Annotated in this window: 89 protein-coding genes, 2 tRNA genes and 1 other RNA gene (1 of these 92 only partly in view); 59 read left to right on the forward strand and 33 right to left on the reverse strand. The window is 48.9% G+C overall.

The window, feature by feature from the left end; all coding sequences use genetic code 11:
* Window positions 1–1,346, forward strand: partial view of a sodium-extruding oxaloacetate decarboxylase subunit alpha gene (gene oadA / locus CWI84_RS09895; RefSeq protein ID WP_126842430.1) — the 3' portion only. It extends 475 nt beyond the left edge of the window; the window shows 1,346 of its 1,821 coding nt (coding positions 476–1,821); its start codon lies beyond the left edge, outside the window; the stop codon is at window positions 1,344–1,346.
* 6 nt (window positions 1,347–1,352) lie between these two features.
* Window positions 1,353–2,483 (forward strand): sodium ion-translocating decarboxylase subunit beta, encoded by a 1,131-nt coding sequence (locus CWI84_RS09900; protein WP_126842431.1) that lies wholly within the window; start codon window positions 1,353–1,355, stop codon window positions 2,481–2,483.
* 4 nt (window positions 2,484–2,487) lie between these two features.
* Here the strand turns inward: CWI84_RS09900 and CWI84_RS11770 are convergent, their stop codons facing one another.
* Together CWI84_RS11770 and CWI84_RS09905 are read right to left on the reverse strand one after the other, a co-directional pair.
* Complete coding sequence (locus CWI84_RS11770) at window positions 2,488–2,661, reverse strand: hypothetical protein (protein ID WP_198674509.1); 174 nt, start codon at window positions 2,659–2,661, stop codon at window positions 2,488–2,490.
* Complete coding sequence (locus CWI84_RS09905) at window positions 2,661–5,309, reverse strand: response regulator (RefSeq protein WP_126842432.1); 2,649 nt, start codon at window positions 5,307–5,309, stop codon at window positions 2,661–2,663. The genes CWI84_RS11770 and CWI84_RS09905 overlap by 1 nt, the downstream gene beginning before the upstream one ends.
* A gap of 141 nt (window positions 5,310–5,450) precedes the next feature.
* Here CWI84_RS09905 and gshA point away from each other — a divergent pair, with 141 nt between their 5' ends.
* Together gshA and CWI84_RS09915 are read left to right on the forward strand one after the other, a co-directional pair.
* Window positions 5,451–7,055 (forward strand): glutamate--cysteine ligase, encoded by a 1,605-nt coding sequence (gene gshA / locus CWI84_RS09910; RefSeq protein WP_126842433.1) that lies wholly within the window; start codon window positions 5,451–5,453, stop codon window positions 7,053–7,055.
* Window positions 7,056–7,174: 119 nt separating this feature from the next.
* On the forward strand, window positions 7,175–7,807 hold the full coding sequence (locus tag CWI84_RS09915) for a transglycosylase SLT domain-containing protein (protein ID WP_126842434.1): 633 nt from the start codon (window positions 7,175–7,177) through the stop codon (window positions 7,805–7,807).
* Here CWI84_RS09915 and CWI84_RS09920 read toward each other — a convergent pair.
* Both CWI84_RS09920 and CWI84_RS09925 read right to left on the reverse strand, forming a co-directional pair.
* Complete coding sequence (locus CWI84_RS09920; protein ID WP_126842435.1) at window positions 7,804–9,105, reverse strand: HlyC/CorC family transporter; 1,302 nt, start codon at window positions 9,103–9,105, stop codon at window positions 7,804–7,806. The genes CWI84_RS09915 and CWI84_RS09920 overlap by 4 nt on opposite strands.
* 67 nt (window positions 9,106–9,172) lie before the next feature.
* Window positions 9,173–9,967 carry a cytochrome C assembly family protein gene (locus CWI84_RS09925; protein ID WP_126842436.1) on the reverse strand — a complete coding sequence of 265 codons (795 nt, stop codon included), beginning with the start codon at window positions 9,965–9,967 and terminating at the stop codon, window positions 9,173–9,175.
* Between the two features lie 157 nt (window positions 9,968–10,124).
* Here CWI84_RS09925 and ffh point away from each other — a divergent pair, with 157 nt between their 5' ends.
* From ffh to tyrA, 7 genes are all read left to right on the forward strand, one after another.
* Window positions 10,125–11,489 (forward strand): signal recognition particle protein, encoded by a 1,365-nt coding sequence (gene ffh / locus CWI84_RS09930; RefSeq protein ID WP_126842437.1) that lies wholly within the window; start codon window positions 10,125–10,127, stop codon window positions 11,487–11,489.
* Between the two features lie 119 nt (window positions 11,490–11,608).
* Complete coding sequence (rpsP, locus tag CWI84_RS09935) at window positions 11,609–11,857, forward strand: 30S ribosomal protein S16 (protein WP_126842438.1); 249 nt, start codon at window positions 11,609–11,611, stop codon at window positions 11,855–11,857.
* Window positions 11,858–11,874: 17 nt separating this feature from the next.
* Window positions 11,875–12,399 (forward strand): ribosome maturation factor RimM, encoded by a 525-nt coding sequence (rimM, locus tag CWI84_RS09940; protein WP_126842439.1) that lies wholly within the window; start codon window positions 11,875–11,877, stop codon window positions 12,397–12,399.
* Window positions 12,399–13,151 (forward strand): tRNA (guanosine(37)-N1)-methyltransferase TrmD, encoded by a 753-nt coding sequence (gene trmD, locus CWI84_RS09945; RefSeq protein ID WP_126842440.1) that lies wholly within the window; start codon window positions 12,399–12,401, stop codon window positions 13,149–13,151. The genes rimM and trmD overlap by 1 nt, the downstream gene beginning before the upstream one ends.
* 35 nt (window positions 13,152–13,186) lie before the next feature.
* Window positions 13,187–13,543, forward strand: coding sequence for a 50S ribosomal protein L19 (gene rplS / locus CWI84_RS09950; protein ID WP_126842441.1), 357 nt, complete (start codon window positions 13,187–13,189; stop codon window positions 13,541–13,543).
* Between the two features lie 78 nt (window positions 13,544–13,621).
* Window positions 13,622–14,251, forward strand: a complete 630-nt coding sequence (locus tag CWI84_RS09955) for a DNA-J related domain-containing protein (protein ID WP_126842442.1) — start codon at window positions 13,622–13,624, stop codon at window positions 14,249–14,251.
* A complete protein-coding gene (gene tyrA, locus CWI84_RS09960; RefSeq protein WP_126842443.1) occupies window positions 14,229–15,383 on the forward strand; it encodes a bifunctional chorismate mutase/prephenate dehydrogenase in 1,155 nt (384 codons plus the stop codon). The genes CWI84_RS09955 and tyrA overlap by 23 nt, the downstream gene beginning before the upstream one ends.
* Here the strand turns inward: tyrA and CWI84_RS09965 are convergent.
* Window positions 15,356–15,745 carry a response regulator gene (locus CWI84_RS09965; RefSeq protein WP_126842444.1) on the reverse strand — a complete coding sequence of 130 codons (390 nt, stop codon included), beginning with the start codon at window positions 15,743–15,745 and terminating at the stop codon, window positions 15,356–15,358. The genes tyrA and CWI84_RS09965 overlap by 28 nt on opposite strands.
* Before the next feature lie 158 nt (window positions 15,746–15,903).
* Here CWI84_RS09965 and CWI84_RS09970 point away from each other — a divergent pair, with 158 nt between their 5' ends.
* Window positions 15,904–18,981 carry an amidohydrolase family protein gene (locus CWI84_RS09970; RefSeq protein WP_126842445.1) on the forward strand — a complete coding sequence of 1,026 codons (3,078 nt, stop codon included), beginning with the start codon at window positions 15,904–15,906 and terminating at the stop codon, window positions 18,979–18,981.
* Window positions 18,981–20,276 (forward strand): amidohydrolase family protein, encoded by a 1,296-nt coding sequence (locus CWI84_RS09975; protein ID WP_126842446.1) that lies wholly within the window; start codon window positions 18,981–18,983, stop codon window positions 20,274–20,276. The genes CWI84_RS09970 and CWI84_RS09975 overlap by 1 nt, the downstream gene beginning before the upstream one ends.
* Window positions 20,277–21,041: 765 nt before the next feature.
* Here the strand turns inward: CWI84_RS09975 and CWI84_RS09980 are convergent.
* Window positions 21,042–21,839 carry a response regulator gene (locus CWI84_RS09980; protein WP_126842447.1) on the reverse strand — a complete coding sequence of 266 codons (798 nt, stop codon included), beginning with the start codon at window positions 21,837–21,839 and terminating at the stop codon, window positions 21,042–21,044.
* Between the two features lie 119 nt (window positions 21,840–21,958).
* Here CWI84_RS09980 and CWI84_RS09985 point away from each other — a divergent pair, with 119 nt between their 5' ends.
* Both CWI84_RS09985 and CWI84_RS09990 read left to right on the forward strand, forming a co-directional pair.
* Window positions 21,959–22,264, forward strand: a complete 306-nt coding sequence (locus CWI84_RS09985; RefSeq protein ID WP_126842448.1) for an STAS domain-containing protein — start codon at window positions 21,959–21,961, stop codon at window positions 22,262–22,264.
* Complete coding sequence (locus CWI84_RS09990; protein ID WP_126842449.1) at window positions 22,265–23,947, forward strand: PP2C family protein-serine/threonine phosphatase; 1,683 nt, start codon at window positions 22,265–22,267, stop codon at window positions 23,945–23,947.
* Here the strand turns inward: CWI84_RS09990 and CWI84_RS09995 are convergent.
* Genes CWI84_RS09995 through CWI84_RS10005 form a run of 3 tightly spaced genes read right to left on the reverse strand, consistent with a single transcriptional unit; the run spans window position 23,928 to window position 25,697 of the window.
* Window positions 23,928–24,263 (reverse strand): translation initiation factor, encoded by a 336-nt coding sequence (locus tag CWI84_RS09995; protein WP_126842450.1) that lies wholly within the window; start codon window positions 24,261–24,263, stop codon window positions 23,928–23,930. The two genes, CWI84_RS09990 and CWI84_RS09995, sit on opposite strands and share 20 nt — an antisense overlap.
* Before the next feature lie 2 nt (window positions 24,264–24,265).
* Window positions 24,266–25,018, reverse strand: coding sequence for a hypothetical protein (locus tag CWI84_RS10000; RefSeq protein WP_126842451.1), 753 nt, complete (start codon window positions 25,016–25,018; stop codon window positions 24,266–24,268).
* A 52-nt stretch (window positions 25,019–25,070) separates the two neighbouring features.
* Entirely contained in the window at window positions 25,071–25,697 is a 627-nt protein-coding gene (locus CWI84_RS10005) for a sensor histidine kinase (protein ID WP_241968770.1), read from the reverse strand.
* A gap of 149 nt (window positions 25,698–25,846) precedes the next feature.
* Here CWI84_RS10005 and cysB point away from each other — a divergent pair, with 149 nt between their 5' ends.
* Window positions 25,847–26,821, forward strand: a complete 975-nt coding sequence (gene cysB, locus CWI84_RS10010; RefSeq protein ID WP_126842453.1) for an HTH-type transcriptional regulator CysB — start codon at window positions 25,847–25,849, stop codon at window positions 26,819–26,821.
* Between the two features lie 23 nt (window positions 26,822–26,844).
* Here the strand turns inward: cysB and CWI84_RS10015 are convergent, their stop codons facing one another.
* The 3 genes from CWI84_RS10015 to pabB form a co-directional block, all read right to left on the reverse strand.
* A complete protein-coding gene (locus CWI84_RS10015; protein WP_126842454.1) occupies window positions 26,845–28,218 on the reverse strand; it encodes an L-serine ammonia-lyase in 1,374 nt (457 codons plus the stop codon).
* Window positions 28,219–28,306: 88 nt separating this feature from the next.
* Window positions 28,307–28,912 carry a CoA pyrophosphatase gene (locus CWI84_RS10020; protein WP_126842455.1) on the reverse strand — a complete coding sequence of 202 codons (606 nt, stop codon included), beginning with the start codon at window positions 28,910–28,912 and terminating at the stop codon, window positions 28,307–28,309.
* On the reverse strand, window positions 28,905–30,299 hold the full coding sequence (gene pabB, locus CWI84_RS10025) for an aminodeoxychorismate synthase component I (RefSeq protein ID WP_126842456.1): 1,395 nt from the start codon (window positions 30,297–30,299) through the stop codon (window positions 28,905–28,907). The genes CWI84_RS10020 and pabB overlap by 8 nt, the downstream gene beginning before the upstream one ends.
* A 132-nt stretch (window positions 30,300–30,431) precedes the next feature.
* On the opposite strand from pabB, the gene CWI84_RS10030 reads away from it, so the two are divergent.
* Both CWI84_RS10030 and CWI84_RS10035 read left to right on the forward strand, forming a co-directional pair.
* Window positions 30,432–31,961, forward strand: a complete 1,530-nt coding sequence (locus CWI84_RS10030) for a fumarate hydratase (RefSeq protein WP_126842457.1) — start codon at window positions 30,432–30,434, stop codon at window positions 31,959–31,961.
* Window positions 31,961–33,310 carry a DNA recombination protein RmuC gene (locus tag CWI84_RS10035; protein WP_420843727.1) on the forward strand — a complete coding sequence of 450 codons (1,350 nt, stop codon included), beginning with the start codon at window positions 31,961–31,963 and terminating at the stop codon, window positions 33,308–33,310. Before CWI84_RS10030 ends, CWI84_RS10035 begins: the two co-directional genes overlap by 1 nt.
* On the opposite strand, the gene CWI84_RS10040 is transcribed toward CWI84_RS10035, so the two are convergent.
* Both CWI84_RS10040 and cysZ read right to left on the reverse strand, forming a co-directional pair.
* Window positions 33,289–33,669 (reverse strand): hypothetical protein, encoded by a 381-nt coding sequence (locus CWI84_RS10040; RefSeq protein WP_126842458.1) that lies wholly within the window; start codon window positions 33,667–33,669, stop codon window positions 33,289–33,291. The two genes, CWI84_RS10035 and CWI84_RS10040, sit on opposite strands and share 22 nt — an antisense overlap.
* 122 nt (window positions 33,670–33,791) lie before the next feature.
* Window positions 33,792–34,535 (reverse strand): sulfate transporter CysZ, encoded by a 744-nt coding sequence (gene cysZ / locus CWI84_RS10045; RefSeq protein ID WP_126842459.1) that lies wholly within the window; start codon window positions 34,533–34,535, stop codon window positions 33,792–33,794.
* 161 nt (window positions 34,536–34,696) lie between these two features.
* Between cysZ and smc the strand changes: the two genes are divergently transcribed.
* The 3 genes from smc to ligA are packed head-to-tail and all read left to right on the forward strand — an operon-like array spanning window position 34,697 to window position 41,274.
* Window positions 34,697–38,158 (forward strand): chromosome segregation protein SMC, encoded by a 3,462-nt coding sequence (smc, locus tag CWI84_RS10050; protein WP_126842460.1) that lies wholly within the window; start codon window positions 34,697–34,699, stop codon window positions 38,156–38,158.
* A gap of 25 nt (window positions 38,159–38,183) precedes the next feature.
* Window positions 38,184–39,254 carry a cell division protein ZipA gene (gene zipA / locus CWI84_RS10055; protein WP_126842461.1) on the forward strand — a complete coding sequence of 357 codons (1,071 nt, stop codon included), beginning with the start codon at window positions 38,184–38,186 and terminating at the stop codon, window positions 39,252–39,254.
* Between the two features lie 10 nt (window positions 39,255–39,264).
* Window positions 39,265–41,274 carry an NAD-dependent DNA ligase LigA gene (gene ligA / locus CWI84_RS10060; RefSeq protein WP_126842462.1) on the forward strand — a complete coding sequence of 670 codons (2,010 nt, stop codon included), beginning with the start codon at window positions 39,265–39,267 and terminating at the stop codon, window positions 41,272–41,274.
* Window positions 41,275–41,298: 24 nt separating this feature from the next.
* Here the strand turns inward: ligA and CWI84_RS10065 are convergent, their stop codons facing one another.
* Genes CWI84_RS10065 through gloB form a run of 3 tightly spaced genes read right to left on the reverse strand, consistent with a single transcriptional unit; the run spans window position 41,299 to window position 44,228 of the window.
* Complete coding sequence (locus CWI84_RS10065) at window positions 41,299–41,814, reverse strand: hypothetical protein (protein WP_241968771.1); 516 nt, start codon at window positions 41,812–41,814, stop codon at window positions 41,299–41,301.
* A 12-nt stretch (window positions 41,815–41,826) separates the two neighbouring features.
* Window positions 41,827–43,422, reverse strand: a complete 1,596-nt coding sequence (locus CWI84_RS10070; RefSeq protein WP_126842463.1) for a LysM peptidoglycan-binding domain-containing protein — start codon at window positions 43,420–43,422, stop codon at window positions 41,827–41,829.
* Between the two features lie 41 nt (window positions 43,423–43,463).
* Entirely contained in the window at window positions 43,464–44,228 is a 765-nt protein-coding gene (gene gloB / locus CWI84_RS10075; RefSeq protein WP_126842464.1) for a hydroxyacylglutathione hydrolase, read from the reverse strand.
* A 77-nt stretch (window positions 44,229–44,305) separates the two neighbouring features.
* On the opposite strand from gloB, the gene CWI84_RS10080 reads away from it, so the two are divergent.
* The 5 genes from CWI84_RS10080 to CWI84_RS10100 are packed head-to-tail and all read left to right on the forward strand — an operon-like array spanning window position 44,306 to window position 47,087.
* A complete protein-coding gene (locus CWI84_RS10080; RefSeq protein WP_126842465.1) occupies window positions 44,306–45,037 on the forward strand; it encodes a class I SAM-dependent methyltransferase in 732 nt (243 codons plus the stop codon).
* 41 nt (window positions 45,038–45,078) lie between these two features.
* Complete coding sequence (locus CWI84_RS10085; protein WP_126842466.1) at window positions 45,079–45,831, forward strand: sulfite exporter TauE/SafE family protein; 753 nt, start codon at window positions 45,079–45,081, stop codon at window positions 45,829–45,831.
* Window positions 45,831–46,220 (forward strand): rhodanese-like domain-containing protein, encoded by a 390-nt coding sequence (locus CWI84_RS10090; RefSeq protein WP_126842467.1) that lies wholly within the window; start codon window positions 45,831–45,833, stop codon window positions 46,218–46,220. The genes CWI84_RS10085 and CWI84_RS10090 overlap by 1 nt, the downstream gene beginning before the upstream one ends.
* A gap of 11 nt (window positions 46,221–46,231) precedes the next feature.
* Window positions 46,232–46,660, forward strand: a complete 429-nt coding sequence (locus CWI84_RS10095) for a YeeE/YedE family protein (protein WP_241968772.1) — start codon at window positions 46,232–46,234, stop codon at window positions 46,658–46,660.
* Window positions 46,647–47,087 (forward strand): DUF6691 family protein, encoded by a 441-nt coding sequence (locus tag CWI84_RS10100; protein WP_126842468.1) that lies wholly within the window; start codon window positions 46,647–46,649, stop codon window positions 47,085–47,087. Before CWI84_RS10095 ends, CWI84_RS10100 begins: the two co-directional genes overlap by 14 nt.
* An 8-nt stretch (window positions 47,088–47,095) precedes the next feature.
* Here CWI84_RS10100 and rnhA read toward each other — a convergent pair whose 3' ends face one another.
* Window positions 47,096–47,581 carry a ribonuclease HI gene (rnhA, locus tag CWI84_RS10105; RefSeq protein WP_126842469.1) on the reverse strand — a complete coding sequence of 162 codons (486 nt, stop codon included), beginning with the start codon at window positions 47,579–47,581 and terminating at the stop codon, window positions 47,096–47,098.
* A gap of 48 nt (window positions 47,582–47,629) precedes the next feature.
* On the opposite strand from rnhA, the gene dnaQ reads away from it, so the two are divergent.
* The 10 genes from dnaQ (at window position 47,630) to CWI84_RS10155 (ending at window position 60,435) form a co-directional block, all read left to right on the forward strand.
* Window positions 47,630–48,340 (forward strand): DNA polymerase III subunit epsilon, encoded by a 711-nt coding sequence (gene dnaQ, locus CWI84_RS10110; protein ID WP_198674510.1) that lies wholly within the window; start codon window positions 47,630–47,632, stop codon window positions 48,338–48,340.
* A complete protein-coding gene (locus CWI84_RS10115) occupies window positions 48,328–49,626 on the forward strand; it encodes a TIGR03503 family protein (RefSeq protein WP_241968773.1) in 1,299 nt (432 codons plus the stop codon). Before dnaQ ends, CWI84_RS10115 begins: the two co-directional genes overlap by 13 nt.
* Before the next feature lie 148 nt (window positions 49,627–49,774).
* Window positions 49,775–49,851, forward strand: a tRNA-Asp gene (locus CWI84_RS10120).
* A gap of 36 nt (window positions 49,852–49,887) precedes the next feature.
* Window positions 49,888–49,964, forward strand: a tRNA-Asp gene (locus CWI84_RS10125).
* A 192-nt stretch (window positions 49,965–50,156) separates the two neighbouring features.
* The gene (locus CWI84_RS10130) at window positions 50,157–52,331 is read left to right on the forward strand and encodes a M3 family metallopeptidase (RefSeq protein WP_126842471.1); all 2,175 of its coding nucleotides are present in this window, start codon (window positions 50,157–50,159) and stop codon (window positions 52,329–52,331) included.
* A 78-nt stretch (window positions 52,332–52,409) separates the two neighbouring features.
* A complete protein-coding gene (locus CWI84_RS10135; RefSeq protein WP_198674511.1) occupies window positions 52,410–53,702 on the forward strand; it encodes an NAD(P)/FAD-dependent oxidoreductase in 1,293 nt (430 codons plus the stop codon).
* A 66-nt stretch (window positions 53,703–53,768) separates the two neighbouring features.
* Window positions 53,769–57,245 (forward strand): DNA polymerase III subunit alpha, encoded by a 3,477-nt coding sequence (dnaE, locus tag CWI84_RS10140; RefSeq protein WP_126842473.1) that lies wholly within the window; start codon window positions 53,769–53,771, stop codon window positions 57,243–57,245.
* A 15-nt stretch (window positions 57,246–57,260) separates the two neighbouring features.
* On the forward strand, window positions 57,261–58,217 hold the full coding sequence (accA, locus tag CWI84_RS10145; protein WP_126842474.1) for an acetyl-CoA carboxylase carboxyl transferase subunit alpha: 957 nt from the start codon (window positions 57,261–57,263) through the stop codon (window positions 58,215–58,217).
* 6 nt (window positions 58,218–58,223) lie between these two features.
* Window positions 58,224–59,564 (forward strand): tRNA lysidine(34) synthetase TilS, encoded by a 1,341-nt coding sequence (gene tilS / locus CWI84_RS10150; protein ID WP_126842475.1) that lies wholly within the window; start codon window positions 58,224–58,226, stop codon window positions 59,562–59,564.
* Window positions 59,554–60,435, forward strand: a complete 882-nt coding sequence (locus tag CWI84_RS10155; protein WP_241968774.1) for a DMT family transporter — start codon at window positions 59,554–59,556, stop codon at window positions 60,433–60,435. The genes tilS and CWI84_RS10155 overlap by 11 nt, the downstream gene beginning before the upstream one ends.
* Here CWI84_RS10155 and CWI84_RS10160 read toward each other — a convergent pair.
* A complete protein-coding gene (locus CWI84_RS10160; RefSeq protein WP_157981018.1) occupies window positions 60,385–61,329 on the reverse strand; it encodes a GGDEF domain-containing protein in 945 nt (314 codons plus the stop codon). The two genes, CWI84_RS10155 and CWI84_RS10160, sit on opposite strands and share 51 nt — an antisense overlap.
* 165 nt (window positions 61,330–61,494) lie before the next feature.
* Here CWI84_RS10160 and CWI84_RS10165 point away from each other — a divergent pair, with 165 nt between their 5' ends.
* Window positions 61,495–63,462 carry a monovalent cation:proton antiporter family protein gene (locus tag CWI84_RS10165; protein ID WP_126842478.1) on the forward strand — a complete coding sequence of 656 codons (1,968 nt, stop codon included), beginning with the start codon at window positions 61,495–61,497 and terminating at the stop codon, window positions 63,460–63,462.
* Here the strand turns inward: CWI84_RS10165 and CWI84_RS10170 are convergent.
* Together CWI84_RS10170 and CWI84_RS10175 are read right to left on the reverse strand one after the other, a co-directional pair.
* Window positions 63,444–64,601: a patatin-like phospholipase family protein gene (locus tag CWI84_RS10170; RefSeq protein WP_126842479.1), complete on the reverse strand. Its 1,158-nt coding sequence runs from the start codon at window positions 64,599–64,601 to the stop codon at window positions 63,444–63,446. The two genes, CWI84_RS10165 and CWI84_RS10170, sit on opposite strands and share 19 nt — an antisense overlap.
* A gap of 20 nt (window positions 64,602–64,621) precedes the next feature.
* Window positions 64,622–67,009: a DUF5916 domain-containing protein gene (locus tag CWI84_RS10175; RefSeq protein WP_126842480.1), complete on the reverse strand. Its 2,388-nt coding sequence runs from the start codon at window positions 67,007–67,009 to the stop codon at window positions 64,622–64,624.
* Between the two features lie 238 nt (window positions 67,010–67,247).
* On the opposite strand from CWI84_RS10175, the gene CWI84_RS10180 reads away from it, so the two are divergent.
* From CWI84_RS10180 to CWI84_RS10215, 8 genes are all read left to right on the forward strand, one after another.
* Window positions 67,248–68,465, forward strand: a complete 1,218-nt coding sequence (locus CWI84_RS10180) for an efflux RND transporter periplasmic adaptor subunit (protein ID WP_126842481.1) — start codon at window positions 67,248–67,250, stop codon at window positions 68,463–68,465.
* A 12-nt stretch (window positions 68,466–68,477) separates the two neighbouring features.
* The gene (locus CWI84_RS10185) at window positions 68,478–71,651 is read left to right on the forward strand and encodes an efflux RND transporter permease subunit (RefSeq protein WP_126842482.1); all 3,174 of its coding nucleotides are present in this window, start codon (window positions 68,478–68,480) and stop codon (window positions 71,649–71,651) included.
* 132 nt (window positions 71,652–71,783) lie between these two features.
* Window positions 71,784–72,494, forward strand: a complete 711-nt coding sequence (locus tag CWI84_RS10190) for a DUF599 domain-containing protein (RefSeq protein ID WP_126842483.1) — start codon at window positions 71,784–71,786, stop codon at window positions 72,492–72,494.
* A 14-nt stretch (window positions 72,495–72,508) separates the two neighbouring features.
* Window positions 72,509–73,540 carry a succinylglutamate desuccinylase gene (gene astE / locus CWI84_RS10195; RefSeq protein WP_126842484.1) on the forward strand — a complete coding sequence of 344 codons (1,032 nt, stop codon included), beginning with the start codon at window positions 72,509–72,511 and terminating at the stop codon, window positions 73,538–73,540.
* Between the two features lie 130 nt (window positions 73,541–73,670).
* The gene (locus tag CWI84_RS10200) at window positions 73,671–74,858 is read left to right on the forward strand and encodes a thiamine pyrophosphate-dependent dehydrogenase E1 component subunit alpha (RefSeq protein ID WP_126842485.1); all 1,188 of its coding nucleotides are present in this window, start codon (window positions 73,671–73,673) and stop codon (window positions 74,856–74,858) included.
* Complete coding sequence (locus CWI84_RS10205; RefSeq protein WP_126842486.1) at window positions 74,858–75,835, forward strand: alpha-ketoacid dehydrogenase subunit beta; 978 nt, start codon at window positions 74,858–74,860, stop codon at window positions 75,833–75,835. The genes CWI84_RS10200 and CWI84_RS10205 overlap by 1 nt, the downstream gene beginning before the upstream one ends.
* 12 nt (window positions 75,836–75,847) lie before the next feature.
* Window positions 75,848–77,407, forward strand: coding sequence for a dihydrolipoyllysine-residue acetyltransferase (locus CWI84_RS10210; RefSeq protein ID WP_126842487.1), 1,560 nt, complete (start codon window positions 75,848–75,850; stop codon window positions 77,405–77,407).
* A 50-nt stretch (window positions 77,408–77,457) separates the two neighbouring features.
* A complete protein-coding gene (locus CWI84_RS10215; RefSeq protein WP_126842488.1) occupies window positions 77,458–77,868 on the forward strand; it encodes a VOC family protein in 411 nt (136 codons plus the stop codon).
* Between the two features lie 31 nt (window positions 77,869–77,899).
* On the opposite strand, the gene CWI84_RS10220 is transcribed toward CWI84_RS10215, so the two are convergent.
* Together CWI84_RS10220 and CWI84_RS10225 are read right to left on the reverse strand one after the other, a co-directional pair.
* Window positions 77,900–79,675 (reverse strand): alpha/beta hydrolase family protein, encoded by a 1,776-nt coding sequence (locus CWI84_RS10220; protein WP_198674512.1) that lies wholly within the window; start codon window positions 79,673–79,675, stop codon window positions 77,900–77,902.
* A gap of 232 nt (window positions 79,676–79,907) precedes the next feature.
* A complete protein-coding gene (locus CWI84_RS10225) occupies window positions 79,908–80,693 on the reverse strand; it encodes an SDR family oxidoreductase (protein ID WP_126842490.1) in 786 nt (261 codons plus the stop codon).
* A 44-nt stretch (window positions 80,694–80,737) separates the two neighbouring features.
* Between CWI84_RS10225 and rnhB the strand changes: the two genes are divergently transcribed.
* Entirely contained in the window at window positions 80,738–81,340 is a 603-nt protein-coding gene (gene rnhB / locus CWI84_RS10230) for a ribonuclease HII (RefSeq protein WP_126842491.1), read from the forward strand.
* On the opposite strand, the gene argE is transcribed toward rnhB, so the two are convergent.
* Complete coding sequence (gene argE / locus CWI84_RS10235) at window positions 81,317–82,477, reverse strand: acetylornithine deacetylase (protein ID WP_126842492.1); 1,161 nt, start codon at window positions 82,475–82,477, stop codon at window positions 81,317–81,319. The two genes, rnhB and argE, sit on opposite strands and share 24 nt — an antisense overlap.
* Window positions 82,478–82,569: 92 nt before the next feature.
* The gene (locus CWI84_RS10240; protein ID WP_126842493.1) at window positions 82,570–83,148 is read right to left on the reverse strand and encodes an outer membrane beta-barrel protein; all 579 of its coding nucleotides are present in this window, start codon (window positions 83,146–83,148) and stop codon (window positions 82,570–82,572) included.
* 172 nt (window positions 83,149–83,320) lie between these two features.
* Here CWI84_RS10240 and CWI84_RS10245 point away from each other — a divergent pair, with 172 nt between their 5' ends.
* The 3 genes from CWI84_RS10245 (at window position 83,321) to CWI84_RS10255 (ending at window position 87,343) form a co-directional block, all read left to right on the forward strand.
* Complete coding sequence (locus CWI84_RS10245) at window positions 83,321–84,253, forward strand: isopenicillin N synthase family dioxygenase (protein WP_126842494.1); 933 nt, start codon at window positions 83,321–83,323, stop codon at window positions 84,251–84,253.
* A gap of 11 nt (window positions 84,254–84,264) precedes the next feature.
* Window positions 84,265–86,043 (forward strand): bifunctional metallophosphatase/5'-nucleotidase, encoded by a 1,779-nt coding sequence (locus CWI84_RS10250; protein WP_126842495.1) that lies wholly within the window; start codon window positions 84,265–84,267, stop codon window positions 86,041–86,043.
* Between the two features lie 112 nt (window positions 86,044–86,155).
* Entirely contained in the window at window positions 86,156–87,343 is a 1,188-nt protein-coding gene (locus tag CWI84_RS10255) for a multidrug effflux MFS transporter (protein WP_126842496.1), read from the forward strand.
* Window positions 87,344–88,145: 802 nt separating this feature from the next.
* On the opposite strand, the gene fadE is transcribed toward CWI84_RS10255, so the two are convergent.
* Complete coding sequence (gene fadE / locus CWI84_RS10260) at window positions 88,146–90,602, reverse strand: acyl-CoA dehydrogenase FadE (RefSeq protein ID WP_126842497.1); 2,457 nt, start codon at window positions 90,600–90,602, stop codon at window positions 88,146–88,148.
* A gap of 141 nt (window positions 90,603–90,743) precedes the next feature.
* On the opposite strand from fadE, the gene CWI84_RS10265 reads away from it, so the two are divergent.
* A complete protein-coding gene (locus CWI84_RS10265) occupies window positions 90,744–91,514 on the forward strand; it encodes a DUF3108 domain-containing protein (protein ID WP_126842498.1) in 771 nt (256 codons plus the stop codon).
* On the opposite strand, the gene purN is transcribed toward CWI84_RS10265, so the two are convergent.
* Together purN and purM are read right to left on the reverse strand one after the other, a co-directional pair.
* The gene (gene purN / locus CWI84_RS10270; protein WP_126842499.1) at window positions 91,511–92,176 is read right to left on the reverse strand and encodes a phosphoribosylglycinamide formyltransferase; all 666 of its coding nucleotides are present in this window, start codon (window positions 92,174–92,176) and stop codon (window positions 91,511–91,513) included. The two genes, CWI84_RS10265 and purN, sit on opposite strands and share 4 nt — an antisense overlap.
* A 2-nt stretch (window positions 92,177–92,178) precedes the next feature.
* A complete protein-coding gene (purM, locus tag CWI84_RS10275) occupies window positions 92,179–93,234 on the reverse strand; it encodes a phosphoribosylformylglycinamidine cyclo-ligase (RefSeq protein WP_126842500.1) in 1,056 nt (351 codons plus the stop codon).
* Window positions 93,235–93,385: 151 nt separating this feature from the next.
* On the opposite strand from purM, the gene CWI84_RS10280 reads away from it, so the two are divergent.
* From CWI84_RS10280 to ssrA, 3 genes are all read left to right on the forward strand, one after another.
* Entirely contained in the window at window positions 93,386–94,531 is a 1,146-nt protein-coding gene (locus CWI84_RS10280; RefSeq protein ID WP_198674513.1) for a peptidase C39 family protein, read from the forward strand.
* Between the two features lie 57 nt (window positions 94,532–94,588).
* Complete coding sequence (locus CWI84_RS10285) at window positions 94,589–95,698, forward strand: NADH:flavin oxidoreductase (RefSeq protein WP_126842501.1); 1,110 nt, start codon at window positions 94,589–94,591, stop codon at window positions 95,696–95,698.
* A gap of 34 nt (window positions 95,699–95,732) precedes the next feature.
* Window positions 95,733–96,092, forward strand: a transfer-messenger RNA (tmRNA) gene (gene ssrA, locus CWI84_RS10290).
* A 172-nt stretch (window positions 96,093–96,264) separates the two neighbouring features.
* Here the strand turns inward: ssrA and CWI84_RS10295 are convergent.
* The gene (locus tag CWI84_RS10295) at window positions 96,265–97,575 is read right to left on the reverse strand and encodes an MvaI/BcnI family restriction endonuclease (RefSeq protein ID WP_126842502.1); all 1,311 of its coding nucleotides are present in this window, start codon (window positions 97,573–97,575) and stop codon (window positions 96,265–96,267) included.
* A 227-nt stretch (window positions 97,576–97,802) separates the two neighbouring features.
* Between CWI84_RS10295 and dcm the strand changes: the two genes are divergently transcribed.
* Together dcm and CWI84_RS10305 are read left to right on the forward strand one after the other, a co-directional pair.
* Complete coding sequence (dcm, locus tag CWI84_RS10300; protein ID WP_126842503.1) at window positions 97,803–99,176, forward strand: DNA (cytosine-5-)-methyltransferase; 1,374 nt, start codon at window positions 97,803–97,805, stop codon at window positions 99,174–99,176.
* A gap of 54 nt (window positions 99,177–99,230) precedes the next feature.
* Window positions 99,231–100,304, forward strand: coding sequence for a DNA cytosine methyltransferase (locus tag CWI84_RS10305; RefSeq protein ID WP_126842504.1), 1,074 nt, complete (start codon window positions 99,231–99,233; stop codon window positions 100,302–100,304).
* Between the two features lie 26 nt (window positions 100,305–100,330).
* Here the strand turns inward: CWI84_RS10305 and CWI84_RS10310 are convergent, their stop codons facing one another.
* From CWI84_RS10310 to CWI84_RS10325, 4 genes are all read right to left on the reverse strand, one after another.
* The gene (locus CWI84_RS10310) at window positions 100,331–101,053 is read right to left on the reverse strand and encodes an MAE_28990/MAE_18760 family HEPN-like nuclease (RefSeq protein ID WP_126842505.1); all 723 of its coding nucleotides are present in this window, start codon (window positions 101,051–101,053) and stop codon (window positions 100,331–100,333) included.
* A 3-nt stretch (window positions 101,054–101,056) separates the two neighbouring features.
* On the reverse strand, window positions 101,057–102,103 hold the full coding sequence (locus CWI84_RS10315) for a DUF262 domain-containing protein (RefSeq protein ID WP_126842506.1): 1,047 nt from the start codon (window positions 102,101–102,103) through the stop codon (window positions 101,057–101,059).
* A gap of 69 nt (window positions 102,104–102,172) precedes the next feature.
* Entirely contained in the window at window positions 102,173–102,364 is a 192-nt protein-coding gene (locus CWI84_RS10320; RefSeq protein WP_126842507.1) for a helix-turn-helix transcriptional regulator, read from the reverse strand.
* A gap of 41 nt (window positions 102,365–102,405) precedes the next feature.
* A complete protein-coding gene (locus CWI84_RS10325; RefSeq protein WP_126842508.1) occupies window positions 102,406–102,780 on the reverse strand; it encodes a hypothetical protein in 375 nt (124 codons plus the stop codon).
* Window positions 102,781–103,505: 725 nt separating this feature from the next.
* Here CWI84_RS10325 and CWI84_RS10330 point away from each other — a divergent pair.
* From CWI84_RS10330 to CWI84_RS10345, 4 genes are all read left to right on the forward strand, one after another.
* A complete protein-coding gene (locus CWI84_RS10330) occupies window positions 103,506–103,739 on the forward strand; it encodes a DUF4238 domain-containing protein (RefSeq protein WP_126842509.1) in 234 nt (77 codons plus the stop codon).
* Window positions 103,721–104,014 (forward strand): hypothetical protein, encoded by a 294-nt coding sequence (locus CWI84_RS10335; RefSeq protein ID WP_126842510.1) that lies wholly within the window; start codon window positions 103,721–103,723, stop codon window positions 104,012–104,014. The genes CWI84_RS10330 and CWI84_RS10335 overlap by 19 nt, the downstream gene beginning before the upstream one ends.
* A gap of 658 nt (window positions 104,015–104,672) precedes the next feature.
* Window positions 104,673–105,335, forward strand: a complete 663-nt coding sequence (locus CWI84_RS10340) for a S1 family peptidase (protein WP_126842511.1) — start codon at window positions 104,673–104,675, stop codon at window positions 105,333–105,335.
* 34 nt (window positions 105,336–105,369) lie between these two features.
* Window positions 105,370–105,474 (forward strand): transposase (locus tag CWI84_RS10345; RefSeq protein WP_133307094.1); only part of this gene is annotated, 105 nt, incomplete at its 3' end.

A 105,474-nucleotide genomic window follows, 5' to 3' on the forward strand; every position in this document is an offset into this window, starting at 1 on the left:
ATATGGCACAAGAGCTTGAGGACTTGGGCTGTGATTCGCTCTGTATAAAAGATATGGCCGGTTTATTGCGACCTTACGATGCGCATGAACTGGTTAGTGCATTGAAAAAGCACACAGATTTACCCATTGCCTTGCACTGTCACGCCACTACCGGGCTAAGTGTAGCAACGCTGCAGAAAGCGATAGATGCCGGTGTTGACCGTGTGGATACCGCGATTTCTTCAATGAGTATGACCTATGGTCACTCCCCCACAGAAACCATCGTCGCAATGGTGGAAGGCACAGAACGAGATACCGGCTTTTCGTTACCAAAATTAGAAGAGGTCGCGAGTTACTTCCGTGAGGTTCGGAAAAAGTACGCGAAATTTGAAGGGTCGTTAAAAGGCGTCGATGCACGTATTTTGATTGCACAGGTTCCGGGTGGCATGTTGACCAACATGGAGAACCAGCTGAAAGAACAGAATGCACTGGATAAATTCGATCAGGTACTGGATGAAATCCCTCGCGTGCGCGAGGATTTAGGCTATATCCCGCTGGTAACGCCAACCTCGCAAATTGTTGGTACGCAAGCCGTCCTCAATGTATTGAGTGGCGAGCGCTACGCCAATATTTCAAAAGAGGCTGCAGCAGTACTTAAAGGTGAGTATGGGAAACCTGCGGCAGAGGTGAATAAAGCACTGCAAGAACGGGTGTTAGATGGCAAAGAGGTTATTACATGCCGCCCCGCGGATTTGCTCGATAACGAACTTGAAGCACTAGAGGATGAATTAACGTCGACCGCGAAGGAGCAGTCGATCAAATTGGCGAAGAATACCGTTGATGACGTTTTGACCTACGCGTTATTTCCACAGATCGGATTGAAATTCTTAAAGAATCGCGATAATCCTGATGCGTTTGAACCCCATCCCGATCAGGCACAGGATACAGAGCAAGCACCGCAATCCAGTGATAAGGCGGAAAAGTCTACTTCGCAAAATAACGCCGGTAATCCGACAGCAGCAACCTATCAAGTGACCGTTGATGGCCAGCAGTTCGAGGTTCATGTAGGAGCCGCGGGTGAGGTTGATCATGTGCAGTCTAGTCAAGCGGCGGCGTCAACAACTGCAGCAGCGCCAGCGAAGAGCGTTGATGATATCGAGCCAACCACAGCGCCCTTGGCGGGCAATATTTTCCGAGTTGAGGTGGCAGAGGGCGATAACGTTAACGCCGGTGATGTGTTGATTGTGATGGAAGCCATGAAGATGGAAACTGATATCAAAGCGGAGACTGATGGAACAGTCGCTAAAGTCTTTGTCAAAGAGGGAGACAGCGTCGCTGTTGGCGATTCCCTAGTCAGCGTAGGGTAGGGCATTATGGACTCTCTGCAGTTGTTGTGGCAAACCACCGGTATCGCCGCGATGAGTTGGGGCCAATTGGCAATGATCGGCGTCGGTTTTTTATTGCTGTATTTGGCAATTGCGAAGAAGTTTGAACCCTTATTGCTGGTACCCATTGGTTTTGGCGCAGTGTTGGCAAATATTCCGCTGGCCGGTTTCACCGAGCCGGGTGGATTGCTGTATTACATTTATGCTGCCGGAATAGATACTGGCGTATTTCCGCTGTTAATTTTTATGGGTGTGGGAGCGCTAACAGATTTTGGGCCGTTGATTGCTAATCCGAAAATGCTGTTACTCGGTGGCGCGGCGCAGATGGGAATTTTTGTAACCTTGTTCGGCGCTATTGCGTTGAATGTGATTCCTGGTTTAGATTTTTCGCTTGCTGACGCTTCGGCCATTGCCATCATTGGCGGTGCCGATGGTCCTACAGCAATCTTCCTCGCTTCAAGGCTAGCGCCAGACTTGTTAGGAGCAATAGCCGTCGCAGCCTACTCCTATATGGCGTTAGTGCCGATTATTCAGCCGCCAATAATGCGCTTACTTACCACTGAGCAAGAGCGCCAAGTGAAGATGGAACAACTGCGCCCGGTGAGCCGCCGCGAAAAACTCATGTTTCCATTGGCGGTATTACTGCTGACCTTACTATTGTTGCCTTCGGCAACGCCGTTAGTCGGCATGTTTTGTTTGGGCAACCTCATGCGCGAATCCGGTGTGGTGGAACGCTTAACCAAGACCACCCAAAATGATTTAATCAATACGGTGACCATCTTCTTGGGCTTAGCGGTGGGCTCTAAGCTTTCGGCTGAACACTTCTTAAGTTATGAAACACTAGGCATTTTGGCCCTAGGAGCGATAGCTTTTGCGATAGGTACCGCATCTGGCGTGTTGATGGCGAAGTTAATGGCGAAGTTCAGTCACAGCCCGATTAACCCGCTAATCGGCGCTGCGGGTGTTTCTGCGGTGCCGATGGCGGCAAGAGTGGTGAATAAAGTGGGGCAGCAAGCCAACCCGCAAAATTACCTGCTAATGCACGCCATGGGGCCTAACGTTGCAGGAGTGCTGGGTTCAGCGGTAGCCGCCGGTATTCTATTGGCGCTGGTAGGCTAACCGGCTAACGCGCAGTAAGCCACAGCATGAGGGTATAAAACGTCGCAATCACAGCACTAAACAGGGTAATGTAGATATAGCCCTTAGCGCCCGAACGAATGCGATAACCACGCGACCATAAAAACAGGGTCCACAGCACACACAATACTACGGGCAGTAAAAATAACAGTCGTATCATTACGCTTGTTCCTCATGGCTGTCATCGCTCGCTTGCATTGCAGCTAAGTCTGACGCTGCTTGGCTGGCGTGCTGTAAACGTTTTTCTAACTCGGTAATGCGATCGGCAACACGGTCGATCTCGCCTTTACTCATATAACTTTCCATATCCGCTGCCTTTTCCTGCAGGGCATTAAGGCCCAAATTGGCTGCAGCGCCTTTTAATGAGTGGAAGTAGCGCCGTGCTTTGTCGTGTTGCCCACGAGTAATAAAGTCGGCCACAGTTAACGCGCTGTTTTGGTATTGTTCAACCAGTTGGTTGACCAACCGCAGATAGAGCTCAACGTTGTTTTGAAGGCGTTTCAGGGCGCCGGCAAAATCAATACCTTTGGCCTGTGGATAGCGAATACGACTAACCTCTTTAGGTTCTGGCTCAGGTGCTTCTGTGCGCGGCTCAGTGGGTTTACTTTGCTGATAGTCACCGGGCTTGCACCATTTACTCAACATCGCCAGTAGCGCGGTTTCATCTATTGGCTTGGCTAAGTGCCCCTGCATCCCCGCGGCTAGCGAGCGTTCGGCATCACCACTCATGGCATTAGCGGTCATCGCTAGAATAGGAAGCTGCTGGTAAGAGTAGGTCTGTCGAATGGTTTCTGCGGCACGGTAACCATCCATCACTGGCATTTGAATATCCATTAATACGATGGCGTATTGCTGACTGTTGACTTTATCAACCGCCACTTGGCCGTTTTCGGCAATGTCCACAACAAAGCCATGGCTTTCGAGTAACTCGCGCGCGACGTGCTGATTAATTTCGTTGTCTTCGACCAGCAACACTGGCGCATGCAAAATTGATTCGGGTAGCTGGATGTCTTGCTGTTCGGTTGTCACTGAGCGATTGGTGCGGTTATTCAATACATCACTTAACACGCGGCCGAGCGAAGCGGTGGTATAAGGTTTGGTAATAAAGTCGGAAGCGCCAACCTTTTTCGCTTTTTCCGCAAGCTCCTCAGCATAGTAGCCGGTCGCTAACACCAACTTGGGAAGCCGTGAGGGTTCAAACTTTTTCTGTAACCGTTGGCAGAAGGTTAAGCCATCCATCCCCGGCAAACGCCAGTCAACTAATATCAGCTCGTAAGGCGAGTCTGCGGCAACAGCTTCTTCACACAAGCTCATGCCTTGTTCTGCGGTACGACAGACTTTTACATCGACTTTATAACCGCGAAGAATTTCATAGAGCATTTCGCGAGTACTGAGGTTGTCGTCGATAGCAAGAATTTTTCGCCCCGCCAGTTGCTGTTGTAAACGTTGGATATGGGAATCATCTTGCTCTGGTTGCAACGGCAGCGTGAGTTCAATAAAGAAGGTAGACCCTTGGCCGACTGCACTGGTCACCCCGATATCGCCTTGCATAAGGTGAATTAGGCGGCGTGATATCGCCAACCCAAGGCCGGTTCCGCCATATTTACGGGTCGTTGAACTATCGGCCTGAGTGAAAGGCTGGAACAAGTTTGCGCGTTGCTCCTCATCCATACCTATGCCGGTATCTGACACAGAAATACGCAACCATACTTGTTGATCGTTGCGGTCTAGCAAGGTTACAGCAACGTTAATTTCACCGTCTTCGGTAAACTTAATGGCGTTACTGACTAAGTTCACCAGCACCTGGTTTAGGCGCAGCGGGTCGCCAAGAAGGCGTGTGGGAATATTCCCGGGAATGTTGATGATAAACTCTAAATCTTTATCGTAAGCCTTGTAGGCAAACATATCAGCCAACGATTCCATCACTTCTTCGAGGTCGAAAGGAATGCGCTCAATATGCAGCTTACCCGCATCGATTTTGGAGAAATCAAGAATGTCATTAATAACCCCGAGCAAGGCATTTGATGAGGCGTTGATGACCTTGACGTAACGCCGTTGCTTGGCATCCAATTGCGTTTTTAAACAAAGTGTTGCCATGCCCACGATGGCGTTGATTGGGGTCCGTATTTCGTGGCTCATATTTGCCAAAAACTCGCCTTTGGCTAAATTGGCTTGTTCTGCGGTCTCTTTGGCTTGCGCCATTTCAGTGGCAACGGCTTTAATTTTAGAAATGTCATAATACGAGCCCAAGATGCCAATGACTTTACCTTGTTCGTCGTAGAGCGGCACACTGGCATGCTCTACCCAACAGGCTTGGTCACGCAATTGCATCTCGACCTCGGCGATCGAAGAGGCCTGTTGTTGTGCCAAGGTTTTGCTGTCGCGCGCTAAAATTTGGTCTAAGGTGCTGGCTATACTGTTGGACTGCTGCTCAGCATTGGCGATATCGTCCACTGAGGCTAACCCTAAATCGTCGGCAAAGGCTTGATTGCCGCCCAACAGTTGTAACTGCTGGTCACGCCAATAAACACGCATTGGTAGGTCGGTAAATACCTGCTGTAATAATTGTAGCGAGGTTGACGAAAGAATGGGTTGAGAAAATGGCGCAGTTAACGCGGTATTGCGGCTGCGAACCCAAAAATAGATGCCGGAGAGGGCGCTGGCGCATAAAATCAGCACCAAGGCATAGTCATTCCATGGCGAGGGCGCAACAAAATAGCTCACCACTGCACCCAACTGCAGCAGCGCTAAGCCTTTTTGCAACGCCGGCCAATAACTTTTTACGGACGTTTTGGTGGTTACAGACATGGAATAACTCGGTATCATAAAAGTCATAGTGTGCCATGCGCAGTAGATACTGCCAAGCATTCAACAAACTCGAATGGACTGCGGCTACAATTATCAGTAAGCTGTGCCCATAACTGGTATTAGCGTCAGCAGGAACCTCCATTGCAAGCAAAGCTTGAATCTGTTGTTAACGCGTTGCAAGCGACAGTGCCAAATTCGGCGTGGTCGGAAATCCAACGCGGTGTAGAGCGTGAAACGTTGCGAATTAATCAGGATGCGACGTTGGCGCAAACTGATCACCCGTCTAGCTTGGGCAAAACTCTGACCCACCCAACCATTACTACGGACTATTCTGAGTGTTTATTGGAATTTATTACGCCTGTTGAGCGTAGTATCGATAACACCATGGCGCAGTTACGCGATATTCACCGACAAAGTTACCGAGCGGTGGGCGAACAATTGTTGTGGCCAATGAGCATGCCTTGTTACGTCGGTGATGAAAAAGACATTCCGATTGCGCGTTACGGCAATTCTCATAGTGGCCGAATGAAGAGTTTGTACCGTAAAGGATTGACGCACCGCTATGGCGGCACCATGCAGATCATTGCTGGAGTGCATTATAACTTCTCGGTTCCACAGAGTATTTGGGATGCTTTAGCGAAGCACCACGGTGAACGCAACACACAACAGTTTCGTTCTGCGCGCTATTTCGGCCTTATCCGTAATTTCAAACGCGTCAGTTGGGTTATCCCTTATTTATTTGGGGCCTCGCCGGCGGTGTGTAAATCGTTCTTATCCCATGTTGAGCACAACATCGACTTTAAGATCATGGGCAAGGGCACGGCCTACCGCGATTATGCCACGTCGTTGCGTATGAGCGACCTAGGCTACACCAACAAAGAGCAGGCCTCATTGCAAATTACCTACAACTCGGTGGATGAATACATTGCCGGGTTGCGCCGAGCCATCTCGACTAAATCGACGCAGTTCAGCAAAATTGGAGTGAAAGTCGATGGCGAGTATCGCCAATTAAACGACAACATCCTGCAGATAGAGAACGAGTTCTATTCGCCAATACGCCCTAAACGGGTGGCGAAAAATGGTGAAACGCCCACGCAAGCGCTTGAGCGCGGTGGGGTTGAGTATATTGAAGTCCGTGCGTTAGATGCTAATCCATTTAGCCCGGTCGGGATTACCGCTGAACAAATCAAGTTTTTGGATTTATTATTACTGTATTGCCTGTTTAGCGAGTCTGCACCGTTGAGTTGGGAACAACAGCGAGTTTGCGATAACAATTTTAATAAGGTTGTGCTGGATGGCCGTAATCCACGCTTATCGTTGCAAGATGGTGAGCATGAACGTGCTATCGCTGATTGGTTAGAAGCGTTGTTTTATGATCTCGGTTTGCTGGCGCAAACACTCGACCAAGCCGCTGCACAAGGCGGAACCTATCAGCAAACCTTGGCGGGCTTTTATGAGTGGGTTTTAAACCCGGAGTTAACCCTGTCTGGACAGTGGATGGCGCTACTCAAAGAGCAAGGATTGGATAATAGTGAACTGGGCATGCAATTGGCGAAAAAGTATCGTCAGCAATTGCTCGGTGAGACGCTTGAAGTGTTCACTGACGCGCAGTTTGAGCAATGGCGAGAAGCATCAGAAGCAGCCTTTGCTGAACGCGAAAAAGCCAGCCAACACTGTTCGTTTGATGAATTCTTAGCGGACTATTTTACCAAAGCTGCGCAGCCTGCAAAGCCGGAGGCGGAGTAAAAAAGAAACCGCGCGACACCGGTGACGGTTCGCGCGTAATTTACAGACGTTCAGGGAATGAACAAAAACTTTGCTGCTCATAAGGTATGAGTCAGTCTTTTTAAAAAAGTTTCAACGCCATGAAAATAAAAACGCGACCACCCGTTATTCTGCCGCTGGTTCTGAGCCTGAGCGTTGTGCTTGGGGGCTGTGCCACTGCGCCGCCGCGCCAACCAGACAACCTTTGTGAAATTTTTTATGAAAAGCCCGATTGGTATGATGCTGCAGCAGACGCACGTGAACGTTGGGGAACCCCCATTCATGTGCCGATGGCAATGATGTATCAAGAGAGCTCCTTTAAAGAAGACGCGTTACCGCCACGTGATTACCTGCTGGGATTTATTCCGTGGGGGCGAGTGAGCTCGGCCTACGGTTACTCGCAGGCCAAGACCCTGACTTGGGAAGATTACATGCGCGAGACCGATAACGAGGGTGCGGATCGCGACGAGTTCGAAGATGCCATCGATTTTATGGCGTGGTTTGTGAAGAAAACTTATGAAATCAATGGCGTGTCTAAGTGGGATGCTTATGCGCAGTACCTCAACTACCATGAGGGATGGGGAGGTTATCGGCGCAAAACCTACCTGCGCAAGCCGTGGTTAGTGAAAGTTTCGCGGATTGTAAAACAACGGTCACTGACATATGCCGCCCAGCTCAACCGCTGTGAAGAGGATCTTCAACACGGTTGGCTATGGCGTTTGTTCTTCGGTTAGTTATCGTCTTTTGTCAACAGTGGTGGGCGGTAGTATTCCGGCAAAACCCTGAGCGTTTTAATCATGGTGTCACTGACTTCGATGATTTCCACTGGGTAGCCGCCGATCCGCAGACTTAACTGATTGTCCGGAATGTCACCTAAGCGTTCGACAATCAAGCCACTCAAGGTTTTCGGGCCGTCGGTCGGGAATTCCCAGTTCATTTCTTTATTGAGTTCACGCAGGTTAGCTGAGCCCTCAACCAAGAAACTGCCGTCCGGTTGCGGTTGGGTGGTCTCGCTTGGCGCAGGATTCATCGAGGTCGTGAAATCTCCCACAATTTCTTCCAGAATATCTTCTAGCGTCACTAAGCCTTGAATATCGCCGTACTCGTCCACGACCAGGCCGATGCGTTCTTTACGACGCTGGAATTTTAGCAGCTGGACATTCAGCGGTGTTCCTTCTGGAATGTAGTAAATATCTCTTGCCGCACGCACCAGAATAGACTTGTCTGCTTCAAATTGGTTCTTTGTCATCAGTCGCATAACATCGCGAGCATGCAAAAAGCCAATGGCATCGTCGATATCCCCGCGGTACAATAACAACCGAGTGTGTTGGCCTTGAGCCAGTTGCTTAACAATGTATTTCCAATCGTTATTGATGTCGATGCCAATGATATCGTTACGCGGAATCATCACGTCTTCAACCGTGACCTTTTCCAAGTCGAGAATGCTGACCAGCATTTCTTGGTGCGACGTTGGGATCAGGTTGCCCGCTTCATTCACCACCGTGCGCAGCTCATCGGAGTTGAGTGAGTCGTTGGCTCGGGCAGCGTCCGGACGAACGCCGAGGCAACGCATGAAGCCATTAGTCACAACATTCACTAGCAATACCAGCGGATACATAACGGTTAGCAACGGCCGTAGTAACAATGAACTTGGAAATGCAATACGCTCGGGATGTAATGCAGCAATGGTTTTCGGTGTTACTTCGGAAACGATCAAAATCACCAACGTTAAGCCAAAGGTAGCAATCAGTACTCCAGCGTCACCAAACCAACGCATACAAAGAATAGTGGCAACGGCAGAGGCGGCGATGTTGACCAGGTTATTGCCAATCAGGATGAGGCTGATCAGACGGTCAGGACGATCCAACAGATATTGAACCCGAGCCGCCCCAGCGTGCTGTTGTTGCACCAAGTGCCGAAGTCGATAACGGTTAATCGACATCATGCCCGTTTCAGAGCCAGAAAAATACGCAGAAATCAGCAGTAGTACTACAAGAATTACTAATAAACTACCCGTCGATATGTCGTCCAATGCGGATATCCTTTATTGACACCAGAAAATCTAATGTATGGATGCACTCGGTGAAGTCAACCCTTAGTTACCCCAGTATGACATCTTTCACGAAGCGGCTACCGAAGTATGCGAGGGTTAAAATCAAGCCAGCAATCACGGTGCCAGACACCACTACACGACCGCGAGCACCACTAAATTTGTGTAACAAAACAATACCGGCATAGGTTGCGAAAGCGATCAGCGAGAGGATGGTCTTGTGCGCTTGACCTTGGGCAAACAAATCGTCCAAAAACACAAAACCGCTGATAATCGCCAAGGCTAGGAGTCCGGTGCCAGCGCTCAATAAGCGGAAAAAATAGCGCTCTACGGTAAGCAGTGGCGGCAGATAATTGGCAATTGCTGTGCTCTTGCGTTGTTTAAGGACCTTGTTCAAATAGTTGAGTTGCACAGCATAGAGCGTAGCTAGCGCTAAAACACCATAGGCAAGTAGTGATAGCACGATGTGAATAACAAGCCCATGAACTGAGGCAATATTGGCGCCCCAACTGACGGGCGTGAATACCACCAAGATCGCACTCAACGCGGCAAATAGGTAAATGACCGGCCGCAATAACAACCCACTATGGCGATGACCACGGATTAAAGTTAAGCCCGCTAATAGCCACGCAACCACCGATAGGCTAATAGCCACATTAAGATGGTCGAATTGGTCGCGTTGCAAATGCCAATAGAGCAAAGCAGCGTGCGCCGCGAAGCCAACAATGGCAGTAATAGAAGCGAGCTTTGAATCGTCTACGCGCGAATTGGCCAGTGCTCGCAATGTATTGATAGCACTGGCTGAATAACCCAGCAAAGTCAACAGCAATAGCAGATATGCCATGGTATGACGAGATCCTATAGTCCTACAGTAAAGGTTGAAGCTTGAGTATACGATCAGGTCTCTATAAACCCAACTGTTAGAGGCGAAACTTTCTTGAAGTTTCGTTATAATGGCGCCATATCGATAATGACGACAACAACGGCGAAGAGAGTCGAATATGTTTGAGAATTTAACCGAACGCTTATCTCAGACCCTAAAAAATGTAAGTGGGCGAGGGCGTCTGACCGAGGACAATATCAAGTCGACGTTGCGTGAAGTACGGATGGCACTGCTTGAAGCCGACGTGGCGTTGCCTGTAGTGAAAGAATTTATCGCACGAGTAAAAGAGCGGGCGGTCGGGGTTGAGGTGAACAAAAGCCTAACACCGGGGCAAGTTTTCGTAAAAATCGTGCAATCCGAACTAGAAACAGCAATGGGCGAGGCGAATGTCCCGTTGAACCTTAACGTGCAACCGCCAGCGGTTATTATGATGGCAGGTTTGCAAGGTGCTGGTAAAACCACCAGCGTGGGTAAGCTCGCCAAGTTCTTGACCGAAAAGCAAAAGAAAAAAGTATTAGTGGTGAGTGCCGACGTCTACCGTCCCGCAGCGATTAAACAGCTGGAAACTCTCGCCGCTGAAGTTGGCGTCGCATTTTTTCCATCGACCACTGAACAGCAACCTGTGGCAATCGCCGAAGCCGCTATTACTCATGCGCGAAAGCAGTTTTTTGATGTCGTTTTAGTCGATACCGCCGGTCGCTTAGCGGTCGATGAAGCGATGATGGCAGAAATTCAGCACTTGCACGAAGCCGTGAAGCCGGCAGAAACCTTGTTCGTCGTTGACGCCATGACCGGCCAAGACGCGGCCAACACGGCGAAGGCCTTCAACGATGCGTTACCGCTGACAGGTGTGGTGCTTACCAAAACTGATGGTGACGCCCGTGGTGGGGCAGCGCTGTCGATTCGCCATATCACCGGCAAACCGATCAAATTCTTAGGGGTTGGTGAAAAGAACGATGCTTTAGAAGCGTTCCACCCGGATCGCGTTGCCTCGCGGATTCTTGGAATGGGCGACATGCTGTCGCTCATCGAAGAGGTGGAGCAGAAGGTCGATCGCGAAAAAGCCGAGAAAGTTGCCAAAAAGGTGATGAAAAAAGGCGAGTTCTCGTTAGAGGACTTTCGTGACCAGTTGGTCCAAATGCGTGATATGGGTGGAATGATCGGATTGCTCGATAAAATGCCGGGAATGGGCAAAATGGGTGACAAAATCAAAGGCCAAATGGATGACAAGATGACGCTTCGGATGGAAGCGATTATTAATTCAATGACAGCGCGTGAACGGCGCTTCCCTGATGTCATAAAAGGTTCTCGCAAGCGCCGAATTGCAGCAGGTTCTGGTACGCAAGTACAAGACGTGAACCGGCTCCTGAAGCAATTTATGCAGATGCAAAAAATGATGAAGAAGATGAAAGGCGGCGGAATGGCAAAAATGTTGCGCGGAATGGGCGGCAAAATGCCGCCGGGAATGTTCCCTGGACGCTAGTACGATGGCCCGATTGCGCTTGCATTTATGGTAAAAATCCGTAGAATTGTCGGGCTCCCTGAATCCGTTCGGGGTTTTTTGCTTTAACTTAACAAACACAACAGTAATTGAGGAACGCAATGGTAACCATTCGTTTACAACGTGGTGGCGCGAAAAAAAGCCCCTTCTACCAAATGGTAGTGACTGACAGCCGTAACTCTCGTGACGGCCGTTTTATCGAAAATGTCGGTTTCTTTAACCCTGTGGCTCGTGGCCAGGAAGAACGTATCCGTATCGACCTAGAGCGCATCGAACACTGGGTTGGCCATGGTGCAACATTGTCTGAGCGTGTTGCTAAATTGGTCAAGGACGCTCGCGCAGCGGCCTAATAGCTTTAAGAGTGACTATGGCAGAATCGCAAGACACAGTTGTTATCGGCCGCTTCGGCGCGGTATACGGCGTTAAAGGTTGGTTGCGAATTCAGTCGTTCACAGAACACGCTGAAGCTATTTTTGATTATCGCCCTTGGCTTGTCGGGCGGACAGCAAAAGCTATGCAAGTCGCCGAATGGCGGTTCCACGGTAAAAGCATTATTGCTCGCGTGGAAGGTATCGAAGACAGAGATGAAGCGGCCAAACTTACCGGCCAAGACATCGTTGTTGATGCCCAAGTTTTGCCTGAGTTGTCGGAAGATGAGTTTTACTGGCGCGACCTGATCGGCCTGCAAGTATTAAATACTGACGGTTACGATATGGGCGTGGTGGAGCAGATTATGCCAACGGCATCGAATGACGTGTTAGTGGTGAAAGCCAATGCACGGGATGCATTTGGTAAAAATGAGCGTTTGATTCCTTTCGTGCAGAGCGAATATATCGTCTCGGTAGATACGGAAGCGAAACAAATTACGGTTGACTGGCCGTCGGACTTTTAATGGCGCAAAACCTCAGAATTGGCGTAATAAGCCTATTTCCGGAGATGTTTAGCGCGATCACTGATTACGGCGTAACGCGTCGCGCAGTGGAACAAGGTCTGTTGACAGTCGAGTGTTGGAATCCCAGAGATTTCACTCACGATAAGCATCGTACCGTTGATGATCGTCCTTATGGCGGTGGTCCGGGTATGTTGATGATGGTACAACCTCTGGTTGACGCCATCGCCGCTGCGAAGCAATCGTTAGGTGAAGGGACTCCAGTGATATATCTGTCTCCACAAGGCAAGAAATTGGATCATGCCGGGGTGAAATCACTGGCTGAGCATGATCGCATGATTCTCATTGCTGGCCGTTATGAAGGTATCGACGAACGTGTTATTGAACAGTATGTCGATGCAGAATGGTCCATTGGGGATTTCGTATTGAGTGGGGGAGAACTCCCAGCGATGGTCTTAATTGATGCTGTCGCGCGGTGGGTTCCAGGAGTGCTAGGCCACGATGCGTCAGCGACAGAGGATTCTTTTACTGACGGATTGCTAGACTGCCCACACTATACGCGCCCTGAAGACTTTAACGGCAGTAAGGTACCGGCAGTATTACTGAGCGGTAACCACGAGAAAATTCGACGCTGGCGTTTGCAGCAAGCTCTAGGTAGAACTTGGCTGCGACGACCTGAATTAATTAGCAACCTAGCTCTGACTGACGAGCAGACCTTGTTGTTAACCGAGTTTAAGCAACAAGACGACTGCTAGCAGCGGACAGTTTAATCTAGGAAAGAGAGGCCAACATGGCAAAAGTAAGTCAAAATATCATCAAGCAGCTCGAAGACGAGCAGATGAAAAAAGATCTCCCTGAGTTCGCTCCGGGTGACACTGTTGTCGTTAATGTTAAAGTTAAAGAAGGCTCGCGTGAGCGTTTGCAGGCGTTTGAAGGCGTCGTCATTCGCGTACGCAACCGCGGTTTGCACTCTGCATTCACGGTTCGTAAGGTATCTAGCGGCGAAGGTGTTGAGCGTACATTCCAAACGCACAGCCCATTGGTTGATAGTATCACAGTGAAACGTCGTGGTGCTGTTCGCCGTGCGAAACTGTACTACTTGCGTGAGCGTTCAGGTAAATCAGCGCGTATTAGAGAAAAGCTGTAGGCGCGCGATTGATCTGCAGCAAAAAGCCCAGTCAAATGACTGGGCTTTTTTGTAGCTAAACCGCTATGATGTAGCGATATGTCTATGCAAAACGCGAATTATCTGCAACAACTGCAAGCCGATATTGAGCAAATCCTTGAAGCTCAAATGGGGGCGATAAGTGAATATGCGCTTATTCAAGAGCTGCAAGTCGAGCCCTACCAGTGGTTCGATGCAGAAGCCTTGCGCGATCCACTAAGTCTATTTCAAACCCATTTTCTGGTTTATCATTGTTTGCATCGCATTCGTCAGCATTGGCGCCAATCCGAGCACGCTGAACTACAAATCATTGGTACGACTATTCGCGCGTTACCCTACCAGAGTGGCACCGACGGCATTATTCATGACGATGCGCTGGCGCGCTATTATCTCGACCTAAGCCAACTCGATAAAACCCATGCCAGTGATGTTGAACGCTTGCTCGACCGATTCTGGCAGCAAATGGCTGGTCAGCAAATAACGCAAGTGGCAGAATCGGAGTTACAACAAGCGCGGGAACTTATGGCAGTGGACGAACACTACGATATGGCGCAGTTAAAGCGCCAATACCGAGTAATGGTTCATCAACACCACCCAGATAAAGGCGGAGATGAAGCAACCATGAAACAGCTGCAACGCGCCTACAAAATTTTACGGATGCAATTGCATGGCTCAGTCACCGCAAGCTAAAAAACTGCAACAGTTTCGCCAAAAAATCGACCAACTTGATCAGCAGTTGGTGGAATTACTGGCGCAACGAGTGGAGGTTGCGGCTGAGATTGGATTGCTAAAGCAACAGTTAGGCCAACCGGTGTATGTTCCAGAGCGAGAGCAACAGCTGTTGGAACAACGTCGAGCTGAGGCAGAACGCCGTGGACTAAACCCTAACTTGCTAGAAGACGTGTTACGCCGTGTGATTGAGGAGTCTTATCTCACGCAATTGCAACGTCAACCCGCTATCAGCGGCGATCGACAGCGCTTGATTGTTATTGTGGGTGCAGCAGGGCGATTGGGGCGACGCTTTCAGCAATGGTTTCAGCAATCAGGCTATCGCGTGCATGGGTTAGAACTGGGCAGCGAGGCTCTCACCGAGGAACTGGCGCAAACCGCGCAACTGGTTTTAGTGTGTACCCCAATGGCGGATATTGCCGCCGTATTAGCCCAGCTTCCACCCCTAGCCGCTGATTGTGTGGTTGCCGACATTGGCAGTAGCAAAAGCGAGCCGCTAAAGCAGATGTTAACGGCGCATTCTGGCCCAGTGCTGGGTATGCATCCGATGTTTGGTCCAAACATCGAACATTTGGCACGGCAGCGTCTTATTGTATGCCACGGTCGCCAGCCACAACATTACCAATGGTTGTTACAGCAATTTCAACTGTGGGGGGCAGAGTGTATTGAAATGCCTGCCGCCGAGCACGACCAAGCGATGGCTTGGGTGCAAGGTATGCGCCATTTAACCCAACTAAGTTACGCCAGTCATTTAGTTGAACAACAGGTTGATATCGAGCAGTTGGCTGAGCTTAGTTCACCGTTGCAACAGTTACAGCTACTCACGTTGGCACGGCTATTTCAACAACACGGTAAGCTTTACCAAGAAATTTTGTTTGCGCAACAGCAGCGCTTGCCGATGTTTCGTACTTTTATCGACCATTTTGAGAACTGGTTGAAACTCGTGGAAGATGCAGATGCAGAGAGTTTTATCGCTCAGTTTGAGAAGCTTAAAGCGCACCTAGCCACGGAGCTAGACCGTGTAGTGCGAACCCAGCCGGGACTGAGTCAGCGCTTAGTCGTAGATTATGATGAGGCGTCGTTAAATAGGTAACGCCGCAGTATTTCATCTAAGGCATCAGGATTGACCGGTTTGTGCAACGTTGCATCCATGCCAGCCGCTCGGCAGTCTTCCATTTCAGTGGCACTATGGTGGCTCGTGATTGCCACTACTGGTGTGCTTTGGCAGGCATCGCTGCGGCGCAATTCGCGACAAACATCGGCACCATTAATGTCAGGCATCTCATAATCAAGCAGAATCAGTTGTGGGCGCAGAGCAATAGCTTGCTGGATAGCGGCTTGTCCACTCTCAACGGTAATGACATTTACCGGGTAGATAGCTAGCATTGCTTTGGTGACTTCACTGCTAATTAAGTCATCGTCAGCAACCAAGATACTCGCTTGTTGTTCGGGCATAATGTCACTCCAAGTTTGCCATTGTCAGCGCGGCGTTAATCACACACTGCCGCAAATGATACCTTTTTTTAACACTGTTCGTCGCTTTTTGTTGTAACCGGTAACGTCTGGCTGTCACTATAGCGAATTAAAACTCTGTTCAAAAGAGGGAACACTGAATGAATAGCAGAGCGTCCATAGGCGCCGTTTGTGGCGTCATTTTGGCACTGGTTTCCAGCCCCAGTAAAGCAGATCAAACCGCGCGAGTGAATGGTATTACCGACAATACTCCGAGCTTTGTTGCGTTTCAGAACGCAACGATTGTCATGCAGCCCGGACAAACTGTGGAGCATGCAACCTTAGTGATTCGCAATGGTTTAGTTGAGGCGGTGCAACGCAACAATCAAGCACCACAGGGCGCGCGCATAATTGATGCCACCGGCTTCACCATTTATCCTGGCTTTATCGACGCCTACAGCGATTATGGTATTAGTAAAGCTGTTAAGCCCGAACATACTGATGATACGCCGCTATACAACAACCACCGCGAAGGTGGTAATGCCGCAAACGATGCAATTCATGCGCAACAGCAATGGTTTAGCGAATTTGAAACGCAGCCAGAACAAGCGAAGCAATATATAGAACAGGGTTTCACCAGTGTGCAAACTGCACGCCAAGATGGCATTTTTCAAGGCCAAGCGGTGACCGTATCGCTGGCTAATAATATCGCCAATGACGTGATTTACCGAGCCAACAGCCGCCAATTCGGCTCGTTCGATAAAGGCAGCTCGCGGCAGCAGTACCCATCCTCGCTGATGGGCAGTATTGCCCTCATTCGGCAGACACTTTCTGACGCGGATTGGTACCGACAAGCACAAGGTAAGCAGTATTATGATGCCGCTGTTGAATTTAATGCGGCCCTAAAAGCGCTAGTAGATATTGATAAACAGGGAATGATATTCAGAGTCAACGACGAGAAATCATTGCTCCGTGCAGATAAATTATTCGACCAATTTGGTGTTCCAGTGAGCTACGTCGCCTCTGGTTATGAATATGACCGCATTGATGCGGTGCAAGCAACCAATGCCGCACTCATTGTGCCACTTAACTTTCCGGCGGCGCCAGACGTTGATGGTCGTTATCGTGCCATTGACGTAGATTTGGCTAAATTACGCCACTGGGAGAGAGCGCCGTCTAATCCTGCCGTGATTGCAAATGCAGGAATGGTATTCGCATTTACCCTCACCGGCTTAGAAAAGCCTGAACAATTCTGGCACAACCTGCGCCGAGCAATGCCTTATGGATTGTCTGAAAAACAAGCGCTTGCGGCACTAACAACTGTGCCAGCAAAGCTCGCCGGCATCGATGATAAGGCGGGTAAGCTTGTGCCCGGTTATAAAGCAGACTTTGTAATTTCTCGCGGAGATATTTTCCAACAAGGCGAAATTTACTCGGTGTGGCTACAAGGCCAAGAGCATGTTATTAAGTCGATGGATGCGGTGGATTTTGCCGGCCACTATCAATGGCCTTGGGGGTCTGATCAGACTGCTGAGTTAACGCTTAAGACGTCACCGTCTGCTGAGCTCAGCTTAACCATTAACGGTGAAAAGTGGCGCACCGATAAACTTCAGGTGCAAGACCAGCAAACAACATGGGTGGCGTTCGCGCCGAATGAGCAGCACGATGCATGGCGTTTAGCGTTGTTGCCTGATAGCAAACACCAATTCACCTTGGAGCTGATTGATCCACAGGGGCAACGCCAACACGTGATCGCCTCGCGAAAGCCGTTGGCGAACGAGGAGCCTGAGCAGCAACCTAGTAAACCCACTTTTGTGAGCAAGTTAACCTATCCCAATCGTGCATTTGGCTTGCCACAGCTGCCGCCGCGGCAAAACGTTGTTATTCGTCACGCAACGGTGTGGACAGCGACTGCAGATGGGGTATTAAAAGACGTTGATGTATACGTAGAAAACGGCCGCTTCAGTAAAATCGGCAAAGCACTATCGGTGCCAGCCGGTACCCAAGAGATCGATGCTGCGGGCCTGCATTTAACGCCAGGTATTATCGATGAGCATTCGCATATCGCAATCGACGGTGGGGTCAATGAAGGCTCTGAAGCGATCACCTCAGAAGTTCGCATCGGCGATGTGGTTAACCCTGATGACCCGCATATCTATTACTCGCTAGCCGGAGGTACCACGACTGCACAGTTGTTACACGGCTCAGCCAACCCTATCGGCGGACAAGCGCAGGTGATCAAGCTGCGTTGGGGCGCTACCGCCGAGCAAATGAAGTTTGATGCTGCGCCACCTAGCATCAAGTTCGCGTTGGGTGAAAACGTCAAACAATCGAACTGGGGCGACGATTATACTGTGCGTTATCCGCAAACTCGGTTGGGCGTAGAAACCATCATGCGTGATGGTTTTCAACAAGCGATTGAATACCAGCAGCGCAAAGTCGAGTATCAACAACTGAGTTCGGCGGAACGTCGCAAAACCGCGCCGCCACGCCCGGATCAACGGTTGGAAGCACTGTTGGATATACTGAACAGCAAAATGTTTATTCACTCGCATTCCTATGTAGCTTCAGAAATTCTTATGTTAATGAACTTAGCCGAAGAGTTTGGCTTTCGAGTGAATACCTTCACCCACATTTTAGAGGGCTACAAGGTTGCTGACGAAATGGCCAAGCACGGTGCCTCGGGCTCGACCTTTGCCGACTGGTGGGCATACAAGTTTGAAGTCTACGATGCCATTCCACAAAACGCTTGCCTAATGCAGCAACGTGGCGTGTTAACCAGTATCAACTCAGATAGTGAAGACTTGCAACGGCGGTTGAATACCGAAGCGGCGAAGTCTGTGCGCTACTGCGGTATGAGTGAGCATGACGCGTTAAAGATGATTACTATCAACCCAGCAAAACAACTGCATATTGACGAGCACGTGGGTAGCATTGAAGTCGGTAAAGATGCCGATTTCGTGTTGTGGAATCACCACCCATTAAGTGCTTATGCGCAAGCCCAGCAAACTTGGATTAACGGCCGTAAGTATTTCGATAGAGACATCGATAAACAACGTCAGCAGCAAGTTGCTGCAGAGAAAAATGCGTTAATTCAAAAGCTATTAGCTACGCCGTTAGAACAGCGTGCAGGCGCTGAACATGGCTATAAAGAAGCGCAGCCATTATGGCGTTGTGAGACTGAGCACGATGTTTGGTTGCACCAAGCCCAGCATAACCAATTGATGGGAGCACACTAATGAAATCATGGAAGCACTTATTTAGCGGATTAGTGTTGGCGCTGGCAGCAAGCACGGCGTCAGCTCACGATCAAGTTCCCGGTGAAAAGCAGCAGCATCCCATTTTATTAAAAGGTGGAACGCTACATACGGTGACGCAAGGAGTGATGGTTAACACAGACCTACTGTTCTCCGGTGGTGAAATCATTGCTATGGGTAACCAACTGACCTTGCCAGATAACACGGAAGTTATTGATATCCAAGGACAGCACGTGTATCCAGGGTTAATTGCGATGGATACCACCCTCGGCTTGAACGAAATTGAGGCAGTTCGAGCCACTCGCGACAGTGAAGAAGTTGGCGCGATTCACCCAGAAGTGACGGCGCATGTGGCGTTTAATGCCGACTCAGAAGTGATTCCTACCGTTCGCTACAACGGCGTTGCATATGCCCAAGTTGTGCCGCAGGGGCAGCTAGTGATGGGAGCGTCGTCACTGATGCAGCTAGACGGCTGGAATGCCGATGATGCTATCGTGCGGGCCAAAACCGGTATGCATGTGCAATGGCCGCGAACCTACGTAGTCGACGCTTGGTGGGAACAACGCACGCCAGAGCAACAACGTGAAGCTAACGCCAAAGCGCTAGACACGTTGAAGCAAGTTTTTGTTGATGCCAAAGCCTATTACGATGCCAAACAAGCCGACCAATTAAATGCCGTAGATGTGCGTTGGGAAGCGATGTTAGGACTGTTTGACGGTAGTCTGCCATTGTATGTTCACGCCAACGACGTGCGACAGTTAGAGCAAGCGTTAGATATTGCCAAAGAATATGGCTTCCAGTTAGTTCTTGTGGGCGCTGCCGACGCATGGCGAATTAAAGAGCGGTTAGCGAAAAGCCAAACCCCAGTGATTTTTGAAGGCCTCTTCGGCTTACCCAACCATAACGATGACGGCTATGACCAAGCTTATCGCAGTGCCGGTGAACTCGCCGCCGCCGGAGTTAACCTAGCGTTGGCCTATCCAGGCTATTGGGATACCCGTAACTTAGCCTTTGGTGTAGGAAATGCCATAGCGTACGGACTAAACCCCGATAAAGCATTAGCTATGGTCACTCTCAAACCAGCAAAGTTATTAGGTGTGGGTGCACAGCTAGGGTCACTGACCGTGGGCAAAAAAGCCTCATTGATTGTCTCCAAAGGCGATATCTTTGATCCATTAGGACAAGACCTGAGCGCAATGTTTATTAACGGCAGAAAAGTGACCCTGCAGAGCAGACAAACAGAGCTCTACCACAAATACCAAAAGCGCCCGGAGTAAGCACTTAAGCGCCACGGTTCTATACCGTGGTCTTAGTTTTGGGCTCGCGGCATCGTCAGGGTTGGGGTTGGTTGTTCTCTACCACGGCGATTAGCTTGGGCGTGTCGGCATCGTGAGGGGCTGGAGGGCGCTTGGTGTATAGGCGCTCAGAGGGTCATTGCACGGCACCCCGCCGGTTCACCAAGCTGGGGAAAAAGCCGCTCAAGCTCATCCATGAGGCGCTTAGTCTCCGGCCGTCCATGGCCGGAGATACTTTTTCCCCAGCTTCGCGCCCCAACGTTGTGCGTTAAATGTAGGTGAAGTCGCGCCTACACCCCAAGCTTAGGGCTACGGAGAAGCGATGCCGATGCAACACCGAGCGCGCCGTGGCAGAGAACAACCAACCCCAAGCAGGCTGTCTGAAGCTAATGGATAGAAGCGAGTAGATAAAGGCGGATACTTCTTTACTGCGGCTTTCCGCGATGGTGGGCGGCATCGCTTCTCCGCACCTATTTGGCTCGGGGTGTGGGCGCGTTTTCCTCGATATTGATGGGCGTGTCGTTGGGGCGCGGGGGCTCCGGTAAAAAGCATCTCTGGCCAGGGAGGGCCAGAGACTGAGCGGCCATGGATGGCTCGAGCGTCTTTTTACCGGAGACACCGTGAACCGGCGGGACGCTGAGCACTAACCAGCCCAGCGCCCACACCCCGAGCCTTCCCCCAACCCTGACGATGCCGCGAGCCCAAGCTAACAGCCGCAGTAAAGAATTGCTATCAAAGGTGATGGTGTTAGGGTTCTAGAATGCGGGTAAGCAGTTGTCGAAGTACGGCGGGTTCGAAGGGTTTGTCGGTTAGGGCGTCGATACCGCTTTGTTTGATGTTGGCTAACTGTGGGGCGTTAGCTCTGGCGGTGACCATTAGTATTGGGGTATGGGCGTGGTGTGGGTTTTCACGCACTTTATCGGCGAGGTCACGGCCATTCATTTCTGGCATGTTGAAGTCGGTGACAATCAGGTCGAACCGTTGTTGGTCGAGTATCTCTACGGCCTGCATGCCATCTTCTGCTTCTACTACGTGGTCTACGCCCATATTTTGCAGGACGCGCATTAGGTAATGGCGTGAGGTCACACTGTCATCGACAATCAATACTCTGAGATCTTCGATGTCTAAATGTTCTAGCGTTAGGGTTTCGGGCTCCATCAAATCGACGGTGGCTGAAACGGCTCGCTGGAGTTGCTCTGAGGTAAAGGGCTTGGGTAGGATTGCGACGATACCGGATTGTTTTAATTGCTCTAATTGGTCTTGGCGCCATTCGCTGGAGACCAGCATGAATTGTGTGCTGGTGTGCAACTGATGCTGTTGTAGGCTATTAATAAGATCATGGGCGGTGCCGTCGGCAAAATACATTGCGCTTGCCACTAAATCGGGTTTGCTGCGTTCTATGGCTTGCAGAGCCTCTGCTACGGTGCCAACTCCGGCAACGTCTGACACTCCGGCTTCGTTTAGCTGGCGAGAGATGACTTTGCGCTGTACTTCAGAGGGCTCAGCTAAAAGTATGCGAAGTTGCTGAATAGATGAGGCAGACATGTGTACACCTGATTGCATTATTTGCTAAAAAGAGTATGAGATTCACAAGACAAAGACAATCAAAAAAACGTATCCTATGGTTGTCTAACAACGTGCAGAAATAAGAAAAGGAATCTTGCATGAGCGTCAGTAAACAATTTTCCAATGATGGGAAGCAACTTGTCATCACCGTTAAAGGCAAATTCGACTTCAGTTTGGTACAAGAATTTCGTCAGGCTTATGCCAATGTAGGTGATATGCAGCCGACCATTATCGTCGACTTAAGGGAAACGGAATATTTGGATAGTTCTGCACTGGGTATGTTGTTAAACATGCGCAAGTCTCTTGGCCACAGCGTAAAAGAAATTCATTTAGTGAATAGTAAACCGGAAGTTCGGCGCATTCTGGATATCTCGCGTTTCGATAAATTGTTCGTTATTGAATAAATGCGCATTCTTGTTGTTGATGACCAATCTGCTAACCGACTTTTATTACAGGGCGTATTAACGAATAACGGTCATCAAGTTTGCACTGCCATCGATGGTATTGATGCGTTGGAGCGGTTCGAACAGTTTGCTCCAGACATTGTATTGTTAGACGTTATGATGCCCCGCCTTGATGGCTTAAAAACTGCACCGCGCTTGAAAGCGATGGCGGACGATGTCCACCTACCAATCATTTTTATTACCGCATTAGATGATCAACAAACCTTATTGCAATGCCTAAAGCAGGGGGGTGATGATTTTATTGGTATGCCGTTCGAACCTATCGTGCTTGAGGCGAAGATCCAAGCGCATGCGCGGGTGCGGGAATTAAGTCAGACGCTGGCGGAAAAGAACCGTATTTTGGCTTGGCACTCAAATCGCATGCAGCGGGAACAAAATATTGTTCGGCACATGCTGCAGAACGCTTTAGCTGACAACTGTTTGGACTTAGACGGCATTCAAACCCACGTTTCGCCGGCGAGTACCTTTAACGGCGATATATGTCTTGCCACTCCAGGGCCGTTGGGAAATCTTTACCTCTTTCTTGGGGATTTTACTGGGCACGGATTGGCACCAGCAACAGGCGCGCTGCCAGTTTCGCAGACCTTTTTTAGTATGGCTAAACGCGGTTTGTCGGTGAGCGAAATTGCGGCTGAATGTAATCAACGGTTGGTGCAGTTATTGCCTGACGATATGTTTTGTGCGGCGTTTATTATTGAACTGTCAGCCAACGGCGAACGCTTAACCGTATGGAATGGCGGTATGCCTGACGGGCTTCTTATCGACTCCGCCGGCGCGATTCAGCAACGCATTGAGTCAACTCATATGGCGCTAGGTATTCTTGACCCTGACGAGTTTGATAGTCGAGTCAGTTTTGTGCGTGTTAACGAGCAATCTACGTTGGTGTTGTTCAGTGACGGTTTATCTGAGTTAACCAATAGCGCTGGGCAAGTGCTGGGTGAAGACGGTGTGGCGCGGATTATTGCAGAGCACAGCGGTCCTTGCATGAAGCCATTGGTTGAACAGGTGAGAACTTTTAGTGGCGGTGAAAAGCAACGTGACGACCTCACTGTTGCCATGCTCGAATGTCGCGCAACCGGTTTGCCTGTGGAACAGGTGACTGGTAAACAACAGCATCTACCGTTTGCGGTTGAAGTAACCATAAACGACGAAGAAATTCGTTCACGAGATCCGATCTCGTCAATTATCAATGCTCTGTGCCAACTGCAAGCACTGCGATCGCACAAGTCGACCCTGTATTTGTTGATTGCCGAAATCTATAACAATGCAGTTGACCATGGTCTATTAAATTTAGATTCCGATTTGAAAGAGGGGCGTGAGGGGTTTGAGCATTATTATGACATTCGCAAGCAGCGGCTTGAGCAACTCACCGGCGCCTCATTGAAGTTGCGGATAGATTATTATCCTCAGGAGAGTCGCCTAGAGATTTGCTTAACGGAGCTGGCTAGCGGAAATGTGCAGTTCGAACCGCTGATAGCTACTGAAAAACCGTCAAATGCTACAGATGATGCACCATACGGCCGGGGCCTGTCGTTAGTGAAAGTGTTAGCCGATGAGGTGCGTTGGGACGAGCACAACCGTTGCATGAAAATCCGCTACAAACTCAACCACCGGAGCGTTTAACCCGATAACCGTGCTGTATTAACCACGGCTCAATAGTGTCGCGTTGATCACCTTGTAACTCGATGTTGGGGAACTTGACAGATCCACCAACACTACATAACTGTTTGAGTTTTTTGGCTATGGCTTTAAGGTCGGTTTCGCTAACTGGGATGCCTGAAACAATCGTCACTCCTTTGCCTTTACGGCCCTTTGTTTCTCGACGCAAGCGCACGAAGCCATCGGATTCAGCAATCTTTTCAGGTTCAGCCTCGGGTGCAATTTTGCCTTGGTCGGTTGAGTACACTAACTGGCTGAGTTGATCTTTCCAATCAGACATTGTTACCACTTTTTCTTCGGCTGGAATAATTCTTCTAACTCATCTCTCTTACGGCTGGCAGCGTCACGGGCGTTGACGTCACGCAGTTCACTGGTGATTTGCTCCAGTTCATTCTCAATCGTGGCCTTGCGTCCATTCAAGTAGTCGTCCGAGTAATCTTGGTTTTCGATGGTTTTTAGGGCTTTTTCATAATACTGGCGAGAGGAGCCAAGCATTTGACTATGGTACGCCGATTTGCCGCGACGGATGAGACTCTCTACAGTGATTTTGACTTGTAACTTCACCAGACGATGATCTTCGTTGATGAACACTTGGCTGTCCACTCGACCACGAGAATGCTCATTACGCAACGTCGAGCGCAGCCGCTTAACCGCATTGATCATGGCGATAATTTGCTTATCATTTTCTGGCAGCTCGAAGCTCTCGGTCATTAGCCCGTCATCGTCTTTCATTGCGTTCAAGCGCTCATCGTACTCTTGAATACGCTTCTTCAGGTCCTCTGATGGATTGACGCTATACATACCACTGAGAGCTTCACGTGCTCGGCGATGGAGAACAGTAATAAGGGCTTTACCAATGGGCAGTTGGCTGGCAACAGAAATCAAATCTTCGCAATGCTCGAGCATATTACGAAAACGGTACAAGCGTTGACGCCGTTCTATGTCTTGGCGTTGCTTGCGTTGTTGCACGGCGTTAACGATAATCGCTAGAACCACCAGTACAACAATTAGAATGATAACCGTGGTGTAAATCATAGTTGTTATTTGTTCTCGTTATGTAGCTTATAGGTTATCCGAGATTTTCTCGCTAGGGTAGTGTTAGGCGGAATAGACTGCCACCGAAACACCCGTTATTTTCAAGTAAAATTTTGCCGCTGACATCATCGCGTTGGTGAACACTGGCGATCAGCTGTGCAAAAAACAGTCCCAATCCCGTTCGTGCTGCGGTTAAATCTAACTCGCCAAGAGGCTGTATAGACGACTGTAACATGTTTTCCGGATAACCGGGTCCATCGTCATGAATTTCAATGGTTAAGCCTTTATCGGCCTTTTTAGCAACAATATGAAGTTTATCGGCGGCATAACGCATAGCATTAACCACGATATCGTTCACCAGAGTATAAATAAGGTCACGGTCAAAATACGCTGCCAGGTCGGGCTCGATATCGGTGGTTACCGTTAACTGACGCTGCTGAATGTAGACTTCGTTCTGCGCTAACACATCTTCAATTAACTCATCAGCAAAGTTCTCTTCCATGGCTAAAGGCAGGCTGTCTGCATCGTGGCGATAGAGCGCTAGTAGCTGAATAAGCCCCATATTGATACGTTGCGTTTCGTAGTGCAGATGGGCGAGATCGTTGGCGACGTCTGGCTGATTGACTTGTTCTGTCAATCGTTCGATAAGTTGCAATAACATCGACAGCGAGTTTTTCATATCATGAACGCTGGACGCTAAGATAGTTGGAAAGTCTAGTTTTCGCGTTGTCATCAGGCTATGACTCACTTTAGGTTTGTAATAACTGCAGTCCGTGTTATATATTTTCGTAATATCGATTACCCTCGTAGGTGCATTGTGAGGCTACTATGAAACTACAGCAATTACGATACATTGTGGAAGTAATGAACCACAATTTGAATGTATCGTCTACCGCAGAAAGCTTGTTTACATCGCAACCTGGCATCAGTAAACAAGTACGAATGTTGGAAGATGAACTCGGCATTCAGATCTTCGGTCGTAGCGGTAAGCATCTGACCCACGTTACACCTGCTGGTCAAGAAGTGATCGCTATCGCACAGCAGATTTTATCCAAAGTCGACGGCATTAAAGCGGTCGCCTCTGAACATACCATGCCGGATCAGGGTAAGCTCAATATTGCGACGACTCACACACAAGCGCGTTACGCCTTGCCGCAGGTGATCACGCGGTTTATTGAAAAATATCCGAAAGTCTCGCTGCATATGCATCAGGGCTCTCCAGAGCAGATCAGTGAAGCAGCAGCAAAGGGTAAAGCGGATTTTGCGATTGCGACGGAAGCCTTGCACTTGTACCAAGACTTGATCATGTTGCCGTGCTACCACTGGAACCGCTCGATTATTGTGCGTCCTGATCATCCTTTAGCTAAGCTCCAAAAGCTTACCATTGAAGATGTCGCTAACCATCCGATTGTGACCTATGTGCATGGCTTTACTGGACGTTCTGAACTCGATCGCGCGTTTGGCGCGGCGGGTTTGGAACCGAAAATTGTTTTTACCGCGACCGATGCGGATGTCATTAAAACATACGTGCGAATGGGAATTGGTATAGGTGTTGTCGCGACAATGGCCTACGAGCAAGAAAAAGATACCGACCTAGTGGCTTTGCCGGCTTCGCATTTATTTGAGCCCAGCACCACCAAAATTGGTTTTCGTCGCGGCACCTTCTTACGTACTTATATGTATGATTTTATTGAGGGATTTGCGCCACATTTGACACGTGAACGAATCGATAAAGCGGCGACCATGAAAACCCACGAAGAAATTGAGAAGCTATTTGAAGATACCACGCTCCCAACCCTTTAGCAGGGCAGGGAGCGAGGCTGTTACTAGCATTCGATAATGTTGACAGCGAGACCGCCACGGGCGGTTTCTTTGTATTTGGTTTTCATATCGTTGCCAGTGTCCCACATGGTTTTAATGACCTTGTCCAACGATACTTTATGATCACCGCTGCCGCGCATTGCTAGTCTGGCGGCGTTAATCGCTTTTACGGCGCCCATTGCATTGCGTTCAATGCACGGCACTTGAACTAAACCACCGACCGGATCGCAGGTCAGCCCTAAGTTATGTTCCATGCCGATTTCGGCGGCATTTTCCACATTCACTGGGTTACCTCCCATGAACTCAGCCAAAGCACCGGCTGCCATGGAACAGGCCACACCTACTTCGCCTTGGCACCCCACTTCAGCACCAGAAATAGACGCATTTTTCTTGTATAAAATACCAATGGCTGCCGAGGTTAACAGAAACCGTACCACCGCTTCGTCATCCATTTTCTCGATGAACTTATCGGCATAACTCATCACTGCTGGGATAATACCGGCAGCACCGTTGGTGGGAGCGGTCACAATGCGTCCGCCAGCGGCATTTTCTTCATTTACCGCCAATGCGAATAAATCGACCCAATCCATCGCTTGCATGGGGTCGCTACTGCGCTCCATTTTTAATTTTTGGTATAGCCCTGATGCGCGTCGGCGTACTTTTAAGCCGCCTGGCAAAATACCTTCAGTGGCAATCCCACGCTGAATGCTCGCTTGCATAGTGGTCCAAATAGTTTTCAGGCCAGCGCGGATATCTTCTTCGCTACGAAAAACTTTTTCGTTTGCCAGCATCAATGAGCTGACGCGCATCCCGTGCTCTTTGCAATGCGCGAGCAATTCGGCTGCGGTATCGAATGGATAAGGGATAGGCTTTGAAGATTGCTCAATGGCTTCTTCAAGGGTCTCATCAAAGTCTGCATCACGAACAATAAAGCCGCCGCCAATAGAGTAATAAAGGTCCTCGTAGATGACCGTATCACCTTTGTATAGCCGCAGTCCCATAGCATTTGCATGCTTAGGCATGGTCTTACGACGATGGAAAATAATCGCGCCTTCGCGTGGAAAGTGAATGGTATGCTCACCTAGCAACGCAAGTTCTTGACGGCTTTCCGTGTCTGCTAAAAACTGGTCAACTGCGTCGGTATCGACGGTTTCCGGAAGTTCACCCGCGAGTCCCAAAATGACTGCCTTTCCAGTGCCGTGGCCTTTACCGGTTTGACCCAGAGAGCCATAGAGCTCTACCACAATCCCGTCGGCATTTGCTAAGCCGACGTTACTATCCGCTGCTTGTAAAAATTCATAGGCCGCGCGCATTGGGCCAACGGTATGCGAACTCGAAGGGCCAATACCTATTTTATAAATATCAAAAACACTGATCATAACTGCGTCCTACTTATCGTGATCCTAATAGCGGCTATTGTCTCATACTAGTCATGGGGGCTGGCAAGTCCGATCTCATCGCTGAGGCTCAATTCAACCAATTATTTCGACGTTGGTGTTCTGGACTGATGTGATCAGCGAGCTCTCGAATAATACCGGCCGTTGCGCCCCAAATATTACGCTGTTGGTACGGAATAAAATAGACGCGGTCGTAAATAAATTTTTGCAGCCGGTAGGCGTAATGATTATGTTGCCGCAACACCTCCTGCAGTGACACTTCAAAAATTTCGGCGACTTCGCTTGGCTCTGCGACAAAGGGTTGCTGCGGATTAATAAACGCCACAAAAGGGCGAATACGGAAGTGGCTCAGCACCGGGTAATCTTGTAATTGGCCAATAACTTCTATCTGCTCTCTGGGTAGGCCAATTTCTTCTTCGGTTTCACGCAGGGCAGTATTCAGCAAGTTTTTATCGGTGCTGTCATAACGCCCCCCTGGAAAGCTGATTTGCCCTGCATGGTTGCGCAAATGACGTGAGCGCTTGGTGAGCACCAAATACAGACCATCGCGGCGTTCGACAATGGGAATAAGTACCGCCGCAGGGCGTAACCGCTGCGCTAACTTAGTATCTACCGGGCGCTGCACCGCCGGTGCTTTGTGAAGCAAAAAACGTCGCAGAAAAGTGGCTTTATCCATGTTCGGGGTTCAACCTTGGCAAGATGCGACTGACCTTATCAAAGGTCTCTTGGTATTCATCCTCGCCGATAGAATCTGCGACCAGACCACCACCGGCCCAGCAATAAAGCGTGCCCTGTTCGGCTAACAATGTGCGAATTGTGATACTGCTATCCATTTGCCCATGCTGGGAAAAATACGCCACGCTGCCGCAATAGATATTGCGCCGATGCGGTTCGAGCTCTTCAATAATTTGCATCGCGCGAATTTTTGGCGCGCCGGTAATTGAGCCGCCTGGGAAAGCACCGGCAAAAAGCGGTAAGGCATCTTCTCGGCGGGCAAGTGTCCCGGTCACCGTGGTAACCAGATGGTGCACTGAAGGGAAGCTTTCTATGGCAAAGAGTTCAGGGACTTTCACTGAATGTGGCAGACACACCTTACTCAAGTCGTTGCGCAGTAAATCAACAATCATCAAGTTTTCCGCACGGTCCTTAGGCGAGGCCGCTAGTTCGGCCTTTGCTGCATTATCTTGCTGTGGATCAGGGTAGCGTGGACGAGTGCCTTTTATCGGTTTGGTTTGCACTTCTCCGGCAGCCGTTGCGGCGAGAAAGCGCTCAGGAGAGATACTTAACACCGCGCTTTGTGGTAACCGAAAAAATGCCGAAAACGGTGCTTTATTGTGCTCTCGCAGATTGCGGTAAGCGAGCCATTCGCTGCCTTGATATTGCGCGCTAAACCGCTGCGCCAAATTAATTTGGTAACAATCACCAGCGTGCAAGTATTCTTGGACCCGTTGAAAGCGCTGTAAATACTGTGTCTTACTGAGGTTACTTTGCCAGGCACTGGTCACTTGGAACTTTTGTGAAGCAGGTTGTGGCGATTGTTGCCACTGTTGTGCTTGCTGTTGCCATTGTTCGGCGGGCGCCAACAGCCAGTATTGATGTTGCTGATTGTCATAGAGCAATGCTTGGCGATAACCGCAAAGCACTAAGTCAGGCGTCTGGTAACGTTCGCTAATATGTGCCGGTAAGACTTCTAACTGGCGTCCGTAGTCATAGCCAATAATACCCGCCGCGCCACCTTGAAAAGGCAGCTCCTCAGGGCCTTGGTAGTCTCCGCTTAGCTCAATCAACTGCTGCGCCAAAGCAAATGCCTCGCTGGCTTTAGTGGTGGTCGGCACGGCCTCGGTTAATTCGTTCTGATCAGCGTGCAAGGTTAACTTTTCTGCGCGGCATTCGAGCACCCACCAAGGCTGGGTGAGGATCATCGAATAGCGGCTGTTCGGGTGCTGGTCGCTCGCTGAATCCAAGAACAATGCATACGGTTGGTGTTCACAGCGTTGGAATAATTGCTCCGGGCTAGCATCCAACGTTAATTTTTGCGCAAGCAAATGAGGGCGCTTGGACACGCAAGGTTCTCCTACTAACTGATTATTCTCAGCGACAGAATACCATAGCTTTGCGAACTGGTCAGGGACAGTCGAAAACGCTATCATAAGGCATCTTTTTGTTGCCCTATTTATGACCATTCAGAGGTAGTCATGAGCGTTATTCGCCAAGCTGATTTTATTGAAAGCATCGCTGATGCCTTGCAGTACATTTCTTATTACCATCCGTTGGACTTTATCCAAGCGCTAGAAAAAGCCTACGAAAAAGAACAAAGTGATGCGGCTAAAAATGCCATTGCTCAGGTGCTGACCAATAGTCGTATGTCAGCGCAGGGACACCGTCCACTGTGCCAAGATACCGGGATTGTTACCTGCTTTGTAAAAGTGGGAATGGACGTGCAATGGGACAAAACCGACATGACCGTGCAGCAGATGGTGGATGAAGGTACACGCCGTGCCTACACCAACGCTGACAATCCGTTGCGGGCTTCAATCGTAGCCGACCCCGCGGGAGCACGAAAAAATACCAAAGATAATGCACCGGCAGTGGTGCACTTAGATATGATCGCTGGCGACAAAATCGAAGTGATGATTGCGGCGAAAGGCGGTGGTTCAGAGAACAAGTCAAAGATGGTAATGCTGAACCCAAGCGACTCTATTGCTGATTGGGTGGTCGAAACGATGCCGAAACTCGGCGCTGGCTGGTGTCCGCCGGGAATGTTAGGTATTGGTATTGGCGGTACCGCTGAAAAATCCGCGGTGTTGGCAAAAGAATCGTTGATGGAGTCGGTCGACATTCACGAACTCATTGAGCGTGGACCGCAGAATGCCGAAGAAGCATTACGGCTAGAAATTTTTGAGCGGGTTAACGCGTTAGGTATTGGGGCACAAGGGCTTGGCGGCTTGACCACCGTGCTGGATGTGAAAATTAAATCGCTGCCGACGCATGCGGCGTCGAAACCGGTAACCTTGATTCCAAACTGTGCGGCGACACGTCATGCGCACTTCACCCTGGATGGCAGTGGTCCGGCGCAATTAACCCCACCAAAGCTGGAAGATTGGCCACAAGTCACGTTCGAGTTGGGTGATGATGCCCGTCGGGTGAATTTAGATGAAGTCACCAAAGCCGATGTGCAAGATTGGAAAATGGGCGAAACCGTGCTGCTTTCGGGTAAGTTGCTGACCGGTCGAGATGCCGCGCATAAGCGCATTAAAGAGATGCTCGAGCGTGGTGAAGAGCTTCCGGTAGACTTTAATAACCGCTTTATTTACTACGTCGGGCCCGTGGACCCGGTGGGCGATGAAGTCGTTGGTCCGGCTGGCCCAACAACTTCAACCCGGATGGACAAGTTCACTGACATGATGTTGGAAAAAGCCGGCATTACCGGAATGATCGGTAAAGCAGAACGCGGTCCAGAAACCGTAGAGAGCATTCGCCAACATAAAGCGGTTTACCTAATGGCCGTGGGTGGTGCCGCTTATCTGGTATCTAAAGCGATCAAAAAAGCACGCGTTGTGGCGTTCGAAGACCTTGGGATGGAAGCCATTTATGAGTTTGAAGTGGAAGACATGCCAGTGACCGTGGCTGTGGATAGCGACGGGCAGAACGCGCATAGCCAAGGGCCAGCGATTTGGAAAGCAAAAATTGCTGATTTAGATCGTTCATTAGCAGGACAGAAATAATGCAAATGACGCCGCTATTGCAATGGATTGCACTGTTAGCCCCGTTATTGCTGGCGCTATTAGGCATTGCCTATGGCGCCCGCAAGCGCAATGAATGGCTGCAAGCACAACAGCAAATCGAACAACTCCGCGACAGTGTGCTGCGAGCAGAGCTCTTACAGCAGCAGTTGCAGCAAGCGCAAGCAGACGAACAGCAGGCGTTACAACAGGTTGAGCAATGGCGCGAGCGCTACAGTGAGTTGCAAGCGAGTGAGCAAGCGACGGTGGCGCGCTTACGCGAACAGCTACATAACGCCAACGAAAAGTTAGGTTTTCAACAAGACGCTGAGGCGCGTTTGCAGCAACAGTTTGAAAACCTCGCCAATAAAATTTTTGAAGCCAAATCGAAAGGGATGAACGACTATCAACAGCAAACGTTGAAGTCGACCTTGGAGCCGTTCCGGCAACAAATTGAAGCGTTTAAACAGCAAGTTCAGCAACAATATACCGACGAAACTAAAGAGCGTTCGGCACTGAAAAATGAATTGCTGACATTGAAAGAGCTAAACCACAAAATGGCGGCCGAGGCCGATGCGTTAACCAAAGCCCTAAAAGGTGACAGTAAACAACAGGGCAACTGGGGGGAAGTGGTACTTGAGCGTATTCTTGAGCAATCGGGACTACGAGAAGGGCATGAATACGACACGCAAAGCCACCACCGTAATGAAGATGGCAAGAGCTTTAAGCCTGATGTGATCGTTCACCTTCCAAACGACAAGGATGTGGTCATCGATTCGAAAGTCAGTCTTACTGCCTATGAGCGTTATTTTAATGCCGAAGCGGATGCTGATAAGGAAAAAGCCTTAAGCGAGCATGTGCAGTCAATTCGCCAGCACATCAAGCAATTGGGCAGCAAAAACTATCAACAGCTAGAAGGCGTGAAAACCCTCGATTATGTATTGATGTTTATTCCTATCGAGCCGGCATTCCTGTTAGCGGTAGACCGCGATCCTGAGCTCATTAAGTTGGCCTTGGAACACCACATCATGTTGGTCAGCCCAACAAATTTATTAGTGGCTCTGCGCACCGTGCACAACATCTGGCAATACGAGCATCAGAACCAAAATGCGCAAAAGATTGCCAATGACGCGGCTAAACTTTACGACAAGTTTGTGGGTTTTATCGATGACATGGAGAAGTTGGGGGCAAGCCTAAAAACCCTAGACGGTCGCTACCAAGATGCGATGAAAAAACTTTCTAGCGGCCGTGGGAATTTGGTGTCGCGGGTCGAAAAATTCCGCGAAATGGGCGTGCAGTCGTCCAAGCGAATTAGCCAACAGTTGCTTGATCAAGACGATAGCGACGAGTAATAACATGGGCTCACAGCACCAATAATCATCGCTATACCATTCAGGTCGTAGCGCCATAATTGGTGCTGTAAGTGCATTCCTAAATCGCCTTTCGACGGGCTCCCCAGTTTTAATAAGCATTGAATCGCTTGCCCTTGCGGCAGGCTAGCAACAACCTGCATGGCCAGCAATAACTTCTGTTGATCGGCGCGGCAATAACAAGCTAACCATTGCTGCGGAGTAACGGTGCGTTGGGTCGTATCTAGGGCGTGCAATTGTTGTGCGCTGTGGCTCATCAGCAGCAATTGGTGTTGCGGTTGGACGAAGTAATAACCCACCGCCAATTGTTGGGGGTGTTGTTGATGCTGAGTCTGGGGCATAACAGGCTCCGGTGAGAGTGGAACCTTCAGTGTAAAAACGGCATTGTTACAAGACGAGAGTCGCCGGGCGCAATCGAGTATCAGAAAAAGCCGCCCGGCTAAGTACGAAAGTCGCTGTTAAGTTAGCGGTATGGCGTGATTAAGCGTTCTCGAAGGTGGTCTACCCACAGCGCAGTGGCGGCACAAATAGCGACCGGCATAATGAAAAAGTTGAGGATAGGTACAATTGCCAGTAACGCAATGCCAATACCAAAACCAAAGCTTCTACCGCGCTGCTGGTTGAGCGCAGAACGCATGGTATTAAAGGCTAACTTATGGTTATCAAATGGATAATCTAAGTATTGGATGGCCATCATCCAACTTACCCATAAAAACCAAATAATTTGGCCAACCACTGGCAACAGTAATGACAATAAGAAAAAGCCAATCGCTCGCGGTAAATAGTACATGAGTTTCTGTAACTCGCGACCGACGGTGCGGGGGACGTCCTTAATAATACCCAACAAGCCGTCATCGCCAATGCCTTGACCGGTAAGGTGGCGTTCGACTTTTTCTGACAGTAATCCGTTGAACGGCGCGGCGATAATGTTCGTTATTGCGGTGAACACAAACGAAAACAGCACTAACACGGCAATCACCAAAAACGGCCAGACCAGCCATTCCAACCAAGCCATCCAACTTGGCAGCCAGTTCATCAGTTTATCGACATAAACGCCGACCATGCTGAAAAACCAGCTGAAAGCGGCGGCAAAGAGCAGCAGGTTGACGATAATGGGTACGATAACAAAGCGCTTCAGACCTTTTTGCGAGATCAACGAAAAGCCTTGTCCAATATAAGCAAATCCCGATTGGCTGTATGGCTGCATAGTCTTATCCTTGGACCTGTCTAAAGAAGTGACAAGTATAACGGTTTGAACACAAAAAACGCTGTCGTAAGCGTGTTAAATTGTTACAAAGGTCAACAAAGTTTGCTAGAGTCGAGTTCAAGCTTCTAAACCATAATAATAACGCTAGCGAATGCCCAACCATGCGCCTTAAGCACATTAAACTTGTAGGCTTTAAGTCTTTTGTGGATGCCACAAAAGTGCCGTTTCCTGATCAAATGACCTGTGTCGTTGGCCCTAATGGCTGCGGCAAGTCTAATGTGATCGATGCGGTACGCTGGGTGCTAGGTGAGAGTTCGGCAAAGAACCTTCGTGGCGATGCCATGACAGACGTTATTTTTAATGGTTCAACTGCGCGAAAGCCTGTGTCACAGGCGAGTGTCGAGTTAGTTTTTGACAATAGCCTTGGGCGGATACAGGGTGAATACGCCAACTACGCTGAAATCTCAGTGAAGCGTCAGGTTACCCGTGACGGCCAATCTAATTACTTCCTTAATAGTCAGCGCTGTCGGCGCCGAGATATTACCGATCTGTTTCTTGGCACCGGTTTGGGTCCGCGCAGTTACGCCATCATTGAACAAGGCATGATATCGCGACTGATCGAGTCTAAGCCGCAAGAGCTACGGGTGTTTATTGAAGAAGCCGCGGGAATTTCAAAATACAAAGAGCGCCGTAAAGAAACGGAAAATCGGATACGCCATACGCGCGAAAACTTGGAACGTTTAACCGATGTTCGGGACGAGCTCGGGCAGCAGCTCGAGAAGTTGCAACGCCAAGCCGCTGCGGCGGTTCGCTACAAAGCACTAAAGCAAGAGCAACGGCAAAAGCAAGGTGAACTCACTGCGTTACGTTGGCTCCACCAGCAAGAGCATGCGCAACGGCTACGCGCCGATTTAGCCGATCAACAAGCGCAACTGGAACAAGCCATTGCCGAGCAACGCAAGGGTGAGCTGGGAACCACGGAATTTCGTGAGCAGGCTGAGACGTTTAAACAGCGTATTGAAGACCTCCAACAACAGCTTTTTACGGTGTCGAACCAACTGACTCGCCATGAACAACAGTTACAACATCAACGTCAATGGCGCCAACAGTATCAGCAGCGCTTGCAACAATTGCAGCAAGAACAACAACAATTGCGTGAGCAAACTGAGGAAGATCGGTTGGCAGCCGAGCAACATCAACAGCAAGTTGCAGAGCACCAGCCGCAGGTTGAACAACTGGCAGAACGTTTGGCTGCGGCGGAAGAAGCGCTTGAATCGATAGAGTTGCGGTGGCAGCAACAACAGCAGCAGCGCGAGCAATGGCAACAACAGTTACATCAGTTGCAGCGCGATAAAGATCGTTGCGATAACGAGCAACAACAGATTCGCCAAGCGTTGCAATATAGTGAACAACAGCTACAACAAACTGCCGAGCATTTAAGCCAGCTAAAGCAAGAGAATGCGGCACTAGAAGACCCACAACAGCAACGGGATTACCAGCAGCTGCAACAGCAATATCAACAACAGCAACAGCAGCTCGCTGAATGTCAGCAGCAGTTGCAAGAGCTTGATCAACAACTCGACAGTGTCGCTCAACAACGTGATGAAACCGCGCAACAGTTGCATCAACAGCAAGGCCAACTTGCCGCCACTGAGCAACTGTTGGCCCAAGGGCAAGGGGATGATTCGGCAGCACAGCAATGGTTGCAACAACAACATATTCCTACTCTGTTAAGTGAATTAACGGTTGAACCGGAATGGCGAAATGCTTTAGAAAGCGTATGCCACGGCTGGTTGAATGCAGGCTTGGTAGATAATTGGCCGCAAACGTTTGCTGAGGTTGCTGGATTGATGCTGATTAGGGCCGATGCTAGCGCAACGGCACCAGAATGGAGCTTGGCTGCAAAGGTCAGCGGTAAAGCGCAGCGTTGGCAATGGCTTCAGCAAATTTATTGTGTGGCGCAACTCGACAGCGGTGCAGCGCAGATTTTTGCAGAACAGCCGCAGGTGATGTGTGTACTGACACCCAGTGGTCAACAGTTGTGGCGAGACCGCTATCGAATGCAAGCGCAAGATAGCGGCGAGGGGTTATTGCAATTAAAAGCGCGTCAGCAGCAATTGCAACATTCGATAGGGCAACTGCAACAGCGTATTGATACCTTACAACAACAACGCCAGCAAGCATTACAACAACGGCAACAGATACAGCAGCAACACCAACAGCGGCAAGCGACGGTGCAGCAACAACAGCAACAATTGGCTGAAGTTGAAGCGCAGTATCACTATTTGCAAAAGCAACAACAACAAAACCAGCTACAGCAACAACGTTTGCTAGAACAGCAGCAACAGTTGCAGCAGCAAAAGGCTAACCAGCAAGAGCAACTAGAGCAACTTAGCGAGCGAGCGGAAACCTTGCAGTTCGCCTATGAAGAATGCCAACAGCACCCCGTTGAAACGGACGACATGGAACAACAGCGGCAACAACACCGCAGCCAAGTGCAACAAGCACAGCAACAATTGCAAACGGCTCAATTGGCATTGCAACAAGCGCAATCGGAGGCGCGCCAGGCACAGCAATTGGCGCAACGAGCACAGCAACGTGAACAACAAGTAACGGAACAATTGTTGGCGCTGCAGCAACAGCAAGATCCACAAGCGGAAGATGATGAAGCACTGGCGGAGAAACTTGAGCAAGGATTAGCGCAACGCGCCGAATTGGAGCAGCAAATCACCGAACAGCGAGAGCAACTGAGTGAGGTTGAAGCGAAGATTCAGGAACTGAGTCAAGGTCATAGTGGTCTGAGCCAAAGAATAGAGCGGCAACGTGGTCAGGTAGAGTCGTTGCGGATTGAAATGGCGACGATTGACGAACGCCTGCAAACGCTTGTTGAGAGTTTGCAAAATGATCGCCATTCATTGAAAACCTTGTTAGAAGAAATGCCCGAGCAGGCGGAAGAACATCGTTGGCAAGCCGACTTGGAACAAATCCAGCAAAAAATCCAGCGTTTGGGCGCGATTAATTTGGCGGCGATTGAAGAAGCGGAAGCGCAACAAACACGTAAAGCCTACTTGGATGAGCAGAATGAGGACTTACAGGCGGCATTAGAAACGTTAGAAAATGCGATCAAAAAGATCGACCGGGAAACGCGACAGCGGTTCAAAGCAACATACGACGCGGTCAATAACGATCTGCAGCAATTATTCCCGAAAGTATTCGGTGGCGGCTCCGCGAGTTTGGAATTGACCGATGACGATTTACTGGAAACAGGTGTTACCATCATGGCGCGACCACCGGGCAAGAAAAATAGTACTATCCACTTGCTCAGTGGTGGAGAAAAGGCCCTGACCGCCTTATCATTAGTGTTTGCAATATTCCGCTTGAATCCCGCGCCATTTTGTTTGCTCGACGAGGTTGACGCACCGTTAGATGATGCCAACGTGGGGCGGTTCTGTCGATTGGTAAAAGAGATGTCGGAAACGGTGCAGTTTATTTATATCAGCCACAACAAGGTGGCAATGGAGATGGCGTCGCATCTAGCCGGCGTAACAATGCAAGAAGCGGGCGTATCACGGCTAGTGGCTGTTGATATCGATGCCGCAGTGGCGATGACTGAGAGCGCATAACCCTAAAAGGACGGGCAGAGATAACATGGGTCAATTACAGCTTACTTTAACCATTCTTGGGACTTTACTGATCATTGCCATCATTGCGCATGGCTTCTGGAGTATTCGACGTTCTCAACAACACCGCCAAAAGCACAAAGCTGAGAGCGTCAACAACCCTCGAAATACCGACTCACAAGGTTTTGATCAAGACGGTATCGGTTCAGTACGAGTGGTAAAAAAGGCGGCCAGAAAAGTCAGTGATGTTGCTAAACAGGCTACTCAGCAGAACAAATCGAAGCACCAAAATGAGGCGCAAGCAGCTGAATCGAAAGCTGAGCCGCGGGTAGAATGGAATGACGATGCCGCCGACAGTATTGATAGTGAGCAGATCTCCATGTCGTTAGCTGATGATACGATCGCAGAAGATGAAGAGTTGCCGAGTCTCCGTGTTGAGAAAGATGAAAAGCCAGCAGCGCAACCGCAACAACAAAGCTTACTGATTGATGAAGAGCCTGAGCAACAGGCAACGCCGAACCCTGCTAATCAGACACGCTCAGAGGCGCAGTATTCTGGCGTCCAGGATAAGGTTGCTGAACGAATTGAAAAGGCAGATTTGTTCGCGACTGATACACAGGAAGAAGCGCCTAATCCGCAACCAGATGAAGTAGTAGCCGAGCCCGAGCAAGTGATTGCACTGCATGTAAAAGGCGTAGTGCAGGGCGCCGTATTGCTGCAATTAATGACCGAGTTAGGGCTGAAGTTCGGTGAGCTGGGCATTTTTCATCGGCATGAAACGACAGCAGGAACCGGTCCGGTCATTTTCAGTTTGGCCAATATGTTTAATCCAGGCACCTTCGATTTAGACAACATAGAAAACTTTGAAACTGAAGGCGTAGTGCTATTCCTTACTTTGCCGGTGAAATATGACCCACAACAAGCATTCAATATGATGCATAACGCAGCCTCGAAATTAGCTGCAGAAATCCCGCAAGGACAGGTGTTAGATGGCGACCGCAATCCGCTAACGCGCCAATCAGTGCAACATATTCACCAACGCATTCGTGAATTTGAGCGCCAACAGTTAATCAATAAACGTAGCCAATCTAAGCAGTGAGAAGTCGCTTATGTCGAGTACCCCAAAGCAGCGTATCGCAGAGTTATCGGCACAAATAAGCCAATATAACCGTGAATATTACGAGGCAGATCAGCCAACCATTCCTGATGCCGAATATGACCGGTTATTTCGCGAGTTACAGCAGTTAGAGGCCGAACACCCGGAATTGGCAGATGCAGATTCTCCCACCCAGAAGGTCGGTGGCCAGCCGCTGACGGCGTTTACCTCTGTTGAGCATGAGTTACCCATGCTGTCTTTGGATAACGCCTTTAGTGATGAAGAACTAGCACAATTTATTCAACGCATTGAAGAACGTTTGGATATCAGTGCCGCGATAGCGTTCTGCTGTGAGCCCAAGTTGGATGGTGCCGCAGTCAGCCTGCTGTACGAAAACCAGCGTTTAGTGCGGGCTGCAACGCGTGGCGACGGCCAGACCGGCGAAGACATCACGGAGAATGTCAAAACCATTAAGAACATTCCGCTAAAGTTGCGCGGCGATGCACCGCAGCGGGTTGAAGTGCGAGGCGAAGTGTTCATGCCGCTGGCCGGCTTTAAACGCTTTAATGAGGGGGCGCAACAACGTGGTGAGAAAGTATTTGCTAACCCACGTAATGCGGCTGCTGGCAGTCTACGCCAACTGGATTCGCGCATTACCGCTAAGCGTCCGCTGCACTTTTACGCATACAGTCTTGGCGCTGTGAGTGATGAACAGGCGCTCGCTGATAGCCATTATCAACGTTTACAGACCCTAGCTAGCTGGGGCTTACCAATTTGTGATGAAGTTCGCCGAGTTGAGCAAGCGCAGGATTGCCAAGCCTACTATGAAGATTTATTAGAACGGCGGCAGCAACTTGCCTATGAGATTGACGGCGTGGTGTTTAAAGTGGATGCCATTGCCTTACAACAAGATCTCGGTTTTGTCGCTAGGGCACCGCGCTGGGCCATCGCGCGCAAATTTCCTGCGCAAGAAGAACTGACCCAATTACGTGACGTAGAGTTCCAAGTTGGTCGCACCGGGGCTATAACGCCGGTGGCGAAATTAGATCCCGTGGCCGTCGGTGGGGTGGTGGTCTCAAACGCAACCTTGCATAACGCCGATGAGATTGAACGGTTGGGCGTCAAAATTGGCGATACAGTGATTATTCGCCGCGCGGGTGATGTTATTCCTCAAGTTGTTAGTGTGGTTGAAGCTCGCCGCCCAAGTGATGCTAAAGCGATTGTGTTCCCCAGCGTTTGTCCGATTTGCCAATCCCATGTCGAGCGCGTCGAGGGCGAAGCCGTAGCGCGCTGTAGTGGCGGCCTAGTGTGCTCTGCCCAACGTAAGGAGGCGATTAAACACTTTGCCTCAAGAAAAGCGATGGACATTGATGGGCTGGGTGACAAAATTGTGGATCAATTAGTCGAGCGCGAACAATTATCGAGCCCCGCCGATTTATATCGATTAACCGAAATCGACATTGCCAGCTTAGAGCGGATGGGTAAAAAGTCTGCACAGAACTTGGTCAAGGCAATAAAAGCCAGCCAACAGACCAGCTTGGCACGCTTTATCTATGCATTAGGGATCCGCGAGGTAGGTGAGGCAACGGCACGCAATTTAGCACGGCATTTTGGTGATTTTGCTGAACTTCGTAAAGCCGATGTGGACGCCTTAAAGGCGGTTCCTGATATTGGCGATGTCGTGGCAAAGCACATCGTCCACTTCTTTGCTGAAGCGCATAATAATGATGTCGTTGATGCCTTACTCGAACACCTACAGTGGGACGATGTGAGCGTTGCAGAACAACAGTCGAACGACCTAGCTGGTAAAACCTACGTGTTAACTGGAACCCTACAAAGTATGACCCGCGATGAGGCAAAACAGGCGTTGCTGGCACATGGCGCTAAAGTTTCTGGGAGTGTATCAACGAAAACGAGTGCCGTGATTGCTGGTGAGAATGCGGGGTCAAAACTGAGTAAAGCGGAAAGTTTAGGGGTCGAGATTTTAACTGAGGACGATATGAGAGCGTTACTGGGCCTGTAATGATAACAGGGCCCAGTCATACAATTATTCTTCGCCGCCGTGCAAGTCGAGGTCTTTGATATAGCCTGAGCCACTGATATCGGCTACGCCATTTTCATCAAACTCAAAAATTACGGTAGGGTGAGTGGTATTGAAGAGATAGTCTTTATCATCAATTTTAACCAAGAAATCGCCCATAATTTCGCCATCACGCTCATCCTCTGGGAGTTTTCTCACCCATACCCGATGTTTGCCTAGGTGGAAATCAAAGCCATGAAGAAAGCCATTAGAAAACTCGGCAACGTAGATGTTGCCGGCATCGTTTATGATCATATTGAGAATATAATTTGGCGGTACTTCATCAACATGAATTTGTGACTGACCCGCGCGGAAGTAGTGCTCATCGAACACCGTCTTATATTCAAAATCAAAGTTGATGTTATCGACACGCCCCGATGGGTATGTCACCGTACCTTTTCCTTTCTCTAACCAGTCCGCATGCGCAGTAAAGGTTAGCGTCATCAGTATTAGGGCAAACCCCCATTGCAGTAGTGCTTTCATATGTGTCTTCTTTTAGCTGCTTGAGCTCATCACATCAATTAACAAGGTTAATTGTTGCCCCGGCTGTAAATAGTTCTTCCGTGTAATTTGGTTCCACTTTTCAATTTGACCAATGGTCACGTTAAAACGCTGGGCAATGCGTGCCAGTGAGTCACCAGAGCGAACTTCGTAGGTGACTTTACGAATGACGGCGCCTTGGCGGCTGGTGTCATTCATCCAAATCGCAAGCTTCTGGCCAGGACGAAGTGGGTCCGTTGGAGCCATACTATTCCAACGCGCTAAACTGCGCAAATTAACCTTGTAAGCGCGGCTAATATCCCACAAGGTATCGCCATGTTGCACAGTATAGTCGATGCGGTAAACACCATGTTTGATATTTTGTTTGTGTTCACGGCGTTCGTTCATTGACAAAGTATATTCGTCTAAATCACGTGTTGCGACTGGAATGAGTAAATAGTCGCCAGCATGGATTAAGCTGCCGCGAATGTTGTTAGCCTGCTGAATTACTTCTGGAGTGGTGTTGTAGTGCTTAGCTATTAACAACAAATTTTCGCCCGACTTCACTTTGTGGCGCGTCCACGTTAGCCAATCATCGGGAGAGGTATCGGCTAGTGCTAAATGAAATTGGGCAGCATTCACTTGCGGCAGCAACAAGCGGTGAGGTCCCTCTGGCGCGGTCGCCCAGCGGTTGTAGCCAGAATTATAGCGTTGCAATTCCTCTAAGCTCATGTCTGCCATTTCGGCTGCCTTCGCAAGGTCAATTTGGCTGGGTAGCTCCACCATCGCCAATTGTGCTTGGTTGCTGATAGGCGCCCAGGTAATGTTGTAGCTGTCGGCATTCTTTAATATATCCGCTAATGCCAATAACTTCGGCACATAGGCGCGAGTTTCGCGCGGTAAATCTAGCGCCCAGAAATTGGTCGGTTTATGGGCGTTACGGTTTTTCCGAATAGCGTGAGCGACTCGGCCCTCGCCGGAATTGTATGCGGCGAGTGCATTTAACCAGTCGCCGTCAAAGTAATTGTGTAGTGCCTCGAGGTAGTCGAGTGCCGCATTAGTGGCGGCATAGACATCGCGACGACCATCGTACCACCAATTGATGTCTAAACCGTAATGGCGAGCGGTGCTAGGAATGAACTGCCAGACGCCGGAAGCTCGGCCATGCGAGTAGGCAAATGGGTCGAAGGCGCTCTCTACTATTGGCAATAGAGCCAACTCCAGTGGCATGTCACGCTTTTCGATTTCTTCGACAATCATGTACAAAAACGGGCGTGCGCGATTTGCCACACGTTCAAGGTACTCAGGGTGTTCGAGATACCAATTGCGTTGCACTGCAACGCGACGATTATCAGGCACAGTTAAACGTAATTGGCGTCTGATACGTTGCCAGAGATCCGCTTCTTCGCTAGGCAACAGCTCCTTTGGCGGAGTGTAACTCTCAATAAGTTCGACTTCTGCAACGGCCTTTTTCGCAGCAGGGTTATTGGTGACGCGTTGCTCTTGGGCTTGGCTATCGTCGCCACTCGCTTGCCAGTTAGACAACCAATCGGGTGTCGTCTGACATCCAGAAAGTAGCGCTGCACTGAGCAGGGTTAGCGTTTTTTTCATGTAAGTCTCTCGCTCAACTTCTTGGCATGACTGCACGTTTTTTAATTATTGTCTTTCCACTGCCGTATTGCAGCGAATACTTCGGCGTTCGAGCTTAACGAACGCCCGCTGTGTTGTTCTGCACTCTGCTTCACTGCAGGCTGGTCAAAGCGTAAGAACGGATTGACCGTCATCTCCACTGCCATTGTTGATGGCAAGGTCGTTTGTTGTTGTTGCCGTTGTTGCTCTACGCGCTGGGCGAAATGTTGCAAGAACGTATTGTTGGGTTCGACTTTTTGCGCAAAAGCGACATTCGCTTGTGTGTACTCATGTGCGCAATAGACTTGCGTTTCGCCAGGGAGTTCGCGGAATTTTTGTAAAGATGTGACAAATTGCTCAGCGGTGCCTTCAAACATTCGACCGCACCCTGCAGAGAACAACGTATCGCCACAAAATAGGCTTGGCGCCGAGTAATAGGCGATATGGTCCAGCGTATGACCCGGACATGATAGCACTTGGACGGGCGCGTTAAATAAATCACTGACAAAGCGGTCGCCGTCTTGCTGGACATGAGTAATGTCTGGGCAAGCATCCTTTGGGCCACGAACCGGGCAGTCATAGGCTTCAACCAGTTCAGCTACACCACCAGTATGGTCAGCATGGTGGTGGGTAATCCAGATTTCAGCGATACTGCATTGATGTTGTTGCAACCACGCCATCACCGGTTGGTGATCACCGGGATCGACCACAACCACTTGTGAGTTTTGTGGTGCTTGTACTATCCATATGTAATTGTCGTTAAATGCGGGTACGGGTACCACTCGCATAACATTCCTCCAATGCAGATCTGGCGTTATCACGCTATAGTCTGTAGGTGATTGCTATAGTATAACAGGATTATGTTGTGGAAAAAAAATACACCGTAGCCGAGCGCCAAGATGCTCGCCCGCTCACCTGGCAGGATATGCCCCACGGTGAATATCTGCGACAGCAATTAAGCCAGTTGTTGGCTACCTGGCAACACCGTGTGTATGGCCAAAACTTGGCTCAGGTTGGCGAGTTAAGTTGCGAACTGAATAATGCTTGGCCGGCAATTCAACGGCAACTGCGGGTGGCTGAGCAAGCGCCTGGCCAGGTTAGGGCGCGTGACACCGCTTGGCCATTTGCGTTGGAAAGCTTAGATGCCGCAATTTTAGCGCACACCCTTAACTTTTCCGCTGATCCCTATCAAGTGCTGCGTGAGGCAACCCAATTACTTCGCGCCGATGGCTATTTATTCATTGCGGGTTTTAATCCGTTTGCGTTATCCATGTTTAGTGGCATTCGGATTGCACAGCAGCCACCACATCCTTGGCGTGGACAGTTTTACCGCAAGCAACGGGTATTGGATTGGTTGCGTGTATTGAACTACGAAATCCTAGATTGCCAATATTATGGCTGCTCATTGATGGTTAGAGATTGGCGCGCGGAGTCGCTGGTGTTTCAGCGGGCGAGCAAACATTTACCCTGGTTGCGCTGTTGTTATTTTATTGCTGCGAGAAAGCGTACGGTTCCATTGCAATGGCTGCCTAACACCCGCCTCAAGACCAGAAAATTTCAAGTAGCGAGTGCACGATTGACCACTAAACTTGACTGATGTATTATCGGTTATAAGTATATATTAAAAGGTTATATGAGATGTGGTTGGCATTCCTTGGTGCAATAGTGATTGGCATTAGTCTTGGGCTTTTTGGCTCGGGTGGCTCTATCTTAACGTTGCCGGTGTTGCTATACGGTCTGCAAGTTCCCGCGAAGCTTGCGATCGCAGCTTCGTTGCTAGTGGTCGGCGCGATAAGCGTGATCAATGCCACCCCTCGGGCACTGAACAAAACCATCCCTTGGCGGCATGTGGGACTGTTTGGCGGGAGCAGCATGCTGGGTAGCTATTTAGGCGCCTGGATGGGCTCTCTGGTGAGTAGCCAATGGCAATTGATTGTGTTTGCATTATTGATGTTCAGCGCGGCGTTCTCGATGTGGAAGCGACAGCGTGCCGACAGTGGTCGACGCCCAGCTACCTTATTGCTGCTCACTAGCGGCTTTTGCGTCGGGGTCGTTACCGGCTTTGTTGGTGTCGGTGGCGGCTTTTTAATTGTACCGGCGTTGGTGACGCTAGGAACCCTTTCACTGGTACAAGCGGTGTCTGCAAGCCTAGTGATCATTACTTTGCAAGCCAGCGTGGGGTTTGTGCAATACTGGATACAACTTGATTTAACCTGGCAACGCCTGCCGTTAACAGCGTTGGCAGTGCTTATTGTTGCTGGTGCGTTAGGCAGCTTTGTTGGGCAACGGTTAGCCCAGCGCTTGCCCGCAGCAACGTTAAGAAGAATTTTTGCCGTGTTCTTATGGGGCATGGCAGCGTTTGTCATTTGGCAACAATTACGAGGTGGATAATGAAAAATGCAAAATCGTTAGTCGACGAGGCACGAGCTGCCGTTAAAGAAGTTTCGATTGATGAATTAGAAGCGGCACTGCGCCAAGGCGCACGGATTATTGATGTCCGCGAACCGGCTGAATTTGCCCAAGGGCATATTCGCGAAGCGGCAAACATTCCGCGCGGCATTTTAGAAATGAACGTCCATCAACACCCAGATGTTGCAGGCTACGAGGATGCTCTGCAGCGAGCTGCTGCTGAGCCGTTATATTTGATTTGTCGTAGTGGCGGTCGTTCAGCGCTTGCCGCTGAAAGTTTGCAACGAATGGGCTTTGACAAAATTTATTCGGTTGCTGGTGGAATGCAGGCTTGGGAGCAGTCGCATAAGCCTATGGTTAAAGAAAGCTAGGAGAGCAAACGATGATGACGGAATTTACTCCATGGTCTGCCGCCATCGGCGGCATACTGATAGGGCTTGGTGGATTGGTACTTTACCTTTTTAATGGCCGTATCGCAGGCATTTCAGGAATTACTGCTGGTGCATTATTTCAGCGCGGTGGACGCGGCTGGCGTATCGCCTTTGTCGCCGGTTTGGTAATAGCGCCGGTAGTGATTGCACCCTACATAGAGCTGCCGGCTTGGCATGTGCCAAAACTGTCTATTTGGACCTTAGTCGCCGGCTTACTTGTTGGTTTAGGGACGCGTTGGGGCAGCGGCTGTACCAGTGGTCATGGAGTCTGTGGCGTCAGCCGCTGGTCGATGCGTTCGCTGGTCGCAACCATTATCTTTATGCTCGCCGGTGTCGTGATTGCCAGCCTGTTTGGAGGGGTCAGTTATGTCACAGCATAATCAGTCAAGTGGCGCACAAATTGTTGCGGCGTTTATTAGTGGCGGACTGATGTCTGCCGGTATTGCTATCTCGCAGATGATTGACCCAGTGAAAGTCATCAACTTTTTGGATGTTGTCGACCATTGGGATCCGACATTATTAGTGGTAATGGCAAGCGCACTGGTGACTTATGCCATTGGCTACGCGTTGCTCAAACGTCAACGCAAGCCGTTACTGGATAAGCACTTCCACCTGCCCGAACGCACCAAACTGGACAAGGGGTTAGTGTTTGGGGCGTTATTGTTCGGTCTTGGCTGGGGCATTGTTGGCTACTGCCCAGGCCCTGCTATTAGTGCACTGCACTTAGGTGCGGCAGGCAACTGGGGCTTTGTTGTCGCAATGGTTGTCGGGTTTGCTATTGCGCACTTTAAACCGCTAAATGGGTAGCGCTGACATTAACTGCTCGTGGATGTGGCATCGAAGCCATTGTCCTCGAGCAGGTTTGGCGACTCTGCCGCGCTTCGTGCCAACTCATCACAGCGTTCGTTTTCAGGATGTCCAGAATGGCCTTTGACCCAGTGCCAGCGAACCTCATGGGGTTGGCAGGCTTTGTCTAAACGTTGCCAAAGGTCGACATTTTTTACCGGCTTTTTGGCCGATGTACGCCAGCCTTTGCGCTTCCAATTGGCCAACCAACTTTGAATACCGTTTTTTACGTATTGACTGTCGGTGGTGATATCCACCTGACATGTCCGCGTTAGCGCCTCCAATGCCACTATCGCGGCAAGTAACTCCATCCGGTTGTTAGTGGTTAAGCGATAGCCCGCACTCATTTCTTTACTGTGTTCACCGTAACGCATGACCACGCCATAGCCACCAGGACCTGGATTGCCGAGACATGAACCGTCGGTGTAGATCTGAACTGCTTTATTCCCTGCCATAGATATTGCTACTATGCATCCTTAATGTTGCGGCCAGTATAACAGGAATTGATCATGCGTCAGGTGGTACTTGATACCGAAACTACAGGGATTGACCCGAAACAAGGGCACCGAATTATTGAAATCGGTTGCGTCGAACTCGAAGGACGCAAGCCTACGGGGCGGCATTTCCATGTTTACATCAATCCGCAAAGGGTGGTGGAAGAAGAAGCCATCGCTGTGCACGGAATCACTAACGAGTTTTTGGAAGATAAGCCCGTATTTGCGCAGATAGCAGACGATTTTAAAGCCTTTATCGACGGTGCTGAATTGGTTATTCATAATGCCCCGTTCGACGTCGGCTTTATGAACCATGAGTTCGCCTTACTGGGAAAAAATTATCCGCCTGTTGAGCAGTTTTGTGGGATATTGGACACCTTGAAGTTGGCGCGAGAAATGCGTCCTGGACAACGCAACAGTTTAGATGCCTTGTGTCGCGCATTTGCAGTAGACAACTCTGCGCGGGAACTCCATGGCGCGTTATTGGATGCCGAAATTCTTGCGGATGTCTATCTTGCAATGACGGGTGGCCAAGTGAAGCTCGACTTAGCCAATCAGCGCCGCCAGAATCAGCAACAACAGTCCGGCGATAGTATTCAACGTATTCAAAATCCCCCAACACTAAAGGTATTGCCGGCTACTGCCGATGAAATAGAGGCGCACAAGGCGCGTTTGGCATTGGTAGAAAAGGAAGGGGGCAACTGCTTGTGGCAGCAGTGAAGCGAAGTTTCGGAGTATTGCTGGCGGTATTTTTTAGCACCTCAGTTGCCGCTTATAGTGGGCAACAAGAGCAACCGCCTCAGAACGGTGATTATGCCGGTGTTGACCTACTCAATGGCCCGCATGACAACCAATTGCCGCTAAAAGGGCAACGTTTCCGGATCGATAATCAGGTGGATAAAATCACCTTATCATTTTTTCGACAGCCGAAAAGTAAGCCGGTGATTCTAATTTTGCCTGACGGTACCAAGTGGTATGACTCCAAGCATCCGAGGGAAAAAGTCACGTGGTTTACTGATGAAAATTTCGATCTGATCCAAATCGAAAAGCCGCAGCCTGGTCCTTGGCAAGTGATTGGTCAATTAGATCCGCGTAGCCGCATAGTGGTGGTATCGGATATTGTTTTTAAGACCGAGGTATTGCCGAATCCGATGTTTCAGCATGAACGGTTAAAGGTATCGGGCACGCTGTATAATGGCGATAAACCGGTGGATACCTCTTTGTTTCGCCAAATCGTCAACCTTGACGTACTGTTCATTAGTAGCAACAACCCAGATTATTCTAATTTTGGTGTGAAGCCGACCCGGGTTGCACAATTTCTCGATAACGGTAAAGGTTATGATGAAGTGTATGGCGATGGACATTTTACTGGATTGCTGGAAATTGACGTCGAAACCGGTGAATACATTCCAACTTTTGAACTCAACACGCCGCTGTATGAGCGAAATTTTGAAAACCCCACTACCATTGTTGAGCCCCTGCCTGTGACCTTCACAGCGAAAACCGCGGAAAAGGCTGAAGGCGAGCATAAAGTGGAGGTTTCTGTAAACGACCAAGTGGTTAAACCAGGGTCTGTCGCGATTAATGCCAGAGTGATGTTTCCAAATGGCGGCGAAAAGACATTCTCTTTGGCGAATGTGGAAAATTTCCCTGCAACTATTGAAATTCCTAATTTAGCCTACGGCCGCTACGTGATGGATCTTGACGTGTTTGCCACTACTGTTGGTGGACGAGAAATAACTGCCAAGATTACAGGTTTTGATTTTATTGCAAAAGAACCACCGCCACCACCTCCATCTGCCGCTGAGCTTGCTGCAGAGAAGCGTCGGCAAGAACAAGCGCGACTGGAACGCGAGCGAATTGCACGGGAAAAAGCCGAGTATGAGGCAATGATTAATGTGATTATTATTGTGGTCATTAACATTGTTTTAATTGTCGCAGCCGCCGCTGGCGCAATGTTCTGGATGAAGCGAAAAAAACGGCGTGCTAACGCTGAAAAAGCTTAACTCACGAAGCTTAAATGGTGAAAAAATAGCTGTTTCGGCGGTAATTTGTGCAAACAATCATTTTTAATAAAAAAAAGGTTGACTCTATATCACCTCGCTCGTAATATTCACGCCGCGTTGAGGGGCACAGCCCTCAACAGGCGACAGCGGAGTGGTAGTTCAGTTGGTTAGAATACCGGCCTGTCACGCCGGGGGTCGCGGGTTCGAGTCCCGTCCACTCCGCCATTTTCGCCTCAAGTTACTGTGCATCCCCTATTGCGCGGAGTGGTAGTTCAGTTGGTTAGAATACCGGCCTGTCACGCCGGGGGTCGCGGGTTCGAGTCCCGTCCACTCCGCCATTTTTCAGAGTAAGTTCCCACGATTCATTGGCAATTTTTCAACCCGTATTTCTCTCAGAAACGTTCGGTACCGCAGTTTTTGCCGTGAATGGCTATTGAGCCTGAGTCCGTCTGCCGCTAAAGTGTCTTACACCATTATTCAAGGAATCACGCAAATCAGCGTGTCCAACTTGCGTGTAAGGGAGAACAATAATGAAAATGACACTGGTAGCTGCAGGTATTGCAGCCGCATTATCCGTCGCCGCATGTGGCGACAACACCACAACTAGCGACAAGCAAAGCGGTGCCAATGCTGAAATGTCGCAACAGGCAGCGACGGCTAATCCATTCTTTAAGCCAGCAACATTGCAGTATGGCGCACCAAACTTTGATCGGATCAAGTTTGAACATTTTGAACCAGCATTTCGTGAAGGGTTGAAACAGCACAATGAAGAAATCGCTGCAATCGCTAATAATAGCGAAGCACCCACATTCGAAAATACCATCGTTGCAATGGAAAAGTCAGGTCAACTGCTAAGCCGAGTCTCTGCGGTGTTTGATAATTTTGCCAGTGCAGACAGTACGCAAGAAATTCGTGATTTAGAAGAGAAGTTGGCGCCTGAATTTGCCAAACACAGCGACAACATTCATTTGAATAGAAAACTGTTTTCGCGCATTGAGACGTTGTACAAGCAAAAAGACGCATTGGGTCTAGACCCCGTTTCAATCCGCTTAATTGAAGAAACGTACAAAGAGTTTGTTCAAGCGGGCGCTAAACTGAGCGACGAGCAACAGCAGAAAATTCGAGATATCAACGAAAAACTCTCTAGCCTTACGACAGACTTCCAAAGCGCGTTGTTGGCAATGAAAGATCAGAGCGTGGTGTTTGTTGATGACGTCGATCAGTTAAAAGGTTTAAGCGATAGCGAAATAAAGTCACTGGCGAATCAGGCTAAGGAGCGCGGTAAAGAAGGTCAATATGCGATTGTGATGAGCAATACCACCCGCCATCCAATTTTATCGCAGTTGGAAAACCGCGCGCTGCGCAAACGAGTGTGGGAAGCATCAGCAAACCGTGGTTATGGCGGCACTGAGGCAGACACTCGTCCGATCATCAAGAAAATGGTGCAACTTCGCGCGGAAAAAGCACAATTGTTAGGATACGACAACTGGGCTGACTATGTCTTGGAAAGCCGGATGGCGCAAGACCCCAAAGCAGCGAAGAAAATGCTCGAAGATATCGTGCCAGCGGTAGTGAAAAATACCAAAGCAGAACAGGCTGATATTAAAGCCATGATGAACGCTGATGGCATTGAGGGTGACGTGCAACCTTGGGATTGGTTGTATTATGCGGAAAAAGTACGGCAGCAAAAATACGCAATCGATGCTGATAAAGTGAAGCCGTACTTTGAGTTTGAACGCGTGTTAAAAGATGGCGTATTCTTCACCATGCATGAATTGTATGGGATTACTTTTGAAGAACGCAAAGACCTGCCTGTTTACGAACCTGACGTTCGTGTATTTGAAGTGAAAGATGTAGACGGTAGTTCAATCGGATTATTTTATGCCGATTACTTTACTCGCGACACTAAACGCGGTGGTGCGTGGATGAGTTCATTCCGGATTCAAAACGGTCTATTGAACCAGAAGCCGGTAATCATTAACAACTTGAATATCGTTAAGGCACCAGAAGGGCAACCGACCTTGTTGAGCTTTGATGAAGTGCAAACCATGTTCCATGAAATGGGACACGCGGTTCACGGGTTGTTCTCGGATGTGAAATATCCGTCGCTGGCGGGCACTAATGTACCACGTGACTTTGTCGAGTTCCCATCGACGTTCGAGGAAGATTGGGCGTTGAATCCTCGGGTTATCGCGCGTTATGCGAAACACTACAAAACGGGTGAACAAATCCCGCAAGCACTACTCGATAAGTTGTTGGCAGCGAAAAACTTTAACCAAGGCTTCGACACTTTAGAGTACATGGAAGCCGCGTTGCTTGACCTAAGCTTCCACACGGTAGCACCAGGAACGGTGATTGATGATGTGGGTGCGTTTGAGGAAAAAGCCTTGAAAGACAGTGGTGCGTATATGAAAGCCGTACCACCACGTTACCGCTCAACGTATTTCCAGCACGTTTTTGCTGGCGGCTATTCAGCAGGTTACTACGCGTACCTATGGAGTGAAGTATTTGCTGCAGACGCGTTCAAGTACATGCGTGAACATGGCGGCCTGAAATTAGAAAATGGGCAAGCGTTCCGCGACAACATCCTTTCTAAAGGCAACAGCAAAGATCCGATGCAGCAATACATCGATTGGCGAGGCCAAGAGCCAAGCATTGATGCATTGCTAGAGCGTCGCGGACTGGAAACCGAAGCTAACAACTAAGATTCGGTAAAGCACTCGAAATAAAGGGCCACTCGCGTTATTCTCGCAGTGGCCTTTTTTTTTCGCTGGGAGATAGTGATGAAACGGATAGTGGTGATTGGAGGAGGAGCCGGAGGGCTCGAATTGGCAACCCAACTGGGAGAGAAGTTGGGGCGAAAAAAGCAGGCCGAGATTGTTCTGATCGACCGCAACAATACCCACTTATGGAAACCCCTATTGCATGAAGTGGCAGCCGGATCGCTTGATTCCGACCTAGATGAATTGAGTTACCGTGGCCATGGCGCTCAACATGGATTCCGTTTCTTATTAGGCGACTTCTGCGGCATCGACCGCGATAACAAAACCATTACTTTACGGCCGCTCACCGATAGTGATGATGAGCTGGTGTTGGGTGAAAGACATATTTCCTACGATATTGTGGTGTTGGCGATTGGCAGTGTGACCCAGGATTTTGGTATTTCGGGAATTGCCGAACATTGTTGGTTCCTGGATTCTACGGAGCAGGCAGAACGCTTCCATCAGAAGTTGTTAAACCAGTTTTTACGGGTTAACCAGCGGATTGAGGATGGTGCCGAAGAACAACTGAGTGTTGGCATTGTTGGTGGTGGTGCGACGGGGGTAGAGTTGGCCGCTGAACTGGTTCATTCGGTAAAATTATTGTCGATTTATGGGCTGGATAAGCTCGACCGTTCGCACCTCTCGATTACTCTGTTGGAAGCTGGACCTCGACTATTACCCGCATTACCAGAACGTTTAGCGAGCGATGTGGAAAAGCAACTGCAGCAGTTGGGCGTAAACGTGCGAGTGGATACTGCGGTGACATCTGCTCAAGCGGGGCGTTTAGATATTGGTGATGAGGAACAATTACGCACCGATTTGCAAGTTTGGGCAGCGGGAGTAAAAGCGCCCGAATTCATCTCTGAATTGGGATTGACCACACGCAAAAATAACCAGCTAGTTGTTGACCAGTACCTACGCAGTATCGACGACGACAGTATATACGTCATCGGCGATTGTGCCGGCTTCCAAATGGCTGACGACAAATGGACGCCGCCGCGTGCACAAACGGCGCACCAAATGGCGGCGACTGCAGCCAAGAATATTCGAAAACAATTGGCTGACAAACCGCTGACGAGTTTCAAATATAAGGATCGCGGCTCGTTAGTCTCATTGAGTCGCTTTACTGCGGTTGGCAATTTAATGGGAAGTCGCTCGCTGTCGATGACGGTTGAAGGGCGATTAGCGCGACTTGCCTATGCCAGCTTATACCGTATGCACCAACGCGCATTACACGGTTGGTGGCGGTTGTTATTAATGCTGCTAATAGACCGAGTCAGTCATGCTTTAAGACCACGCTTAAAGCTTCACTGAGCGTGTACATCAGTGCTGCTATCAGGCAGAATATGACAACCTTATAACGCAAATCACCGAGTCGTCATGGCACAACCCAGTTTTATTCATTTGCACATTCACAGCGACTTTTCCATGGTCGACGGACTACCTAAAGTCGCGCCGATCTGCCAGCGCGTAGCAGAGCTTGAAATGCCCGCCTTGGCGATCACCGATGCAATGAATTTCTGTGGTCTAGTGCGCTACTATCGCACCGCCCATCAACAGGGACTGAAGCCGATTATTGGCGTCGACCTATGGGTGCAGAGCGACTACTGCAACGAAGAACCGTTTCGGTTGACTGCGTTGGCGATGAATAACGAAGGCTATCAGCAACTCACCCAACTTATTTCAAAAGCCTATTTACGCGGTCATGTACGTGGCAAACCGCTGATCGATAAAGATTGGTTGGCGCAGCATAACGAAGGTGTGCTGCTATTATCTGGGGCGCGCTACGGCGATATTGGTAAAGCCTTACTGGCTGGCCATAAAGAGCCGTTGCAGCAGATGCTTGATTTCTATCAACGGTATTTTCCCGACCGTTTCTACCTCGAGTTAACCCGAACCGGGCGTCCCAATGAAGAAGAGTATTTACACGCGGCCGTGGCGCTAGCCGGGGAACAGCAATTGCCGGTTGTTGCCACAAACGATGTAGTGTTTTTGGACAGCAAAGATTTTGAACCGCACGAAATTCGGGTCGCCATTCATGACGGTTACACGCTGGACGATAAACGGCGTCCAAAGAATTACTCTGAACAGCAGTATCTGCGCAGTGCTGAGGAAATGCAGGCATTGTTTGCCGACATTCCAGCCGCGCTAGAAAACAGTGTAGAGATTGCAAAGCGCTGTAACGTGACAATCCGTCTGGACGAATATTTCTTGCCCGAGTTTCCTACCGGTGAGATGAGCACTGCTGATTTCCTCGTAAAAGTCTCGCGCGAAGGCTTAGAGGAGCGTCTTGCGTTCTTGTTCCCAGATGAGCAGGAGCGCGCCGCCAAGCGCGGTGAGTATGACCAGCGTTTAGAAACCGAATTAACGGTTATCAACAATATGGGGTTCCCCGGTTACTTCTTGATCGTGATGGAGTTTATCCAGTGGTCAAAAGATAATGGTATTCCGGTCGGTCCCGGGCGCGGCTCAGGTGCGGGTTCATTGGTGGCTTACGCATTGAAGATCACCGATCTTGACCCGTTAGAATTTGACTTACTTTTTGAACGTTTCTTGAACCCAGAACGGGTATCAATGCCAGATTTCGATGTCGACTTCTGTATGGATCGCCGCGATGAGGTGATCGATCATGTGGCTGAACTGTACGGTCGTGATGCGGTGTCTCAGATTATCACCTTCGGTACGATGGCGGCAAAAGCGGCAATTCGCGACGTGGGCCGGGTTTTAGGTCATCCCTATGGGTTTGTTGATAAAATTTCGAAGTTAGTGCCGGGTGACCCGGGGATGACACTGGCAAAAGCGTTTGAGGTTGAACCGCAATTAGAAGACATTTATCAGCAAGATGAGGACGTGAAAGAACTCATCGATCGCGCAAGGATACTCGAAGGGGTTACAAGGAATGCCGGCAAACATGCGGGTGGGGTGGTTATTTCGCCGACCAAGATCACCGATTTTTCGCCGTTGTATTGCGATGAAGAAGGTTTAAACCCGGTTACCCAATTCGATAAAAACGATGTTGAAGCTGCCGGTTTGGTAAAATTTGACTTCCTAGGCTTGCGCACGCTGACGATCATCCAGTGGGCGCTTGAAATGGTCAATCGGCGCCGCGCTAAAGATCAGCTAGAACCGGTCGACATTAGCGCAATCCCGTTGGTCGACAAAGCGTCGTTTACGCTGCTGAAAAAAGCCGAGACTACCGCTGTGTTTCAGCTAGAGTCGCGCGGGATGAAAGAGCTGATTAAGCGCCTGCAACCGGACAGTTTTGAGGATATTATCGCCTTGGTCGCACTGTTCCGCCCGGGTCCTTTGCAATCCGGAATGGTGGATAACTTTATCGACCGTAAGCACGGCCGAGAAGCTATCTCTTACCCAGACGCTGAATATCAGCACGACTCGCTAAAACCCATTCTAGAGCCCACCTACGGAGTTATCCTGTACCAAGAGCAGGTGATGCAGATCGCCCAGGTGTTAGCAGGGTACACGCTGGGTGGCGCCGATTTGCTGCGCCGAGCGATGGGTAAGAAAAAGCCAGAGGAAATGGCGAAGCAGCGTGAAGTTTTCCAAAAGGGCGCGGCGGAAAATAACATCGACCCTGAATTAGCGATTAAAATCTTTGATCTGGTAGAAAAATTCGCAGGGTATGGTTTCAATAAATCGCACTCGGCAGCTTATGCGTTGGTATCCTATCAAACCTTATGGATGAAGACCCATTATCCAGCAGAATTCATGGCCGCCGTAATGTCTGCGGATATGGATAATACCGATAAGATTGTTACCTTGGTTGATGAGTGCGATAACATGGGACTGACAATTTTGCCGCCAGACGTCAACGTGGGTCACTATAAATTCAGCGTCGATGAGCAACAACGAGTGGTGTACGGTATTGGCGCCATCAAAGGCGTGGGTGAGGGACCCATCGCATCCATTATTGCAGCGCGAGAAGCCGATGGGCCATTCTCTGATTTGTTCGATTTCTGCTGTCGGGTGGATCTGAAAAAGCTCAATCGACGGGTATTGGAACGTTTAATTAAAGCCGGTGCGATGGATCAGTTAGGGCCGCACCGCGCAGCATTGCTGGCAACCCTTGAAAAGGCGATGCGCCAAGCTGAACAGCACCACCAAGCGGAGGCTATGGGGCAGTCCGATTTGTTTGGCGTACTCACTACGGAGCCAGAAAAAGTCGAGCATGCCTTTGAAAATGTGCCACAATGGTCAGAAGCGGTATGGTTAGAGGGCGAGAGAGAAACGCTCGGGTTATACCTAACCGGCCATCCGATTAATCGCTTCCGCGCAGAATTAAGGCACTATGTCGCCGGCACTATCAGTGATGTCACGCCAACTGGACGCGACAAATTCACTACCGCTGCGGGGCTGGTAATAGGCGTTAGAACGCTGGTCAATAAAAAGGGCCAACGTTGGGCTATTGTTACCTTAGATGACAAAACCGCGCGCATGGATGTGCGTTTGTTTAGCCAAGAATACGAAAACTACCAACATCTACTGGAAAAAGACCGTATTTTGTGGGTAAAAGGAGAGGTCAGCTTTGATGATTTCAGTGGTGGCAATACAATGACCGCCAGAGAAGTCATGACCATAGAACAGGCGCGCGCGAGTTACGTCAAGCATTTAGCGATTGAACTGCGCCAAGAAGCCTGTGATGAACAGTTATTAGCGCGCTTGCAACAAGTGATGAGCCCCTTTAAAGCGGGCTCTTGTCCAGTTCGCTTCCGTTACTTACGGGCGGAAGCAGAAGCCGAATTGCAAGTGGCGACTCAGTGGTTCGTCAATCCATCTGACGAACTGATACACGAATTACAGCAACTGTTGGGTGAACAACACGTTGCCTTAGCGTTTTAAAGGTGTGAGCGATTCATGAGTCTTAATTTTCTTGATTTTGAGCAACCCATTGCTGAGCTTCAGGCACAAATTGAAGAGCTTAAAACGGTCGGCAGAAAGGGCGATTTAGACATCGACTTGGAAGAAGAAGTCAGCCGATTGCAGGCTAAAAGCCGCGAATTAACCGAGAAGATTTTCTCCGAGTTAGGTCCGTGGCAGTCGGCGCAGATGGCTCGCCATCCGCTGCGCCCTTATACCCTCGATTACATCAGTAAAATCTTTACCGAATTTGATGAGTTAGCAGGGGATCGAACGTTTGCCAATGATGAAGCGATTGTTGGTGGCATTGCGCGACTGGATGGTCAGCCGGTGATGATTATCGGCCAGCAGAAGGGCCGTGAGACCAAAGAAAAAATTCGCCGCAATTTTGGCATGCCAAAACCCGAGGGTTATCGCAAAGCGTTGCGCATGATGGAAATGGCAGAACGTTTTTCGATGCCCATCATTACCTTTATCGATACGCCAGGGGCCTACCCCGGTATTGGTGCGGAAGAGCGCGGACAAAGTGAAGCGATAGCGCGTAACCTTAAAGTGATGGCGCGTCTTAGCGTACCGATTGTATGTACCGTCATCGGTGAGGGCGGTTCTGGCGGCGCATTAGCAATTGGTGTCGGTGACCGAGTGAACATGTTGCAATACAGCACGTATTCGGTGATTTCTCCCGAAGGTTGTGCATCAATCTTGTGGAAAAGCGCCAGTAAAGCGCCGTTAGCTGCTGAAGCAATGGGCGTTACCGCAGGACGTAGCTTGGAATTAGGTCTGATTGATTCGGTGATTGAAGAGCCGCTGGGTGGCGCGCATCGTGATCCGGACGAAATGGCTAAGCGCTTGAAACAACAAATCAGCAAAGACCTGCAAGCACTAATGAAATTGGACAAAAGCGAGCTGCTTGACCAGCGTTACAAAAAGCTTATGTCCTTTGGTTATTGCTAAACCTTTATGGCGCAGACGCTGTATCAGCAGTTTGCACATCAACTGGACTCATTAGCACTGCGCCCAGAGCAACAAATTGTCGTGGCTCTGGGCGGTGGTGCTGATTCGCAAACTGTACTGCATTTAACGCTTGAGTATTTGCGGCAGCACCCACAGCTACGCCAGCCGTTGGCAATTCATCTCGACCACCATTTCCACCCGGACTCTAGCCAGTGGGCAAACGCTTTACAGAATGCAGTAAAAGATTTGCCCTTGGCGTGTCACTTTGAATCTCTTGCGGTGCCGATTGCGGCTAGGCAGAGTAAAGAGGCGGCTGGTCGGGAACGTCGTTACCAACGTCTTGCAGAATTGACGGAAAGTGACGCGGTGATTTTGCTGGGCCATCATCGTAATGATCAAATCGAGACCTTCCTATTACAAGCAAAACGCGGCAGCGGACCGCGTGGCTTAGCGGCGATGGCTGCTGTTAGCCCCTTTGTGGAGCAACGACTTTTAGTCAGGCCATTGTTGCCGGTGAGTAAAGCCGAGATCATCCGCTATGCGCAACAACATCAATTGTTCTGGATTGAGGATGACACCAATTACGACACAGCGATGGATCGTAATTTTTTGCGCCACGATATTGTGCCGCTGTTAGAACAGCGCTGGCCGCAGTTTGGGCAAAGCATTATGCGCTCCGCGGCACTGTGTGCTGAACAAGATGCCTTAGCGGCGGAACTGTTAACGCCCTACTGCCAGCCACTGCAGAGCAATGGTAATGGGCTAGCAATAGCCGCTTTGCAAGGACACAGTGCCGCGCTCCAACGCGCAATACTGCGCCATTGGTTATCGGGCTTAGCTTCGATAATGCCCAGCTATCAACAGCTTGAGCAAATTCGGCAACAAGCAATAAGCGCGCAGATGGACTCACAACTCACGGTATCTTGGGCCGGACAAGCGGTGCGCTATTATCAGCAGGCATTATTCTGGACGCCTGAACTTCCGGATATTGCTGAACTGTGCCAATGGCGCCAATCTTGGCTACCCCAACAGTCGCTTAGGTTGCCAAAGCCACTAGGTCAGTTGCGTCCATTAACGACCTTGAATGCGTCCGTCCAAGTCGGATTTTCTCATCCGAAAGGCAAGCTTTATCAAGCCCATCGCGAGGGCGGGAAAGTGCTCGGCGACTGGTTAAAACAAGCAAAAATAGCGCCGTGGCTTCGCAATCGTTGGCCGTTGCTTGAATGGCGCGATATATGGTTGGTTCCTGGGGTCGGAGCGTTTGCTAAACAACCACAAAATGCGCTGGCAAAACAGTGGCAAGAGGCTGCAGTGCAGTGGCAATGGAGTAAAGATTTTGCCGATTAAAGACCAGCGCAAAGCGATAATACTGGGATTACTCGCGGTGTTGTTGTGGTCGACTGTTGCTACCGCATTTAAAATTGCCCTGCAATACCTCACGCCAATGCAATTATTATTGCTCGCCAGTATGGTAACGGTAGGGTTCTTAACGTTGGTGATCAGCGTTCAACGTCGCTGGCGCGAAGCCTTAGAACTGGCGCAACGGCGAGGCTGGCGCTACCTCGTATTTGGGTTAATTAATCCCTGTGCCTACTACTGGGCACTGTTTTCGGCGTATGACGTATTGCCCGCGCAACAAGCGCAAGCGATCAACTACAGTTGGGCGCTAACCACAACATTGTTGGCTGTACCTATTCTAAAACAACCGTTACGGCGGCAAGAGATACTCGCCTTGGCTATTGCCTACGCAGGCGTAGTGCTCATTGCCACTGGCGGTCAGTGGGACCTTGCAAAGACGCACTGGGGTGGTGTCGGAATGGCATTGTTGAGTACAGTGCTATGGGCTTTTTATTGGCTATTCAGTGCGCGCAATGACGATCCACCCATTCTCGCGTTGTGGCTTGCGTTCACGGCGTCGTTGCCATTTTTGTGGGGGCTGCAATGGTTCACAGATGCTACTTGGCAATGGCAATGGCAGAGTTTTGCCGCAGGTTTATACGTTGGCTTGTTTGAGATGGGCGTAACGTTTTTATTGTGGCTTTATGCCATGCGTTACGCGGAACGCACAGCGCCTTTATCAACACTGATTTTCCTGTCGCCGTTCTTATCGTTAATTCTGATCGCCAGTTTATTGAATGAGACCATTCAGAGTACGACGGTGATAGGTTTAATCGCTATTTGCTGTGGCTTGTTGCTGCAACGTCGTCGGCGTGTATAAACAGTTTTTTCCTGCCGCCTTGGCGTGATAAAGCTGTTCATCGGCTGCAGCGATAACGGATTCTACGTGCTCGCCCACGTTGATAAGTACCGCGCCTGCACTGGTTGCCAATTGGTAGGCATTGAGCTCGCTATCTAACGTCATAGCGCGTTGAATGCGTTGATAAACCGACTCACTATCTTCCAGTGGCGTATTCTCCAACACCAAAATAAACTCGTCGCCGCCGAAGCGAAAAACCTGATCAGTATCACGCACCACCCGCTTCAACAATTGCGCATAGTGTCGCAAAATGTCATCGCCAACAGCATGCCCAAACTTATCGTTAACGCGCTTAAAGCCGTCTAAATCTAACAACATAACAGTATGTGTTAGGCGCGGTCTGCGGTTCACCTGAAGGCATAAGTGTTCAATCACTTCTTCCAACAGGTTGCGATTACCAAGGTGGGTCAAGTGGTCGCGAACCGCTTGTTGTCGCACGTCAGCGAAACGCATACTATTGAAAAGTGGAAACGCGAGTTGCTGATGGCAGTGCTCAAGACGGCGTTTTTGCATCGTTGTGAGCGGTGTTTTCAAGCCATAGCGGACTTGCCCAAGATAATGGTTATCAGCGTACAGTAGCGTCGCATGCTCATACGCAGGGTTTTGGTGATGACTGATTAGGGTAAATACTTGGTCATCGGTGATAACTTGTAATGAAACAACGTTAAAGTGTTCACGAATATGGCAAGCATACAGGCTCAGTAATTGCTCAATATCTAACGTGGTTTGTAATACCTCAGAAAGCGAGCGATGCTGTTCACGAATAGACGTACTGGATGTCATGGTAGACACCAGTGACTCTTCGGTCATGTTATGCGGGTTCACATTTTTAAACGAGGTCAATTTGCCTAACATCGTCATACTGCGTTGGCCTGTGCTATGGTTGATTACAAGTGCTTGTGACTATACAAAAATGATGCCAAATGTTAAATAGTCATAAAAAACATTAAGTTACGAACATCGTGAGACAGCGTTGAAATTTTGACGCTGGGATAAGAATGGAATTTCTGGAGCGTTTTTGTGAACGGAACCTTTGTCAGTCTGTTACTGCTATTAATGGTCGCTGTCACCTTAGTGTGGGCGTTCCGACGCCTTAAATTGCCTGCAATTTTGGCGTACCTGTGCGCCGGGATTATTGTCGGACCTGACGTTACGGGCTGGATAGCGTCTCCGGATGATTATCACTTTATTGCAGAGCTCGGCATCGTGTTACTACTGTTCTCGCTTGGGCTAGAGTTTTCGTTGCCTAAAATGCTGGCGATGCGGCGTTGGGTATTTGCGTTAGGGGGCTTGCAAGTTGCCTTGTGTGGGGCGTTATTCTTTGCCATTTTGTACTGGCTAACCGCGTCCTGGATGAGCGCGCTAGTGATGTCGGGGGCGCTTGCTTTGTCCTCCACCGCGGTGGTGATTAAACAATTAAAAGAAAGCGGGCAGACCAGCGGTCGGCGCGGGCAAATGGCCGTCGCGGTGCTGCTATTTCAAGATCTCGCCGTGGTTCCGCTGTTGATCATCATTCCCTTGCTTGCTCAGCATAGCGCTGAGGGAATTTGGCAAAGCCTAGGTTGGGCATTGGGCAAAGGGATTGCCGTTATATTGGTGTTATTGGCGATAGGCAAATGGGTATTACCAACGGTCTTCAAGGAAGTCGCAAAGCAACGCACTGACGAGTTATTTGTACTAGCGACGCTGATGGTTGCACTGCTTGCTGGTGGCCTGACTTATGCGTTTGGGCTGTCCATGGCATTAGGGGCGTTTTTAGCCGGGATGATGCTTGGTGAAAGCCAGTACCGCCATCAGCTTGAGGCCGATATTCGACCTTTTCGCGATATTTTGATGGGGCTATTTTTTACCACCATTGGCATGCAGTTGCCGTTGGCAGGCTTTGCTAGCCAGCTTCACTGGGTTTTGGCTGGGCTGACATTAATGGCGCTGATTAAAATTTTAGTGATTCGTTGGCTGGCAAAGCAATTAGGTGAAAAGCCCATCAATGCATGGGGCAGTGCGATTGCATTGTTCCAAATGGGAGAGTTCGGTTTTGTTATTGTTTCCCTCGCTGTCGCGCAAGGTATTCTAGCGCAGCAATATGCCACTATCATGGTTGGCATCGGGGTCTTTAGTATGGCCATCACGCCTTCGATTATTCAACGTTTAGACGGCTTGTTGGCGCGTTGCTTTACCGCGCGCTCTGAATTTCCTGATATTGAGGAACAAGTGACCAATCAACCACAACCCGCGCAGGCGGCAGTGATTTGTGGCTTTGGTCGGGTAGGGCAAACCGTTAGTCGATTCCTCCAAGCTGAGGGGATTGCGCACATTGCCGTCGACAGCGATCCACTGCGGGTCCACGAGGCGATAGCCGGTGGCGCACCCGTTTACTACGGCGATAGCAGTAAACGCGATATTTTAAAGGCGGTGGGGGTAGAGTCTGCTCCCTTAGTCATCATTAGTTTTGCCGATGATCTCCGTGCAATCGAAGTGTTGCGGGTTATTCGGCAGCTCAATAACGAGGCTTATGTGATTGTCCGAAGTCGTGATGATTTGCGCTTACAGCAACTGCAGGAAGCCGGAGCCTCTCAAGTGGTGCCTGACACCCTAGAGGCAAGCCTGATGCTGATCTCGCAGATTTTGTCCCGCTCTGGTGTACCGATTCGACGTATCTTGGCACGGTTAGAACAGGAACGCCGAAACCATTACGGCGATATGCACGGTTTCTACCCTGGGGAAACCACCGATATGGCGCCAGAGAAGTTGGACAAACTGGAATTCCTGCATGCGGTGACGTTAACCGATAATGCCTATGCTGTAGACAAACCGTTGTTGCAATTGGGGCTGGATGAACGCGGAGTGGCCGTCAAGGCGTTGCGAAGAGAGGGTGTTGAAATTGACGAACCCGCTTATCAAATACGCTTACAAGCAAACGACGTCGTTTTGCTAAGCGGCAAGCCGCAAGCGGTGGAAGCGGCAGAAAATTATTTACTTGAGGGTTGAGCGTCGGGGAGTTTGAGAAACGCTTTTAAGGCATCGGCTTGTTGCTCGGCGTCTTGTTGCCCTAACGCCATTAGCTTTTGGCAAAAACGTTTTTCAAACAAAAGGTAGCTTAAAATACTCGACTCTGACTGCGCATTAACCCCGACCAGTTTTAACAACTGACGAATGGCCCAGGGCATATCGTCATAATATTCGCGCGCCAGCGCATTAAAATCGTGGCTGGGTAAAATGGCGTAGGTCTCTATTTTGCGTAACTGCGGATGACCAAGGTTATGGCGGTCGAGGATATCCAACGTCTGATTGATGCGCTGCAAACGCTCAATATCAGAATTTAAGGTGTCGGCAAAAATAGTATCCAATAAGTGACCGGCGATCTCCGCGCTACTGGGATGGCGTCGAGGAATGTGACTGTGCGACATTTGTGGCCGCTCTAAGCCAATCACTAAAATGCGCTCAGCACCTAGGTGAATGGCCGGACTGAGCGGGGCAATTTGGTGAACCGAGCCATCGCCATAAAAGCCGTGTTGAATCTTTACCGACGGGAATACAAACGGAATGGCTGCAGAAGCCATCAGATGTTCGGTATTCAATCGCAACGGAATGCCAGCGCGTTGGCTGCGTTGCCAGCCGGCATGCTTTTCCGCACCCTCAAAAAACGAAATGGAAAAGCCGTCGTTATAGCGCGAAGCGGTGACGGACAAAGCACTGAGGTGGCCACCGTGAATATTGTTATCTAGGCGCTGGTAATCAAACACCTTATTGAGCAACTCTCGAAGCGGCTGATTATCCAACAGGCTAAACGGTGATTGCCCCACCATATCGGTTTGTAGAGAGCGTGCGAAACGTCGCCATAAATGTTTAAATACCGGCCAAGCACGACTTCTGTAGACTTGATGAGTGTGAAAATTCTTCCACACGTACTCCAGCTTTTTCACCCCTAAATGGAAACAAGAGGCATAGCAGCCTAATGCCATGGTATTCACTGCGCCAGCAGAGGTGCCACATAAAATCGGGAAAGGGATGCTGTAGTTACGGGGCAGCATGTTGGCGATGCCGCGTAACACACCCACTTGGTAGGCAGCTCTAGCGCCGCCTCCAGTGAGTAATAAAGCTGTATGCTGGTGTTGAGGATATTTCATTGGCCACTAAACCCCGCGAGTTATTGCTGCCAAGCATAGCTAACTTTCATAAAGTAGGTTTTATTATTACGTCGTAAATCACTGATATAGTCGTTGGCAATCGCGTTATCTGAGTACCCCAAGTATAGCAGGGTGCGTGGATTCACTTTATAAGTGTAGAGCAACTGAGAAGACAACTCTTCGCTGCTTCGATTAACCGAGTAGTAGCGATATAGGGCGGGATTACGCTCAACCTTATTGTAGATCAACGCCAGCTTTAGATAGCTGCGCACTGAGAAATGGTAACTTACGCGAAAGTCAGTTAGGTCGGCTCGGTATAATTCGCCACCATCGACATCCAATGACTCATGCTGTTGGAAAAGACTAAACGTTAAGCGTTCGCTGACATTCCAGGTGGTGCTGAGCTCGCCATATTTTACCGTACCTAACTGATTGTTGTAGTAGTCGATACTGTCACCGTATTCAAAGTACGTGCCGAGATAGAAGCCGTTGAACGGTTTGAAACTCCCTGCAAAATGCCAGATGTTTTGATCAAATTCTGGGGCGTTATTGGCCAGCGTTAAGGTGGCTTGATTGTAGCGCTCACCAAGTTCCTTTTTATTTTCAAAACCCAAGTTAAGCGCTGACTGCAATGGGCCATCGTAATGCAAGTCGAGCGTTTTACTGTCACTGATTTGGGTCCCGTCTTGGTCGCGGGTAACACGCCAATGACTAATTACTTGAATAAGGGTGTAGGGATCTTGAGAATCGCCATACCAGAAGTACCCAGCGCCTAGGTGTCCCTGCTCCATATCGATTTGGCTCATAAAACCTAAGTCAGCGCGGTAGTCTCGGCCGTAGTTATAATATTCTGCCAGCGCGACATAGTTACTCTGTTGGTGCCGATAACGCACCGTATACGCGTTACCTTTAATGCCGTCCGCGTCTTCTGTGCGGAGGTATTGCTCAGACACGGGGCAGTTACCGAAATCACAATCATCAGCTTGCTCTGCTTGGCGTTGGCAGTCGGCTGGGTCACCGTAGCAGAATTGGTTCTTTAACCAGTCTGGATAGCGCGTGTCTGATTGCATCCACTGCATGCGCCAGGTATCTGTAGCGCTGGGGCGATAGCGCGCATCGATGCCATAGTTGTAGTTATGATACTGCTCGCTGTCGCGTGCAGTTGCCACAGTACCTATTGAGAGCGAGTCCGAGACATCATAGCGATAGCGCAACGCGGCGTTTTTGCTTTTCTCGTCGATAACCGCCAAGTCGGAAGAACGATTGCCGGGTACCAAGAATGCTGTAGCCGCATCGTTAGCGACAAAACCAGCAAACGTTTGCTTGTCATAGCGGCCCGTTAGCTTTGCTCCATAGTCTGGAGAGCCAATATTACGCGAGTAAATCACGTCCATTTGGCTGTCAAAGTAATCGCTGTCGGCAGTAAAGAAGGGACGCTTTTCATCGTAGAATAAGGCAAAAGTTTCATTCACATCGAGCTGCGCCGAGTCGGCTTCAACTTGGGAAAAATCGGGGTTCAGAGTGGCATTTAATTTAATATCTGGAGTGATATTCCAGCGCACATCTAAGCCGGCTTCTACATCCGATTCATTGTCAAAGTCACTGTTCGGATCGTAAGCATCACGTTGTTCGTTACGAATTGCTGTTAAGGTAGGTGCAATGATGAGATTGGTACCTTGTTGCGCATTTTTAAAGCCAGTAATTTTTGCTAATTGGCACAATTGGCAAACATTATCGCGGTCGTTGGGTTGTAACGCGATGCGGGTAAAGCTGTCACGTGGATAAAAGCGAATAAGGTCGAATCCCCAGGTTTGTTGCGCAAGAGTATCGTCGAAATTCAGTACCGCAAGCGGAATGGCCATTTCTACTTGGTAGCCGTTAGCAGTAATACGACCCGCTGAATCCCAGATTGCATCCCAATTGGAGTTTTCGTCACCACTAAGTTCATTCTCTATGACATCGGTTTGTACGCCGAGCGGGTTAACATAAAACTGGTAAGCTAATTGTTGTTGATTGAAGGTGTCGAGTTTTACCCCGATCATGTCATCATTCCAACCGCCGTCACGTTCGCGAAAAACCGCACGAATGTCTTCGGGGTTGGGGTCATGGGCAATAAAACCGACGTAAAAGGTATTTCCCGACTGCAAAATGTACGCGTCAGTCGTTACTGGCGCTGGTTGGTTTTCTGCCGGTTTTGTTTCGTAGTCGAGGGTAATATGACGAGCATTCTGCCATTCATCGGGATTCACTCTGCCATCAATTGTCGGCGCTAATTGTACCTTGGGCACGCTAAACCGTGGCGAGGCGTTATTGGTGCCTACCTTCGTGTTGGGGGGCTGCGCGGCAGCCGATAGGCTTATTCCCGCTAGAAAGGCGTCAAAAACAAGCTTCAGCCAAATACGTCGCATCGAACAACTCCATTGCCATTATTATTATTTCTTTATTGCCATCACTATACCCTGAAATACAGGATTGTTAAGCTTTGTAAAGGCATTGTTATACTCACAAGAAGTGTTTCTGAAACAGTCAGTTACAATCTCGCCCCTTGAACACACATATCGCAACATAAAGCCACTAACAGTATTGTGAGGTTTTAGCGATAATAAGCTTATAACCAAATGGGTTAATTTTAAGGACTCACGCATTATGAAATTTAAAAAACGCGCGGTAATCCCGCCTCTGGTCATTGTGCTTTTTATTTTATTGGCGGTGCTAGCGTCAATGGCCCGTAAACCACCTGAAATGCGTCAGCAACAAAAACCCGCGGTCATGGTGGAGGTGCTGAAGGCAGAACCGGTCGATAAAACCTTTATGGTGGAGTCGCAAGGAACGGTAAAGCCGAAGTTTTCTACCAACTTGGTCGCCGAGGTTAGCGGACAAATTATTGATGTAGCTGATCAATATGTTGCTGGTGGTTTTTTCAAAAAAGGCGATATGTTGGTCCAAATTGACCCGTCAGATTATCAAGCAGCGGTGCAACAAGCGAAAGCAGATTTGTTGCAAGCACAAGCGGCGTTAGAGGAAGAAAAAGCTCGAGGAAAAGTTGCCAAGGAAGAATGGGCTTCTATCCAAGAGGGTAAAATCCCTGAATTGGGTCTACGTAAACCTCAGTTAGCCAGTGCTGTAGCAAATGTTGAATCAGCGCAAGCGCGTTTGGCCCAAGCTAAGCGTGATTTAGAACGAACCACTATTAGGGCACCTTTTGCTGGCGTTCTGAAAAGCAAAGTCGCTGATTTAGGCCAATATGTTAGTACAGGCACCCAGGTAGGAATGTTGTTGGGCACCGATATTGCTGAAGTAAGAGTGCCTCTTAGCGACCAAAATATGGCGTTTATCCGAAACCCAAGTGACATCGAAGATGACCAATATCCGCCAGTAAAATTGACATCCGTAGTAGCAGGTGAACCGCGCCAATGGATGGGACACTTAGTACGTACCGAAGGCGTAATTGATGAAAATAGCCGGGTAATTTATGGCGTTGTGCAAGTTAAAGATCCTTATAGTTTAGACAAAGCCAACCACTCTGAAGTGCTACGTTTTGGACGGTTTGTACAAGCGGAAATTGAAGGTGTGCGAGCTCACGATGTCTATGAAATTCCAAGCTACGCACTAACCCACGATGGCGGCGTATGGGTGGTTACTGATGAGCGTACTTTGCAGAAAAAGTCGGTTACGGTAGTGCGTAACGAAGACAACCTGAGTTTAGTCAGTGACGGTCTAAACCCTGGTGACCGAGTAATGCTAACGCAGTTGGAAGATCCACTACCAGGTATGGATGTTCGTTTGCCAGGCGATCCGCTTCCGGAACAGATGGAAACGGCGGCAAAAACTGATGAACAAGCTACTGAAAAGTCGGGCGGCTAAGAGAGTACAGGTATGGAAGAACAACAAAAAGGCATTATTGCGTGGTTCGCGAAAAACTCCGTTGCAGCTAACCTGTTGATGTTCATCATTATTGTGAGTGGTTTGTTGGCAGCAAACGTTATTCGCAAGCAGATGTTCCCAGAAATTGAATTGAATACCATCAGTATTCAGGTGCCGTTTCCTGGTGCTGCGCCCCAAGAGGTTGAAGAAGGCGTGACCATGTTGATCGAAGAGGCGATCAAAGATGTCGATGGAATCAAGCAAATTACCTCCACATCAAATGAGGGCTTGGCGTCGGTTGAGGTTGAAGTTGAGCCTGATTATGATGTGCAAGTCGTGATGGATGAAGTGAAGATGTTGGTGGACGCTATTCCTAACTTCCCCAACCAAATCGAGAAGCCTAATATTTATCGCATTCGCCCGCAACGGCAGGTCATCTGGATGAGTGTCTACGGCGATCTCGACGAGCGCTCGCGCAAGGAGTTGGCCAAAGAAATTCGAGATGATTTGAAAGCGACAGGCACCATCACTAAAGCAGTCGTTGTTGGGGCGCGCAACTATGAAATCTCAATTGAAATTTCGCAAGCTGACCTAGAGCGTTACAACCTAACCTTTGCTGATATTGCGAATGCTGTTCGAGGTACCTCGATCGATGTCGGTGGCGGTTCCATCAAAACACCGAATGGCGACATTTTACTGCGCGCTGATAACCAAGCTTATAACGGCGAAGAATTTAAAAATATTGCACTGATCAGTCGCCCTGATGGCACTCGTTTGCTTTTAGGGGATATCGCACACGTCGATGACGGCTTCGTAGAAGAACAAAGTTACACACGCTTTGACGGCCAACCCGCGGTGTTTATTCGGGTGCAATCAGTGGGTGATCAAAACGACCTTAAAATTGCGAAAACCGTTCGCGATTATGTTGAGCAGCGCAAAGACTCTCTCCCAGACGGAGTGAAGCTAGCCTACTGGGGCGATTCGTCATATTACTTGCAAGGTCGGTTGGATTTGATGTTCGACAATATGCTGATGGGTGGCCTGCTAGTGTTTGTGATGTTGTCGCTATTCCTGCAATTGCGTTTAGCGTTTTGGGTAATGTTGGGGATCCCTGTGTGCTTCTTGGGTACGCTGGCGTTGATGCCGACCCCGATGTTCGATATCTCGATAAACATGATTTCACTGTTCGGCTTTATTTTGGTGTTGGGGATAGTGGTGGATGATGCCATCGTTATCGGTGAGAGTGCCTATACCGAAATCGAGGAGCATGGCAAATCTGCGGACAACGTCATTCGTGGTGCACAAAAGGTCGCGATGCCCGCAACATTTGGGGTTCTGACAACCATGGTAGCGTTCATTCCAATGCTCATGGTTGAAGGTGGAATGAGCGGTATTTGGGAATCAATTGCCTGGGTTGTTATTTTATGTCTAGGCTTCTCGCTGGTTGAGTCAAAACTGATTCTGCCAGCGCACATTGTGCACATGAAGTTCTCAAAAAATGGCAACGAGAACCCTAATGCTTTTCAGCGTTTCCGAAACGGCTTTTCAGCATCGGTAATGAATTTTGTTTATAACCATTACCGCCCGTTTTTGAAGAAGTGCTTACATTACCGCTATACCACGTTAGCATTTTTCTTTGGCTTGATGATTTTGATGGGAGGCTTAATTGCCGGTGGTTTCATCCGTTCGGTATTCTTCCCTAATATCCCAAGTGATTTTATTCAAGCCAACGTGAGTATGCAGCCAGGGACCAGTGAGCAGCAAACCATTGAGGTGCTTAACCAAGTGGAAAAGTCGTTGCAACGAGTGAACGCTAGCATTAAAGAAAATGAGGGCGAAGGAGTTGTTCGACATACCAATATTTGGCTAAACGGAACTGACAGTGGCTCAGTATTTGTAGAGTTGAAAAAGGGCGAGGACCGCGAAATTGATGGCTTTGAGGTAGTTAACCAGTGGCGTGAGCAAACCCCTGAACTTGCCGGTGTGAAAGCGTTAGATTTCCGCGCTTCAATTGGCGGAGGAGGTGGTTCCGATTTGGAATTCCAATTAAGTGGTGACAACTTAGCAGAGTTGTCCGCCGCAGCCGATGAACTGAAGAAAACGTTAGCGGGCTTCGCAGGAGTCTACGATATTGAGGATACCTTTGGTGAAGGTAAGGATGAGATCACCTTGCACTTGAAGCCGTTAGCAAATGCCATGGGGATTACCTTATCTGAGCTGGCGACCCAAGTCCGGTATGCATTTTATGGTGCAGAAGCACAGCGAGTGCAGCGTGGCGACGAAGAAGTGAAAGTGATGGTGCGCTATCCACTGTCGCAACGTCGTTCGGTTGGCAATTTGGAAGATATGAAGCTGCGTACCGCCGATGGTGCTGAAATTCCGTTTACAGAGCTTGCAACGCTGGAAAATGCGAAAGGCTACAGCACAATTACGCGTATTGACGGTGTTCGGTCGGTTAATGTGCGTGCAAAAGTAGACAAATCGTCGGTTGAACCTAGCAAGATTGTCCAACAAGTGAGACAAGAAAAAATTCAACCTATTTTGGACCGCCATCCGTCAGTGAGTTTTGGCCTTGACGGTGCCAGCCAAGATGAAGCAGAAGCCATGAGTTCGTTGAAGGTTGGTGGACTACTGGCGATGTTTGCAGTGTATGCGTTAATGGCCGTTCCATTGCGCTCATATAGCCAACCGCTGATTATCATGTCGGTTATCCCGTTTGGTATTATTGGCGCGATAATGGGGCACTGGATTCTCGGCATGCCGATCAGTATCTTGAGCTTCTTCGGGATTATTGCGCTGTCGGGTGTGGTGGTAAATGATAGTTTGGTGATGGTGGACTATGTTAACCGCGCCCGTGCTGAAGGCGTAGATTTGCGTAAAGCGGCGTTAGATGCTGGGTGTAAACGTTTCCGCGCAATTATCCTAACATCGTTGACGACCTTCTTCGGGCTGTTACCCATTGTTCTAGAAGACAGTTTGCAGGCCAAGATCGTGATACCGATGGCAATCTCGTTGGCATTCGGTATTTTGTTTGCAACGATCATTACCTTGGTGCTGATCCCGTGCTTGTACTTGATTCTGAACGATACCAAAAGAGGCTTCCGCCATATGTTATCTTGGTATGGTTGGGCCAAGCCACCAGCCGCGAAGGACATGACAACGAAAGAAGCGCTTGATAAATATTAAGCGTGAGATAGGTCGAAGATACAACGCCGGTGCTTTGCATCGGCGTTGTCGTATCTGCTGTCATAAATTGGTAAACTATCGTACCTATCCTACATTTTTGATTGCCTCTATGGGCCGAAAGGATCTGCGTTTATGTCGCTGACATTGCTCGATTGGTTTGCGTTTGCTTGCTTCTTTTGTTGCTGGGTTGGCTACACTCTATTCGCTCGTAAGCGGGCGAAAACCACCCACAGTTTATCGAGTATTCTTTGTACCTTACGGGTGGAATGGATGAATGTCGTGATGCAGAAAGAAAACCAAGTTGCCGATGCAGCATTGATTGCAAACGTCGAGCGCACGGTGACCTTTTTTGCTTCATCAACCATTCTGGTATTAGCCGGGGTCATTACCGTACTCGCCAACAGCGAAGAAGTGGTTACGGTGCTTCACGACTTACCCTTCACTCCAGATACCAACATTGTGAATGTGCAGTTTAAGTTAGCGATATTGGCAATGATTTTTGTCTACGCCTTTTTTAAGTTTACCTGGGCAATTCGTCAGTTTGGCTTTGTCTCGGTGTTATTGGGGGCATCCCCGGGCTATCACCAACAAAACATTGCCCTAGAACAACGCCAACAATTTGCCAAAAATACCGCAAAAGTCATCGACCAGTCTGGACATGAATACAATAACGGTTTGCGTTCGTACTATTTTGCCTTAGCGTTTTTAGCGTGGTTCTTGCACCCAGCACTAATGATTGCTGCTACGGCAGTGGTTTTAGTGGTGCTTTATCGGCGCGAGTATCGTTCGAGAGTGCTGCGGGCGCTACTAGCAACTCATCATCTTAAACCCGGAAAAAAATAACCGAGGAGTGGATAGTGGATTTCCAACACGACGATTTTTTACAGTGGACTCGTGATAACGAATGGGGTGTAACGGACAGTTTTCATACCCAATTAGTTGATGGTACTGGCATTTCGGTGTGGGATTCGGGGGTGATGGTGGTTACCCCCGTGCAGGCTGGCGACAAAGACATTGTGCTATCCGCTGCGGTTCACGGCAACGAGACCGCTCCGATTGAGATTTGTCGAGACGTCATCAACGATATTCTGGCAGGTAAGCAAGCGGTTAAACACCGCACGTTGTTTTTGTTCGCTAATCCCGCATCAATTAATGCCGGGCAACGCTTCGTAGAAGAGAACATGAACCGCTTGTTTAGCGGTGCTCACAGTGAAGGCGGTATTCGTAACCGTGAACGTGAACGTGCGGCAAAGATTGAGCAGTATGTTACGCGTTTTTATCAGGAAGCACCGCAGGGCGAGCGGCGCCGTTACCATTATGATTTGCACACCGCGATTCGCGACTCTAAGCGGGAAAAATTTGCGGTATATCCGTACTTGCATGGCGGCGCCTACAAAATCGCTCAGTTACAATTCTTGCGCGATTGTGGTGTCACCGCAATTCTGCTTAACCAAGCGCCGACAACGACATTTTCCTATTTTACCTCGCGTCAATTCGGCGCCGACGCTTTTACCGTGGAGTTGGGAAAAGTAAGGGGATTTGGCGAAAATGACCGGAGCAAATTTGCTGCCGCAGAAACCCAATTACGGCGCTTAATTAGCCAAGACGAGTTAACACATGCGGCGTTTGAACCTGAACAAATCGAGGTGTACGACGTAGCCCGCACCATCAATAGAACGCAACAAGATTTCAGCCTGGCGTTTGCCGATGATGTTGCTAATTTCACGCCGTTTAACAAAGGCGAATTATTAGCAATGGATGGTGATAAAGCCTACCACGTGGAGCATGATGAAGAACGGATCATCTTCCCTAACGCCAACGTGGCTATTGGGCAACGGGCATTGTTGACAGTGATTAAGATTTCGACGGATCAGTTAACACTGGTCTAACCTTATAGGTGTTTGCGGCAATTTACAGGGTATTCGGCTGAATAACTCACGTTGGTTGTTTGCATGTCACTTTACGTAAAGGTAAAGTTAGCGCACTTTCCCAAAAAGCGAAAACCGAGAAGAGAAGGTTATGGCAAAGGATAAAAAACACAATATGGAGATCGTTACCAAACCAAAATGGTTTGGTGCCGAGTCGGTCTCAATTCCAATGCTGCAGATCCTCAAAGAGGATGGCAGTTTGCACAAGGGCGCCGATCTTCCTGAGTTCGACAAAGCACTGATCATGAAGATCTACGACACCATGCACTTTATCCGCATTCTGGATGAGCGCATGATTGCTGCTCAGCGCCAAGGGCGTATCAGCTTCTACCTTGCTTCGCGCGGTGAAGAGGCTGAAAGTGTGGCGTCTGCTGCAGGCCTTGATGATGGTGACATGATCATGGGGCAATACCGTGAACAGGGTGCGCTAGCGTACCGTGGGTTTACGGTCGAACAGTTTATGAACCAGCTATTCTCGAATGAGAAAGATTTGGGTAAAGGTCGGCAGATGCCTGTCCACTATGGCTGTGCGGACCTCAACTTTATGACCATCTCTTCGCCGCTAGGCACACAAATTCCGCAAGCAACGGGATACGCTTATGGGCAGAAAATGGATAAAACAGGCAAGTGTACTATTTGCTATTTCGGTGAAGGCGCTGCTTCCGAGGGCGATTTCCATGCCGCATTGAATATGGCATCGGTATACAAAGTACCAGTCATTTTCTTCTGCCGTAACAATGGCTATGCGATTTCGACACCGTCTCAAGGCGAGCAGTATGGTGGCGACGGTATTGCGCCACGCGGCATCGGTTACGGGATGAAAACCATCCGTATTGATGGGAACGATGTTTTTGCCGTGTTAAAAGCAACGCAACTTGCGCGTAAACTCGCTGTGGAAGAAAACGAACCGGTTTTGATTGAGGCAATGTCTTATCGTATGTCGGCTCACTCGACATCAGATGACCCTACCGGCTATCGTACACGCGATGAGGAAGAGGGCTGGCGCGCGAAAGATCCCCTTGAACGCCTGCAAAAGTGGATGATGAACGAAGGTTGGTTGACCGAAGAACATATCGAACAACACTTAGAAGAAGTCAAAGCCGCGGTATTGGCGTCGCTCAAAGAAGCGGAGAAAGTGCCTGCGCCGCACATTGACGAGTTAGTCAATGACGTTTACGACCAGCCAACCACACTGTTAAAAGAGCAGTTGGCGGAGCTGAAAGAGCATATCGCGAAATATCCAGATGCCTACCCGAAAACGTCAGGGAGACTCGACTAATGGCTAAAATGAACTTACTTCAAGCCATCAACAGCGCACTCGACCTGGCGATGGCAAAACATGACAACGTTTATAGTTTTGGTGAAGACACTGGCGGTTTTGGCGGGGTGTTCCGTGCCACCTCTGGTTTAACCGAGAAGTATGGCAAACACCGTAACTTCAATACCCCTTTGGTAGAACAAGGGATTATCGGTTTTGCCAACGGTTTAGCATCGCAAGGCAGTTATGCGGTGGCGGAAATTCAGTTCGGCGATTACATCTTCCCAGCGTTTGACCAAATCGTTAACGAGTCAGCGAAATTCCGCTATCGCTCAGGAAACGAGTTTAATGTGGGTGGCTTGACCATCCGTACGCCATACGGTGGCGGGATTGCTGGTGGTCATTACCATTCGCAGTCACCAGAAGCCTATTTTGCGCACACCCCGGGTTTGAAAATTGTCGTGCCGCGTAATCCTTATGAAGCTAAAGGACTATTGCTGAGTGCTATTTTTGATAAAAACCCGGTATTGTTCATGGAACCGAAGCGCCTTTATCGTGCTGCTGTGGGTGAGGTTCCGGAAGAAGAATATACCATTCCACTGGGTCAAGCCGAAGTCGTGAAAGAGGGTAAAGATATTACCGTTCTGGGCTGGGGCGCGCAGATGGAAATGACCGAGAAGGCGGTGGAAAAAGCCGAGCAAGATGGTGTGTCATGTGAAGTTATTGACCTTCGCACAATCGTCCCTTGGGACGTAGAAACTGTCGCCCAGTCGGTACTGAAAACGGGCCGCTTAGTGATCAGCCAAGAAGCACCCATCACTGGTGGCTTTGCGAGCGAAATTGCCGCGACCATCCAGGACCGTTGCTTCTTGTACTTAGAGTCACCTATCGCTCGTGTAAGCGGTATTGATGTACCGTACCCACTGTGTCACGAAAAAGAGTATATGGCGGATCATTTGAAAATTTACGAAGCCATTAAACGCTCGATGAATTACTAAGGACCCATCGTCATGAGTAAAGATTTTATTTTACCGGATATCGGCGAAGGTATCGTTGAGTGTGAAATCGTCGAATGGTTGGTGGCCGAGGGGGACTCGGTAAAAGAAGACCAGCCAGTGGTCGAGGTCATGACCGATAAGGCGATGGTTGAGATTCCAGCAAAAGAAGACGGCGTGGTAGAAAAGTTATACTACGCCAAAGGCGACATCGCCAAAGTTCATTCGCCGTTGTTTGCGATCAATCCAGCCGACGGTAGTACTGACGAAGCGCCGAAAAAACCTCAACAGCAGGCGCAACAGGACGCTAAACCTGCGCCGACGAATAGCCGCTCGGCTGCAACCACAGATTTTATCTTGCCCGATATCGGTGAAGGTATTGTTGAGTGCGAAATTGTTGAATGGAAAGTCGCTGAAGGCGACGAAGTGAAAGAAGACCAACCTGTCGTTGAGGTAATGACCGATAAAGCGATGGTGGAAATTCCAGCCAAAGAAGATGGAAAAGTCGCCAAACTTTATTATCAAAAAGGTGATATCGCTAAGGTGCATGAGCCACTATTCGCACTGCAGCCAGCGAATGGTGCAGCAGTAGAGAGTTCCTCTAATGCCGAACCTGAGAGTCATGCTACCCCTGCGGCGCAAAGCAGTGCCACAGAGCAAGCTGAGCCTGCTGCGAAAGCGCGACAAGGCAAAGCGGTAGCGAGCCCAGCGGTGCGTCGCTTGGCACGTGAGATGGACATTGATATTGCCAGTGTTGCGGGTTCTGGCAAGAAAGGTCGGGTGTTAAAGGACGACCTCAAGCGTCACCAACAAGGTGGTAATGTAAGTGCCTCTAACGCGGCGTCAGCATCGCAACAGCCTGTATCTGGTGGTACTCGCACAGAGGCTATTCGTGGCGTTAAAGCGGCTATGGCGAAGCAAATGGCGGATTCCGTTGCTACCATTCCACATTTCACCTATGCCGACGAATTCGACGTTACCGAACTGATTGCGTTGCGCCAAAAACTTAAAGGCCAGTACGAGAAGCAGGGAATTCGTCTAACGGTGATGCCGTTCTTTATCAAAGCGTTATCGTTGGCATTGAAAGAATTCCCGATCATCAACGCGCAAGTGAACGATGATTGCACCGAAGTGACCTATTTTGATGATCACAATATCGGCATGGCAGTCGACACTAAAATTGGCTTGTTGGTACCTAACGTTAAGCAAGTAAATCAGCGCAGTATTCTTGGTGTTGCAGAAGAGGTTAATCGCCTCACCCAAGCGGCACGCGAGGGTAAAGTATCGCAGCAAGATATGAAAGGTGGCACTATTACCATCTCTAATATTGGGGTGATTGGCGGTACTGTGGCGACCCCGATTATTAACAAACCTGAAGCGGCAATTGTTGCACTTGGCAAGGTGCAGGAACTGCCACGCTTCGATGCTGACGGTAATGTGGTAAGCCGGAAGATCATGACGGTAAGTTGGTCGGGTGACCACCGCATTATTGATGGAGGAACCATTGCCCGGTTTAATCGTCGTTGGCAAGAGTTCTTGGAAGATCCTAGCAGTATGCTAGTGAATATGGTGTAAACACCCAAAAAACCGGCTTAGGCCGGTTTTTTATGCCTAAAGGATGAGTTATGGACGCAAAAATCAGTGTGATTACATTGGCTGTTGCTGACTTAGCGCGAGCTTTGACTTTTTACCGTGACGGCTTAGGACTAAAGACAGAGGGGATTGTTGGAGAAAAATACGACAATGGCGCCTGTGCTTTCTTCCATTTAGCGGGAGGCTTAGTGTTAGCTTTATGGCCTGCAAAAAGTATGGCTGCAGAATTAGATATTGAAGTATCCACGCATGGCTCAGCGGTGATGATCGCGCATAACGTTGATAGCCATGCCGAGGTTGATAGGGTTATGGCTCAGGCTAGGGCTGCAGGAGCACAGTGGTTAAAAGCGCCAAGCGAATTATTTTGGGGTGGCTACGGTGGCTATTTTCGCGATTTAGATGGCCATGTTTGGGAAGTAGTTTACAACCCAAAAGGGTGCTAACAGTCAGTTAGCACCCCTGGGTAGAGAAGTCTTAGATATGTTTTTCTAAGAAGTCGGTTATTGCGGAAAACGCCTTGATGCGATTCGGTTCGCTGTCTAAAAAGTGAGAACCATATTCAAGCTCAATGTATTGCACCGGCTTGTTCGCATTTTTTAGCTTTTCATAGATATTCTGCGACTGAGATGTCGACACACGAGTATCTCTATCGCCATGTATAAGCAGAATAGGATTTTTAACCGCATCAATATGGTGGACTAGCGAATTTTCTCGCATACGTTTAACGTCTGCTGGATTTTCTACGTTGCCAACCATATCTTGACGTAAAGAGTCCAACACGCCGAAAGCACGATCTTTGCTGACGAATGCTTCGATATCAGAGACACCAGCAACGCTCACAAAGCAGTTGAATTTCTCCGGCGTTTTGAAAGCCGCAGTTTCAGCAGCGTAACCGCCATAACTCAAGCCCACCATGCACATGTGGTCTTTGTCAATCCCGCCTTGTTGTAGAGCCCAGTCGACGGCTTCAATAACGTCGTCTTGCATTTTTAAGCCCCACTCTTTGTAACCGCTCGCTTCAAACGCCGAGCCAAAGCCCGCAGAACCGCGGAAATTTGGTTGAAGCACCGCGTATCCACGACTCGTTAATAGCTGTGCTAGGGGGTCAAAATATTTGTAATCACGAGCGGCTGGACCGCCGTGAGGCAATACGACTAATGGCGCCTTACCATCGGAATTAAGCGGGCGTGACAAATAACCCGTAATAGTCAGGCCATCTGAGGTTTTGAAGCTGAAATTTTGTTTAGTCGATAACGGCTTACCACTAAGATAGGGGTATTGGCTAAACCAAGGTTTTGCTGTGCCTTTATTCAGATCGACTAAATAATAGGTGCCCGGCATATTGTCGCGAATGCCGTAAACGATAACCCTCTTATTGTTTCGGCTTTTGGCGGCTACCGTGGCTTCAAAAGCCTTAAAGCTACCTTTAATTAATTGGTTCAGTTTATGGTCTTCCGGTTCGAAATAATGCTGTTCGAGATAGTCGTCGTAGTACCTCACACCAACAACTTTGTCGTTCTCCAAAATGACGCCTTCTAGATCATAGTTTTCATTGCTATATACTTGATCGGCATACACACCTTTTTTAATATCAAAGGTGTAAAGGGACATGACGCCCGTCTTATAGTCCGTTAGTACGTATGCTAAACCTTTATCAGAATCGAATGCGACAGGATTGAAAACAGCATTTTCACCCGCCTCGTACTCACCGATAACAGACCATTCCTCGGTCCCTGGTTGGCGATACCAAAACTTTCTTAAATTGGGATTTTCCTCTCCGTATGCCAGACCTAAAACCACTTCACCTTTCTGGTTGGCATACCACGAAGAGACTTTGTAATGGTTAGCAAAAAGCTTTTCGAAGTTGTTGTCGTAAATATTTACTTTATAAACGACCGGGTACTCGTCTCGCTCACTGTACCCTTGGAGTAGAATATGTTTCGGGTCGTCTTTTAAGTAGCTGATGACATTGGTTTTGCTCCGATAGCGAGCATAACGATCGTCGCGAGAAGCACGACTGCGGATTTCAGTTAAGTCCGAACCGTCTTTGTTGACTGCGTAAAGCTTTCCGAGCTTGAAATTTTTGCCGGCGATGCTCTCAACGTAGCTGGCTTTAACCAGCAAGCGTTCATTATTCGCCCAAGTCACTGACTCAATTCTTGATTCGCCTTTCTTAACAGTTACAACGTTAACGAGGTTGTTTTTATCGAACGGCGTCACCGCAACATTGTAGTTCTCGCCGTTATTCACCAATACAGCGATATAGTTGCCGTCAGGTGATACTGTTGGAGACTTCACCATGGGGAGTTGGGCAAAGTGTTTTACCGGTTGCTGAGCCGCTGATGCCATGGTGGGTGTAGCAAATGCTATGGCAATCAGAAAAAACCTTACGAACTTCATCGGAGTTATATCCTTTATTGTAATTCTAAAAAACAAAAAAATAACATTTGTTTATGTTTAAATAAAGTCATCGAAACATTTGTTAACGATTTGCCGTTAAACGTCGTATTAGTCCCGGAAACCAACGTTGTAGGGTCGGTGCGAGTTTGCTTAAGCCTTTTGCGACCACTACTTCGGCCTTGTTTTTTTGGATTGCGGTAACAATTTCTTTGGCGCATTGTTCCGCACTGATGCCGGAGGCATTGTCTTGATCGGCTTTACCACGTGCAGAGCCATCGCCAGTGAGTGCGTTGTGGGCAATTTGTGTATGCACAAAACCCGGAAGAATAGACGTACAAACAATGCCGTGTTGTTGCATTTCGGCACGGATACAGTCCATGTAGCCCAACACCGCAAATTTAGCCCCTGAGTAGCCACTGCGCATTTTAGTGCCGACTTTTCCCGCCACACTAGAGACCGTCACAATATGTCCTTGTTGGCGTTCAACCATTTGTGGCAATAGCCATTGAGTGAGTGCGACCACCGCAAAGTAGTCGACTTCCATCAGTTGGCGGTAGACAGGCATAGCAGTGTCTAACGCTAGGCTGCGCTGGGATATTCCGGCGTTGTTGATGAGAATGTCGATATCCACGCCCTGTAGCGCTGCTGCGGCGGTTTCTACTGCTTGTTCAGGTTGGCTAAGGTCTAATGCCAGTACCTGATGTTGAGCGGCGTTTGGCAGGCTATCGCGCAATTGCTCAAGGGCCTGCTGATTGCGCGACGACAGAATCAGTTTGGCGCCATGTTTGGCCAGTTGCTTTGCTAAAGCTAGGCCGATGCCGGAAGATGCACCGGTTAACCAAATGGTTTTATCTGCTATTGCTGTCATTGTTGGATCTCGCATTTTCGGTTAATGCTAAGTAACATACACCGATGCCAAAAAGCAGTCACGAGAAGTCTATGGAATGGATATGTGGAACCGATGAAGCGGGTCGAGGGCCAATCGCAGGCCCAGTTGTCGCTGCTGCGGTTATTCTTGATCCGGCGAAACCCATCGTCGGGATTAATGACTCTAAAAAATTGAGTGAAAAAAAGCGCCAACGTTTAAGCGACGAGATTAAAGCCAACGCCTTGTATTGGGCAATAGCACAATGTGATGTCGATGAGATTGACCAGCTAAATATATTGCATGCCTCCATGCTGGCCATGCAACGAGCTGTGGAAGCGTTACCGGTTGCCCCGACGGAAGTATTGGTGGATGGTAATCGGCTGCCCAAATTAACTGTCCCCGCCCGTGCTATTGTCGGCGGCGATGCGTTGGAGGAATGCATTGGAGCAGCGTCAATTTTGGCAAAGGTTGAGCGAGATCGGCAGATGCTGGAGTGGCACCAGCACTTCCCCGACTATGGTTTCGATCGCCACAAAGCCTACCCAACGGCATTTCATTTGGCGCAATTACAGCACTTTGGTCCTTGTAAAATTCACCGCCGCAGCTTCGCACCAGTGAAAAAGCTACTCACAAACGCGGCGAATTAATTCTCGAATTTGCTGCTGAGCCGGATCGATCTCTGCCAAAGTGATAAATTCATTGGGCTGATGCGCTTGGGCAATAGAGCCCGGCCCCATAACGATAGTGTCACAACCCAATTGCTGTACGAACGGTGCCTCAGTGCAATAGTTTACCGCAGCGGCGGTTTCACCACTCAACGCTTCAGCGAGCTGTAACCAAGGAGACTGGTCAGGACAAGCGAACCCCGGAATGGGTGGATGCATATCAATGATTTCAATGGCACCGGGATAGCGTTGTTGGATGCCGCCCAGTTGCTGTTGAATGAGGCCGCTAAACTCCGCCAGATCCATGCCAGGTAATGGGCGTAAATCGATATGTAGCTCACAGCAGGCGCAAATCCGGTTGGCCGCGTCGCCGCCGTGGATATGACCGAAGTTCATGGTTGGATAGGGGACTTCGAAACTTGGCTGTTGATAGCGCTGTTGCAAATGCTGGCGCAACGTTTTTAGTTCACCAATAACTTCATGGATGATGTCGATGGCATTCACTCCTGCCGCGGGGTTTGAGCTATGGCCACTTTTCCCGATCACTTTTACCGCGTTGGTTAGGTGTCCTTTGTGCATTTTAATAGGCGCCATGGAAGTCGGTTCGCCAATCACCGCAAAGTCGGGTTTAAACGCAGTAAACGCGTTGAGCTCCCGAGCACCCGCCATGGTGGTCTCTTCATCTGCGGTGGCTAAAATCGTCAATGGTTTTTTCAGGGCGTTTATGTCGACACTTTTGAGTGCTTCGATGACGAAGGCAAAAAAGCCTTTCATATCGGCTGAGCCCAGCCCATACCAGCGATTATCTTTTTCGGTGAGCTTAAATGGATCAAATTGCCAACGCCCTTCATCCCAAGGAACGGTATCGGTGTGTCCCGATAGCAATAATCCTCCTTGGCGTTCGTTATGCGGCTGATAACGGGCCAGCAAATTATATTTACCAGGACTCGTGAGCAACGCCTTAACCTCGACGCTAAAGCCCAATGATTCAAGCCACTCAGCCAGTTGGTCAATAACGGGTTTATTACTGGTGTCCCAACTCGGGTCGAGACACGACACCGAAGGGATTGAGATTAAACGCTGATAGAGCTGAAAAAATGACGGTAGGTTAGCTGACATAAGCGGCTCGTTAACTGACTATGAGACATCCTTGTCAGCATAGCCTGAACCGCGTTAATTGAATAGAGAGTTTGCTTCTAAGTTATGTACGATTAGAAGCTATAGCGCGCGTTAATGCCCCATAGGTCGCCAAGTTCGGTCTCTGCAAAATCGAGCCCAACTGACCATTGACTATTAAGCATCATGCGTGCGCCAATATTGGCTTGTAGATCGTCATCACCATCTGTGTAATCAATCCAACGCGTGCCGGCATGAAACTCGAACATATCGATACGTTGGCTAATGTTCGCTTGCACGCCATAAAAGCTGCTATCGGCTGCGCCAAAATCTACGCGACCCGCTGTTGCGCCAAGGTCTAAACTCAGGCCGTCGGCCAACCCGCGTCCAAGCGAAAAATACTTTCCGGCAGATACTGCGAAGCTGTCTGGATCGCTGCCGTTGTCGGCATCCGCGCGACGGTAGTAGCCAGAAACAAAAATATCGTTGCCGATATCGTAACTGCCTTGAAGACGAATGCCGTTGTCCGCTGGAATGTCATCGAAGTCTTCGATGGCGAATTCCGCATAGGTTTTGCTGCTGCCGGCAGACTGCGGTGCTTGTTGTGCAAACGCACTGTTGGCAGATAGTGCTGTTAAACCAAAAATGCTGGCAATAACGAATGTCTTCTTCATGTTGTTAATCCTCATATTGAGAAATGTCCTATTAAGGTACCTGTTCAGACGCTCGTTCTCGACGCTGAGTTCAGGCTTTTACGAAAGCTTTACTTTGGGGATTTTGCTTGTGCTTTGGCATCTGAATTTTTAGACTATGCAGCCTAGACAGCAATACTGATACAGGTACCCCATGCATTCCATACCGCATATCGATATGCGCCATTACCAGCAGCAATTTGAAGCCTTTGCTGACGAAGTCGGCGAAGGCTATGAGAAAAACGGTTTCGTGGCGTTAACTCACCACGGCATCGACCAGGCAATCATCGATAACGCCTTAGATGCCACTCGAGAATTGTTCGACTTACCTGAAGCGGTTAAGCAGCAGTATTTTATCGAAGGGCAAGGTGGCGCGCGTGGCTACACGCCGTTTGGAACAGAAATCGCCAAAGATGCTAAGCATGTGGACTTAAAAGAGTTTTGGCATGTGGGACGCGAAGTTGAAGGTAAACCACCATATCCACAACTGCTGCCAAACATTTGGCCACAAGAGTTACCGCGCTTTAAGCGCGATATGTTGGCATTGTATGACGCGTTAGACGAGCTGGGTAACCAAGTATTAGAGGCGTTAGCGGTTTATTTGCAACAGCCGCGAGATTTTTTCCGTTCGCGCGTTAACCAAGGTAACTCTATCCTGCGTCCGCTACATTATCCGCCAATTATTGACGAAGGTACGCCATCAGTGCGTGCCGGAGCGCATGAAGATATTAATGTGATTACCCTGTTAGTCGGCTCACGCGAACCGGGTTTAGAAGTGCTTTCTAAAGAGGGGCACTGGATTCCGGTGACAATTATAGAAGGCGCGATCATCTGTAACGTGGGCGACATGTTACAGCGCCTAACCAACTACACCTTGCCGTCAACGACGCATCGAGTGGTTAATCCGCCAGCGCCTTACAGTAGCCAATCACGCTATTCGATCCCGTTTTTCCTACACTTTAATCCTGACGTCATCATTGATCCGTTAGCTAGCTGTGTCAGCGAAGATAATCCGAAACGTGATGAGGCGATTACTGCGGATGACTATTTGATGCGGCGATTGCGTGAAATCGGCCTCCTGAAATAAGGCATTGAGGTATGAAAAAACTATTCCTAATTGGCTTAACAGCCATTGCAAGTTGCATATTGTTGAGCAGTTGCGCGAGCACATCAACGGCGCCCAAGGCACCGTTAGATTTAACCATTATTCACATGAACGACCACCACAGTTCGCTGGACCAACGGCCCCTTAATATCGAGTGGGGCGGTCAAACGTGGGTAGCAGAAGCGGGTGGAGTCGGCCGCGCAGTCGCGATGATTAAAAAGTTGCGCAAGGAAAACAGCCCTGAACTGACGCTGCATGCTGGTGATGCAGTGACCGGTAGCTTGTATTACACCCGCTTCGGCAGCAAACCTGACGCGACCTGGATGACGCAGGTTTGTTTTGATGCTTTCACCATCGGTAACCATGAGTTTGACCACAGTGATGCGGGACTAAAAACCTTTCTTGACCAGCTACAAACGCCGAGCTGCAAGATCCCAGTATTGAGTGCTAATACGCAACCCAAGGTGGGCCAATCTGCACTCACGCCAAAGGGGCCGTGGGATAGCTTCAAACCCTACACCATCGTCGAGCGACAAGGTGAGAAAATTGCGATTATTGGCTTAACCATAGCGAATAAAACCAAAAACTCGTCGCAGCCAGACCCAGAAACGCAGTTCTTTGATGAGACTGCGACAGCAAAGCGTTATGTGGCAGAGTTACAACAGCAAGGCATCGAGAAAATCATTCTGTTAACGCATTGGGGCTATCAGAATGATTTGGCATTGGCCAAAGCCGTACCTGCAATAGACGTGATTATTGGTGGAGACTCACATACCCTGCTCGGAAACTTTGCCGAGTTTGGGTTAGACAGTAAAGGCCCATATCCGACCATCGAAACCAATGCCTCTGGACAGCCTGTATGCATTGCTCATGCTTATCAATACGCGTTAGCGGTGGGTGAGTTACATGTGCAATTTGATGGTAAGGGCAATGTCGCCTCATGTAACGGCCAACCCCACATGCTGTTAGGTGACATTAAACCTGAGCAAGGCATGGTAACTACCTTAGAGCCGGTAAAAAATGCGCTAGAAGCGAGTGGTGCTTTTACCTTTATCGCGCCCGATCCAGCAACGCAAACAATGATCGATGGTTATGCGGAGAAACTGTCCGCTTTTGCCAATGAAGTGGTGGCTGACGTTCCTCAAACCATTTGTAAGCAATCCGTCGGAGAACCCCGTAAACCAGGCTGCGCCGCGGGTATCAGCTCTGGTGCGCACCGAGTCGTCGCGGAAGCATTCTTACACGCGGTACCGGACGCCGATTTTGCTATTCAAAATGGTGGTGGGGTGCGCGCCGATATCCCTGCCGGACCACTGAGCGTGAAGCAAATTTTTGAAGTACTGCCGTTTGCCAATACCTTGGTGAAACTGAAAATTACCGGTGCCGAATTCAAACAAGCAATGGAACAAGCATTGACTTACGCCATTACCCCAGATGGCTCGTTTGGCGCCTACCCATATGGCGCTGGTATTCAGTACAGCGTTAATATGCAAGCCCCTGAGGGTGATCGGGTAAGTAACTTAAAAGTGTGGGATAAGGCCACCCAAAGCTGGCAAGGTATTCGTCCACGCCAAACCTATACCATGGTGACAAACAGCTTTATTGCCGGCGGCCAAGATGGTTGGCGGACATTACGTACTATCGCTTTAATGGGGCGGGCAACTAATACCCAAATCGATTACGCCCAGTCGTTGGTGGACTACGCGCGCGACATCAAGGTGTTGAAGCGGCCAACGGAATTTGCCACGCAAGCCTATCAAGCCGCAAAGTAACGGCTGATCAAAGCTCGGCAAAGGGCCGTATAAGCCTTTAGCGCATAACTATCAGGCGGTTAGCCCAACGGCGACCGCCTTTTTCATTTCTCCTGACGTTTAGGGTAAAACCATGCAATACACTGTGTCTGACACAGCAAAATTTGATTTAACCGTGGTGATTCTGGCGTTGCTGACAGCATTTGCACCACTATCGATTGATATGTACCTGCCAGCCTTTAATGCGATTGCTGAGAGTTTCGGTGCCAAAAGCGACCAAGTTCAGCTATCGTTAACGGCATTCTTTTTTGGCTTATTCATTGGCCAATTACTTTACGGTACCGCAACCGATAAGTTTGGCCGTAAGCAGCCGCTGTATTTTGGCCTAGTGATTTACATCGTTACCTCATTGGCTTGTGCTTGGGCGCCAAATATAACCACGTTAATTATCCTACGCTTTTTACAGGCAGTAGGAGCCTGTGCGGGAATCGTAATCGCCAGAGCAATGGTTCGCGACATGTACACGCCGCAAGCCTCAGCGCGGGTGTTTTCGTTCTTGATTTTGGTGATGGGCGTAGCGCCGATATTAGCACCGTTATTTGGCGCTTACATCGCTAAAGGGTTCGGTTGGCAAGCGATTTTCTTGATGATTGCGGCAATCGGCTTTTTCTGCTTACTTGCCGTACGCTATAAACTCCCGGAAACCCGCGGCGCTAACTATGATGTTAGGATGCGTGAGAGTGCCACCACCTATTGGTCGGTGCTAAAAGATCCAACGTTCCTGCGTTTCTCACTCACAGGCGGGATTGCCCAAGCCGGATTGTTTGCATACATTACTGGTTCCCCCAAGGTTTTTATTGACGTATTTGGCCTTACGCCAGAACATTACAGCTGGTTATTCGGCCTAAATGCTTGTGGCATCATTGGCTTTTCGCAAGTGAATGGTTGGCTGCTAAAGCATTACAGTGCCCGAAAAATTCTTAATGTCTCATTACCCATCTTGGCCACCGTTTCAGTATTGATGTGGACCCTAGCAGCAACGATCGGTAATTTCTGGGCCATCTTAATTCCACTGTTTATGTTTATCGCCACACTTGGCTTAGTATTCCCCAATGCCATGGCTGGCGCCCTAGCCGAACAAGCCGAGCGTGCCGGCTCCGCATCCGCAGTCACCGGCAGTTTGCAATTTCTTATTGCCGGATTCGCCAGTATGGGCGTCAATCAACTAGGCCTCTATAGCGACTTTGCCATGTCTTGGACAATCGGTAGCTGCGGATTAGCCTCGGTACTCTGCTACGCGCTAATGCGCAAACCCGAGTAACCGCGAGCTTTTTATGCCTGCAAATTCTTTACTGCGGCCCTAGGCTTGGGCTCGCGGCATCGTCAGGGTTGGGGAAAGCTCGGGGTGTGGGCGCTGGGGTGGTGAGTGCTCAGCGTCCCGCCGGTTCACGGTGTCTCCGGTAAAAAGACGCTCGAGCCATCCATGGCCGCTCAGTCTCTGGCCCTCCCTGGCCAGAGATGCTTTTTACCGGAGCCCCCGCGCCCCAACGACACGCCAATCAATATCGAGGAAAACGCGCCCACACCCCGAGCCCAATAGGTGCGGAGAAGCGATGCCGTCCACCATCGCGGAAAGCCGCAGTAAAGAAGTATCAGCCTTTATCGGTTAGCTTCAGACAGCCCGTTTGGGGTTGGTTGTTCTCTGCCACGGCGCGCTTGGTGTTGCATCGGCATCGCTTCTCCGTAGCCCTAAGCTTGGGGTGTAGGCGCGACGCCTCCCACATGTAATGCACAACGTTGGGGCGCGAAGCTGGGGAAAAAGTATCTCCGGCCATGGACGGCCGGAGACTAAGCGCCTCATGGATGAGCTTGAGCGGCTTTTTCCCCAGCTTCGTGAACCGGAGGGGTGCCGTGCAATGACCCTCTGAGCGCCTACACACCACGCGCCCTCCAGCCCCTCACGATGCCGACGTACCCAAGCTAATCGCCGTGGTAGAGAACAAGCAACCCCGAGCCTTCCCTCAACCCTGACGATGCCGCGAGCCCAAGCCTAGGGTCGCGGTAAAGAATTGGCAGGCACAAAAAAGCCCGCGGTGAAGCGGGCTTTTGCTTAGCGGGGTGCGTTATGCGGCCGCTTCGCTTTTATCGGCATGCTTGAGTGCATACTCACGTGCGGCTTTGCCGGCGAGCAGATCGGCTGGGTCGAAGTCATCAACATTGATGACTCGTAGGCGGCCTTGCTCTGCACGTTTTAGCAACTCTGCTTCTTCTTGGTTAATCACGCCTAGTTCTAAGCCTTTGTCGGCTAGTGCGTCTAACTGAGTGAAGCTGAAGCGCTGCTTAGCGGCTTTACAGATTTTGTCATAAAGCGGCTCGGCGGCGATCATGTCACGCAGCGTTTGCTCTAGGAAGCCAAATTGACCTTCTACGGCTAAGAATTGGCCTGCGCCTAAGCGCTCACGGCTTTCGTTTGGCGCCATTAGCAAGCGAGCAACTTTATGGTCCGTTTTGTCGCTTGGACGGCGTGCAATGCGGCCTAATGGATACATGATGACTTTCATCAGGCTTCCAACTGCACCGAAGTTATCTAGCAATGCGAGTTGGCTTTCTTGCAGCTTGTATAAGGTGTCTTGCATTGCCCAGTGCATCAGCGCTAGATCTGACGGTTGACGGCCTTCGTCATCGAAACGTTTCAAGGTTGCAGAGGCTAAGTACAAGTAGCTCAACATATCCCCTAAGCGGGCAGAGACACGCTCTTTGCGTTTCAATGAGCCACCTAATACACCCATCGCGACATCAGACAATAGTGCCAAGTTCGCGCTAAAGCGGTTCATCTGCTTGTAGTACTGCTTGGTTGAGTCACTGAATGGCGCTGAACTGAAGTGGTGACCACCAAAGCCAAAGAACAGCGAGCGAATAAAGTTACTGAAGGCGAACCCTACGTGACCAAAAATGGCCTTATCGAATTGCTTCAAGGCGCTGTTGCCCTCTGCAGAAGAGGCTTCCATTTCTGCCAACACATAAGGATGGCAACGAATGGCGCCTTGGCCGTAAATCATCATGTTACGGGTTAGGATGTTGGCCCCTTCAACGGTAATAGCAACTGGCACGCCTTGGTAGCCTCGACCTAAGTAGTTATTTGGACCTAAGCAGATGCCTTTACCGCCATGCACGTCCATCGCGTCATCCATACAGGCGCGCAGCTTTTCGGTCATGTGATATTTGGCAATGGCTGAAATGACTGAAGGTTTTTCGCCTAAATCGATAGCTGTGGTCGATAGGGTGGTGACCGCATCCATCAAGTAAGCATTACCACCAATCCGCGCCATGGCTTCTTCCACACCTTCCATTTTACCAATCGGCAATTTGAACTGGCGGCGAATGCGCGAGTATGCGCCAGTGGCGAGTGCGATAGATTTGATCCCGCCGGCACTGTTCGAAGGCAAGGTAATTGCACGACCAACAGACAAACACTCAACCAGCATACGCCAGCCTTTGCCAGCCATCTTCTGACCGCCAATGATATAGTCCAACGGAACGAATACGTCATTACCACGGATTGGACCGTTCTGGAATGGCACGTTCAGCGGGAAGTGACGACGACCAATTTCGACGCCTTTGGTGTCCCGAGGAATCAACGCACAGGTAATGCCGAGCTCTTTCTCGCCACCCAACAAGCCGTCAGGGTCGTACATTTTGAATGCCAAGCCAAGAACGGTGGCGACCGGCGCTAGGGTAATGTAGCGTTTGTTGAAGTTCAGGCGTAAACCGACGATTTCTTCGCCGTTCCACTCGCCTTTACAAACAACCCCGCTGTCGGGAATCGCACCAGCATCTGAGCCAGCTTCTGGGCTGGTTAGGGCGAAACATGGAATCTCGTCACCCTTTGCTAACCGCGGCAGGTAATGGTTCTTTTGTTCTTCGGTGCCATAGTGTTGCAATAACTCGCCTGGGCCTAAAGAGTTAGGTACGCCGACGGTACTGGCTAAAACGGTGCTTACGCCAGCAAGTTTTTGCAATACGCGTGATTGCGCGTAGGCAGAAAATTCGAGACCGCCATATTCTTTTTTGATGATCATGGCGAAGAATTTATTGTCTTTCAGATACTGCCACACGTGTTCCGGCATGTCCGCCAACTCATGGGTGACTTCCCAGTCGTTCAGCATTTTACACACTTCTTCGACCGGTCCATCTAAAAACGCTTGTTCTTCTTTACTCAAGCGTGCTTTAGGAATGTTATGCAGGTTCCGCCAATTGGGGTTGCCGCGGAATAATTCACCTTCCCACCATACGGTGCCTGCCTCAAGGGCGTCACGTTCGGTGTCAGACATTTCTGGCATGACCTTGCGATAAGCGCCAAGTAATGGCTTAGTTAGCAACGTTTGGCGGATTGGGGTAAAGTTTAGCGGCACTAGCAGTACGGCTAAAATCGTCCACAATACAGGGCCGACAACACCCAAGTATTGGCCAACGGCGAACATGACCACCAGCCCAAGGCTGAAAGTCAGTAATTTACTACGATGGTACGCCAAAATAGCAGCGACCAATACAGTAGCGATGATCCAAAGTGCGACACTCATGTTTTTATACTCCGATTTAGAGGTCAGACCAGTATGCTGTCACGTTAGATCAGTCATTGTCGATTTTCAAGAAATTTTTGAACGCCTGTTTGATTTTTACTGTCAATAACTCAGAACATAGTAATACAGAGGTTGAGAACCATGTTTAAGGTTGTAAGGAAAAACTGGATTTCCTCGGCATTGATGGCTGCAAGCCTCGCCGCAGTCACTCCTGTGCAAGCGTCTCAGGTTAACGCAGAGCAGCAAGATGTTGTATTAACTCCCTACAGCGCCAAATATGATATTCGCCGTGGCGGTGATTCCTATGGCGATGGCGTTCGAGAGTTAGTAAGAACGGAAGGTGGGGAGTGGCAACTGTTCACGAAAACCGATATTTCTTGGTTCATTCTGTCTGATACCCGTGAACTCAGTGGTCAATTCACGACCACCGCGGGGCATATTCAACCTATCGCGTTTCGCTATAAACGTACTGGGACAGGCTCGGATAAATCCTTTGCCGCGGAATTCCGCCGTGAGCGTGAAACCGTGGTGAATTTAGACAACGGTCGGAATATCAATGTGCCGTGGCAAGATAACCTGCTGGATGAAGCCAGTGTGGTCGAACAGTTACGTTGGGATGTCGCCAAAGGCCAAACGGAATTTGACTATTCGGTGGTGAATGAGAGCGGAAAGCCGGATGAATACCGATACGCGCGAATTGGGGAAGAAACGTTAAGCTTACCCTACGGCAGTGTTGAAGCGGTGAAAATAAAGCGCGTTCGTGATGCAGGGAGTAGCCGCGAAACCTATTATTGGTTTGCACCAACGTTGAATTACAGCTTAGTTAAGCTGCAACAGATCAAAGAGGGTGACGAACAAGCGACACTGCTATTAAAAAGCTTCTCGGTACCGGCGTTAACTGCCGCCGATTAATCGGCGGCGTAGCCTTGTGGACCGAGCGCTTGTTGATCTAACTGCGCTTGCCCGGCGGCAAGCGTAAGACGTCCTTGGCAGAACCAATTCACCACCATCGGGTAAATGCGGTGCTCCTGTTCATGCACACGGGCCTGCAAATCTTCAACCGTATCGCCTGGAAAGATCGGTACTTTAGCCTGCAAAATCACCGGTCCACCATCTAGTTCTTCGGTCACAAAATGGACGCTAACACCGTGCTCTTCGTCGCCTGCTTCCAGCGCTCGTTGGTGCGTTTGGGTGCCTTTGTATTTGGGCAAAAGAGAAGGGTGAATGTTAAGCATCCGCCCTTGATAATGACGGGTGAAGGCGGGCGTTAGAATACGCATAAAGCCAGCCAGTACCACTAAATCTGGACGATAAGTGTCGATTAATTGCTGTAATTCTGCGTCGTATGCTTCGCGGCTGTCAAAATCACGGTGCGATAGAACTGCAGTATCAATACCCGCAGCTTGCGCTTTCGCTAAACCACCAACGCCAGCCTTATTGCTGATAACCGCGACCACATTACCGGCCACCTTACCCGCCTGACAGGCTTGCTGAATGGCTTGCATGTTAGTGCCGGAACCTGAAATCAGCACCACGATACGGCAGTTGCCGTTATGCGACTGTTGCTCGGTCATGGTTAGCGTGTCTCGTCGGCACGTATGTCGACGGCGCTTTCACCCGCGGCTTTTTCTTCGATGGTACCAATTTGCCATGCGTGTTCGCCGCTGGCGTTCAGTAGCTCAACCGCTTTGTCAGCATCGCCAGCGGGTACCGCCATCACCAAGCCAACACCACAGTTAAAGGTGCGGTACATTTCTTTGGTGGTGACGTTACCGTTGTCTTGCAACCAATCAAAAATAACTGGCCAGTCCCAGCTATTGCCATCAATCACCGCTTTCGCGTTGTCTGGCAACACGCGTGGAATGTTTTCCCAGAAGCCGCCGCCGGTAATATGGGAGATCGCGTGTACGTCGACTTGCTTGAGTAGCTCAAGCACCGACTTCACATAAATTTTAGTCGGTGCCATTAGGTGATCGGCCAACGGTTTGCCAGCAAGTTGCGCTTGCAAGTCGGCGCCGCTGACTTCAATAATTTTACGGATTAATGAATAACCGTTTGAGTGCGGACCACTCGAGCCAAGCGCAATCAGTGCATCGCCAGCAGCCACTTTGCTGCCGTCGATAATTTTGGCTTTCTCCACCACACCGACACAGAAACCAGCTAAGTCATAGTCGCCGTCTTCGTACATGCCAGGCATTTCTGCGGTTTCACCGCCAATAAGGGCGCAACCGGATTGTTCACAACCTTCACCAATGCCGTTAACCACATCTGCGGCAACGTCGACGTCCAGTTTGCCCGTGGCATAGTAGTCTAAGAAGAACAACGGTTCGGCGCCTTGGACGATCAGGTCATTCACACACATTGCAACAAGGTCGATGCCGACGCCTTGGTGGCGCTGCAAATCGATGGCTAAGCGCAGTTTGGTGCCGACCCCGTCAGTGCCCGAAACCAATACCGGTTGGTCATAGCCTGCAGGAATCTCACAGAGTGCGCCGAAACCACCAATGTTACCCATCACTTCAGGTCGGTGAGTGCGTTTGGTGACCCCTTTAATACGGTCAACGAGTGCGTTACCTGCGTCGATATCGACACCAGCATCTTTGTAGCTAAGGGAGGGTTTTTGGTCGCTCACGAGAATTCCTCAAAAGGCCATGAAAAAATTGCGCGCTAGTGTAACATGAAGCCCACTCAAAAGGTACGCTGATATCGCATAATAATGCTTGTTTGAATCGCACTTCTCGGCTACATTTCGCGTTCAGAACCCTTGTTTGTGAGTACCTCGGGTGTCAACTCCGCAACACCGCGCTGCCGCACCACGTTTAGTGCGAGCTCAGCGCCACCATGTGACACAATTACTGGCCATTGAACAGCTCAGTTTTACCACTGACCGTTTGAGTCGGCGCAGCTTTTTACGTTTTATCGACCAACAAATCGGCGACTTTTATGTGTTGCAAAGCACTGATGATACTGTGCTTGGCTATGCCATTGTGCTTTACCGTCAAGGCACGCGGTTGGCACGGCTGTATTCAATGGCGGTGCACCCTGATTATCGACGCCGCGGTTATGGTACACAGTTACTGCACTTTGCCGAAGATGCGGCGGAACAGCATCACAGTTTATTTATGCGCTTAGAAGTGCAAGTGGATAACCAAGCTGCGTTGGCGCTCTATCATGGCCATGGTTTTGCCGACATTGACATGCGCCACGAGTATTACGACGACAACAGCGACGCATTGATTCTACAAAAGCTTCTACCGAGCTATGAAAGTGGTCCTGATGTGGTGCCCCATAGCGAACGCATGGTGCCTTACTTAACACAGTCTACGGATTTTACTTGCGGACCAGCGAGCTTACTGATGGCGCTGGCTCATTTTGGAAAGCCGAGCTTGGATCCGCACCACGATGAGCTTGAAATCTGGCGTGAAGCAACCACCATCTATATGACCTCTGGACATGGCGGTTGTGGTCCTCACGGCCTCGCCCGTGCCGCGTTGAGGCGTGGTTTACAGGTGCGAGTGCAGGTCAGTGAAAAAGGCCCGTTGTTGTTAGACTCCGTGCGCAGTGAAGAGAAAAAACAAGTGATGGCACGGATTCAAGAAGCTGACATTCAGGCGCTACAGCAAGCCAAGGTTCCCATCGTGGTTGGCGATTACGATATCACTCGGCTACGCAAGGATCTGGCTGCGGGGCGGCTGGTGATTGCGCTGATCTCGACGTATGTATTTGATAACTTGCGCGCGCCCCATTGGGTATTAGTCTGTGCGGCAGACGATGAATTTATCTACATCAATGATCCTGACCAAGATACCTTACCTTGGCAGTCACCGTCTGAACGGCAGTACCTGCCTGTCCCACACGCGACTTTCAACAAGGCGTTTGGCTTTGGTGGTCGTAAACAAAAAGCCGCAGTGGTGATCGGAATCGATTAAAGTGGCCGTATTACCCCGCATAACGATCGGATTAATCGAAAGGAATAGGGGATTTGTATGAGCTCTGCCTTCAGTGATTTTCATTTGAAAGGACACGATTTTGATAACCGCTTTGTAGTTGCGCCGATGACTCGGACCAGTGCGCAAGCTAACGGCGTGCCTAGTGAATTAATGGGTGACTACTACGAACGCTTTGCGAAGGGCGGTTTCCCGTTGATTATTACCGAGGGAACGTATACCGACCAAGAAGCCAGCCAAGGTTATGAAAATCAGCCTGGCATTAGCGATGCACCGCAAACCGATGGTTGGAAGAAGATTGTTGAACGGGTTCACAAAGCGGGTGGCAAAATGATCCTGCAGTTAATGCATGCCGGTTCACAGTTCCAGTACAACCGATTTACCGACACGCCAATTGCGCCAAGTGCGGTGAAGCCAAAAGGAGAACCGCTAAGCCTGTACGGTGATGTTCCTGGTTGGCCGGAACCGAAGCAAATGGAAGAGCACGATTTTGATATAGTGATGAATGGCTTTATTGGTGCAGTGAATCGCGCCCAAGAAGCCGGCTTCGATGGCGTGGAATTACACGCCGCCAACGGTTACCTATTAAACGAATTCCTCAGTGATTATTTCAATCAACGTGAAGATAAATGGGGCGGGAGCATTGAGAAACGTCTGCAGTTTGTCGAAATGGTGGTGAAAGCGGCTAAGTCGGCGGCAGATGATGACTTTATTGTCGGTATTCGTTTGGGCCAAATCACGGTGACGGATCCCGATTATCAGTGGCCCGGCGGGGCTGAAGATTGGGAAAAGATTGTCAGCCATTTAGCAAAAGCGGGCGTGGACTATATTCACACCACCGACACCGACGTGATGCGCAAAAACCTCAAGGATAGTGATAAAACCTTGGCCGAAGTGGTACAAGAGGTCAGTGACATTGCACTGATCGTCAACGGCAATATCAGCGAAAAGAACTACGAGCATGTTGCTGCGCACTATCCTAATGCGCTGCTGGCCTTAGGGAAAAAAGCGCTGGCGAATCCAGATTTCCCCGAGCGGGTGAAAAACCCAGACCAGGTCAAGGACTTGGATTTTGCCATGTTGCAACCCAAAGCGACCCTTGAAAATGAGTGGAAATGGCGCGAACAGAACGAGGAAAGTGCTAGCTAAATCAGGCGCTTCGCGTTATAATTCGCGCTGCTTTGGGGCTGATTAGGATTCGACGGGATACACGAAACCCAAGGTGCATGCCGAGGTGAGGCTGGCCTCGTAAAAAGCCTCAACATTATAGTTGCAAACGACGACAACTACGCTTTAGCGGCTTAATAACCCGCTTAGCCCGTCCCCCAGCGCTTAGTCTGCGAGACTGGATCAGGACGGCTCGACCTAAAGTAGACTCGCGTGGAGGCTTTGTCCGGAGCTGAAGCGTTAAATCTAATCGGACTCGCCAGTAGCTGAAGCCTGTTAGTCGGCGTCATGCTGGTTAATAAAAAGACTGACTAAGCATGTAGGACCGAGGATGTAGGTATTGCGGACGGGGGTTCAAATCCCCCCAGCTCCACCACATTCCACAAAAAAGCCGCTCACTTGAGCGGCTTTTTTATTTCTGTTGGTAGCCTGTTGCTACTGCAACAGGTCTTAGCCTTAGCGATAACCTGCCGCAACAGCGGCAGGCTACTCGTCTTCGAGGCTATCGAGGAACTCGTTGGTTGGTCAGACTCAGGGTTACCCCAAGATTAATTTTTATTTAGGTACTGCTCTGATAACGTCAAATAAAGGTATTCTAAATTCTTCCAACCCACCCTAAATTGGTTCCTTTTTTTAGGCTTCCACCGACCATCGATCAACTTCATATTCACGCCTGGGTCGTAGTAAATAGTGCTGGTGTATAGCGCACTGAGCAGCTTGTCCAAGCTTGTTCCTTTGCCAAGCGTTATCTTGGGTCCGTATTGGTAATGCACCTGTTCTTCTTTTATGGCGGAGTAGGATACAAAACAGGTATTCGAGTGCTTGTTCTTCCAATGCTGAATGATTTTCTCAAACTTCCAACCTGCGGCTAACTCGCCGGCCGGACCACGCAACATCAAGCCACCTTCAGGATCGGTCACTTTACCTGATTTGGGATCATATCCTTCAAGGCGCATGGTTAGACTGGTTTTGGCATTTTTTTTGCCGACATCATGACGGCTTGCGAAATCTAGCCGTTCAGGCTGAATACGGGTGCCGTATTGGCGTAAGAACGCTTCTAAATCATCAAGGTAGGTGCCAACATTAGGTTCTGGTGTCATGAGCGTAACAGCGCCGCCTGAGTGCGATTTAATTTCCCAATCCATAAAGTCTGGATCTGGTGAGCCGTTTGGGGTGATGCCGAATTGAGCTTCAAGCGTATAGCCAGCACCATTTTGTGCTTTGTATGGAAGTAATTCACCATTGGCGTTGAGTCGGCAAGATTCAATAGGGCCAAGTTCGTAGATTTCTCGCAGCCGCTGTAACAGCTTTTCTTCACTCGATTGCTGGCCGACTTTATATTCGTGAAATATTGAGGCGACAATCGTCGTTTGGCCGCTCTCAATCAGTGCTTTGGCCTCTCGTTGGATTTCGTCGTCCCAACTTGTGCAAAAAGCCCATATAGAGCTTTCGTTTACGCCAAGTATTAGGTATCGGTTTGAGCCTTGTCGTTGTGCCCGTTGCTCCGGTGTCGGAGGCTGCATCAAATGGCTTGGTGCAATATTCCGGTCGCAACCACGCATAAAGCCCGACATGCGGGTTTCAGGGTATTTTGGATAGAGGATGATTTGCGCGTATTGTGCTTTCTGCGTTTCACCGCTAGCCGTTATCCAATAGAAATCCAACGGTGTTTTGAATATGGGGCCTTTTTTACTTACGCCATCCGCATAAACATCCCCGGAAGGGATCGCGCGAATAACCTCGAAATCTGAGCCAAGGTAGATTTGGTTCTTCGAATTATCGTTGTTCGCTAGAGCCTTGATTAAAATCCGTTTGGCTCCGCTGAGCTTCATCTGCTCAATAATCTTCGTTAATTCCATCAACGGGATATCCGCTATTTTTAGCCACCAGCTAGCTACATTACCAATGTGTAAAGTTTAAGTGAATAGCTATTAACATTGTGCGCATTTTCAGAACTAGCACTTTTTAACTGGCGAGACTGACGATTAATTATACACTGTATAAATGATCAGTTTTATGTTGACGTATTGGAACGATTGTGTGATCGTGAATCACAAGAACGTCCTAGGGAGCGAGTGTGTACCAGATGAGCTTGAACACAGAAGAACAACAACGAAACGAAATGGCTGATCTAGAAGTCGTTACCAAGTTACTAGAAATATACGATCAAACGTTCCTTGCTGAGTATTTAAATCAGCTCCCCAATAATCGTTGGACTCGTGAGACAATCAATCGTTGGGTAAAAGGTAAAGCCGCGCCGAGCTTGACTCACACAGAGTACCTGCACCTTCTGAAACTTTTTCCAGAGCCGAAAGTAACACCTGAGAATTGTGATTTCCGGTTTATTGATTTATTCGCTGGAATTGGTGGTATTCGTAAAGGCTTCGAAGAGCAGGGTGGGTTATGTGTATTCACTAGCGAGTGGAATAAATTCGCGGTGCGTACGTACAAGGCCAACTATGCTTGTGACAATGAATATCATCGCTTCAATGAGGATATTCGGGACGTTACGCTAAGCGCTGATCCGTCAGTGTCAGACGAGCAAGCTTACGAGCACATTGATTCAGTCATTCCCGACCATGACGTACTCCTTGCAGGTTTTCCATGCCAGCCGTTTTCGATTGCTGGGGTATCAAAGAAGAACGCTTTAGGCGTCAAGCATGGATTTGAATGTGACACCCAAGGTACGTTGTTCTTCGATGTTGCTCGTATCATAGCGGCCAAGCGTCCACCGGCTTTCGTGTTAGAGAACGTTAAAAACTTGAAAAGCCACGACCGAGGCAAAACGTTTAAAGTGATCATGAAAGCTTTGGATGAGCTAGGCTATGAAGTCGCAGATGCCGATCATGAAGGTCCAAACGACCCACGGATTATTGATGGTGCGCACTGGGTTCCTCAACATCGCGAGCGAATCGTATTGGTTGGTTTTCGACGAGATTTAAATATTCATCAAGGGTTTACCTTAAGAGATTTAAAAAAGCCATCGAAAGCCACAGCACCAAAGCTAGGGGATATTCTTGAACCTGAGGTTGATGATAAGTACATATTGACGCCAAACCTATGGGAGTACCTATTCAACTATGCGAAGAAGCATCAAGAAAAAGGTAACGGTTTCGGATTTGGTTTAGTTGGCCCTAATGATCGAGCGCGTACATTGTCGGCAAGATATTACAAGGATGGTTCTGAAATTCTGATTGATCGAGGCTTTGACCCGAGTAAGCCTTTTGATGATCCGCAGAACGTGGAAAACAGGCCCCGGCGATTAACCCCTTTAGAGTGCTCGCGACTAATGGGGTTTAGCGCACCAAAAGGCAGTGAGTTTGTGATTCCGGTGTCAGATACGCAAGCTTATAAACAATTTGGTAATTCAGTAGTTGTGCCTGTTTTTCGAGCGATTGCAGAGTTGATGAGAGAAAGATTACTAGCTGCTTGTGGAATTAAATTGAAAATGGCGGTTTAATTACAACAATTTGATTTCTGAATATTGGTCAATCTTAATTTATAGAAGATAATAATGAGTCTAGAAAAAGCAATAAATAACAACAGCATAAGAGCGGTAGACCTATTTTGTGGCGCAGGTGGACTCACTCGCGGAATGATTAACGCAGGGATAGATGTTGTTGCCGGATTTGATGTCGATTTTCAATGTAAGTTTCCTTTTGAGTTCAACAATAGAGCTAAATTTATTGAGAAAGATGTCAGTGTTCTTGAGCCAGGAGAAATAAGAACTCACTTAGGACACGAACAATACACAGTGTTAGCTGGTTGCGCTCCATGTCAGCCATTTTCGACTTACAGTCGCTCAACTCAAAAGAAAAAACCAGAACGTGATAAACGTTGGGACTTGTTGACCAGTTTTGAGCACCTAGTATCCAGTTTGGTGCCTGACTTTGTCACGATGGAAAATGTTCCTGGATTAGAAGACCAAAAAGTATTTAAAGATTTTGTTAAAAGACTCAAAAAATTACACTATTTTGTAGATTACAAATTAATTTATTGTCCAGATTATGGGTTGGCACAGACACGAAAGAGACTTGTTTTGGTCGCGGGATTGAATCATAAAGTTGTGATTCCTCCTCCAAGTCACAAGAAGAGTCAGTATAAGACTGTAAAAGACGTTATTTCACATCTTCCATCAATCAAGGCGGGAGAGTTTCTGACTTCGGATCCATTACATCGGTCATCAAAGTTATCAGAACAAAACTTACGACGGATTCAGGCCTCTGCGCCGGGTGGAACATGGTTAGATTGGCCTGAAGAATTGAGGGCTGAGTGCCATAAAAAATCATCTGGAGAGACCTACTTAGGTGTTTACGGGCGGATGAAGTGGGACGAACCATCTTCAACTATTACTACTCAATTTAATGGGTATGGGAATGGGCGTTTTGGACATCCAGAGCAGGATAGGGCAATTTCTTTGCGAGAAGCAGCTCTACTTCAATCGTTTCCCGAAAATTATCAATTTTTTTCTGATCCTAGTAATATTGGTCTAGGACATATCGCTAGAATGATAGGGAACGCAGTTCCTGTATTGTTAGGTGAGTTAGTAGGTAAAGTCATCGTTGATGCAGTAAATAGCGATATCTGATATGGTCACTCCTTGATAATTAATTGTTACGAAGCCATAAACCGTTTTTCGGTTAAAAACTTTTCATATTCATTAATAACAAATGTCAAATAGGCTTTAACGATATCAATTAACTCTCGGAAGTCACTTGATACGACATCACTGCCGCACTCAGTAAAAGATATTGAACCATGTGCGAGCTTATTACGAAGTTCTTTAACTAATCGAATCGGACCTTTATCGTTTTTGAACGGTTTGTTTACTTTAGTGCTTAATGAGCGACTTGGCTTCAAATCGATGCCAAGACTTTTACTGAATTTTTTTATCTCGGTTGTATCCCAATTTCCCCCTCCACCCGGAGGGATTGTCATCGTTACCGGCTTTATTTTTGATACTTGTTCAAATAACTCAAGTGCCTTTTCTAGTCTTTTCTCGTAACTGAGGGGCTCGGATGGGCATGTTATCGCCTTTACGTAAAGACTACGCATATGAACTGTTAATTTTTTTAAATCATTATTAATACCCGACACAGAATGACGTTCGACCGCTTCTATTAAAGTTGATATCGTTGACTCAACAAGGTTATAAAGAAGTAAATAAATACTTGAATACATTATCTTCTGTTGTTCAGGTTTTATGTTGTATGTCAGCCCCGAGACTTGAAAGTTTGCTGCACCTTCACCTGTCGCAACCTCTAATTTAGCCACTAATTCAAAGAATGTTTCAATTTCACTGACTCGATCGTCAAATGTATTTTTAACAAGCTCCATCTGCTACATCTCTAATAGTTTATTTTCAACAAAGTTTATGCGTGCCTTGAGGTTTTTAATTGCATTGGCCCCATCAGATCTCACTACAGCTTTAAACTCACTACTATCCAGCATTTGATTCACGGACGCTTGGTTCACAGTCAAATTGGGGTTCTCTTCTAGAGCTTTATGAACACCAATGGAGATGGATTCAAACCGAGCTCTTGGGCTCGTTTTGCTATTAGGTGTTTTTCTAAATCCGAATTGGAAGTTAGCACGAACGAATTCCAGCATTCGGTTAAATCTATCGTTATATTGGTTTATTAGTTGTGGGTTCTGATCAAAGCAATTATTCATTTTTTTGATATATCGGAAAATAAATGCAGATACATCATCTTTATAATCATCAAGGCCATCAGAGTATGCAAAGAAACGAGATATCAGCTCTTCACGCTCACGTTCTTTCTTTTGTTTAGACGACACTGGAGCCAATTGGATCAATAGCGGATTATTCGCCAGTCCGTTTATAAAGTTCATAAATGAACCTTGGAGTACGCCGCGCCGCACCTCAGCAGGATTGGCTACTTTACTCCCAGTATTAATTCGTTCAAATAAATCGATTCGAGATTCGATATCGGTTGTTTCCGACAAGATTATTCCACGAATCGAGCGATTGAGAATCTTTCGCTGTCGAGACAGAGGGAGACTGAAAAATGTGGTTTCATTGAGCAAATCTAGTCTTTCTAAACCTGATAGTTCTAGTCGATTGCCTAAATATTCTTCAAGCGTGCGTAATCGCTGAGAACCGTCAACTATTTCAAGTTTACCTGTTTGATCATTTTGCCAGAAGAAAATAAAGGGAATAGGAAGCCCGATGATTAATGATTCAATAAACTTCGATTTTCGATTTTTGTCCCATGTAAACTCGCGTTGATAGTTCGGAACGGTGTAATCTTCATTGGCTACTTTTTGAGCCAAAATCTCAACAGTATATTCAGATGTAAAAAAGTCTATTTTCTTCGAATATTCACTGATTTGCTTGTCGATAGCTTCTTTATCCACATTAGTCATTTAGTTTTTTCACCAATATCAATTTGTTCTTAATTTATGGTAAACCATAATACATTTTTTACTAAGTTGCTATTGTGCCAATCGCTCAGCCAGCCGCGATTCCACCCAATCAATCACCTCGCGCTCAACCCAAGCGACTGAGCGATAGCCTAAGTTAACTGGGGCAGGGAACATTCCATCTTTAATCAATCGGTAGATGCTTGAGCGGCTGAGCGTGGTAAGTTTTGAGACGTCCTGAAGCTTTATGAGTTGGTATGACATGTTCTGATCTCCTCTGTTCAGAGGATTTGCACGCCATGTAATTAATTATGCGTTTTGCCTATCGACTCAGCCTGCGGTGCTCTCGCGCATATTCCCAAAGCTTCGCAGCGGCGAATCAACTCCTGACGGTCTTGCTCCATCAGTTCATCAATAGTCGGTGTTGTTATCGGTTGTCGTTCGTAACCATGCAAAGGGTTGATCAAGTAATTGCTCGCTATATTCACTACCTCTTGGCGAATGCGCGTCAGCATAAAAGGGGAATTCAAGCCGCCAAGGTTCTGTTCCGTATAAAAAGCAGCACGACAAACAACGTCACTCCATTCGGTGTGGGTCACGAGGCCTTGCAGCGTTCGCTCATAATCCCAAGCACTGGGTTGAAATCGTAAATGGTTGTACAGCTGGATATAGTCTTTCATTCAACAGCATTAACGTTGCTGATAATTTCGCTAGGGGAGAAGCGAAAACGATCGTTGATGACTTTAATCTGTCGTCAGTTAACTGTGAGTTACAATATAGGTAATAAAGTGACGTTGGCTTAACGCTTCATCCATATAAGACAAATTTATCTCTGCAATATTGCGCGTTTGTTATTGTTTTGTGTACTTAATTCATTTACTCTCAATGACATGAAAAAATTAACGTTTGATATTATGAGCCCTTTAAAATCAAATTGAGCATGTTCATATTAAGATGGCAGACTTAGAGCGTTTCATGGCTTAAATCTTGTTTAGCTCAGTATTTTAGATCTCGGCAACTACTTATTCAACGAGTGACAAACTGAGCATACACATTATACAAATTTTATGCGCCAAACATAGAGATGGCAGCAATAAACTCAACTTAATCACAAGAGGAAAATAGAATGGCGAAGTGTCAATGGATAACCGAAGCTGGAACAGGTGATTTAGTCCTAGTTGCTGACGGAAAAGAATGCGGTCGAATTCCTTTGGATAGTCAAGATACTACAGGGTCTGCTTACTCACTTGCTGACTTAAAAAAGGTCTTGGAATCAGAGTGCGAATGTAGCAGTCATGGCGCATAACAAGTAGCTTAAGGCGTTCGCTGTCCCCTAGCTCGGCGTTAGGCATTTTCCCGATGGGACTGTGGTGATCGTTTGGCGACCAATAAAAACTAACATTTTGTGCCAAGATGCTACCTCCGACCATTTACGCGAGAGGAAGCAGGTAAAGCGATCCGATTGTTCAATATTGATCGAGAAAATTTAGTTGCCAGCGCTGCGGTAAAACACCAGTGCTCTGGCTCTTGCTTTTATGGTGATGACGAAAAGTTAGAAGCTGCGATTCAGTCCGCAGAGCAAAGCTATGCAGGCACCTTGAGGGGAGTCATAAAAGACTATTGGACGATTATCAATTAATTCTTAAGCGATTTTGGTTGCAGCAATATCTTCGAACAGAACCTGCATCGAGACGGGCGGTTGAGATGAATAAGCGGTTCGGAAAACTGGTTGGGGCGGATTCATCCTTCGACCTAGAGATTCGATATGCGGTGGTAATGGTAGTGCATACTTTTGCAGACGAAATTGGAGTATTTGATGACCTGAGCGTATATTTACTCAAAAATACAACTGATTTACCTTTCATTACATCTGATGATCTTGCCGATCTTAACAAATCGGTGGTTCCAATCTGATAGGCGCTTCCGCGGATCAACATTCGGACTAAAGTCTGCGGGGCGTTAGCAATTTTGCCCATTTGTGGGAGCAACATGTTCATCGCTTACGACTCGAATGTATACTCTATCGCCAAGAGTGCTGGTATCGTAATAGGAAGGGAAAGCGATATACATTTTCTCAATCAACTTCAATTCTTGAACTGTCGAGCAAATATACTTCCCGGTCAGGAATATGATGGCCAAGCATTGAGTGAAGGTTTTCAGGCATGTAAAAGCAATCGTCTAAATGAAAGGCATGTTCTCCACTATGCAGTTCTAGACGGTGTAGAAGGTGAGCACAAACGATATCGGGTTATCGACAGCCCCGACGATGAAGACCATAAAGAAGCATTCGTTCACTCACAAACTCTTTTCCCTAGTATGACGAGATGGTCATTGTTGTTGCGATGGAGAAACAAAGGTTTCGGGATGGTAAACGGCACGGGAGTTGGCTGTGTCCGTAGGTCGTACATAGAAGAGCACCGCGGCCCACCATTTAACAAAATGTACACACGGCGCTAGTTAATTATGCCTAACCAGCACAGGTAACACAGGCACAGTGACGCCCTTTACATTGCGCCTTCGGTTTGACTCCAAGGGCGTCCTTGTTACAGATTTTTACGAAATGGAGTAATACTTGAACGATATACCGATATCAACACAATGGACATTGGATGCTGTAGGAGAGATCGGTCGCTCTTCAGTGAATACCGTCTACATGATTGTTTGTTATGCCACTGGCTCAAAGGGGTCTGGTTTTTTGTTGGATAACGGTCTTATTGTAACCAATGAGCACGTCGTAAGAGATTGCGTAGAAAGCCAGATAATTGCGATATCTGCCTTTGGAGAACAAATTCGGATTTCTCAATTCTGGATAGACGCTGATCGCGATTTGGCAATTTTAAGGCCATCTATCAAACAGTCTGGGGGATTAACGATCGCAAGGGATGTTAGTCTCAATGTCGGTGAAACAGTGACAACTTGGGGCTACCCGCTCGGATATAATGGGCCGGCGCCATTGCTATCTGTTGGTTATTTGGCAGGTTTTGTCTCTCACAAAACGACCAACGGAATAAAAAAACATCTGATAGTTAATGGTGCATTTAACTCAGGAAATTCTGGTGGTGCATTATTCAGGGCCTCTGACAATAAAATTATTGGTATTGTTGTAAGCAAGCATGCCCCTATTAGCCAGTATCACCAATCCGCAATCGATGCTTTGACACAAAATAGCAGCGGAGTAGTGTTTAATGCGACTGGCAGTGTAATCCCCCCGGAAAATAGGAGCAGTTATAAGTAGAAAATTCCGTTAAACTAAAACGAAGGAGTTTTCTATGCGCAAATCACGATACACAGACAGTCAGATCTTAGCGATTCTGAAACAAAATGAGAACGGTGTACCCGTTCCAGAGCTTTGCCGTGAACACGGTATGAGCTCG

The organism is Idiomarina tyrosinivorans, from assembly GCF_003987475.1.
GTDB lineage: Bacteria > Pseudomonadota > Gammaproteobacteria > Enterobacterales > Alteromonadaceae > Idiomarina > Idiomarina tyrosinivorans.

Coding starts and splice junctions, on each gene's coding strand:
- CWI84_RS10020 (WP_126842455.1), bottom strand. CDS start 28,912: ATGGATAAAGCCACTTTTCTGCGACGTTTTTTGCTTCACAAAGCACCG.
- zipA (WP_126842461.1), top strand. CDS start 38,184: ATGGGTCAATTACAGCTTACTTTAACCATTCTTGGGACTTTACTGATC.
- CWI84_RS09985 (WP_126842448.1), top strand. CDS start 21,959: ATGAGCGTCAGTAAACAATTTTCCAATGATGGGAAGCAACTTGTCATC.
- CWI84_RS09970 (WP_126842445.1), top strand. CDS start 15,904: ATGAATAGCAGAGCGTCCATAGGCGCCGTTTGTGGCGTCATTTTGGCA.
- CWI84_RS09955 (WP_126842442.1), top strand. CDS start 13,622: ATGTCTATGCAAAACGCGAATTATCTGCAACAACTGCAAGCCGATATT.
- CWI84_RS10065 (WP_241968771.1), bottom strand. CDS start 41,814: ATGAAAGCACTACTGCAATGGGGGTTTGCCCTAATACTGATGACGCTA.
- CWI84_RS10200 (WP_126842485.1), top strand. CDS start 73,671: ATGGCAAAGGATAAAAAACACAATATGGAGATCGTTACCAAACCAAAA.
- CWI84_RS10160 (WP_157981018.1), bottom strand. CDS start 61,329: ATGTTAGGCAAATTGACCTCGTTTAAAAATGTGAACCCGCATAACATG.
- purN (WP_126842499.1), bottom strand. CDS start 92,176: ATGACCGAGCAACAGTCGCATAACGGCAACTGCCGTATCGTGGTGCTG.
- CWI84_RS10265 (WP_126842498.1), top strand. CDS start 90,744: ATGTTTAAGGTTGTAAGGAAAAACTGGATTTCCTCGGCATTGATGGCT.
- CWI84_RS10030 (WP_126842457.1), top strand. CDS start 30,432: ATGAGCGTTATTCGCCAAGCTGATTTTATTGAAAGCATCGCTGATGCC.
- CWI84_RS10015 (WP_126842454.1), bottom strand. CDS start 28,218: ATGATCAGTGTTTTTGATATTTATAAAATAGGTATTGGCCCTTCGAGT.
- accA (WP_126842474.1), top strand. CDS start 57,261: ATGAGTCTTAATTTTCTTGATTTTGAGCAACCCATTGCTGAGCTTCAG.
- cysZ (WP_126842459.1), bottom strand. CDS start 34,535: ATGCAGCCATACAGCCAATCGGGATTTGCTTATATTGGACAAGGCTTT.
- CWI84_RS10315 (WP_126842506.1), bottom strand. CDS start 102,103: ATGACTAATGTGGATAAAGAAGCTATCGACAAGCAAATCAGTGAATAT.
- fadE (WP_126842497.1), bottom strand. CDS start 90,602: ATGAGTGTCGCACTTTGGATCATCGCTACTGTATTGGTCGCTGCTATT.
- rimM (WP_126842439.1), top strand. CDS start 11,875: ATGGCAGAATCGCAAGACACAGTTGTTATCGGCCGCTTCGGCGCGGTA.
- ffh (WP_126842437.1), top strand. CDS start 10,125: ATGTTTGAGAATTTAACCGAACGCTTATCTCAGACCCTAAAAAATGTA.
- tilS (WP_126842475.1), top strand. CDS start 58,224: ATGGCGCAGACGCTGTATCAGCAGTTTGCACATCAACTGGACTCATTA.
- CWI84_RS10255 (WP_126842496.1), top strand. CDS start 86,156: ATGCAATACACTGTGTCTGACACAGCAAAATTTGATTTAACCGTGGTG.
- CWI84_RS10215 (WP_126842488.1), top strand. CDS start 77,458: ATGGACGCAAAAATCAGTGTGATTACATTGGCTGTTGCTGACTTAGCG.
- rplS (WP_126842441.1), top strand. CDS start 13,187: ATGGCAAAAGTAAGTCAAAATATCATCAAGCAGCTCGAAGACGAGCAG.
- CWI84_RS09925 (WP_126842436.1), bottom strand. CDS start 9,967: ATGGCATATCTGCTATTGCTGTTGACTTTGCTGGGTTATTCAGCCAGT.
- CWI84_RS10095 (WP_241968772.1), top strand. CDS start 46,232: ATGATGACGGAATTTACTCCATGGTCTGCCGCCATCGGCGGCATACTG.
- CWI84_RS09995 (WP_126842450.1), bottom strand. CDS start 24,263: ATGTCTGATTGGAAAGATCAACTCAGCCAGTTAGTGTACTCAACCGAC.
- CWI84_RS09905 (WP_126842432.1), bottom strand. CDS start 5,309: ATGTCTGTAACCACCAAAACGTCCGTAAAAAGTTATTGGCCGGCGTTG.
- CWI84_RS10005 (WP_241968770.1), bottom strand. CDS start 25,697: ATGAAAAACTCGCTGTCGATGTTATTGCAACTTATCGAACGATTGACA.
- CWI84_RS10210 (WP_126842487.1), top strand. CDS start 75,848: ATGAGTAAAGATTTTATTTTACCGGATATCGGCGAAGGTATCGTTGAG.
- CWI84_RS10295 (WP_126842502.1), bottom strand. CDS start 97,575: ATGGAATTAACGAAGATTATTGAGCAGATGAAGCTCAGCGGAGCCAAA.
- CWI84_RS10090 (WP_126842467.1), top strand. CDS start 45,831: ATGAAAAATGCAAAATCGTTAGTCGACGAGGCACGAGCTGCCGTTAAA.
- CWI84_RS10240 (WP_126842493.1), bottom strand. CDS start 83,148: ATGAAGAAGACATTCGTTATTGCCAGCATTTTTGGTTTAACAGCACTA.
- CWI84_RS09900 (WP_126842431.1), top strand. CDS start 1,353: ATGGACTCTCTGCAGTTGTTGTGGCAAACCACCGGTATCGCCGCGATG.
- CWI84_RS10285 (WP_126842501.1), top strand. CDS start 94,589: ATGAGCTCTGCCTTCAGTGATTTTCATTTGAAAGGACACGATTTTGAT.
- rpsP (WP_126842438.1), top strand. CDS start 11,609: ATGGTAACCATTCGTTTACAACGTGGTGGCGCGAAAAAAAGCCCCTTC.
- cysB (WP_126842453.1), top strand. CDS start 25,847: ATGAAACTACAGCAATTACGATACATTGTGGAAGTAATGAACCACAAT.
- trmD (WP_126842440.1), top strand. CDS start 12,399: ATGGCGCAAAACCTCAGAATTGGCGTAATAAGCCTATTTCCGGAGATG.
- CWI84_RS10225 (WP_126842490.1), bottom strand. CDS start 80,693: ATGACAGCAATAGCAGATAAAACCATTTGGTTAACCGGTGCATCTTCC.
- CWI84_RS10040 (WP_126842458.1), bottom strand. CDS start 33,669: ATGCCCCAGACTCAGCATCAACAACACCCCCAACAATTGGCGGTGGGT.
- CWI84_RS09980 (WP_126842447.1), bottom strand. CDS start 21,839: ATGTCTGCCTCATCTATTCAGCAACTTCGCATACTTTTAGCTGAGCCC.
- CWI84_RS10250 (WP_126842495.1), top strand. CDS start 84,265: ATGAAAAAACTATTCCTAATTGGCTTAACAGCCATTGCAAGTTGCATA.
- smc (WP_126842460.1), top strand. CDS start 34,697: ATGCGCCTTAAGCACATTAAACTTGTAGGCTTTAAGTCTTTTGTGGAT.
- argE (WP_126842492.1), bottom strand. CDS start 82,477: ATGTCAGCTAACCTACCGTCATTTTTTCAGCTCTATCAGCGTTTAATC.
- CWI84_RS10070 (WP_126842463.1), bottom strand. CDS start 43,422: ATGAAAAAAACGCTAACCCTGCTCAGTGCAGCGCTACTTTCTGGATGT.
- CWI84_RS10190 (WP_126842483.1), top strand. CDS start 71,784: ATGTCGCTGACATTGCTCGATTGGTTTGCGTTTGCTTGCTTCTTTTGT.
- CWI84_RS10305 (WP_126842504.1), top strand. CDS start 99,231: ATGAGTCTAGAAAAAGCAATAAATAACAACAGCATAAGAGCGGTAGAC.
- CWI84_RS10035 (WP_420843727.1), top strand. CDS start 31,961: ATGCAAATGACGCCGCTATTGCAATGGATTGCACTGTTAGCCCCGTTA.
- CWI84_RS10000 (WP_126842451.1), bottom strand. CDS start 25,018: ATGATTTACACCACGGTTATCATTCTAATTGTTGTACTGGTGGTTCTA.
- CWI84_RS10325 (WP_126842508.1), bottom strand. CDS start 102,780: ATGAAAGACTATATCCAGCTGTACAACCATTTACGATTTCAACCCAGT.
- CWI84_RS10180 (WP_126842481.1), top strand. CDS start 67,248: ATGAAATTTAAAAAACGCGCGGTAATCCCGCCTCTGGTCATTGTGCTT.
- rnhB (WP_126842491.1), top strand. CDS start 80,738: ATGCCAAAAAGCAGTCACGAGAAGTCTATGGAATGGATATGTGGAACC.
- CWI84_RS10085 (WP_126842466.1), top strand. CDS start 45,079: ATGTGGTTGGCATTCCTTGGTGCAATAGTGATTGGCATTAGTCTTGGG.
- CWI84_RS11770 (WP_198674509.1), bottom strand. CDS start 2,661: ATGATACGACTGTTATTTTTACTGCCCGTAGTATTGTGTGTGCTGTGG.
- CWI84_RS10185 (WP_126842482.1), top strand. CDS start 68,478: ATGGAAGAACAACAAAAAGGCATTATTGCGTGGTTCGCGAAAAACTCC.
- CWI84_RS09990 (WP_126842449.1), top strand. CDS start 22,265: ATGCGCATTCTTGTTGTTGATGACCAATCTGCTAACCGACTTTTATTA.
- tyrA (WP_126842443.1), top strand. CDS start 14,229: ATGGCTCAGTCACCGCAAGCTAAAAAACTGCAACAGTTTCGCCAAAAA.
- CWI84_RS10130 (WP_126842471.1), top strand. CDS start 50,157: ATGAAAATGACACTGGTAGCTGCAGGTATTGCAGCCGCATTATCCGTC.
- CWI84_RS09965 (WP_126842444.1), bottom strand. CDS start 15,745: ATGCCCGAACAACAAGCGAGTATCTTGGTTGCTGACGATGACTTAATT.
- CWI84_RS10170 (WP_126842479.1), bottom strand. CDS start 64,601: ATGAAATATCCTCAACACCAGCATACAGCTTTATTACTCACTGGAGGC.
- rnhA (WP_126842469.1), bottom strand. CDS start 47,581: ATGGCAGGGAATAAAGCAGTTCAGATCTACACCGACGGTTCATGTCTC.
- dcm (WP_126842503.1), top strand. CDS start 97,803: ATGAGCTTGAACACAGAAGAACAACAACGAAACGAAATGGCTGATCTA.
- CWI84_RS09975 (WP_126842446.1), top strand. CDS start 18,981: ATGAAATCATGGAAGCACTTATTTAGCGGATTAGTGTTGGCGCTGGCA.
- dnaE (WP_126842473.1), top strand. CDS start 53,769: ATGGCACAACCCAGTTTTATTCATTTGCACATTCACAGCGACTTTTCC.
- CWI84_RS10135 (WP_198674511.1), top strand. CDS start 52,410: ATGAAACGGATAGTGGTGATTGGAGGAGGAGCCGGAGGGCTCGAATTG.
- CWI84_RS10320 (WP_126842507.1), bottom strand. CDS start 102,364: ATGTCATACCAACTCATAAAGCTTCAGGACGTCTCAAAACTTACCACG.
- CWI84_RS09915 (WP_126842434.1), top strand. CDS start 7,175: ATGAAAATAAAAACGCGACCACCCGTTATTCTGCCGCTGGTTCTGAGC.
- CWI84_RS10100 (WP_126842468.1), top strand. CDS start 46,647: ATGTCACAGCATAATCAGTCAAGTGGCGCACAAATTGTTGCGGCGTTT.
- CWI84_RS10175 (WP_126842480.1), bottom strand. CDS start 67,009: ATGCGACGTATTTGGCTGAAGCTTGTTTTTGACGCCTTTCTAGCGGGA.
- CWI84_RS10205 (WP_126842486.1), top strand. CDS start 74,858: ATGGCTAAAATGAACTTACTTCAAGCCATCAACAGCGCACTCGACCTG.
- CWI84_RS10310 (WP_126842505.1), bottom strand. CDS start 101,053: ATGGAGCTTGTTAAAAATACATTTGACGATCGAGTCAGTGAAATTGAA.
- ligA (WP_126842462.1), top strand. CDS start 39,265: ATGTCGAGTACCCCAAAGCAGCGTATCGCAGAGTTATCGGCACAAATA.
- CWI84_RS10245 (WP_126842494.1), top strand. CDS start 83,321: ATGCATTCCATACCGCATATCGATATGCGCCATTACCAGCAGCAATTT.
- gloB (WP_126842464.1), bottom strand. CDS start 44,228: ATGCGAGTGGTACCCGTACCCGCATTTAACGACAATTACATATGGATA.